Here is a 113880-nt window from a genome sequence, read left to right on the forward strand (position 1 = left end):
TTCAGCTCGCGCAGGGCCACGCCGTCGGTGGTGCGCAGTGCGTAAGGCACCGGCAGATCGGCTTCGTGCAGGACGTCGAGCAGGTCGATGAAGAAAGGCATTTCCTGCACCGGGCCGCGCTCGACCAGGGTCAGGACGAACTCGCCCTTTTCCATGCTGATGAAGAAGTTGGTGTTTTCGCTGCCGGCGGCGATCCCCTGGAAATCGAGCAGACGGCCGAGCCCGTACGGGGCGAGAAAGGTTTCCAGCTCGGGCCGAGCCAGGGGGGTGAACACAGACATGGTTAAAAACTGCTCAGTTCTGGCGCCGTTATCAGACGGCGCCGATTAAAAGTCAGGAAACTTACTTCCAGGTAAAGATTTCCCACGACGGAATCAGCATATCCGGCTGGTCGGACCGGATGTAGTTCGCGTCCGTACCATCGGCGCGCACCAGGAAATAGGGTTTACCGCCCTTCGGTGTGACCTTGATCGCATACACGAACCCACTCCGGCTGTATTCCTGAATGACCTTGTCGCCTTCGGTGTGCGTGCTAATGGTAACTTCCGGCTCCGACGATGGCGCATCATCCGCCGCGATCGCGGCCAGCGGTGAGACAGCAATCAGACTGACCAGCAGCAAGCGATTTAACGTACGCATGATAACCTTGTCCCTTTGTCGTCAACGGTCCCGCTATTCTAGCGCCGGGCCCGCCGAAAAGGTTGATTCTGCTCATGAGCCAAGCCCCCCTCGTCCTGGTGGACGGTTCGTCTTACCTGTACCGCGCCTTTCACGCGCTGCCACCGCTGACCACCTCCAAAGGCCTGCCGACCGGTGCGGTCAAAGGCGTGCTGAACATGCTCAAGAGCCTGCGCAAGCAGTATCCGGACAGCCCGTTCGCGGTAGTGTTCGACGCCAAGGGTGGGACATTTCGCGATGAGATGTACGCCGAATACAAGGCCAACCGCCCAAGCATGCCGGACGACATGCGCGTGCAGATCGAGCCGCTGCACCAGAGCGTGATCGCCCTCGGTTTCCCGCTGCTATGCGTCGAAGGCGTCGAGGCCGATGACGTGATCGGCACCTTGGCCCGCAGCAGCGCGGCCGCCGACCGCCCGGTGATCATCTCCACCGGCGACAAGGACATGGCGCAACTGGTCGACGGCCACATTACCTTGGTCAACACCATGTCCGGTAGTTCGATGGATGTGGACGGCGTGAAGGAGAAATTCGGCGTCGCTCCAGAGCAGATCATCGATTATCTGGCCCTGATGGGCGATTCCTCCGACAACATCCCGGGCGTTCCCGGCATCGGCCCGAAAACCGCTTCCGGCCTGCTGGTAGGCGTCAACGGCGGCCTGACCGAGCTGTATGCGCAGCTCGACATCGTGCCGACCCTGCCGATCCGTGGCGCCAAGACCCTGCCGGCCAAGCTCGAAGAACACAAGGAAATGGCCTTCCTCTCTTATCAACTGGCGACCATCAAGGTCGACGTGCCGCTGGATATCGGCCTCGACGACCTGCAAATGGGTCCGGAAGATCCGGCCAAGCTTTACGAGTTGTACACCCTGCTGGAATTCAAGAGTTGGCTGAATGACCTGGATCGCGATGCCAAGCGCCAGGAACTGAGCGCGGCCGCCGAGCCTGTGCCGGCCGGTGATCTGTTCAGCGCGCCTGCCGAAGAGGAAGCGCCCGCCGCTCCGGCTGAAGCCGCGTACGAAACCATCCTCGATCAGGCGCGATTCGACGTTTGGCTGGAAAAGCTGAAGAACGCCAAACTGTTCGCCTTCGACACCGAAACCACCGGCATCGACGCGCAACAGGCGCAGCTGGTCGGCTTGTCCTTCGCGGTGCAGGCCAACGAAGCGGCCTACATCCCGCTGACCCACTCCTACATCGGCGTGCCGGAGCAGCTGGATCGCGACACTGTGCTGCGCGCACTCAAGCCGATCCTTGAAGACCCGAACAAGCTCAAGGTCGGCCAGCACGCCAAGTTCGACATGAACATCCTGGCCAACTGCGCCATCGGTGGCGATCAGAACGAAGGCATCACCGTGCGCGGAATTGCCTTCGACACGATGCTTGAGTCCTATGTGCTCAACTCCACCGCCACCCGCCACGACATGGACAGCCTGGCGCAGAAGTACCTGGATCACACCACCGTGAGTTTTCAGGACATCGCCGGCAAAGGCGCCAAGCAACTGACCTTCGACCAGATCGCCCTGGAACAGGCCGGGCCGTATGCCGCCGAAGATGCCGACGTGACCCTGCGCCTGCACCAGACGCTGTTCGACAAGCTCAGCGCTATCCCGAGCCTGGCGAGTGTACTGACCGATATCGAGATCCCGCTGGTGCCAGTGCTTGCTCGCATCGAGCGCCAGGGCGCGTTCGTCGACGCTGAACTGCTCGGCATCCAGAGCATTGAACTGGGTAACAAAATGATCGCGCTGGAGCGTGAAGCCTTCGAGATTGCCGGTGAAGAATTCAACCTCGGTTCGCCGAAGCAGCTGGGCGTGATCCTCTACGAAAAACTTGGCCTGCCGGTGCTGAAGAAGACCGCCAAGGGCCAGCCGTCCACCGCCGAAGAAGTGTTGGCGAAACTGGCCGAAGACGATCACCGCTTGCCGAAAGTGCTGATGGAACACCGTTCCATGAGCAAGCTGAAAAGCACCTACACCGATCGCCTGCCGGAGCAGATCAACCCGCGTACCGGGCGTATCCACACTTCGTACCATCAGGCCGTTGCGTCGACCGGTCGCTTGTCGTCGAGCGATCCGAACCTGCAGAACATCCCGGTGCGCACCGCCGAAGGCCGACGCATCCGTCAGGCGTTCGTTGCGCCGAAAGGTTACAAACTGCTGGCAGCGGACTACTCGCAGATCGAACTGCGGATCATGGCCCACCTGTCCCGCGACGAAGGCCTGATGAATGCTTTCCGCAATAACCTGGACGTGCACACCGCCACGGCGGCCGAAGTGTTCAAGGTCGAGCTGAATGAAGTGACGTCTGACCAGCGCCGGGGCGCCAAGGCGATCAACTTCGGTCTGATCTACGGCATGGGCGCGCAGAAACTGGGCAAGGACATCGGCGTCGATACCAAGACCGCCAAGGCCTACATCGACACCTACTTCGCGCGTTATCCGGGCGTTCGCGAATACATGGATCGCACCCGCGCCCAGGCAGCAGACCAGGGCTTTGTGGAAACGATCTTCGGTCGTCGCCTGTATCTGCCGGACATCAACTCCAACAAGCCGCAGGAACGCGCGGCCGCCGAACGCACGGCAATCAACGCGCCGATGCAGGGCACCGCAGCGGACATCATCAAGAAAGCCATGGTGGCAGTGGATAACTGGCTGTGCGCTTCCGGGCTGGACGCCAAAGTCATCCTGCAGGTGCACGACGAACTGGTGCTGGAGGTCCGCGAGGATCTGGTCGATCAGGTTCGCGAAGAAATTCGCGTGCACATGAGCGAAGCCGCGAAACTGGATGTGCCGTTGCTGGTGGAAGTGGGAATCGGCAACAACTGGGACGAGGCGCACTGAGGCCTCTGGGCCGGGATTTTGCCGCGACAGTGCGTCGCGGCAAAGGCATCGAGTGGGGCTTAGGTCGGATTGTTCTTGAGCTTATTCCAAAGTTTTTTGAAAAGAATCTGAACTAATCTTGCGCCAGGGTACTCAGAGATACTGAATGGCTGGTGAAGCCCTTCGATGCTCCTATGTTGTGTTAAGTGTTGGCAGATATCTGAACCCCGCCCTAGCGGTTCGGAACTTAAACCCCGGAACTTCTCCCTCCCCATATGAAGTCCGGGGCTTTTTTTGCCTGCGATTTACTCAGCAGGCAATTCAGCGCCTTTATCCGCCAACTCCATCCAGCCCGCCAACACAGTGTAAGCCTCTTCCAGGCCCATGCGTTTTGGTGCGGAGAACAGCTGGATCGTCACTTGATCGCCCCAACCCTTACGGATTTCCGACTGCACCTTGAGCAGCGTGTTCTTGGCTGCGCCGTAGGTCAGCTTGTCTGCCTTGGTCAGCAGAATGTGCATCGGCATGCCGGCGGCAACGGCCCAGTCCAGCATCAGCAGGTCGAAGTCGGTCATTGGATGACGGATGTCCATCATCAGAATCAGCCCCTTCAAACTCTCGCGGCCACCGAGGTAAGCCTCAAGGTGACGCTGCCAGTGTTGCTTCAGCGGGATTGGTACTTTTGCATAACCGTAGCCCGGGAGGTCGACCAGACGCCGTTCATCGTCTAGCTTGAAGAAGTTCAACAGCTGTGTGCGACCCGGGGTTTTCGAGGTGCGCGCCAGGCTGGCGTGAGTCAGAGTGTTCAGCGCACTGGATTTACCGGCGTTGGAACGACCGGCGAACGCCACTTCGAAGCCTTCGTCGTCGGGGCACTGATCGACTTTGGCGGCACTGAGCATGAACGTGGACTGTTGGCACAGGCCGAGGATGGGATTCTTGAGTTGCATGGGATTTCCGATGTGGGCGGCGCCGGGATTAGGCGCGGAACGCGGTGTCGCTTCCGTTTCAGTGACGCCAGTATATAATGCCGCAGATTTTGTGTGTGCTTTGTCCCAGCGAAGGATGAAGTTCACGAGAGCGACAGACCTTGATTGCGCATTAGAACGCAGAACGCTCTCAACCCTGAAAAGGTCGTTTTATGACGAAATGGCTGCTGGCTGCCGGAGTCTTGATGCCGCTTTACAGCGCACAGGCTACACAGGATCCGGAAGCCGTGTACAACCGTGTTTGTGGAGCCTGTCATTCCGGCCAACTACCCATGGCGCCCAAAAGAGGCGATCAGGCAGCTTGGACGCCGAGGTTGGCGAAAGGTATGGAGACGCTGGTGCAACACGTGACCCAGGGTTTCAAGGCGATGCCGCCGCGTGGTTTGTGCATGGACTGCAGTGCCGAGGATTACCAGGCCCTCATCCTCTGGATGAGCGAGAGTAAGCCCGGTCCATAACTCTTAACCCTTAGCCGTAGTTGGATTAGCTGATGAACAAACTGATCGTGAGTCTGCTGTTGACCGTGGGAATCTCAGGCTTCGCCCATGCTTCCGGTGATGCAGCCGCAGGCCAGGCAAAAGCCGCCGTATGCGGCGCCTGCCATGGCCCGGATGGCAACAGCATGGCGCCAAACTTTCCAAAGCTGGCCGGACAGGGTGAACGCTACCTGACCAAGCAATTGCACGACATCAAGTCGGGCAAGCGCACCGTTCTGGAAATGACCGGCCTGCTGACCAACCTGAGCGATCAGGACCTGGCCGATATCGCCGCCTACTTCGCCAGCCAGAAAGGCAGCGTCGGCGCCGCCGATCCGAAGATCGTCGCTCGCGGTGAAGCCCTGTTCCGTGGCGGCAACCTCGAGAAAGGCCTGCCAGCCTGCACTGGTTGCCACTCGCCGAACGGTGCCGGCAACGCAGCTGCCGGCTTCCCGCACCTGGGTGGCCAACACGCTCAGTACATCGCCAAGCAACTGACCGATTTCCGCAAGGAAGAAGCCGGCCGCAACAACGACGGCGACGCGATGACCATGCGTACCATCGCCCGCAAGCTGAGCGACGAAGACATCGCGGCAGTCTCCAGCTACATTCAGGGTCTGCACTAAGACATGCGATTCGAGCGGTGCGTGCAATGGCCAACGCCTGCCACGTTAACGCTCGATTAATCCGTCGCAGGAAGTATAAAAAGGGTGGCTTTGGCCGCCCTTTTTTGTGGCCGCTGCCGTTACACTACAGAACTCATGCCCGCCAGGATCTGTCTGAAAACAGGTCGCGCGAGGCGACCAAAATTGTCCAGGAGTAAAGCATGCGTAATCTGATCATCAGCGCCGCCCTCGTCGCTGCCAGCCTGTTCGGCGTCACCGCCCAGGCCGCCGAAGCCCCTGCTGCCCCTTACGTCGAGCTGAGCAACCCGGTACCGGTCGCCGTGCCTGGCAAGATCGAAGTGGTCGAGCTGTTCTGGTATGGCTGCCCGCACTGCTACGCGTTCGAGCCGGTGATCAATCCGTGGGTTGAAAAACTGCCGTCCGACGTCAACTTCGTACGCATTCCTGCGATGTTCGGTGGCCCGTGGGACGCTCACGGCCAGATGTTCCTGACCCTGGAAGCCATGGGCGTCGAGCACAACGTGCACGCTGCCGTTTTCAACGCGATCCAGAAAGAACACAAGAAGCTGACCGACAAGAACGACATGGCCGACTTCCTCGCCACTCAAGGCGTGGACAAGGACAAGTTCCTGGCGACCTTCGATTCGTTCGCCATCAAAGGGCAGATCGTGAAAGCCCGCGAACTGGCCAAGAAGTATGAAATCTCCGGTGTTCCAACCATGATCGTCAACGGTAAGTACCGCTTCGACATCGGCTCTGCCGGCGGTGCCGAACAGGCGCTGAAACTGGCTGACCAACTGGTGGCCAAAGAGCGAGCGACCAACAAGGCAGCCGCCAACTAAGCGCGGCAATCGCCATGCGCCGCTGGGGAACCGAACGCGTCGTTGGCCTGCATGAACCGCAGGTCAACGAGCATCACCTGGAGTCGACGGGCCTGCCCGCAGACAGCCGTCTGCGCTTGCTCAGCTTCAATATTCAGGTCGGCATCAGCACCGAGCGCTATCGGCACTACCTGACCCGCAGCTGGCAGCATCTGCTGCCGCACCCCGGGCGTTCGAGCAATCTGCAAAAGATCGGCAATCTGCTTGGCGACTTCGATCTGGTCGCCCTGCAGGAAGCCGATGGCGGCAGCCTGCGTTCAGGTTACGTCAATCAGGTCGAACACCTGGCCCAGCTCGGTGCCTTCCCCTACTGGTATCAACAACTCAATCGCAACCTTGGCCGACTGGCCCAGCACAGCAATGGCGTGCTCAGTCGCCTGCGGCCGTGGGCGATCGAAGACCACCCGCTGCCGGGTCCGAAGGGACGCGGGGCGATTCTGGTGCGTTTTGGCGAAGGCCCTGAAGCGCTGGTGGTAGTGATGATGCACCTGGCGCTCGGCGCCAGGGTCCGCAGCATGCAACTGGCCTATATCCGCGAGCTGATCGGCGGCTACAAGCATCAGGTGCTGATGGGCGACATGAACACCCACGCCAGCGATCTGCTGCAACATTCACCGTTGCGCGACCTCGGCCTGCTGGCCCCGCAACTCGAAGCGACATTCCCCAGCTGGCGCCCGCAGCGCTGCCTGGACCATATTCTGCTCAGCCCGACCCTGACCCTGGAAAAGGTCGAAGTGCTGGCACAACCGATTTCCGATCACCTGCCGGTCGCGGTAGAGATTCGTCTGCCGGGTTCGCTCACGGCCGATGCATTGCCCGCGTTGAGCACTGCCCTTCGCGGAACCCCTGAATGAGCGACGAAGCCCAGCGCTGGAAAGAGAAATACCTCAAAAGCATCGAACAACAGGAAAAGCTCGAACGTCGATGGGACGCCCGGCTCGACCTGCTGCGCCGCGGCCTGGTGCGCAGCACCCTGGCGGCGGAAGGCACCGACCGCGTGGTCGATCAGTGCATGAAAGAGATGCGCGACGTGGTGCGCACCGATGACATGGACGCCGGCCTCGCCGCCCTGCTGCCACGTCTGGAAAAAGCCGTGCTCGATTCCGAGCAGCGCCGGGAAACCCGGATCGAGCAGGTCAGCACCGCACTGACTGCACTGGTCACTCAATTGCAATCCCTGCCGCTGCCCCGAGAAGTGGCCCAGCCGCTGAAGAAGTTCGCCAAGCAGCTGGACGGCCGGGTGAGTCAGGCAAGGGAAATGCCGCTGCTGCTCAGCGAACTCAGCGGCCTGCAGGGCAAGGCCTTGAGTCAGCTGGCGACGCCGACGGAACCGGGGCGTCCCGGGTTGTTGCAGCGCCTGTTCGGCAGCCGCGACAGCGAGGAAACCCCTGCTCAAGTGGCCCAGGCTCCTGCGGTGACCCCGTCAGTGCAGCCAGAGCAACCACCCGTCACACATGAAGCTGTGCCAGCGCCGCAAGCGCCTGTTACAAGCGCTGAACAGGTCGCCACTGCGCCCGTCAGCCCAGCGCTGATCGCCGCCCCCGTGGCCGAACCATCCAAAGCTCCAGAGCCAATCCCAGAAGACTTTACAGAGCCGGAGGTGGTCGCATTTGAGCCGGCCAGAATCCTCACCGAAGCGCCCAGCGCTCCCAGCGAACCAGAACCCGTCGAGCCGGAATCAAAGCTGCAACCCTTCACGCCTCCTCCGGTTTTCGCGCCGGCAGTGCCCACGGCCATTAACCCCGACGAGTTGATCCTCCCCGGCGATACCCCTCCGCCCGTGATCCTCGACAGCCTGCCCCTGCCCGAACCCATCGCCCAGGCATTGGCCGCCATCGATCCGGAACAATCCGAGCATGACATTCTCTATGCCCTGCCGGACTCGCCAGAGCCGTCCTACAGCTCGGTCGCCCGACACATCGAAGACACGCTGATTGGCTTGCTGGATGACCTGACCCTGCCGGAGCGCCACCGCCCGCAAGCCGAAGCCATGCGCGACCGGCTGAAAAATGGCCTTAACTGGTACGAACTACTACCGATCCTCGACGATCTTGCGACATTGATGCTGGCCATCACAGACAGCGGCCAGCACGAATTCGAAGCTTATCTGCAGCAACTCAATGAACGCCTCGAGGCATTCCAGAGCAACTTGCAGGCTGCCAGCGAAGGACACGCCGACAACAGCTCCGCCGCGAGAGCAATGGACACGCAGATCCGCGAACAGGTCGACGGCTTGCAGACCAGCGTCCAGGAGGCGGCGGATCTGAATGATCTCAAGCAAGTGCTGGAAAACCACCTCGAGGGCCTGCTCGGCACCATGGATCAGCACCAGAAGCAGCGCGACGCTCGGGAACAGGAAGTCGCCGGACGCCTGAAAAGCCTGGCCGAGCGCGTCGCGCACATGGAGCAGGAAGCGCTGGGCTATCGCGAACACCTCGAAGAGCAGCGCCAGAAAGCCCTGATCGATCCGCTCACCGGCCTGCCCAACCGCGCGGCCTGGACCGAACGGCTCGAACATGAAATCGCCCAGTGGCAGCAGCACGGCAACACTCTGAGCCTGGCCATGCTCGACCTCGATCACTTCAAGCGGATCAACGACAACTACGGGCACCTGGCCGGTGACAAGGTGTTGAAGATCATCGCCACAGTCCTGCGCAAGCGTATGCGTGGCAACGATTTCATCGCTCGTTTCGGCGGTGAGGAGTTTGTCCTGCTGCTTCCAGCCACCCCACCAGCGGTCGGCGCCAAACTCCTGGAAAACCTACGCGCCTCCATCGAGGCCTGCCCGTTTCACTTCAAGGGCGAGCGCGTCACGATCACGATCTCAATGGGACTGGCGGCGTTTCGGCCGGGAGAACACAGCGATCTGGTGCTCAAAAGAGCCGATCAGGCGCTTTATCGGGCGAAAAACGCGGGACGTAACCGGGTGGAGCTGGGCTGAGGCAATTGTTCCATATTGTTTAAATCAGCCCTTTAAGCGTCGAAGCGCAAGGCGATACGTTACACTGTTGCATTATCGTCTTGCGTGTACTGCCCTCTGCCATGAAATTTTTTACCCTCCTCGCGTCGCTCCTCTTACTGGCCGGTTGTGCCAGCGGCCCGCGTTTTGACACCAGCCATCCTTCGGTCAATCACGACAGTCGCGTGCAGTTTGTGATCGTGCACTACACCTCCGCCTCGCTTGAACGCTCACTTCAGTTGCTGACCCACGGCGAAGTCAGCAGTCATTACCTGATCGGCGACGACAAGAGCGCCACCATCTACAAGCTGATGGACGAAAACCTGCGGGCCTGGCATGCCGGAGAAAGCGAATGGCAAGGCCGGACCTGGCTCAACTCCAGCTCGATCGGTATCGAGATCGTCAATCCGGGCTTCAAGGACACACCGACCGGTCGCCTCTGGTATCCCTACAGCGAAGCCCAGGTGCAATCGCTCATCGTTCTGCTCAAGGACATCAGCAAACGCCAGGGCATCAGCCCGCGCCACATCATCGGCCATAGCGACATCGCCCCGTTGCGCAAGCTCGACCCGGGGCCGCTGTTCCCCTGGAAGCGCCTGGCAGCCGAAGGGCTGGGGCTCTGGCCCAATGAACAAGCGGTGGCACGCCAACAGGCGCAGTTCGACGCCGAACTGCCGAGCATCACCTGGTTCCAGAGCCAACTGGCGCGCCTGGGCTACTCGACGCCGCAGACCGGCGAGCTGGATGTGGCGACCCGGCACGTGCTCGCGGCCTTCCAGATGCACTACCGCCCTGCGCGCTTTGACGGCACGCCGGATGCGCAAACGGCAGCGTTGCTGCTGGTGCTGAATCAGACAAAATAATGACGCCCGCCCGACGGTCAGGGCGAAAATGCAATCAGCAGCTATAACTCATTGGTAATTCTTCGGATATCCATGATGGTTGCTACCCGAGAGACGCTGCGTAGCTGGTTTTATCGCCCCTGGTTTCTGGCGATGATCGCGGCTGTCCTCAGTGCGAGCCTGCTGATCACCGGTGGGCTGTTCGTGGCCATGCGCCAGGTCGAACAAAGCGAAAGCCAGGAAATGAACGCTCAGGGCGAGCGGTTCCTGGCGCGTCTGGAGCAACTGTTCGGCCAGTTGCGCGAAAGCCTCGACGACCTCGAAGCCCAGCCCTTGCGAAGTTGCGACGACGAAATGATCGCCACGTTGCAGCAAGTGACGTTCAACTATCGCTTCGTCTATGAAGCGGCCTACATGGATGCCACGCGGATCTGCTCGAACCGCCCGCGTCAGGAAGGCCTGTCGGTGATCCGCCCTCCGGACATCAAAGGCCCGACGTACAGCTATTGGCTGAACACCACCACCGAACCCGATGAAAATCGCGCAGCGTTGATGCTCGGGCGCGGCAACTTTCGCGTGGCCACCTCACGCGGGCATCTGACCGACATGGTTGATCTGTCGCCCGGCAGCAGTCTGCTGGTGGTGCTCGATCATGGAACCCGAGCGATTCCGGTACTTGGCGTGCCACAGGCCTGGCCACCCACCGAGCCCTGGCCGCCGAAAACCCCGAATGCGCTGCAAGTTACCCAGTCGCACCTGATCTATCGCATGCCCACCGACAACCCGGAATACCAACTGGTGCTGATCAGCCCACGCACGGGCATGCACATTCCGGAGCTCTGGTGGTGGATGGTGCCGTTCTGCCTCGTGCTTGGGGCGTTTGTCGGAGTTCTGGTGTTCTGGATCGTCCGCCAGCGCCAATCGCTGGACGCAGAGCTGCACGGCGCGATCCGCCGGGGCGAATTGCAGGTGCTGTATCAACCGATCTTCGATCTCGACAGTCGCAACTGCGTCGGCGCCGAAGCCCTGCTGCGCTGGCGCCGGCCGGACGGCACGCTGACCAGCCCTGACCTGTTCATCCCGATGGCCGAGAACACCGGGCAGATTCGCCAGATGACCGACTTCGTCCTGCAACGCTTGCTCGAGCAGCTCGGCCAGCTGCTGCGAGCCAATCCGCAACTGTACATCTCGGTGAACCTGGCCGCCTGCGACGTGATGGTGCCGCGCATCGGCCAGGTCATGGCGCGGCTGTTGACCCTGCACCGGGTCGCGGCGCGGCAGATTGCTTTTGAGGTGACCGAACGTGGCCTGATCGATGTGGTGGTGGCCCGGGAAAACCTGCAAGCGCTGAGGGATGTCGGCCATCAAGTGCTGATCGACGATTTCGGCACCGGTTATTGCAGCCTGGCGTACCTGCAAACCTTGCCGGTGGACTGCCTGAAGATCGACAAGGCATTCATCGACGCCCTCGGCCATGACGCCGCCAGCAGCGGTGTCGCGCCGCACATCATTCACATGGCCCAGGCCCTGGACCTGAAAGTGATCGCCGAAGGTATCGAATTCGAGTCCCAGGCGGCACTGCTGAGCAGCGAAGGAGTGAAGTTCGGCCAAGGCTGGCTGTTCGCCCACGCCTTGAGCGCGGTGCAGTTCATCGAGCTGATAACACGTGGACGGCGACTCGCCGGGCGCCGGTTGGACGATGAGGCCTAGACCGCCAGCGCCATGTAGAACTGCGTGCCCTGCCCCGGCCGCGAGTAAACACCCATTCGCCCACCGTGCAGCTGGACGATTTCCTTGCACAGCGCCAAACCGAGCCCGGCCCCGCCCTTTTTCCTGCCGACCTGGACGAAGGGTTCGAAGATCCGCCCCTGCTGACCGTAGGCAATCCCTTCACCGTTGTCTTCGACGCTGATGATCACCCGCTCGCCATGGCGCCGGGCCTGCAAGCGGATCAGCCCGTCGCGCGCGGTGTGGCGCAAGGCGTTGTCGATCAGGTTGTCGAGGACTCGATCAAGCTGCGCCTGATCCGCCTGCAAGCGTGGCAGCGAGCCCTGCGCTTCGACATTCAGGGCAACGCCCTTCTGCGCTGCTGAATCGGCGAAACGCAAACGCGCCCGCTCCAGCAGTTCCTCGATGGAGCAAGGCGCCAACGTAAGTTTTTGCAAACCACTCTGATAGCGCGAGAAGTTCAGCAGATCGTTGATCAGCTGCATCAGGCGCTGCATTTCCTCATTAACCGTGTCGAGCAGGTCGGACTCCCGAGACTCCTCAGGAAACTTGGCCCGTTCGCGAAACAGCCCGAACGCCATGTGCATGCCCGTGACCGGTGTGCGCAATTCGTGAGACGCACGCAGGACAAACTCGCTGCGTACCCGTTCGAAGGCGCGTTGCTCGGTGACGTCATGCAAAACCATCACAGCACCGAGGATATGTCCCTGGGTATGACTGACGGGCGTCAGGCTGTAGGTCAGCAGGCGCGATTCGCCATCAACCTCGATGCTCAAATCTTCCGGTGCCCGTTCAAGGGTACCGCCGCGCAGTACCAATTGCAGTTGTGCATCCAGCTCGGGTCGCTGAAGCGCCGTGCCGAGGCCCTCGCCGAAGCGATCGCTGTCCCAGCCCAGTTGCCGCTGGGCCACCGGGTTCAAGTGTTCCAGTCGACCCTGACGGTCGATCATCAACAAGCCGTCATCGATGCTGTCGAGTACCGCTTGCAGACGCTGCTGGCCGGCAAGCAATTCGTCGACGTTGGTCGCCTGATGTTCGCGCAGGGCTTCGGCCATGAGCCCGAAGCGCCGGGTCAGGAGGTTGATCTCCATCGCCGAGGACACTGGCAGGGTCACTTCGAAATTGCCTTGGCCGATATTGTCCGCCGCTTTGGCCAGCGCTTCGATCGGCGCACCAAAACGCCGGGCAATGCCCTGGGCGGTAACGAAGCCAATGATCAGCACCGCCAGCCCCACCAGTCCCAACAGGCCAGCGATCAGCAACGCGCGGTCGCGAGCGGCGTGCTGGACCGAATTGATGTTGTTCAGCGCGTGTTTGTGTTCGGTGATCAACCCGTTGCGCAAGGTGTTGAAGCGCTCACGCAAGTCGCCACCGCCGCTCAGGGCAGCAGCCGGGTCGCGGGAGATGTCGAACGCCTGGAGGAAGCTCAGGTAATCGGCTTTGGCCTGACTGAATCCATACTGGCGATCGTCGTCTTTCTGCTCTTGGGCGATGCCCTCGTCGAGCAACTGGAAGTAATGCTGTTTGGACGCTTCGAACGCCACGGGGTCGGGCTTTTCGGCGAGCATCATGATCAGTTGATCGCCGAGTGTCTGGCGCAGCTTGAGCCCCAGATCCAGGGTGACAAAGTTGTTGCGGATCAGCGCCTCCTGAGTGCCGGCCATCTGCATCACACTGACCAGCCCGAGCATCAACCCGAGCAAGGCCACGGTGATCAGCGCGGAAATGCTCAGGAACAAGCGAGTCCGCAACTTCATCGCCAGTTTCATCGGCGGATGCTCACAGGTTGTACTGCTTGCGCTTGCGATACAGGGTCGAGGCGTCGATCCCCAGAGTCTTGGCAGCCTGATCGAGGGTCCCGGCGGTCGCCAGTACTGCGCCGATGTGAGCCTTTTCCAGCTCGTCGAGGCTCAGCGCGGCGCCGACCCGTGGCGCGTTGTTGGCCGGTTGCTCGGCCATGCCGAGGTGGCTGATTTCCACGCGCTCCTGCGGGCAGATGATGCTCGCCCGCTCGACCACGTTGCGCAGCTCACGGATGTTGCCGGGCCAACGGTAGCCCAGCAGTGCTTCGCGAGCCTCGTCGCTGAAGCCCCGTGCCGGACGCGCATACTCCTTCACGAAACGGGCGAGGAAACGGTCGGCCAGGGTCAGGATGTCTTCGGCCCGCTCGCGCAGCGGCGGCAAATGCAGGGTGATGACGTTCAGGCGATAGAGCAGGTCTTCACGGAAACGGCCGTCGCGCACCATGTCCTCAAGATTGAGGTTGGTGGCGGCGAGGATGCGCACATCGGCGCGGCGGGTGACCGGATCCCCTACCCGCTCATATTCCTTGTCCTGAATGAACCGCAGCAACTTGGGTTGCAATGTCAGCGGAAAATCGCCGATCTCGTCGAGAAACAGCGTACCGCCATCGGCCTGATTGACCCGACCGAGCGTGCTTTCGCTGGCCCCGGTGAAGGCGCCACGACTGTGACCAAACAGCTCGCTCTCCATTAATTCGGCGGTCAGTGACGGGCAATTGATGGTCACACAGGATTTCTTCTCGCGCTTGCTCCAGCCGTGAATCGCCCGGGCCAGCTCACCTTTACCGGTGCCGGACTCGCCGAGGATCAGGATGTTGGCGTCGGTGCCCGCCACTTGCCGCGCGGTTTCCAGTACGACTTTCATCGCCGGGCTGTGGGAATCGAGGCCGTCCTTGGGTTTGCGGATCTCGCCTTCGAGGGCTTCCAGACGCGCCGACAGCTGGCGCACTTCAAGCTGCTTGGCGGTCGCCAGGCGCAATTGATCCGGGCTGCACGGTTTGACCAGATAATCGGCAGCGCCGGCCTGAATCGCGTCTACCGCGGTATCGACGGCCGAATGGGCGGTAACGATGACCACCCGCATCCACGGCGCCTGAATGCGCATCTGCGCGAGTACATCGAGGCCGTTGTCTTCACCCAGGCGTAAATCAAGGAAGCACAGGTCGAACACCTGGCGTTGCAGCAGCGCGTCAGCCTGAGCCGCACTGTTGGCGGTGGCGACGGTATAACCTTCGTCTTCGAGGCAATAACGAAAGGTTCGCAGGATGGCGGATTCATCGTCCACCAGCAGAATGCGGCCTTGGTGCTCAGTGGCTGATTCCATTTTTCCTACGCTCCATAAGTGAATGTCTTGGGTTAGTCCCGGAAAAATCGGGCAAGTTGCATGGTTGATTCTGATCGATTCCAGTCATAGCAGGGTAGCTCTCTCCTGCCCTAACGGCTAATCCACTGATTTCATTAGTTTTTTACACATCGCACAGTTTCAGGTCGGTTTCCTGCCTACTTTTCTGACATCCGTACCCTGTCCTCAATTCAAAAATAATGATTTCTCCTACGAAATAATCGTGCATTACGCACGACCCTATGCGGACCATCGTGCAGGATGCGTCGTCAGGAATTTTCATACCGTTTGTAACTAGCTGATTTTGTTGGTTTTTTTCAAACAAAAAAGCTGGCACGCAGGCTGCAATACCTCTTTCAGCCCGGGCAGATATGCACTGCCCCAATCGAACAAGAGTGAGGAACCCAGGATGACTCGCCCACGTGCCGCCCAAATGCGTATCTCGCCACTGCACTTGCAGCAGGCCCTGTTTGGCGCACTTGCGCTGCTGATCACTTTGATCGCCTGCCAGCAATACCTGCGCTGGGAACACAGTCAGCAACCTGAGCCTTTGATCTCGATGCAACACGCGACGCAGACGCACTTCAGCGCCGTCAGCAGCAGCCAGGCCGACAACGGCGCGATGCGCATGATGGACGTCGACCAGCCACAGCCACTGGGCGACATGCCCCGCGAAGAACGCTGGGTTTTCTGATCAACGAATCTGGGCGCCCCCGCGCCGAGACCGGCAACATCCCTAAATAGAAGCAAGGAGAATCACCATGTTGAGCTGGGCAATCACATTCCTGATCATTGCCATCATCGCTGCAGTACTGGGCTTCGGTGGTATCGCGGGCACCGCCACGGGTATCGCCAAGATTCTCTTTGTCGTGTTCCTGGTGATGTTCATCGCTTCCTTCTTCTTTGGCCGTCGCGGTCGAGGTTGAACATGAAGGGTTTAAAGACATTGGCAGCCGCCCTGCTCCTGGGCGGTAGTGCCATGGCGATGGCGGCCAATGACGGCCAGGCGCGGGTCAACGAACTGCTGAGTTCCGACCCGCAATACAGGGAAACCTGGGAAGGCGTGGTGAAGAAGGAAGAACGCCTGCCGGAATGGGTAATGAACCTCTCCGGCGCGCCGGACCAACAGATGAATGCCGTGACTGAAGATGGCGATCAGTATCTGGTGGGGCCGCTCTGCGAATCGCAGGACAAATGCCTCAACCACCGTCTGATCGTCGCCTTCAGCTTCGACAAGAAACATGCTTACGCCATGTTGGTCGATGTGCCCGAAGGACTGCCGGCCGACAAGTCGCCAACGCGACATGCCACCTACCGCTTCCTCGGCAAGCCCGACCAGGGCATGCAGGATCTGTTGATGGAAACGCTGAAGAAAGATCCGAACTGGTATTGAACACGAGGGCAGCCGAAAAGCTGTCCTCCATTGCGTCGGCCCGAGGAAGGCCGGTGCATGACCAGGGGGCCGGGACGTTCTGACTGTTGCAGGGTCGGAGTGACCTACGGGTACAGGGAGTGCCTGCGATGAGGGCCGGGTCAGGGTAAAAGCTGCGACGCAAGTCCGCCAACCGAAGCGGTTCGACGGACTTGCGCTGAGCTTTCAACGTGACAAAACGTTGATCCAGAGCGTTCTGGTCTTCATTTTTATCGCCCACACTGCGTGCGAAAGCATTTCGCGGTGTTTCCTGGCGACCGTATATCGAGAAAGAGTCGATCCACCAAGTCGGACATTTAGTTTCCGTACGTAGGCTTTTTCCTAAATTTTTCGTCGAAATCACTCGTTCAAAAAACAACCAACCTACGCTGTAATGGCCGGTTCACGGCACTTATGCCTGCCGAAATGTCGTATTCGAACCGGTTGGGACGCCAGTTTCATTTAAAAAAGCTCATGCCGATTCGGCATAGGGTAGGCGTTTACGGCATTAGACGGCGCAACCTTGCATCGGAATAGTTGCGCCTTTTTTCGCCTGCCGGAGAGCCGTAAACACGCGCTTCGGGGCACCTTATACGGAGGCAGATGCACAGACTTTTCCGCTGATGAGCGTTCCAGTTCCTGCATGTGCCTGAGTCAAACGCAAGTAAGGGTAAAGATAATGAAGAAGGCAAAGCTTAGCCTCGCCTGGCAGATCCTCATCGGTCTGGTATTGGGAATTGCAATCGGTGCGTTGCTCAACCATTTCAGTGCCGAGAAGGCCTGGTGGATCAGCAATGTCCTGCAACCGGCAGGCGATATCTTTATCCGTCTGATCAAAATGATCGTGATCCCGATCGTTATCTCTTCCCTGATCGTCGGCATCGCCGGCGTGGGCGACGCCAAGAAGCTCGGGCGCATCGGCCTGAAGACCATCATCTACTTCGAAATCGTCACCACCATCGCCATCGTTGTCGGCCTGCTGCTGGCCAACCTGTTCCACCCGGGTGCCGGCATCGACATGAGCACCCTGGGCACTGTGGATATCTCCAAGTACCAGGCGACCGCCGCCGAAGTGCAGCATGAACACGCGTTCATCGAGACCATCCTCAACCTGATCCCGTCGAACATCTTCGCGGCCATGGCCCGCGGCGAGATGCTGCCGATCATCTTCTTCTCCGTACTGTTCGGTCTCGGTCTGTCGAGCCTGCAGTCGGACCTGCGCGAGCCGCTGGTAAAGATGTTCCAGGGCGTCTCGGAAAGCATGTTCAAAGTCACCCACATGATCATGAACTACGCCCCGATCGGCGTATTCGCCCTGATCGCGGTGACCGTGGCCAACTTCGGTTTCGCCTCACTGCTGCCGCTGGCCAAACTGGTAATCCTGGTTTACGTCGCCATCGCCTTCTTCGCCTTCGTGATTCTCGGCCTGATCGCCAAGATGTTCGGTTTCTCGGTGATCAAGCTGATGCGCATCTTCAAGGATGAGTTGGTGCTGGCTTACTCCACCGCTTCCTCGGAAACCGTGCTGCCACGGGTGATCGAGAAGATGGAAGCCTACGGCGCACCGAAAGCCATCTGCAGTTTCGTAGTGCCGACCGGCTACTCGTTCAACCTCGACGGCTCGACCCTGTACCAGTCCATCGCGGCGATTTTCATTGCCCAGCTGTACGGCATCGACCTGTCGATCAGCCAGCAACTGCTGCTGGTCCTGACCCTGATGGTTACCTCCAAAGGCATCGCCGGCGTACCGGGCGTGTCCTTCGTGGTGCTGCTGGCCACCCTGGGCAGCGTGGGTATTCCGCTGGAAGGCCTGGCCTTCATCGCCGGTGTCGACCGTGTGATGGACATGGCGCGGACCGCCCTGAACGTGATCGGCAACGCCCTCGCCGTACTGGTCATCGCCCGTTGGGAAGGCATGTACGACGACGCCAAGGGCCAGCGCTACTGGAACTCGCTGCCGCATTGGCGCAGCAAGGAAAAACTGCCGGCCGGTGACGTTTCGAAAAACTGATCCCGCCCGCAAGGCACCCTGACAAACCCCGGAGAAATCCGGGGTTTGTCGTTTCTGGCGACCCCGCTATCATTCGCCGCATCTTCCGGGGGGATTTGACTGATGCTTAATGGCCTGTGGCTTGGCTTCTTCGTCGTGGCAGCCGTTTCGGCGCTGGGGCAATGGCTGATCGGCGGCAACGCCGGGATCTTCGCGGCGATGGTGGAAAGCATTTTTGCCATGGCCAAGCTGTCGGTCGAAGTCATGGTGCTGCTGTTCGGCACGCTGACCCTGTGGCTGGGCTTCCTGCGCATCGCCGAGAAGGCCGGAATCGTCGAGTGGCTGGCCAAAGTGCTCGGGCCACTGTTCCTGCGCCTGATGCCGGAAGTTCCAGCCGGACATCCCGCGCTGGGTCTGATCACCCTGAACTTCGCCGCCAACGGCCTGGGCCTGGACAATGCCGCCACGCCGATCGGCCTCAAAGCCATGAAGGCGCTGCAGGAGCTCAATCCCAGCTCGACCATCGCCAGCAATGCGCAAATCCTGTTCCTGGTGCTCAACGCGTCTTCCCTGACCCTGCTGCCGGTGACGATCTTTATGTACCGCGCCCAACAAGGCGCGCCGGACCCGACGCTGGTGTTCCTGCCGATCCTGCTGGCGACCAGTTGCTCGACCATCGTCGGCTTCCTGTCGGTGGCGTTCATGCAGCGCCTGCGGGTCTGGGACCCGGTGGTGCTGGCTTATCTGATTCCCGGCGCGCTGATCCTCGGCGGCTTCATGGCGTTGCTCGCGACGATGTCGGCCACTGCACTGGCGGGGCTGTCGTCGATCCTCGGCAACCTGACGCTGTTCGGCCTGATCATGCTGTTCCTGGTGATCGGCGCGTTGCGCAAAGTGAAGGTCTACGAGGCCTTCGTCGAAGGTGCGAAGGAAGGTTTCGACGTGGCCAAGAACCTGCTGCCGTACCTGGTGGCGATGCTCTGCGCGATCGGCGTATTGCGCGCATCGGGCGCGCTGGACTTCGGCCTCGACGGCATCCGCCATCTGGTGGAGTGGGCAGGGTGGGACACGCGCTTCGTCGATGCGCTGCCGACTGCGATGGTCAAACCGTTCTCCGGCAGCGCCGCCCGGGCGATGCTGATCGAGACGATGAAGACCTCGGGCGTGGACAGCTTCCCGGCGCTGGTGGCCGCAACGATCCAGGGCAGCACCGAAACCACGTTCTACGTATTGGCGGTGTACTTCGGCGCGGTGGGCATCCAGCGCGCCCGGCATGCCGTCGGTTGCGCGCTGCTGGCCGAACTCGCGGGCGTGCTCGGCGCTATCGGTGTCTGCTACTGGTTCTTCGGTTAAGCCTCAAGGCCGGGCAGGTGGGGCAACCTTCTGCCCTTGCTCCACCGCCCACGCCACGACTTTCGCGGTGAGACGATCACTGGCCTGCCCGAATCCGGCCACCACCGCCGGAACCTTCACATCACTGAGCGGCTGACGCTCTTCAAAGCGGCGACTGGCGAGAATCCGCTGGTCGTAACCGCGCACCAGCAACGCATCGACACGCACCACCACGCTGGCCTGTGTGCCCTGATACTCGGTCTGAAACGCCTGCAGGCTGCCGCCCAGTTCCAGGTCTGCCTGGAAATTGCTGTCGTCGGTGCTCAACAGCGATACCCGGCCATCGCGCTGAAAACCATCGAGCAAGCGGTTACGCACCAGCACCGGCGCCGGATCGCTCCAGCGCGAGGCCTTGTAGCTGCTGATCACATCGCCCTGAGGAATCACCGCGATGCTTGGTCGGTTCAGCGCTTCGCTGGCCTGCAGTTTGTTCAGGCGCAGCGACCAATGCTGAGTCGCCGACGAACCGGCCGAGGCGGGCGCCTGTGCGGCTGGCAAACGGTAGACGTCCAGCGGTTCGGACTTGGGCAGGATCGAGCATGCGCTGATCAACGTGAAGCCGGCTAGGAGGGCGAGGCGAGTCAGCTTCATGGCGTGAACTCCTTGTTCTTGTCACTGCCCAGCAGGTAACCGCTGGGGTTGGCCTCCAGGCGTTGGGAAATGGCGCGCAGCGAGTTCAGGGTTTCGCGCAGTTCGCGGATCGCCGGGGCCAGGCCGTTGAGGCCCTGCATGCCGCTGTCGAGGGAATTCTGATTCTTGCTGAGCAGGCCGTTGATGGTGACGCTGCTTTGCTCCAGGGATTTCATCGCCTGTTCGGCACTGCCGAGCGCCTGTTTGCCCTGATCGTTGAGCAGGCCGTTGGCGTTGCGCATCAACGCGGACGTCTGTTCAAGCATGTTGCCCGCCTGTTTGCCGACCGTCGCCAGTTGCTGCATGGCCTGACGCAGGTCGCCGCGCTGATCGTTGATCGAGCCAGTGGTCTGCTCCAGATGCTCGAGGGTCTTGCTCACGCGCTCGATGTTGTCGGCAGAGAACATCTGATTGGCATTACTGAGCAACGTCGTGACCCCGCTCATCAAATCGTTGCTGTCGCTGAGCAGCCGCGAAATGGGCGAAGGCGAGGCGACGATGGTCGGCAGGTTGCCGTCATGGCCCTTGAGTTTCGAGCTTTGCGGCGTGCCCCCGCTGAGCTGGATGATCGAGGTGCCGGTGATCCCGGCCAAGGCCAGTTTGGCCTCGGTGTCTTCCTTGACCGGCGTGTCGCCAGCCAGGCGAATCCGTGCCAGCACTCGACGCGGGTCCTTCGGGTCGAGGCGCAGGCTGACCACGTCGCCGACCTTGATCCCGCTGTACTGCACCGGACTGCCCCGGGACAGACCGCTGACCGCCTCGTTGAACACGACTTCGTAATCCTTGAACTCGGTATCGACACTGGACTTGGCCAGCCACAGACCGAAGAGCAGGGCGCCTGCCACCACAATCACCGTGAACAGGCCGATCAATACATGATGGGCTCGGGTTTCCATGTCAGACCTCGTTGAGCTGTGTGGCGGCGTCCAGCGCCGAGCGGCCGCGAGGGCCGTGGAAGTATTCGTGAATCCACGCGTCGTCGGTTTCCGAGACCACGTCGATGGGGCCCGCCACCAGCACTTTCTTCTGCGCCAGTACCGCGACGCGGTCGGTGATGGTGTAGAGCGTGTCGAGGTCGTGGGTCACCAGAAACACGCTCAGGCCCAGCGCGTCGCGCAGGGTCAGGATCAATTGGTCGAACTGCGCCGCGCCAATCGGATCGAGGCCGGCGGTGGGTTCGTCGAGAAACAGGATGTCCGGATCCAGCGCCAGCGCCCGGGCCAGCGCCGCGCGCTTGATCATGCCGCCGGACAGTGAGGCCGGGTACTTGTCCGCCGCCGACAGCGGCAGCCCGGCCAGCGCCAGCTTCACTGCCGCCAGATGTTCGGCGTCGTCGCGGCTCAGCCCGGCGTGTTCGATGAGGGGCAGGGCGACGTTCTCGGTGACGGTCAGCGACGAGAACAGCGCGCCCTTCTGGAACAGCACACCGAAGCGCCGCTCGATCAGCGAACGCTCATGCTCCGGCAGGCTCGGCAGGTTCTGGCCGAACACCTTGACCATGCCTTCGCTGGGCCGGCGCAGGCCGACGATGCTGCGCAGCAGCACCGACTTGCCGCTGCCGGAACCGCCGACCACGGCCAGGATCTCGCCTTTGTACAAGTCGAGGTCGAGGTTCTCGTGCACGCTCTGGTGGCCGAAGCGATTGCACAGGCCACGAACTTCGATCACCGCCTCGGAGGGCGTGCGGGGTAGACGACTCACCAGCCCATCTCCATGAAAAACAGCGCGGCGACCGCATCGAGCACGATCACCACGAAAATCGATTGCACCACGCTTGAGGTGGTGTGGGCGCCGACCGATTCGGCGCTGCCGCTGACCTTGAAGCCTTCCAGACAGCCGATGGCGGCGATCAGGAACGCAAAGATCGGGGCTTTGACCAGGCCCACCAGGAAATGTTGAATCCCTATGTCGCTTTGCAGCAGCGACAGGAACATCGCCGGCGAGATATCCAGCGACACCGCGCAGACCACCGCGCCGCCGACGATCCCGCAGATCATCGCCAGAAACGTCAGCATCGGCAGCGCCACCAGCAGCGCCAACACCCGCGGTACCACCAGCAATTCCATGGGGTCGAGGCCGAGGGTACGAATCGCGTCTATTTCCTCGTTGGCCTTCATCGAGCCGATCTGCGCGGTGAAGGCACTGGCGGTGCGGCCGGCCATCAGAATCGCCGTGAGCAGCACGCCGAACTCGCGCAGGAAGGCGAAGCCGACCAGATCCACGGTGAACACGCTGGCGCCGAAACTGGCCAGCACCGTCGCCCCGAGGAATGCCACCACGGCCCCCACCAGAAAGGTCAGCAACGCCACGATGGGCGCGGCGTCGAGGCCGGTCTGTTCGATGTGCGCAATCATCGGCGTGATCCGCCAGCGCTTGGGCCGGAACAGGCTGCGGGCGATGGTTTCGAGGATCAGGCCGACGAAGCCGAGCAACTGCAGGGTGTCCTGCCAGACCGTATCGACGGCCCGGCCGATGCGCGTCAGCAGTTGCACGCTGACGCTGATTTCCGGTTCCTTGATCGGCACGCAGAAGTCGGTCAGCGAGCGATACACGGTTTGCAGCAAGGCGCGGTCGGCGCTGGAAATCGTGCAGTCGGGGTGTTCGGCGGACTTGCCCAGCCGCTCGGAGCCGAGCAGTTCCACCAGCAACGACGCGCCGGCGGTGTCGAGGGCGCCGAGGCCGTTTAGATCGATCGGGGTGTTGGCGTCGTACTGGCCGTTGAGCGTTTCGCTCAGTTGCTTGAGCTCGGCGTAATGGGCAAGCGTCCAGTCCCCGGTCACCCGCAGGCGGGCAGGGGTGATCGAGGTGTCCAGGCGGGCACTGCCGGTCGTTGGGCTGCTGGTCATAAGCTCCGTGCTTGTTCGGCTTTTGAGACGAACCTACGTAATAGCACGAACCCGGTTACTTTTCTTTGGTCGGTGTGCTGTCCGTGACCTCGAAGCGCAGCACGCCGATCACCTGTCCGTCCTCGGTCAACACCCGCACCTGCCACTTGCCCGCCGGGTTGCCGGGGAAGTTCTGCTTGTGGGTCCAGGCCCGGTAGCCTTCCTTGCGCCCGCCGTGAATGTCGAGGGCGATGCGGTCGACCTCTTTGCCGTTGAACTGCCAGACGTGATAAATCCGCTCGTCGAGCCCGCGCGGCGCGTTGATCGCGGTGTAGGCGTAGAGCCCGCCACCACGGATCTGCTCGGCGCTGACTTCCTTGAGGCTGGCGCCCGGAACCCGGTCCTGCACCTGAGTGCTGATCGCCACGTCGGTCATCCATAGCGTCGCCGGCGGCACCCACGAACGCAGGACCCAGCCCACGCCACCGATGCCGACCGTGATACACAGGATCGCCAAGGCATTGCGTACGGTGCGGATCGGGAAGATCGACGCCAGGCTCGGGAACGACAGCAGCACCGCAATCCCCAGTGCCCATTTGAAGCTCTGCGAGGTGGTCAGGTGCATGATCACCGGCAGCGCCGTGAGCAGGGCGGCGAACAGGGTCAGGGTATGCAGCGCGAGGAACGCCCAGCGCCGTGGCGCCAGCCACTTGTAGTAGAGCGGGTCGACGATCGAGATCAGCGCCGCGATGCACAACAGCCCGGTGAAAAACAGCTGGCCGCTGTTCCAGGTGGTGGTGATGAAGAAGAACGGCAGGACGAAAAACAGGCTTTCCTGGTGGATCATCTGCGTCGCGTAACGCAGCAGCGGCTGGGGGATTTCCCGTTTGAAGATCCTTGTGAACAGCCTGGTCAGGCTGTTTTCCAGCATCAGCCAGATCCAGCTCAGCAGCATGATCGTGGTGATCCAGCTCGCCAGCCCCTGTTGCCGGTCGACCAGAATGAAGCTGCCGACCCCGGAGATGAAACCGCCGAGCGCAATGACCCCGGGGTAGCGCTTCATCAGTTCGAGAATGCGCTGAATCAGGAGGGTCAATTTAGACATGGGGGCGGTTCACGACTGGATAGGAAAAAAACCTCGACAGAGTACCGCCCGCCGGGCCCCGTGGCGAGGCTGCCGGTCATTCCGGATCCACGGATTTGCGCCGATGCAGGTGCCAGCCGAGCAGAATCAGCACCAGCACGCCCAATCCGCCCGCCAGCAGCCACAACACTTGATCGTCGCTGAGCAGCGGTTTCTCGATCCGCAGATAACCCGGTTGCAGCAACAACTCGCGCATGGCCTTGTTCGCCGCCTCCAGCGTCACGCCTTGCAGCTCCCGCGCAGGATCGGCAAAGCGGCCATCCTCGTAGTCGCCCAGCGCGCTCCAGTAGTAATCGGCCAATGCACTGGTGCCTTGCACGGCCCAGGCCTGATGGGCGATGGCGGCTTGTTTCAAGCGATTGAAGGTGTCGGCGTCGAGGCCGTTTTTCAGCAGGCCGGCCTTGAGGTCTTCCAGCACTTGTTCGGCTTCGGCGATGTCACCGCGATCCAGATCGGCGTTGAGGCTCATGAAGCCGACACCGCCGAACACTTCGCGCTCGGCCCACGGCCCGTAGGACAAACCGTGGTTCAGGCGCAATTGGCGGTACAGCGCCCACTCCAGGTATTCCTTGAGCAGGTCGAAGGTTTCATCGTACTGATCGTCCAGCACCGGCTCCGGCACCAGCCAGTGCAGCTTGGCGCTGTTGCCGATGAAGCCGCGAGTGATCGTGCGTTCGTGGGCGGCGCTGGCGCGGATGTCAGGCAATGGACGGTGCTCGCTCGGCTCGACCGCTTCGAGCGCGCCCCACGCCCGTTCCAGATAGGCCGGCAGCAGTTTGTCGAGGTCACCGACGACGATCAGGGTCATGTTGTTCGGCGCGTACCAGGCCTTGCGCACCTTATCCAGCTGCTCGCGGGTCAGGCCATCGACTTCGGCCCGCTGCGGGCATTTCAGGCCCAGCTCGACCGCCAGTTGATTGCTTGCAGTGTGGCCCAGGTCCTGCCGGTCGAGAAAGCGCTGCAGGCGGGTGTAGTGACCACCGTCCTCGCGCTCGACCACCCGCTTGGCGGCGTTGATCGCGTTGTCGTCGAAGCGGGTCTGGGTCAGCAGTGCCAGCAGCAGGTCGAGGACCTTGCGCTGGTTTTTCGCAGGGGCTTCGATGACGAACGTGGTATCGGCGTTGCTGGTGAAAGCGTTCCAGTCACCGCCGAGGGCCTGCATGCGTTCTTCGAGGCCACCTTCGCCGGTGGCGTCGATGCCGCTGAACAGCAAGTGTTCGAGCAGGTGCGGCAGCTCCTTTTCATTGCAGTCGAAATCGTCGAGACCGACACCGATCACCAGCCGGATCGCCACGTGCCCACGCTCGGTGCCGGGCTTGAGCAGCAATTGCAAACCGTTGGGCAGCGCATAGCCTTCGACCTGAAAACGATCCAGGGCGAAGGCGGGCAGGGAACCGAGCAGCAGACAGGCGAACAACAGGCAACGCATAACGAGCTTCCATACGGCTGAATTGGAGATCCGTGTCGTCAGTCCGGCCGCGAGGCCAAACCTTGAGTTACTGACTGACCGCAACCCCAGACGTTCAAGGCGAATGCGTGATGTCCGCCATATCGTCCGCCGCCAGCGCGCCGGTATCGGAAGTTTCCAGCACCACATAGGCGCTGCTGCAGAACAGCGAGTTCAGGCGTTTCATGTCGGCAATCAACTCCAGGTGCAACGAACTGGTCTCGATACTCTGCACGATCTTGCGTTGCAACCGGCTGACATGGGCGTGGGCCAGACGTCGTTCCTGTGCGCGAAAGCGCCGTTTCTCGCGCAGCAACTGGCGGGCGCTCTCCTTGTCGCCGCTGAGGAACACCGACAGCCCGAGCCGCAGGTTGGCGATCAATTGCTGGTGCAGGCCGGCCAATTCTTCCAGCCCGTCTTCGGAAAACGACCGGCGTTGCGAAGTCTTCTGCTGCTGCACCTTGCGCAGCATGCGTTCGATCAGGTCGCTGGCGAGTTTAAGGTTGATCGCCAGCTCGATAATTTCCGCCCAGCGCCGACTGTCCTGTTCGCCGAGATCCTCGCGGGGCATCTGCGCCAGGTACAGCTTGATCGCGCTGTACAGCGCTTCGACATCATCGGTCAGCTTGCGCATTTCCTGGGTGACGGCGGTCTGCTTGCCGCGCAGCACGTCGAGGGTCGCGTCGAGCATGTTGTCGATCAGGTCGCCCATGCGCAGGGTTTCCCGGGCGGCGTTGGCCAGCGCCAGACTCGGCGTGACCAGCGCGGTGGGATCAAGGTGACGGGGCTTGGCGGTGCCATTGACCTCGGGGCGCTCCGGCAGCAGCCAGGCACACAGCCGCGCCATCGGGCCGACGCTCGGGAGCAGGATCAGGCAGCGCGCGGTGTTGTAGAGCAGATGGAAGCCGATGACCATTTCCTGAGGGCTGAAATCCAGGCTGTCGATCCAGTGCACCAGCGGGTCGAGCACCGGGATGATCAGCAGCAGCCCGATCAGTTTGTACAGCAGGCTGCCCAGCGCCACCTGCCGGCCGGCGGCGTTCTGCATGCTGGTGCTCATGAACGCCAGCACGCCGCTGCCGATGTTGGCACCAATCACCAGACCGATCGCCACCGGCAGACTGATCACCGCAGCGCCGGCGAGCGTGGCGGTCAGCAGCACGGCCGCCAGACTGGAGTAGGAAATCATCGCGAACAGCGCGCCCACCAGAGCGTCGAGCAGGATATCGCCAGTCAGCGACGCGAAAATCACCTTCACCCCTTGGGCATGGGTGATCGGCGCAGCGGCCTCGACGATCAATTGCAGCGCCAGAATGATCAGCCCAAGCCCAATGGACACGCGGCCCATCTGCCCGAGCCGGGTCTGTTTGCGCGACAGAAAGAAAATCACCCCGATAAAAATCAGCAGCGGCGACAGCCACGACAGGTCGAACGTCAGCACCCGCGCCATCAGCGCCGTACCGACATCGGCACCGAGCATGGTCGCCAGGGCCGGGGTCAACGCCATCAGGCCCTGACCGACAAAGGACGTCACGAGCATGGCGGTGGCGTTGCTGCTCTGCACCATCGCAGTGACAACGATGCCGGCGACAAAGGCCAGCCAGCGCCTGGACATGTTCTGGCCGATCACGTGGCGCAGATTGGTGCCGTACACCCGCAGGATGCCGGTACGAACGATGTGCGTGCCCCAGATCAGCAGGGCCACGGCAGACAGCAAATTGAGCAGGGTGAGCATGCAGACCCCCTGTAATGGCAGCGCCCCAGAGGGGCAAGTTGACGGTACCGCGCAATTTCTACGTTCTGATACTTAAGCTGTAGTTGGCTAACGGTCTGGGCGCCAGCATTGCACAGCTAAAGCGGGGATTGAAACAAAAGTGTCATGAAAACAGGTTCATGCAGCCATGAAAAAAGGGCCCGAAGGCCCTTTGATCATCAGTGCAGCATTCGGGTTACTGACCCGGAATATCCTTGCGCAGTTTTACCGGATCCTGCTGTTTCTTCTTTTTCGCGATGGCGGTGCGCATCTTGATGTTGATCGCTTCGACCGCCAGCGAGAACGCCATGGCGAAGTAGACGTAGCCTTTCGGTACGTGCACGTCGAACGATTCGGCAATCAGCACGGTACCCACCACCAGCAGGAACGACAGCGCGAGCATTTTCAGCGATGGGTGCTTGTCGATGAACTCGCTGATCTTGCCCGAGGCCAGCATCATCACCAGCACCGCCACGATGATCGCCGCGACCATCACAGGCACGTGGGACACCATGCCGACAGCAGTGATCACCGAGTCCAGCGAGAACACGATGTCGATGATCGCGATCTGGATGATGGTGTAGAGGAAATTGCCGCCCTTGCCGCCGGGCGTCTCGTCGCTTTCGTCTTCACCTTCCAGAGCGTGGTACATCTCCTGGGAGCTTTTCCACAGCAGGAACAGGCCACCGAAGAACAGGATCAGGTCGCGACCGGAAATGCCCTGGCCGAACACTTCGAACAGGTCGGCGGTGAGGCGCATGACCCAGGTGATCGACAGCAGCAACAGGATCCGCGTGATCATGGCCAGGCCAAGACCGAAGATCCGGGTGCGCTGCTGCATGTGTTTGGGCATGCGGCTGACCAGGATCGAAATCATGATGATGTTATCGATGCCCAGAACGATTTCCAGGGCGGTCAGGGTGAAGAAGGCAACCCAGATCTCAGGGTTGGTCAGCCATTCCATGTGTATTCCTTTGAGCGAGTGTTAAACCAGGACGCCAGCAATCAGCTGGCGTCCTGGTGAGTTTGGTGCCGTTACAACGTGCTGAACAGCGGGAAAGTGCCCAACAGCAAGGCAGCGACCAGTATGCACAGGCAGACCAGCACTGCCCACTTCAGGGTGAAACGCTGATGATCGCCGAACTCGATCCCCGCCAGTGCCACCAGCAGGTATGTCGACGGCACCAGTGGGCTCAGCAGGTGAACCGGCTGACCGACGATCGAGGCACGGGCCATTTCCACTGCGGTGATGCCGTAATGGCTGGCCGCTTCGGACAACACCGGCAACACACCGTAGTAGAACGCGTCGTTCGACATGAAGAACGTGAACGGCATGCTCACCAGCGCCGTGATCACCGCCAGGTACGGGCCGAGGAAATCAGGGATCACCGCCAGCAGGCTTTTCGACATCGCGTCGACCATGCCGGTGCCCGACAGGATACCGGTGAAAATGCCCGCCGCGAAGATCAGACTGACCACCGACAGCACGCTGCCGGCGTGGGCCGCGACGCGATCCTTCTGCATTTGCAGGCAAGGGTAGTTGACGATCATGGCAATACTGAACGCCACCATGAACAGCACCGGCAGCGGCAGCAGGCCGGCGATCAGGGTGCACATCAGCGCCAGGGTCAGCAGGCCGTTGAACCAGATCAGTTTCGGACGGCGGGCATCCGGGAATTGCGAGACGCTGATTTCGCTGTGATCGATTTCGTCGCCGATCAGGTGCAGCTCGCCCAGACGCGCACGCTCACGTTTGCCATAGAAGTAGGCAATGATCAGGATCGCTACCACACCGGCAGCCATCGCCGGGATCATCGGTACGAAGATGTCCGACGGGTCCACGTGCAGCGCGCTCGCCGCACGGGCGGTCGGGCCACCCCATGGGGTCATGTTCATCACGCCGCCGGCGAGGATGATCAGACCGGCCATGATCCGCGGGCTCATGCCGATGCGGCTGTACAGCGGCAGCATCGCGGCCACGCAGATCATGTATGTGGTCGCGCCGTCACCATCGAGGGAAACGACGAGCGCCAGTACGGCGGTGCCGACCGAAACTTTCAGCGGGTCGCCCTTGACCAGTTTGAGGATCTTGCGCACGGCCGGGTCGAACAGTCCGGAGTCGATCATCAGGGCGAAATACAGAATCGCGAACATCAGCATCACGCCGGTCGGCGCAAGCTTGGTAATACCTTCGAGCATCATCGGGCCGATCTTCGGCGCGAAACCACCGAACAGGGCGAACAGGATCGGGATGATGATCAGAGCGATCAGCGCAGACAGGCGCTTGGTCATGATCAGGAACATGAACGTGATGACCATGGCGAAGCCAAGGAAAGTCAGCATGGGAATACTCCAGGCGTAGCGCGGCTAGGTAAGTGAGCGGATCGGGCGGGATCAGCGCAGAACGGGAAGCACGAGGCGTACGGGCGGAGTTGCAGCGAAGAGGCGGGTTGCAGAGGACATCAGAATCACCATTGTTGTTGTTAATTGGGCCTGTCGTGCGAGCAATCACACGCGTTGGCCAACCGGTCTGTTGCCGGCAGTGGGGGCGATCCTAATCGGGGAACCTTTCAGCTACCTTTCGCGCAAGAAAGCTTTGGGCGAACGGCCAACCGGCCGTCGGATGCGGGCTAGAGTCAATGAACACGGGAAGCGGAGGGCAGGGCGATGACTGAGTTGCACGGCGGTGGCTGTCACTGCGGACATATCCGCTATCAGTTCAGCGGACCGTTGCACGACATCGCCCACTGTCATTGTTCGATCTGTCGAAAGGTCAGCGGCGGCATCGTCACCACCTGGATCACGCTGCCGGCGGCGAACTTCCAGTGGCTGACAGGGAAACCTTCGCGCTATGACTCGTCGACCAGTTGCGCACGGTTTTTCTGTCCGAACTGCGGCGCACACCTTGCGCTGGTGACGCTGCTCAGCCCCGAGAGCATCGATCTGACGATTGCCACACTGGATCATCCAGAGCAGGCCGCCGCCGAGCGGCATATCTGGACCGACAGCCAGTTACCGTGGCTGCATCTGGACGAGCATTTGCCGGGCGAACCCGAAGAAACCATCTGATTAAAAAACAGACAGATCCAGCGGCCGCATCGCGCCCATCCAGATCGCGTGTTCGGTGTGATCGAGCAAGTCATCGCCGGTGTCCGGGTGCAGGAACACCACCAACCCTTTGCGATTGAGCGCCAGCCACGGCAGCACGTCGCCGATCAGCTCCGGGCCGAAGGCCAGCTGGCAGCTCCAGTCCGGGTGCGGGCCCACCGGGCGTTCGTGCACGCGGCCCATCTTCAATGGAAACAGCGCTGCTGCCTGCTCACAAAGTGCCCGCGCCTGTTTGATCGTGCTGGCGTCGTAATAAACGTGGGCGTGATAACCCTTGATCGTCTGCATCGCAAACCCTCTGAATCGGTTCGAACCCTCGCCGTTGACCGTATGTCACACGCCATACAAGGGAAAACAAAAGGGAACTCAGCCATGAAAAATGCCGAAACCCCGGCGGTGAAAGTGGTGCTCTATGGTGCCATGAGTAGCCTGGGCAGTGCGTTGATGGCTGAACTGCTGCGTCGCCAGCACGAAGTCATTGCCATCCTCGACGATCTGACGGCGCTCGCCCCACGGCCGGGGCTGCGCACCAAAAGCGGCGATCTGCTCGATGCCGAGCGGGTCAACCAGAGTGTCGCCGGCAGCTCGGCAGTGATCTGCCTGCTCAATGCGCCGGGCTTGCCGCTGAGCAGCGATCATGTCGAGAAATCCGTGGTGTTGGGGCCTGTGGAACAGGTGCTGGCGGTGGATGCGCTGATCGACGGACTGCAGGCGGCGAACGTCTCGCGGCTGTTTGTCATCGGCGAATTCGAAGCCCTGGACGATCCGGAAAACGCCGACCCGTTGCAACGCCACGCCGCTCAAGAGGTTCGCGAAGCCCTGCAAAGCAGCCCGCTGCACTGGACGCTGGTGAATGCACCGCGCAGCGTGGCCGGGCTGACGATCGAGCATTTCAGTCAGGTCGGCCGCACGCTTGAACCGGGTCTGGCCGAACCGCTGGAGCGCCTGAACCGGGTGGCGGTGGGCATTGCCGATGAGCTGCGGCTGAATTTGCATCTGCGCCAGCACGTGGATTTTGTCGCCGCTTCTTGATCCGTTACACAGCAATCGACGGCAACGGTAGCCCGGCCAGGGATTCGGCGCTGCTCGCCTGTTCGGCCATCAGCCAATCCACGAAGGTCTGGATCAACGCGCCCCGGCGTTTGCGCTGCGGCAGCACCACGTAATAACCGAGACGCGACAGGGTGGTCTCGGCGATCGGTCGGCACAGCAGACCCTGGGTGAGCAAGTTATCCACAAGGTGCCGCCAGCCGATGGCCACGCCCTGACCGCCAATCGCCGCTTGAATCAACAAAGTGTAATTGTCGAAGCGCAACTGGCCCGGGGCCGGCGGCGTACTGATGTTCAGCGCGCGGAACAGACCGCTCCAGTCGAACCAGTTGCTGCTGTTTTCCCCGCGCAGGTGCAGCAGCGGAAACTCCATCAATGCCTGGGCCGGCAAGGGCAGGGAGCGATCCTTGAGCAATTGCGGACTGCACACCGGAAACACTTCTTCGCTGAACAACCAGTGACTTTCACCCTGCTTGAAGCGACCGTCGCCGAACAGCACGGCAACGTCGATATCCGGACGCAGCATGTTGTGATTGCGCTCGCTGGTGACCAGGCTCACGTCCACCTGTGGATAAGCTTCATGGAAGCGGTGCAGGCGCGGCATCAGCCAATACGCGGCGAAGGCGAAATCGGTGGCGACCTGCAGTACTTCATGTTGCTGCTGCGTGCTGATCGCGCTCAATCCTGCGTCGATATTCTGCAAACCGAGGGTAACCTGCTCGAACAGGATCGAGCCGACCTCGGTCAGTTCGATGCCCCGGTAGATGCGGTCGAACAGCCGCGTGCCGAGTTGTTCTTCAAGCCGCTTGATCTGCTGGCTGATGGCCGGTTGGGTCGTGCCGAGCTCCACCGCCGCAGCGGTAAAACTGCGATGACGGGCCGCCGCCTCGAAGGCGCGCAGCAGGTCCAGCGACAAATCACCGAGGGCGTCATACATAAGCTGTGCTTATCCTAGTCATTGTCCGGCGCGGGCTTTACCGGATATCGCGGGGAATCCATGCTCGATCGCAGCAATGTCGCATAAATATTCACTATGGAATGCCGCGATCACATGAAGCGCAAGAACATTCTTTTCATCATGGCCGATCAAATGGCCGCGCCAACGTTGCCGTTCTACGGCCCGTCGCCGATCAAACTGCCGAATCTCAGCCGCCTCGCCGAACAAGGCGTGGTGTTCGATGCCGCGTACTGCAACAGCCCGCTGTGCGCACCGTCGCGTTTTACCTTGGTCAGCGGGCAATTGCCGAGCAAGATCGGTGCCTACGACAACGCCGCCGATTTCCCCGCCGACATTCCCACCTACGCCCATTACCTGCGCCGCCTCGGTTACCGCACCGCGCTCTCCGGCAAGATGCACTTCTGCGGCCCCGATCAACTGCACGGTTACGAAGAGCGCCTGACCAGTGATATCTACCCGGCCGACTACGGCTGGGCGGTGAACTGGGACGAACCCGACGTGCGGCCGAGCTGGTATCACAACATGTCTTCGGTGTTGCAGGCCGGGCCGTGCGTGCGCACCAACCAACTCGACTTCGATGAAGAGGTGGTGTTCAAGGCTCAGCAATATCTGTTTGACCATATTCGCGAGGACGGCGACCAGCCGTTCTGCCTGACCGTGTCGATGACTCACCCGCACGATCCGTACACGATTCCCAAGGCATTCTGGGATTTGTACGACGATGCGGATATACCGCTTCCAACGACGCCGGATCAGCATTCACTCGATCCGCATTCCCAGCGTTTGCTCAAGGTCTACGACCTGTGGGACAAGCCGCTGCCTGTGGATAAGATTCGCGACGCGCGCCGTGCCTACTTCGGTGCTTGCAGTTATATCGACGCCAACGTCGGCAAACTTCTGCAAACCCTCGAAGATTGTGGGCTGATGAATGACACCGTCATCGTGTTTTCCGGTGACCATGGCGACATGCTCGGCGAGAAGGGCCTCTGGTACAAAATGCACTGGTTCGAAATGGCCGCGCGGGTTCCCCTGTTGATAAGTGCACCCGGTCAGTTCAAATCGGGCCGTGTCAGCGCTGCCGTCTCCACCGCCGACCTGTTGCCGACCTTCGTCGAGCTGGCGGGCGGCAGCCTGGAACCGAATCTGCCGCTGGACGGCCGCTCGCTGGTTCCGCACCTGAACGGGCAGGGCGGTCACGACGAAGTGTTCGGCGAATACATGGCCGAAGGCACCGTCAGCCCGCTGATGATGATCCGCCGTGGCGCCTTCAAATTTATCTACAGCGAAACCGACCCTTGCCTACTCTTCGATGTGGATAACGATCCACGCGAGCAGGAAGAACTCAGCCAATCGCCACAACATCGCCAACTGTTCGACGATTTTCTCGCCGAAGCGCGGGCCAAGTGGGACATCCCGGCCATCCACCGCAAAGTCCTAGAAAGCCAGCGCCGTCGGCGTTTCGTCGCCGAGGCGCTGACGATCGGCAAACTGAAGAGCTGGGATCACCAGCCGCTGGTGGACGCCAGTCAGCAATACATGCGCAACCACATCGACCTCGATGACCTGGAGCGCAAGGCCCGTTATCCACAACCCTGCCAAAACCAATAACGTTAAGGGGAAGTCCATGGTCAAGTTATCCACAGTCGTGACGGTCAGTCTGCTGGCACTGGGCAGCGCATCCGCGTTCGCCGAGAGCTGCGACACGGTGAAAATGGCCGATCCCGGCTGGAGCGACATTGCCGCGACCAACGCCATCACCGGGTTTCTGCTCGATGGCATGGGCTACAAGGCCAAGGTCGACACCCTCGCGGTGCCGATCACCTTCGGCGGCTTGAAGGATGGACAGGTCGACGTGTTCCTCGGCAACTGGATGCCGGCGCAGCAGGGCTTCTACGACAAGTTCGTCGCCACCGGTGACGTCACGCAACTGGCGAAGAACCTCGACGGCACCGAATTCACCCTGGCCGTGCCGGATTACGTGTGGGACGCGGGTGTGCATAACTTTGCCGACCTGAACAAGTACGCCGATAAATTCGAGAAGAAGATCTACGGCATCGGCTCCGGCGCGCCGGCGAACATCTCGCTGCAAGAGATCATCAAGAAGAACGACTTCGACCTGGGCCAGTGGAAGCTGATCGAGTCCAGCGAACAGGCGATGCTCGCCGAAGTGTCGCGGGCAGTGAAGAAACAGAAATTCGTCACCTTCCTCGGCTGGACCCCGCACCCGATGAACGTGCAGCTGAAAATGCATTACCTCAAGGGCGGCGAGAAGTACTTTGGCGACACCGGCAGCGTCTACACCCTGACCCGCAAGGGTTACGCCGAAGCCTGTCCGAATGTGGGTAAATTGCTGACCAATCTTGCGTTCACTCAGGAGATGGAGAACAGCATCATGGCCGAGGTGGTGAACAAGAAGGTCAGCAATGCGGAGGCGGTGAAGGCGTGGATCAAGGCGAATCCGGGGGTGTTGGATAAGTGGCTTGACGGAGTGAAGACTGTGGATGGCAAAGATGCGTTGCCGGCAGTTAAAGCCAAACTGTAACTGCGCGGGCCGATCGTTCCCACGCTCTGCGTGGGAATGCCGCAATGGACGCTCCGCGTCCCGGGCTGCGTACAATGCGCAAAATTTCACCCGCGAGGATCCATGGCCCTCCCCAGCCGTCGCTCACTTTTCCCCTTCCTGACCTGGCTGCCGCGGCAGACCCGCGCCAGCGTCGGGCGGGACCTGGTCGTCGGGCTCAGCGGGGCGATTCTCGCGTTGCCCCAGTCGATTGCCTACGCCCTGATCGCCGGTCTCCCACCGGAATACGGGCTCTACGCCGCCATCGTTCCGGTGTTGATCGCCTGCCTGTGGGGCTCGTCGTGGCATCTGATCTGCGGCCCGACAGCAGCGATCTCGATTGTGCTGTTCGCCAGTGTCAGTCCGCTGGCCGTGCCGGAATCACAGGACTACATCACCCTGATCCTGCTGCTGACCTTCCTTGCCGGGATTTTCCAGTGGCTGCTCGGCCTGTTGCGCTTCGGCGCGCTGGTGAATTTCGTCTCACATTCCGTAGTGCTGGGTTTCACCCTCGGCGCGGCGGTGGTGATTGCCATCGGTCAATTGCCGAACCTGCTGGGGCTGGAGCTGCCGGCCAAGGCCACGGCGCTGGACAGTCTGATGGATCTGCTGCGCCATCTCGGGGCGGTGGATAAACCGTCGCTGGTTCTTGGTGTGGCGACGGTGGTGGTCGGTGCGTTGCTCAAACAATGGCTGCCGCGCTGGCCGACGCTGTTGATGACCTTGGTCCTCGGCAGTCTGGTGGTGTGGCTGTGGCCGGCGATGTTCGGCCATGTTCAACTGGTCAGCGCGTTTTTCGGGCGCTTGCCGCCGTTCAGTGGATTGCCGCTGGATATGGACCTGGCCCTGCGCCTGCTGCCCAGCGCCGTGGCGGTGGGCATGCTCGGGCTGGTCACCAGCCTGTCGATTGCCCGTTCGATATCCGCACGTTCGCAACAGTTGCTCGACGCCAATCAGGAAGTCCGTGCGCAAGGTCTTTCGAACATTGTCGGGGCGTTCTTTTCGGGATCGCTGTCCGCCGGCTCGTTCACCCGTTCCGGGCTGAGTTATGAGGCCGGGGCCTGCTCGCCGCTGGCCGGGGTGTTCTCGGCGTTGTGGGTGGCGTTGTTTGCGATTTTCGGTGCCGGGCTGATCGCGCACATTCCTATTCCGGCCATGGCCGGCAGCATTCTGCTGATCGCCTGGGGACTGGTGGATCATCGCGGCATTCGCGCGTTGCTGCGGGTCAGCCGGGCGGAATTCGTGGTGATGAGCCTGACCTGCGTTGCCACGTTGCTGCTGGAGTTGCAGACGGCAATCTATGCCGGCGTGCTGGCCTCGCTGTTTTTCTACCTCAAGCGCACTTCACAGCCGAGGGTGCAGCACTGGCGCGATGGCGAAGACGATGTGCTGCGGGTCGGCGGGTCGATCTTTTTCGGCGCCAGCCACTATCTGCAAGTGCGCTTGCAACGGATGCAGGGCGCGCGGGTGGTGATCGAGGCGCAGCAGATCAACTTCATCGACTATTCAGGCGTGGAAATGCTTCATCAGGAGGCCCGGCGCCTGCTGCGTCAGGATCGCAGCCTGACCTTGCGTCAGGCGCGACCACAGGTAGTGGAGGAGTTGCGCAAACTCGAAGGGCCGGAGAAATGCCCGATCCGCTTCGAAGACTAAAGCGCCTTACAGCGTCAGTTGTCGACGCAACTCCGCCAGAACCGGCGCAGTGTCGGGACGCACACCGCGCCACAGGAAGAAGGCTTCCGCCGCCTGTTCCGCCAGCATGCCCAAGCCATCCATCACCACGCCCGCGCCATGCTCGCTGGCCCAGCGGCAGAACGCGGTCGGTTCCTTGCCGTACATCATGTCGTAGCACAGGGTCTTGCCGGGTTCGATCAGGCTTTCTGCAATCGGCGGCACATCGCCGGTGAGGCTGGCGGAGGTGGCGTTGATGATCACGTCCACCGGTTCACGCAACCAGTCGTAACCACTGGCCGACACCGGCCCCAGATCACAAAACAGTTCAGCCAGCAGCTCGGCCTTGTCCACTGTGCGGTTGGCGATGATCACCGAGGCCGGTTTCTCCGCCAGCAACGGCTCCAGTGCACCGCGCACCGCGCCACCGGCGCCGAGCAGCAGAATGCGTTTGCCGGTGAGGCTGAACCCGGCATTGACCGTCAGGTCCCGCACCAGCCCGGCGCCGTCGGTGTTATCGCCGAGCAGGCTGCCGTCAGCCAGTTTGCTCAGCGTGTTCACCGCACCCGCGCGTTCGGCGCGGGCGGTCAGGCTGTTGGCCAGGCGATAAGCATCTTCCTTGAACGGCACGGTCACGTTGGCGCCGCGACCTTCCTGGAAAAACGCCGTGGCGCAGCCGGAAAAATCGTCGAGCGGCGCCAGCAGGGTGCTGTAGTCGAGGCTCTGCCCGGTCTGTTCGGCGAACAGTTTGTGAATCATCGGCGACTTGCTGTGGCCGATCGGGTTACCGAAAACGACGTAACGATCCATGAGAAGTCCTCAGGCCTGGGCCAGCCAGTCGCGATCTTGCAGGAAGTACTCGGTCAGGCGCGCTTCTTCGCTGCCCGGTTCGGCTTTCCAGTCGTAGGCCCAGCGCACTTGCGGTGGCAGCGACATCAGGATCGACTCGGTGCGCCCGCCCGATTGCAGGCCGAACAGGGTGCCACGGTCGTAAACCAGGTTGAACTCGACGTAGCGGCCGCGGCGGAATTCCTGGAACTCACGCTGCCTGGCGGTGAAGGCGTCGTTCTTGCGGCGCTGCACGATCGGCAGGTAAGCGTCGATGTACGCATCGCCGATGGCGCGCATGAAGGCGAAACTGGTGTCGAAATCCCACTCGTTCAGGTCATCGAAGAACAGGCCGCCGATGCCGCGCGGCTCGTGGCGATGCTTGATGTGGAAATAGGTGTCGCACCAGGCCTTGTAGCGCGGGTAGACGTCCGGACCGAACGGCGCACAGGCCTTTTCGGCGACGCGGTGCCAGTGGATGCAGTCTTCTTCGTTGCCGTAGTACGGGGTCAGGTCGAAACCACCGCCGAACCACCAGACCGGTTCTTCACCTTCCTTCTCGGCGATGAAAAAGCGCACGTTGGCGTGGGACGTCGGCACATGCGGGTTGTGCGGGTGGATCACCAGCGACACGCCGAGGGCTTCGAAACCACGCCCGGCCAGCTCCGGCCGATGGGCGCTGGCAGACGGTGGCAAACCGCTACCGAAGACGTGGGAAAAGTTGACGCCGCCCTTTTCGATCACCGTGCCGTTCTCGATCACCCGGGTCCGACCGCCACCGCCGGCCGGACGGGTCCAGGCGTCTTCGACGAAGCGCGTGCCGCCGTCTTCAGTTTCCAGCGCGGCGCAGATGCGGTCTTGCAGGTCGAGCAGATAGGCCTTTACGGCGTCGGTGCGGGTCGTCATGGCTTCACCTTGGATCGGGCGGAACTGCGCGGCGCCCCGCGCAAATGGGCGCGTAGCATACCATCGCAAACCGGCACGCCGCAGTTGACGAAGATCAAGCATGAGCGTTCGATAGGGACCTTCCCAAATGACCCAAGGAGTAGGCAGATGGCCAAGCGAATCCAGTTCCGCGCCCACGGCGGCCCCGAAGTGCTCGAGTACGTTGACTATCAACCGGCCGAGCCCGGTCCGCAGCAGGTTCGCGTGAGCAACAAGGCCATCGGCCTGAACTTCATCGACACCTACTACCGCAGCGGTCTTTACGCGCCACCGGCCTTGCCGTCGGGCGTGGGTGCGGAAGGCGCCGGCATTGTCGAGGCGGTGGGCAGCGAAGTCACCCGGTTCAAGGTCGGCGACCGCGTGGCTTATGGCAGCGGCCCGCTGGGTGCATACAGCGACGTCCACGTCCTGCCGGAAGCGAATCTGGTGCACCTGCCGGACGCCATCAGCTTCGAAACCGCCGCCGGCGTGATGCTCAAGGGCCTGACCGTGCAGTACCTGCTGCGCCAGACCTACGAACTCAAGGGTGGCGAAACCATTCTGTTCCACGCAGCGGCCGGCGGCGTCGGCTTGCTTGCCTGCCAATGGGCCAAAGCCCTGGGCGTGAAGCTGATCGGCACCGTCAGCTCGAAAGCCAAAGCCGATCTCGCCAAGGCCCACGGCGCCTGGGAAACCATCGACTACAGCCACGAAAACGTCGCCCAACGGGTACTGGAGTTGACCGACGGAAAAAAAGTCCCGGTGGTCTACGACGGCGTCGGCAAGGACACCTGGCCAGCGTCGCTGGACAGCGTGGCGCCCCGTGGCCTGTTGGTGAGCTTCGGCAACGCCTCGGGTGCGGTGGACGGGGTGAACCTCGGTATTCTCGCGGCAAAAGGTTCGCTGTACGTCACCCGGCCGACCCTGGCGACCTACGCCAATAACGCTGAAAACCTTCAGCGCATGGCGGATGAGCTGTTCGGGATGATCACCAGCGGCAAGCTGAAAGTGGATATCAGCCAGCGTTATCCACTGGCTGATGCGGCGAAAGCGCAGACCGAGCTGTCGGCGCGGCGCACGACAGGTTCGACTGTTTTACTGCCTTAAGGCGTCATCGCCGGCAAGCCGGCGATTGAAGGCACCCGGCCTCAGGCCGGGCGCACGATATTGCCGGTGGCCAGATCCCGAATCAGGCTCGGGTTCTTGCGACCGCCAAGCGCTCCGCCGAGCACCAGATCGACCTGACCACGGAAATACTGCTCGACCCGCAAGCGCGTTCGCGCCGCAGGCCGCCCTTGTGGGTTGGCCGACGTCGAAATCAACGGTCCCACCAGCGAGCACAGATCCCGCACCTGCGGATGATCGCTGACCCGCAGCGCCACGGTGTCATGCACCCCGGTCACCCATTCCGGCAGCAGGTTCTGGTGCGGCACCAGCCAGGTGTTCGGACCCGGCCACGTGCTGGCCATGCGGTCGATCCAGTCCTGGGGGAAATCCTCGAACAGAAAATCGAACTGACGAATGTTGTCGGCGACCAGGATCAAGCCCTTGTCCACCGAACGGTTCTTGATCGCCAACAGGCGATCCACCGCTTCTTCATTCCAAGGATCGCACCCCAGCCCCCAGACGGCTTCGGTTGGATAGGCAATCACCGCCCCGGCGCGAATCTCTCGTGCGGCTTGTTGCACACGCCAACTGTTGACCATGAAAAACTCTCCGCAAACAGGTTTCGCGCAGTTTACCGATCTTCAATGTAAAACCTAGCTCACGCGCGCAAACCAGCGGCCGTTTTCGCACACCGCGCGGCCATCCATCTCCAATTCGGTCAATGCCGCCAGGACTTTGGGTAACGCCCAGCCACTGCTGTCGGCCAGCCCTTCGCTGGTGTGCGGCGCGGCGTGCAATAGACGCAACAACGGGTTGTCCGGATTCGCTGCGGCTGTGGATACCGGCAGATGTTGCCAGCCGCGCAGGGCTTCGAGAATGTGCTCGATGGTTTCCACCAGCACGGCGCCGTCACGGATCAGTTGATGACAGCCCCGGGCGCCGGGGTGGTGGATCGAACCCGGAATGGCGTACACCTCGCGACCCTGTTCCGCCGCCAGCCGCGCGGTGATCAACGAACCGCTGGCCACGCTGGCCTCGACCACCAGCACGCCGAGGGACAAACCGCTGATGATCCGATTGCGTCTTGGGAAGTTGCTGGCCGTCGGCCCGGTGTCCAGAGGAAATTCCGAAACCACCGCACTGCCGGACGCAATCATCACGTCCGCCAACCGCCGATTGCGCTGTGGATAAAAGTTTTCCAGACCGGTACCGAGCACGCCGACCGTTTGCCCGCCGACGTCGACAGCAGCTTGATGCGCCGCCGCATCGATGCCCAGCGCCAGCCCACTGGTGATGACAAATCCGGCCCCGGCCAGACTGCGGGAAAACGCAGCGGCAGTGTCCATGCCCGGGCGGGAAGCGCGGCGACTGCCGATCACCGCCAGTTGCGGTTTTTCCAGAATCCGTGGGTCGCCAGCGACAAACAGCAGGGGCGGTGGATCGGGAATCTGCGCCAGCAAGGCCGGATAATCCGGGTGATCCCACATCAGCAAATGTTGATCCGGACGCTCTAGCCAGCGCAATGCATGGCTGGCGCCGTCCCGAACTTCAGGGCAGCGTCTGGCCTCGGCGCTGGTCGCCGGCAATCCTAACGAGCGCCAGGCGCTGGCCGGTGCGCTGATCGCCTTTGAGGCACAGCCGAAGGCTTCGAGCAGTTTGGTGAAACGCTTGGGACCGATTTCCGGCAAGCGGTGCAGGCGCAGGCGCGCTTCCAGTTCCGCCGGGGAAACCGACGCAGAGACAGGCATCATCATGGATCATCCTTGATCGTTATAAAGCCCGAACCTTTCGGAACAAGCTGTGGATAACTCTGTTGGTAACTTGTGAAGCCAGCTAAGGATTTCTCACTTTGTCCAGCACCGCCAGCGAGCGCGATGCGTTCAGCACGAGGCCGTAACTGAGTTTGTCGTAGGTGCGGAACACCATCAGCAGTCCAGCACGTTCATCCGGGATTTTCAGCGGCTGGCCGGTGATCCGGTCGCGCACGGTTTCCCCGGTTTTCATCACCACCAGCACGTTGCCCTCGGCCAGGCCGTCGCGTTTGCCCTTGTTCAGGGTCACCACGTCCATCGCGCCGATCTGTGTGACGCCGCGCGGCACATCGATGATCAGGCCGTTGATGTCGGTGGTGGGGGCGCTGGGCATGAAGTTCGAGTTGATCGAACGCTCTTCGCCGCTGAACAAGCGGTCGCCGAGACGCACTTCCTGGGTCGTGCGTTGCAGGGCGAGGGTGGCGACGTCTCCTTCAGTGGCGACGATTTCGCCGCCGCCGATGTCGTCGGCGTTGATCCCCAGAAACTCCTTGCTCTGCGGATCGGTGTAGACCTTACCCTGGCGGAAGATGCCGTAGACCGGCTGGTTCGGGTCGAAATGTCCACGGGCGAAGATCCGGTCGCCGGTGCCGCTGAGCACCCGTTCGGCATCGCCGGCGACGATGTACGGCGCCTTGTCGAAGTCCTCGACCTTGTCGACGATGCGGTTGCTCAGCAGAAAGCTGTTGATGGATTTGAGCGGAATGCTCGGAATCGCCTCGGCCACCGGGCTGGTACGGATGCGTGGCGACAACTTGATGGTGCCGCGCGACTCGCCGCGATTGACGGTCAGGCGCGGCTGACCGTTGACGTAACTGAGCGTCAGTGTGTCGCCGGGGTAGATCAGGTTGGGGTTTTCGATCTGCGGATTGGCTCGCCACAGCTGCGGCCACTGCCAGGGTTCGCGCAAATATTTACCGGAGATGTCCCAGAGTGTATCCCCCGAAACCACCGTGTATTGCTGTGGAAAACCTTCCTTGAGTTGCACTTGCCCGTGCGCGGCGCCGGCCGAGGCCAGAAACAGCAGGGCGAGTAGTGATTTCCTCATGCGGTGAATCCCTTTATTATGTGCGTTCGCGTGAAACGCCAGAGCCCCCGTGGCTCGCTCCCTGCTCTATGCTGAAAATCAAGGAGCTACGTTTCACAACGGTAGCCTGCATCTTCGGACCCGCCAGGCCATCGCCCGACTTTACCTCACACGTGCAGCAATCAAGCTTATGGCCATTTTGAACATCCTCGAATTTCCGGACCCGCGTCTGCGCACTATCGCCAAACCTGTGGCTGTAGTGGACGACGAAGTGCGTCAGCTGGTCGATGACATGTTTGAAACAATGTATGAAGCGCCGGGCATCGGCCTTGCCGCGACCCAGGTCAACGTGCACAAACGTATCGTCGTGATGGACCTTTCCGAAGACCGCACCGAACCGCGGGTGTTCATCAACCCCGAGTTCGAATCGCTGACCGACGAAATGGAGCAATACCAGGAAGGCTGCCTCTCGGTGCCGGGTTTCTACGAAAACGTCGACCGCCCGCAGAAGGTCAAGATCAAGGCTCTGGACCGCGACGGCAAGCCTTACGAACTGATCGCCGAAGGCTTGCTCGCCGTGTGCATCCAGCACGAATGCGACCACCTCAACGGCAAGTTGTTCGTCGATTACCTGTCCACGCTCAAACGCGACCGGATCAAGAAGAAACTGGAAAAGCAGCACCGCCAGAACGCTTGATGCCCCTCTCCAAAGGCTTGCTGCGGCAAGCCTTTTTCTTTTTATGAGACTCCCCCATGACTGAGCCACTGCGCATCGTTTTTGCCGGCACCCCGGAATTCGCCGCCGAACACCTCAAGGCCCTGCTGGACAGCGCTTACGAGATCGTTGCGGTCTACACCCAACCGGATCGTCCGGCCGGTCGTGGGCAAAAACTGATGCCGAGCCCGGTCAAACAGCTCGCCCTGGAAAACAATATCCAGGTGTTGCAGCCGCCGACCCTGCGCAATGCTGACGCTCAGGCCGAGCTCGCTGCGCTGAAACCGGATTTGATGGTGGTGGTGGCCTACGGCCTGATCCTGCCGCAAGCGGTGCTGGATATTCCGCGCCTGGGTTGCATCAACAGTCACGCCTCGCTGCTGCCGCGCTGGCGCGGTGCGGCGCCGATCCAGCGCGCCGTGGAAGCGGGCGACGCCGAGAGCGGCGTGACCGTGATGCGCATGGAAGCCGGCCTCGATACCGGGCCGATGCTGCTTAAAGTCGTGACCCCGATCAGCGCCGAAGACACCGGCGGCAGCCTCCACGATCGCTTGGCCGAAATGGGCCCGCCCGCCGTGGTTCAAGCGATTGCCGGTCTGGCCGCCGGCACCCTGGAAGGCGAAGTGCAGAACGACGAGCTCGCCACCTACGCGCACAAACTGAACAAGGACGAAGCACGCATCGACTGGAGCCGCCCAGCCATCGAGCTGGAACGTCTGGTCCGAGCTTTCAATCCATGGCCGATCACCCACAGCACGCTCAACGGCGAAGCGCTGAAAGTGCTGGCGGCGACACTGGCCGAAGGCAAAGGCGCACCGGGCACCATTCTCGACGCCAGCAAGGACGGTCTGCTCGTCGCCTGTGGCGAACAGGCGCTGTGTCTGACCCGCCTGCAATTGCCCGGCGGCAAGGCGCTGAACTTCAGCGATCTGTTCAACAGCCGTCGTGAGAAATTCGCCACCGGCACCGTGCTGGGTACAGCGGTGGGTGCGCAATGAACCCGCGTCTGGCCGCCGCCAAGGCACTCGCTGCTGTCCTCAGCGGCAAGGCTTCGCTCAACAGCTCCCTGCCGACGCAACTGGACAAGGTCGAGGACCGCGATCGCGGTTTCACCCAGGACCTGGCGTTCGGCACCGCCCGTTGGCAGCCACGTTTGTCGGCGCTGGCGGAAAAACTGCTGCAGAAACCGTTCAAGGCAGCGGACGCCGATGTCGAGGCTTTGTTGCTGGTTGGTCTCTATCAACTGCTCTACACCCGCGTCCCGCCGCACGCCGCGATCGGCGAAACTGTCGGTTGCGCCGACAAGCTGAAAAAGCCGTGGGCCAAAGGCTTGCTCAACGCCGTGCTGCGCAATGCCCAGCGCGAACATGAGGCGATCTTCGCCGAACTGGAGCGCGATCCGGTGGTGCGCACCGCCCACCCGCGCTGGCTACAAAAATCCCTGAAGGCCTTCTGGCCTGAGCAATGGGAAGCGATTTGCGAGGCCAACAACGCGCATCCGCCGATGATCCTGCGGGTCAACCGCCGTCATCACAGCCGTGACGCCTACCTGGGTCTGCTGACTGAAGCGGGTATCGCCGCGCAGCCGTGCACTTTCAGCCGCGACGGTATCGTGCTGGAGGCCGCCGCCGACGTGCGCAGCCTGCCGGGCTTCGCCGAAGGCTGGATCAGCGTGCAAGACGAAGCCGCACAACTGGCCGCCGACCTGCTCGACCTCGCACCGGGCCAACGGGTGCTGGACGCCTGCTGTGCACCGGGCGGCAAGACGTGCCACATCCTCGAAGCCGAACCGGCACTGGCCGGCGTGGTGGCGGTGGATCTGGAAGCCAAACGTCTGGTGCGAGTGAAGGAAAACCTTGAGCGTCTCGGCCTGAACGCCAAACTGATCGCCGCCGACGGTCGCGACACGGCAGCCTGGTGGGACGGCAAACCGTTCCAGCGCATCCTGCTCGACGCTCCATGCTCGGCAACCGGCGTGATCCGCCGCCATCCGGACATCAAGCTGACCCGCCAGGCCGACGACATCCCAGCCCTCGCGCAACTGCAAGGCGAGTTGCTCGACGCGATGTGGAAAACCCTCGAAGTGGGCGGCATCCTGCTCTACGCCACCTGCTCGGCCTTGCCGACCGAAAATACCGAAGTCATCGGCGCGTTTCTTGAGCGCACGCCGGGCGCCCGGGAGCTGGATCTGGCTACCACCGCCGGAATCAAACAGCCTCATGGTCGCCAATTGCTGGCCCAACAGGGCGGGCATGACGGGTTCTATTACGCCAAGCTGATCAAGATCGCTGCCGCGCGCGGCTAAACGGATTCAATGGAGTGACTGGATGAAAATCATCATCCTCGGTGCGGGACAGGTCGGCGGTTCGCTGGCTGAACATCTGGCCAGCGAGGCCAACGACATCACGGTGGTCGACACTGACGGCGACCGCCTGCGCGATCTTGGCGACCGCCTCGACATCCGTACCGTGCAGGGCCGTGGCTCGTTGCCGAACATTCTGCGTCAGGCCGGTGCCGACGACGCCGACATGCTGGTGGCGGTGACCAACAGCGACGAAACCAACATGGTCGCCTGCCAGGTTGCTCACACCCTGTTCCACACCCCGACCAAGATTGCCCGGGTGCGCGAAGCGTCGTACCTCACCCGCGAGGAGCAACTGTTCCAGAACGAGGCGATTCCGGTCGACGTGCTGATCAGTCCCGAGCAGGTGGTGACCAACTACATCAAGCGTCTGATCCAGCACCCCGGCGCCTTGCAGGTGATCGATTTCGCCGAAGGCCAGGCGCAACTGGTCGCGGTGCGCGCCTACTACGGCGGGCCGCTGGTCGGTCAGCAACTGCGCCAGTTGCGCGAACACATGCCGAATGTGGAAACCCGAGTGGCCGCGATTTTCCGCCGCGACCGACCGATTCTTCCCCAGGGCGACACGGTGATCGAGGCAGACGACGAAGTCTTCTTCATCGCCGCCCGTGCGAACATTCGCGCAGTGATGAGCGAAATGCGCCGTCTCGACGAAAGCTACAAACGCATCGTCATCGCCGGTGGCGGGCAGATCGGCGAACGGCTGGCCGAGGCCATCGAAAGCCGCTACCAGGTGAAGATCATCGAGATGAACCCGGCGCGCTGCCGCTACCTCTCCGACACCCTCGACAGCACCGTGGTGCTGCAGGGCAGCGCGTCGGATCGCGACTTGCTGCTGGAAGAGAACATCGCCGACGCAGACATCTTCCTTGCCCTGACCAACGATGACGAAGCCAACATCATGTCGTCGCTGCTGGCCAAGCGTCTGGGCGCGAAGAAGGTGATGACGATCATCAACAACCCGGCCTACGTCGACCTGATCCAGGGCGGTGACATCGACATCGCCATCAGCCCGCAACTGGCGACCATCGGCACCTTGCTGGCCCACGTGCGGCGTGGCGATATCGTCAGCGTGCACTCATTGCGTCGGGGCGCGGCGGAAGCCATCGAAGCGGTGGCTCATGGCGATTCGAAGTCGAGCAAGGTCATCGGCAAGGCCATCGAAAACATCGCGCTGCCACCGGGAACCACCATCGGCGCGATCATCCGCGATGAAGAAGTGATCATTGCCCACGACGACACGGTGATCGCCGCCGGCGACCACGTGATCCTGTTCCTTGTGGATAAAAAGCATATTCGCGATGTGGAGAAGCTGTTCCACGTGGGCTTGAGTTTCTTCTGATCGACCGAGAGGCGAAACCGATGATCGAATCCCTGGAAAAAATGCTCGCCAAGGGTGTGGATAACTCATTGCTGCGCTTCGGCCTGGGCAAGGGTTATCTGGATCTGGGAGAAAACGCGAAGGCGGCCGAGCATTTCCAGCGGTGTGTCGGCTTCGATCCGAAGTATTCGGCAGCGTGGAAACTTTTGGGCAAGGCGCAACTGGCGCTGGGTGACCTGACGGCTGCGCGGCAGGCGTGGGAGCAGGGTCTGGAAGCGGCCCGGGCCCATGGTGACAAGCAGGCCGAGAAGGAAATGACGGTGTTTCTGAAGAAGCTCGATCGGCAGAAACCGTGACGGCTGTGGATAACCCTTATCGTCGGATTATCCACAATTGCACATCGCCGATCAGTACCAGCGCGCCTCACCCGGCGGACGCTTCTTGAAGCGCTTCATGCTCCACATGTACTGGCTCGGGTAAGCCGCCACGTAACGCTCGACGACTTTACTCATCGCTGCGCAGGAGGTTTCGGTGTCGGTGCTGTACATCGCTTCCGGCGCCGCTTCCAGGATCACCTTGTAGCCGGAACCGTCCGGCAGACGCAGGGCATGCAGGAACACCCCGACGGCTTTGCCGCCGGCGAGCATGTTCGGCACGAACTTGCTGGTCAGGGCCTGGGTGGCGAAGAACGGCACGAAGATCCCGGCGGATTCGGCCGGCTCCGGGTCCGCGGGAATCCCCACCTGACCGCCCTTGCGCACTTCCTTGATGACACTGAGGATGCCTTCCTTGGTCGACGCGGCGACTTTGTTGCCCAGTTGCACCCGCTGCTTGCGCAGCAATTCATCCACAGCCTTGAGCTTCGGCGGCCGGTAGAAAATGATCGGTTTGCACTGACTGCAATAGAAGTGGTTGAGCACTTCCCAGTTGCCCAGGTGGCTGGTGATGCCGACCACGCCCTTGCCCGAGGCCAGCGCTTCTTTCAGCACCTCGAGGCCTTCGACTTCGCGCACCAGGTCAATGGAACGCTGGGCCGGCCAGATCCAGGCGCAGGCGCTTTCGGTCAGGGACTTGCCGATGTCTTTCAGGGTCTGGCCGACCAGACGCTCGCGTTCGGCCGGGTCCATCTGTGGAAAACATTTGGCGAGGTTGATCCGCACCACATCGCGGGAACGGTTGGGGGTTTTCCACATGATCCAGCCGATCGCCGAACCCACGGCCTGCACGGCCCGCCACGGAAGCAGGGCAAACAGCCGCAGAGCGCCAACCAGCATGGCGCCTTTAAACTTTTCCACAGGTCACTCCTGATCTTGTGCTGTGCGCGAGGCGGCCATTCTAACCGGCGTTGACCAGCTGCGCGTAGCGGTCGCAGTCCTGAGTGTGATCCATGACCATGCCCGAGGCCTGCATCAGCGCGTAGCAGATGGTCGGACCGACGAAGGTGAAACCGGCCTTTTTCAAGCCTTTGCTCATGGCCACGGCTTGCGGGGTGATGGCCGGGACTTCGCTGCGATCCTTGAAATGATTGATCACCGGGCGGTTATCCACAAACGACCAGAGAAACGCCACCGGATCCTCCAGCGCCAGCCACGACTGGGCATTACGCCGGGCGGCATTGAGCTTGAGGCGGTTGCGGATGATCCCCGGATCGAGCATCAATTCATCGATTTCCGCGTCGCTCATCTGCGCCACGCGCTGTACGTCGAAGCCGAACAACACCTCGCGATACCGCTCACGTTTACGCAGCACGGTGATCCACGACAGCCCGGCCTGGAACCCTTCGAGCAAAAGCAACTCGAACAAACCCTGCGCATCGCGTAGCGGCGTACCCCACTCCTGATCGTGGTAAGCCATGTACAGCGGATCTTCGTTGCACCAAAAGCAGCGTGGCATAAGGCTCCAGGGGGTGGAGGTGCGACTGAATCGGGTATACTCCCGCTCTTTAAATCGCAGCCCAAGAAACAGGTGAATTTCGTGAGCCAGCCTACGCCAGCCGTGCGTACCTTCCAAGACTTGATCCTCGCGCTCCAGCAATACTGGGCCGAGCAAGGTTGTGTGGTACTTCAGCCCTACGATATGGAAGTAGGCGCCGGCACTTTCCACACCGCGACATTCCTGCGCGCCATCGGCCCGGAAACCTGGAACGCCGCCTACGTGCAGCCAAGCCGCCGTCCGACTGACGGCCGTTACGGCGAAAACCCAAATCGTCTGCAGCACTACTACCAGTTCCAGGTAGTCCTGAAGCCGAACCCGGACAACTTCCAGGAGCTGTACCTGGGCTCCCTCAAGCATGTCGGCCTGGACCCGCTGGTCCACGACATCCGCTTCGTCGAAGACAACTGGGAATCGCCGACCCTCGGCGCCTGGGGTCTGGGCTGGGAAGTCTGGCTGAACGGCATGGAAGTGACCCAGTTCACTTACTTCCAGCAGGCGGGCGGCATCGAGTGCTACCCGGTGACCGGCGAGATCACCTACGGTCTGGAGCGTCTGGCCATGTACCTGCAGGGCGTGGACTCGGTCTACGACCTGGTCTGGGCTGACGGTCCGTTCGGCAAAGTGACCTACGGCGACGTGTTCCACCAGAACGAAGTGGAGCAGTCCACCTACAACTTCGAACACGCCAACGTCGACAAGCTGTTCGAGCTGTTCGACTTCTATGAAAGCGAAGCCAAGCGCCTGATCGAACTCGACCAGCCGCTGCCGTTGCCAAGCTACGAAATGGTCCTGAAGGCCTCGCACACCTTCAACCTGCTGGATGCGCGCCGGGCGATCTCGGTGACTGCGCGTCAGCAATACATTCTGCGCGTTCGCACCCTGGCGCGCTCCGTCGCCCAAGCCTACCTGCTGGCCCGCGCCAAGCTGGGCTTCCCGATGGCAACCCCGGACCTGCGTGACGAAGTACTGGCCAAGCTGGAGGCTGCACAATGAGTGCTCAAGATTTTCTGGTTGAACTGGGCACCGAAGAACTGCCACCCAAAGCCCTGAACACCCTGGCCGAAGCGTTCCTGGCCGGTATCGACAAGGGCCTGCAAGCTGCCGGCCTGAATTATGAGAGCAAAACCGTCTACGCCGCGCCGCGTCGTCTGGCTGTGCTGATCACCGCGCTGGCCACCCAGCAGCCGGATCGCAGCATCAACCTCGACGGCCCGCCACGTCAGGCTGCGTTCGATGCCGACGGCAACCCGACTCAAGCGGCACTGGGCTTCGCCAAGAAGTGCGGCGTCGAGCTGAGCGAAATCGACCAGAGCGGTCCGAAACTGCGCTACAGCCAGAACATCGCCGGCAAGCCGACCGCCAGCCTGCTGCCGACCATCGTCGAAGACTCGCTGAACGACCTGCCGATCCCGAAACGCATGCGCTGGGGTGCGCGCAAGGAAGAGTTCGTACGTCCGACCCAATGGCTGGTGATGCTGCTCGGCGACCAGATCATCGACTGCACGATTCTCGCGCAGAAGGCTGGCCGTGAATCCCGTGGCCACCGCTTCCACCACCCGCAAAGCGTGCGCATCGGTTCGCCGTCGAGCTACCTGGCCGACCTGCGTGCCGCCTACGTGCTGGCCGATGCCAACGAGCGTCGCGAAATCATCAGCAAACGCACCGAAGAACTGGCGACCCGTCAGGAAGGCACTGCGATCGTGCCGCCGGCGCTGCTCGACGAAGTGACCGCGCTGGTCGAGTGGCCAGTGCCGCTGGTGTGCTCGTTCGAGGAACGTTTCCTCGACGTGCCGCAGGAAGCACTGATCACCACCATGCAGGACAACCAGAAGTACTTCTGCCTGCTGGATGCCGACGGCAAGTTGCTGCCACGGTTCATCACCGTGGCCAACATCGAATCCAAAGACCCGCAGCAGATCATCGCCGGTAACGAGAAAGTGGTTCGCCCACGCCTCACCGACGCCGAGTTCTTCTTCAAGCAGGACAAGAAGCAGAAGCTCGAAGCCTTCAACGATCGCCTGCAGAACGTGGTGTTCCAGGAAAAACTCGGCAGCGTCTACGACAAGGCCGAGCGGGTGTCGAAACTGGCCGCGTACATCGCCGCACGCATCGGCGGCAACGCTTCGTGGGCTGCCCGCGCAGGCCTGCTGTCCAAGTGCGACCTGGCCACCGAAATGGTCGGCGAGTTCCCGGAGATGCAAGGTGTCGCCGGCTACTACTACGCGCTCAATGACGGCGAGCCGGAAGACGTCGCCCTGGCGCTGAACGAGCAATACATGCCACGCGGTGCCGGCGCTGAACTGCCAGCCACCCTGACCGGTGCGGCCGTGGCCATCGCCGACAAGCTCGACACCCTGGTCGGCATCTTCGGCATCGGCATGCTGCCGACCGGCAGCAAAGACCCGTATGCCCTGCGCCGTGCGGCACTGGGCGTGCTGCGGATCCTGATCGAGAAACAACTGGATCTGGACCTGAACGATGCCGTGGCGTTCGCCGTGAATGCGTTCGGTGCCAAGGTCAAGGCTGCCGGCCTGAACGACGCGGTGCTGGAGTTCATCTTCGACCGTCTGCGTGCGCGTTACGAAGACGAAGGCGTGGATGTCGCCACCTACCTGTCGGTACGTGCCCTGAAGCCGGGTTCGGCGCTGGACTTCGACCAACGTGTGCAAGCGGTGCAGGCCTTCCGCAAACTGCCGGAAGCGGCAGCGCTGGCGGCGGTGAACAAGCGTGTGTCGAACCTGCTGAGCAAGGTGGAAGGCTCGGTGCCGACCGAAGTCCAGGCCAAGTACTTCGACAACGCCAACGAGTTCTCGCTGTACTCGGCGATCCAGCAAGCGGACCAGGCTGTACAGCCAATGGCCGCGGCGCGTCAGTACAACGAATCGCTGGCACGCCTGGCCGCCCTGCGCGAGCCGGTGGACGCGTTCTTCGACGCGGTGATGGTCAATGCCGAAGACGCCAACGTACGAGCCAACCGTTACGCGCTGCTGGCGCGTCTGCGTGGCCTGTTCCTGGGCGTTGCCGACATTTCGCTGCTGGGTTGAGGGACTGCTGTTGAAACTGCTGATTCTCGATCGGGACGGAGTGATCAATTACGACTCCGACGCTTACATCAAGTCGGTGGAGGAGTGGATTCCGCTGCCCGGCTCGATCGAAGCGATTGCGCAGTTGAGCAAGGCCGGCTGGACGGTGGCGGTCGCCACCAACCAGTCGGGCATTGCTCGCGGCTACTACGACCTCGCCACCCTCGATGCCATGCACGCGCGCCTGCGCGAACTGGTGGCGGAGCAGGGCGGTGAAGTCGGGCTGATCGTGTATTGCCCGCATGGGCCGGACGAGGGTTGCGACTGCCGCAAGCCGAAACCGGGGATGTTGAGAACCATCGCGCAGCATTACGACGTCGCGCTGACGAATGTCTGGTTCGTCGGCGACAGCCTTGGTGACCTGGAGGCCGCCAAAGCCGTCGATTCACAGCCCGTTTTGGTAAAGACCGGGAAAGGCGAAAAGACTCAGGCCAAGACCTTGCCGGTGGGCACCCTGATTTTTGACGATCTCGCGGCGATTGCCGCAGAACTTATCCACAACTAGAGTGCTTCTGAAGTTCCTGACCAGGGATTGATCGGGAGTGCGCTTGAACAGTCGGGCATTGCCCGTAACGGTAAACGTCGCCATGTCGATACTGCAGGCCATCAGAATCTTCCTCTTTTACCTGCTGCTGGGCACCACCGCTCTGCTGTGGTGCAGCCTGAGCTTTTTTATCGCGCCCTTTCTGTCGTTCAAGGCGCGCTATCGTTTCATCAACGTGTACTGGTGCCGCTGCGCCTTGTGGTTGACCAAGGTGTTTCTCGGTATCCGTTACGAAGTCAAAGGCGCGGAAAACGTGCCTGACCGGCCGTGCGTGATTCAATCGAACCACCAGAGCACGTGGGAGACGTTTTTTCTCTCCGCTTATTTCTCGCCCTTGAGCCAGGTGCTCAAGCGCGAACTGCTGTACGTGCCGTTCTTCGGCTGGGCCATGGCCATGCTGCGGCCGATCGCGATTGACCGCGACAACCCGAAAGCCGCCCTCAAGCAGGTGGCGGCGAAAGGTGACGAGCTGCTCAAGGACGATGTCTGGGTGCTGATCTTCCCGGAAGGCACTCGCGTTCCCCACGGCACCATCGGCAAGTTCTCCCGCAGTGGCAGCGCATTGGCGGTGAATGCAGCGCTTCCGGTACTGCCGATTGCACACAATGCCGGCAAGTTCTGGCCGAAAATCGGCTGGGGCAAAAAGTCCGGTGTGATCACCGTGGTGATTGGTGAGCCTATGTACGCCGAGGGCAGTGGACCTCGCGCCATCGCCGATCTGAATGATCGGGTGCAGGCGTGGAACGAGAAGACACAACGGGAAATGGGCTCGCTGCCCCCGGCTCCTGAGGCACCGGCTGCGAACGATCAGATCGCTGTCTGAGATTTGTGGATAACCTGTGTACGGTTTGTTCGCAAAGCGCCGAATCATCAAACTAAGTGACTGATTTATTTATATATTTCCGAATCTGATAAAACACCGTAAAAGGTGCATAAGTTTTTTTCGGAAGTAAGGAAACCGGCTGATATAGCCGGTTTTTTTATGCCTGCTCTTCAGCGATCAGCGGCAGCTCCAGACGGAACGTCGTGCCTCGATCAACCACGCTCACGCATTCGATCCGGCCACCATGGTGATCGACCACGGCTTTGACCATCGACAACCCCAGGCCCACGCCGTCGATACCTTGTGCAGAAGAAAAGCGCCGGTACTGGCTGAACAGATCGGGCAGTTCCTCTGCAGCGATGCCTTTGCCTTGATCAATCAGTTCACAACGCAGCCAGTCGTCGTGGCAGCTGACACGCAGATCGACGGTTGAACCGGCCGGGCTGTACTTGATTGCATTTTCCAGCAGGTTGAACAGCGCGCGGGTCAGCAAGCCCTGATCGGCCATGATCAGGCGCTCGTGTGATTGTTCGTCCATGTCGCTCGAGAGCTCGATGAGCTTTTGCTGAGCGATCGGCAACGCCTGATCCAGCACGTCCATGACCAGCATCCCGAACAGGCTCGGTTGAAACTGATAGGCCTCGGACTCGGCCCGGGCCAACAGAACGAAGCCGTCGGTGAGTTCCAGCGCCCGACGTACCTGGCGCTCAATCTGTTCGAACAGCGGTGAATCCGTTCCCATCTGATGCCGGTGTACCTCGAGCAGGGCAAGAATCGCCGAATGAGGAGCGCGCAGGTCGTGGGACAGAAAGCGCAACAGCACGCCACGCTGTTCCTCGGCGGCGCGTTCGGCGCTCAGGTCAGTGAGACTCAGCAGCCAGCCAATCGGTATGTCGCCATCCACTGGCAACAACGCGGCGCGTTCCAGACGCAGGCTACGTTCCTTGTGGTCACGAAACTCCAGCAGAGGCAGCTCGGATAGTGGCGGGCGCGGCTCTGTGGACAACTCCGGATAGCCCAGGCTCGCCAGTTGATCGAGCACATCCTCGCCCACCAGAGTGTGATCGAACAGGTTCCGGGCCTTGCGATTGCCCAACAGGACCTGTCCTCGAGGATCGCTGATCAGCGTTGCGACCGGCAGATATTCCAGCCCGTCGGCAATGAATCGGCGGGTATCGCGGGTTCGGCTCATGGCTTGCTCAAGCGCCATGATCTGCCCCTGCAAGCGGTCGGCGCTGGGAAACTGCGCCCGACGTCGTTCGGGAAAGACTTTCGGTTCACTGTCCAGCCGCGCCAACTCCCAGCCGAAGTAGGTGAGCACCACACTCAAGCGACGCCAGTTCCAGATCAGATAGCCGAACAGCATGCCCAGCGCCGCAGGCGTGGGTGACCACCAACGCCGCGTTTCAGCCAGGCCTGCACTGGTCAGCAGCACGCAGGCAATCCCGCCCAATGTCAGCCATAACGCCAGTCGCGGGCGCCACAGCAGCAACCCAAGTACGCACGCAACCATGGCTACCGAAAGTCCTGCGCCCATCAACGGCACCGGGTCATGCAAATTGATCTGCGCACGCCAGGAAAGCAGTGCAGTCAGCGGCAACAGCACTAGACTTATCCACACCCACTCGCGCACCAGTTGCCGGAACAACCGCTGAACCTGGCTGGGTACGCGGCTTTCGTGTCGGCGCTGGTTATTCATGGGAAACAGGGCAGGGCAGGTTGAATGGTTTCATAGGCGGCCGGTCTGAGGACGTAGACCCGAAGAATCATAGCGGCTCACTCCAAGGCGTGCCGCTTACTTTCACTGCATGGAGTGAGCCGATCCGGTCGGCACACCACCCGAGCGACAAGGAACCACCGCGTATGCGCGTTGCGATACTGGACGATGAACCCGCCGAACTGCGCCGGGTCGAGCAGACCCTGCAACAAATGGCCGAGGCCGGAGGACAGCCCTGGTCACTGCACAGCTTCGAAAGCGGTGAAGACCTGCTGCGTCAGTTGCGTCGAGAAACCTTCGACCTGCTGATCCTCGACTGGCAATTGCCCGACCTGACCGGCCTGGCGCTGCTGCGCTGGACCCGCGAACACATGGAAGCGCCGCCAGCGGCCATCATGCTGACCAGCCGCGATGGTGAGAGCGATATCGTCCAGGCCCTGAATGCCGGGGCCGACGATTACGTCAGCAAGCCGTTTCGGCCCAATGAATTGAAAGCCCGGGTTGCAGCGGTACTGCGTCGGCACAGCCTGCAACGTAACGCCGCGGCCGACGTCCTGCGTTTCAATGACCTGGTGTTCGACGACGCCGAGCTGACTGTCACCCGCGACGGGAAACCGATTGTCATGACCGAGCGCGAGTATCGACTCGCTCACTGCCTGTTCAGCAATCTTGGCCGACCGCTTTCACGGGATTACCTGTACGAACGATTCTGGCCCCACGAAGAAATGTCCACGTCGCGACCGCTGGACACGCATATCTATCGCCTGCGCAACAAGCTCGGGCTGACGGCGGATCGGGGTTGGCAGTTACTGACGATTTATGGGTATGGGTATCGTTTGGAGAGTGTGGCGGCAGGCGAGTGAATCGCAGGCAATAAAAAAGGCCAACGCTGGTGCGTTGGCCTTTTCGTTGGTGCTGACCAGGATCAGAAATCCAGGTTGGACACCGCCAGAGCGTTGCTCTCGATGAAGTCACGGCGAGGTTCGACCGCATCACCCATCAGGGTGTTGAAGATCTGGTCTGCGCCAATGGCGTCTTCGATGGTGACTTTCAGCATGCGGCGCACGCTTGGGTCCATGGTGGTTTCCCACAGCTGATCCGGGTTCATTTCGCCCAGACCTTTGTATCGCTGAATGGTGTGGCGCTTGGTGCTTTCGGCCATCAGCCAGTCCAGGGCTTCCTTGAACTCAGTGACCGCTTTTTTACGCTCGCCACGCTGGATGTATGCGCCTTCATCAAGAAGGGTGCTCAGTTGAGCGCCGAGGGTGACGACGGTCTTGTAGTCGTTGCTGCCGAAGAAGTCGCGGTTAAAGGTGACATAGTTCGACAGACCGTGGGAGATCAGTTCGACCTCTGGCAGCCAAACGCCACGTTCACGATCTTCACGCAGGCTGGCCTTGTAGACCAGGCCCGACTTCTCGACGGTGCGCAGACGGACTTCGTACTGGGCCAGCCAGTCCTGCATCTTCGCGTGGTCGCCGAGCATTTCCAGGCTGACGGCCGGCAGGTAGATGAAGTGCTCGGTCAGCTCCTGCGGGTACAGGCGCGACAGACGCTTGAGGGTCTTCATCACCATGCGGAAGTCGTTCACCAGACGTTCCAGCGCTTCGCCGGAAATGCCCGGGGCGTCTTCGTTCAGGTGCAGGCTCGCATCTTCCAGGGCCGACTGCGTCATGTACTCTTCCATGGCGTCGTCGTCTTTGATGTATTGCTCTTGCTTGCCTTTCTTGACCTTGTACAGCGGCGGCTGGGCGATGTAGATGTAGCCACGCTCGATCAGCTCAGGCAACTGACGGAAGAAGAAGGTCAGCAGCAGGGTACGGATGTGCGAACCGTCGACGTCAGCATCGGTCATGATGATGATGTTGTGATAGCGCAGCTTGTCGATGTTGTACTCTTCGCGACCGATACCGCAGCCCAGCGCGGTGATCAGGGTGCCCACTTCCTGGGACGAGATCATCTTGTCGAAACGGGCTTTCTCGACGTTGAGGATCTTGCCCTTCAGCGGCAGGATGGCCTGGGTCTTGCGGTTACGTCCCTGCTTGGCAGAGCCGCCCGCGGAGTCACCTTCCACGAGGTACAGTTCGGACAGCGCCGGGTCTTTTTCCTGGCAGTCAGCGAGCTTGCCCGGCAGGCCGGCGATGTCCAGCGCGCCTTTGCGGCGGGTCATCTCACGGGCCTTGCGCGCTGCTTCACGGGCACGAGCAGCGTCGATCATCTTGCCGACGACCAGTTTGGCTTCGTTCGGGTTTTCCAGCAGGAAGTCGGAGAAGTACTTGCCCATTTCCTGTTCGACCGCGGTCTTCACTTCGGAAGAAACCAGCTTGTCTTTGGTCTGGGAGCTGAACTTCGGATCCGGCACCTTCACCGAGATGATCGCGGTCAGGCCTTCACGGGCATCGTCACCGGTGGTGGCGACTTTGTGCTTCTTCGCCAGGCCTTCCTGCTCGATGTAGTTGTTCAGGTTACGCGTCAGTGCCGAGCGGAAGCCCACCAGGTGAGTGCCACCGTCGCGCTGCGGAATGTTGTTGGTGAAGCACAACAGGTTCTCGTTGAAGCTGTCGTTCCACTGCAGGGCGATTTCCACGCCGATGCCGTCTTCACGCTGGATGTTGAAGTGGAACACCTGGTTGACCGCAGTCTTGTTGGTGTTCAGGTATTCAACGAACGCACGCAGGCCGCCTTCGTACTTGAACAGTTCTTCCTTGCCGCTGCGCTCGTCCTTGAGGACGATGCCTACACCGGAGTTGAGGAAAGACAGTTCACGAATGCGCTTGGCCAGGATATCCCAGCTGAAGTGAATGTTCTTGAAGGTTTCGCTGGAAGCCTTGAAGTGAATCTGGGTGCCAGTGGTTTCGCTGTCGCCAACGATCGCCATCGGTGCCTGAGGCACGCCGTGGACGTAGGTCTGTTCCCAGATCTTGCCGCTGCGGCGCACGGTCAGGACCAGTTCTTCAGACAGCGCGTTCACGACCGAAACACCTACACCGTGCAGACCACCGGATACCTTGTAGGAGTTGTCGTCAAACTTACCGCCGGCGTGGAGGACGGTCATGATGACCTCGGCGGCGGAAACGCCTTCCTCTTTGTGCACGTCTACCGGGATGCCACGACCGTTGTCTTTAACGGTGATGGACTCATCCGGGTGGATGATGATGCTGATGTCGTCGCAGTGGCCGGCGAGGGCTTCGTCGATCGAGTTGTCGACCACCTCGAACACCATGTGGTGCAGACCGCTGCCATCGTCGGTGTCACCAATGTACATACCGGGACGTTTGCGCACGGCATCCAGGCCTTTCAGCACTTTAATGCTCGATGAGTCGTACGTATTTTCTTCGCTCAATGCCTTCACTCCCGATGGTCGTGGGTCTGGGTGATACGGCCCTGTTCCACGTGGAACAGAGCGACTGGCGTTTCCGTCTGCCAGCCTTCCCTCAATAATTCGTGATCTACACAGGTGATAAAAACCTGGCAGCGTAAGTCTTCCAGCAAACGGCACAGCGCGCGACGGTGGCTCTCGTCCAGTTCGGACGGCAAGTCATCCACCAGATAAATACACTGGCCGCGTCGGGCCTGGCTCACCAGATGCCCCTGGGCAATCCGCAATGCACAGACCACCAACTTCTGCTGCCCCCGGGACAAGATGTCCGCGGCGTTGTGTGCGCCCAATCTAAGACGCAAGTCAGCCCGTTGTGGCCCAGCCTGGGTATGACCCATCTGCTGGTCCCGTTGCACGGATCCGGCGAGTACAGCGCTCAATTCCCGGTCTTTGTCCCAGCCTCGGTAATAGCTGAGCGTCAAACCTTCGAGCTCAACCAGTTCGCTCAAGGTTTGTTCAAAGACTGGTTTCAAGGCTTTGATGTAAGCGCGGCGGTATTCATCGATTTCAGCGCTGGCCTGGCACAGTTCCCTGTCCCAAACCGCTTGCGAAACGGCGTCAAGTGTACCATGCCGCAGCCAGGAGTTTCTCTGGCGCAAGGCCTTCTGCAAACGCTGCCAGGTGGCCATGAACCGCGGTTCAACGTGGAACACGCCCCAGTCGAGGAACTGCCGGCGAATCTTCGGCGCCCCCTCCAGCAGGCGAAAGCTATCGGGGTTGATCAACTGCAGAGGCAGGATCTCCGCCAGTTGTGCCGCACTGCGTGCATTCTGACCGTCAATGCGAATCTGGAACTCGCCCTGACGATCGCGGGATATCCCCAATGCACTATGGCCACCCTCGGCAAGTTCAACCTGACCGAACACGGTGCAGGCGAGTTGCTCGTACTGGATGACCGGCAACAACCGCGTGCTACGAAACGAACGGGCAAGCCCCAGCAGGTGAATGGCTTCCAGAACACTGGTTTTGCCGCTGCCGTTGGCGCCGTAAAGAATGTTGATTCGGGGGGAGGGGGAGAAGGTCACCGGGTGCAGATTGCGCACCGCGGTGACCGAGACGCGACTTAGCGACATCCAGAATCAGCTGATTACAGACGCATCGGCATGACAACGTAAGCCGAATCGTCATTGTCGGACTCTTGCACCAGCGCACTGCTGTTGGAGTCGGACAGGATCAGACGAACCTGCTCGGTGGTCATCACGCCCAGCACGTCCAGCAGATAGCTGACGTTGAAGCCGATTTCCAGGGAGCCGCCGTTGTATTCCACGCCTACTTCTTCTTCCGCTTCTTCCTGCTCCGGGTTGTTGGCCTGGATCTTCAACTGACCGCTGGCCAGTTGCAGACGGATACCGCGGTACTTCTCGTTGGACAGAATCGCGGTACGGCTGAACGCTTCACGCAGCGCCTGACGATCGCCCAGTACCAGCTTGTCGCCACCTTTTGGCAGAACGCGCTCGTAGTCCGGGAACTTGCCGTCGACCAGTTTCGAGGTGAAGGTGAATTCGCCGGTGGTCGCACGGATGTGGTGCTGGCCCAGGACGATGCTGACGTTGCCGTCCGGCTCGGTGAGCAGACGTGCCAGTTCGAGAATACCTTTGCGCGGCACGATCACCTGGTGGCGATCCTGCTGGCCGATGTCGGCCTGCATCGAGCACATGGCCAGACGGTGACCGTCGGTAGCCACGGCACGGATCACACCGGTCGACACTTCCAGCAACATGCCGTTGAGGTAGTAACGCACGTCCTGCTGGGCCATGGCGAAACTGGTGCGTTCGATCAGGCGACGCAGCTTGCTCTGTTCCAGACTGGTAGTCAGCGACCCCGGGCCTTCTTCCACAGTCGGGAAGTCGTTGGCCGGCAGCGTCGAGAGGGTGAAGCGGCTACGGCCGGCTTTCACCACCAGCTTCTGCTCGTCGACCTTGATGTCGATCAGCGCATCGTTCGGCAGGCTCTTGCAGATGTCCATCAGCTTGCGCGCCGGCACGGTGATGGAACCTGTTTCAGCCGGCTCCTCGAGTTGCACGCGACCGACCAGCTCGACTTCCAGGTCGGTACCGGTCAGCGACAGTTGTTGGCCATCGACAACCAGCAGCACGTTGGACAGTACCGGCAAGGTCTGTCGGCGCTCGACGACGCCTGCGACCAGTTGCAGGGGTTTCAACAGGGCTTCGCGTTGAATGGTGAAATGCATGGTCTAGTCCCTTGCCTTAATAAGCTGCGCTGGTGTTCATCAAGTGGTCAGTGTACGCAGCAGGTTCTTGTAGTCCTCGCGGATGTCCGCGTCGGATTCCTTAAGTTCGTTGATCTTGCGGCAGGCGTGCAACACGGTCGTGTGGTCGCGGCCGCCAAACACATCGCCGATTTCCGGCAGGCTGTGGTTGGTCAGTTCCTTGGACAATGCCATGGCCACCTGACGCGGACGAGCGACCGAACGCGAGCGGCGTTTGGACAGCAAGTCGGAGATCTTGATCTTGTAGTACTCGGCGACTGTGCGCTGAATGTTATCCACAGAGACCAGTTTGTCCTGCAGCGCCAAGAGGTCTTTCAGGGATTCGCGAATCAACTCGATGGTGATGTCGCGGCCCATGAAGTGCGAGTGGGCGATCACGCGTTTCAGCGCGCCTTCCAGCTCACGGACGTTGGAGCGAATGCGCTGGGCAATGAAGAACGCCGCATCGTGTGGCAACTCGACTTTGGCCTGGTCGGCCTTCTTCATCAAGATCGCTACGCGGGTTTCCAGCTCCGGCGGCTCGACGGCAACCGTCAGGCCCCAGCCGAAGCGGGATTTGAGGCGCTCTTCAAGGCCTTCGATTTCTTTCGGGTAGCGGTCACTGGTGAGAATGACCTGCTGGCCACCTTCAAGCAGGGCGTTGAAGGTGTGGAAAAACTCTTCCTGGGAACGTTCCTTGCGGGCGAAGAACTGAATGTCGTCGATCAGCAGAGCGTCCACCGAACGGTAGAAACGCTTGAACTCGTTGATCGCGTTCAGTTGCAGCGCCTTGACCATGTCAGCCACGAAACGCTCGGAATGCAAGTACACGACCTTGGCATTCGGGTTCTTCTTTAATAGGTGGTTACCCACCGCGTGCATCAAGTGAGTCTTACCAAGACCTACGCCTCCATAAAGGAAGAGCGGGTTGTAGCCGTGCTTCGGGTTGTCTGCCACTTGCCAGGCCGCCGCACGAGCGAGCTGGTTGGATTTACCTTCGACGAAGTTTTCGAAGGTGAAGGTGCGGTTGAGGTAGCTGGTGTGCTTGAGCGCGCCTTCGACCTGCACGGTGCGCTGTTCGGCGCGAACCGGCGCCTGTTGCGAAGCGGCACCAGCCATCGGATCGAAGCTGTCACGGGACGGTTCTTCACTGATTTCTTCGGTTTTCTGCGTCGAACGCTTGGTCGGTGCAGGCGTATGGGCTGGCGCTGGTGCGCTGGCCGGCGCCGCGTTGGCCTGAGCCTGGGACACTTGCGCAGCAGCCAATGGCGCATTCGGTGCGGCACGCGGTGCCGAACTGCGTTTGCTGCCTATTAACAAGGAGAGCGACGGTGCCAGACCGTTGCCGTGCTCATCCAGCAGTTCAAGGACGCGCCCCAGGTACTTTTCGTTGACCCAGTCCAGAACAAAACGGTTCGGTGCGTAGACGCGCAACTCGTCGCCTTCGGCTTCGACCTGTAGTGGACGGATCCAGGTGTTGAATTGTTGGGCAGGCAGCTCTTCGCGCAAAAGCTCCACGCACTGCTGCCAAAGTTCCACTGACACGGATATCCCCTAAGTTGAAAGCCGGTGAGGCAAAAACAAGCGGCCATTGTAGCGGCCAGTCGTCCACTTATCCACATGCAGGTTGCCCGGTGGACATGATTTATCAATGCGTTAAACGAGAAAAAGGCGACCGACGGTGTGTGTATAAGCTCTGTGGATAACCCTATCTGAGCACACTGGACAACTGGGCGCGAAAGTCGGTGGATAACCAGCCTGTGGATAACAACCCTTTCCACACACAGGTTATCCGACAGCGCAGCACAGGCTGAACACGGTTTTCCACTGTAGTTGTCATTCTCTGTACATCGCTTGAAACAAGGCCTTGAGCAAGTTATCCACAGACAGTGGCGTTCCTAGCTTTTACAAGCTTTACAGAAAAGCTTTAAATAATTCCCTTCTTTATTTTTATCTTTGGCAAACCGGGTAATCAGGTCCCGGCAGCTCCGAAGATCTATTTATAAGGAAACGTTGGTTGGAAATTGACCTATTGGCTTGCTTTCTCTAGAATCCCCGGTCTCTTAAAACGGGGGCCATTCCGGCCCGTTGTGGACGAACCAGGTAACACGACATGAAACGTACTTTCCAACCAAGCACTATCAAACGCGCTCGTACCCACGGTTTCCGTGCTCGCATGGCTACCAAGAACGGTCGTGCCGTACTGTCGCGTCGTCGCGCCAAAGGCCGCGCACGTCTGGCAGTTTGATAATCCGGCACTGGAGGTGAGTCAGGACTTCAGTCGGGAAAAGCGTCTGCTTACTCCCCGGCATTTCAAGGCAGTCTTTGACTCCCCTACCGGCAAGGTTCCGGGGAAAAATCTCCTGCTCCTTGCGCGCAACAACGATCTCGATCACCCCCGTCTCGGGCTGGTTATCGGGAAAAAGAGCGTCAAGCTCTCCGTCGAGCGCAATCGCCTCAAACGTCTGATGCGCGAATCGTTTCGCCTGCACCAGGATTCACTGGTCGGCTGGGACATTGTTATCGTCGCGCGCAAAGGTTTGGGTGACGTAGAAAACCCCGAATTGATTCAGCATTTCGGCAAACTCTGGAAGCGTCTGGCACGCAACAAGCCGGTACCAGCAGTCAAAACCGAAACTGTAGGGGTAGACAGTCCAGATGCGTAAACTGGCACTCGTTCCGATCCAGTTTTATCGCTATGCCATTAGTCCCCTGATGGCCAGTCACTGTCGTTTCTACCCCAGTTGTTCTTGCTACGCGTATGAAGCCATCGAAAATCATGGCCTTCTGCGCGGTGGCTGGCTGACCTTTCGTCGTTTAGGTCGCTGTCATCCGTGGAATTCCGGTGGTTATGACCCGGTTCCACCTATCCCTACCTCCCGTTCTTCTTCGATGGCCGAGTAATCATGGATATCAAACGCACGATCCTGATCGTCGCCCTGGCAATCGTGTCCTACGTCATGGTCCTTAAATGGAACCAGGACTACGGCCAGGCTGCCCTGCCGACTCAGAATGTTGCTTCCAGTACGACTACATCCGGTTTGCCGGACACCGCCACTGGCAATAACGCCCCCGCCAGTGACGATATTCCGCGTGCCGCAAGCGATACCAGCGCACCTGCCGAAACGCCGGTCGCCGCCAGCAAGGATCTGATCCAGATCAAGACCGACGTGCTCGATCTGTCGATCGATCCACAAGGTGGTGATGTTGCTCAGTTGACCTTGCCGCTGTATCCACGTCGTCAGGATCGTCCGGACGTTCCGTTCCAGCTGTTCGACAACGGTGGCGAACGTACCTATCTGGCACAGAGCGGTCTGATTGGCACCAACGGTCCGGATGCAAACCCGGCCGGTCGCCCGATCTACTCTTCGGAGAAGAAGACTTATCAACTGGCTGACGGTCAGGACCAACTGATCGTCGACCTGAAATTCAGCAAGGACGGCGTCAATTACATCAAGCGTTTCACTCTGAAACGTGGCCTGTATGACGTGACCGTGACCTATCTGATCGACAACCAGAGCGCTCAGCCTTGGTCCGGTTCGATGTTCGCCCAGCTGAAACGCGACGCCAGCGCCGATCCTTCTTCCACGACTGCTACCGGTACCGCGACCTACCTGGGCGCCGCCCTGTGGACAAGTTCCGAGCCATACAAGAAAGTGTCCATGAAGGACATGGACAAGGCTCAGCTCAAGGAAACCGTCACCGGTGGCTGGGTAGCCTGGCTGCAACACTACTTCGTGACTGCATGGGTTGCTCCGAAGGGCGAAAACAACATCGTCCAGACCCGTAAAGACAGCAAAGGCAACTACATCATCGGTTACACCGGTCCTTCGCTGACCGCTGCACCGGGTGCGAAAGTCGAAACCAGCGCTGTTCTGTACGCCGGTCCGAAAAGCCAGGCGGTGCTGAAAGAGTTGTCCCCTGGTCTGGAATTGACCGTCGACTACGGCATTCTGTGGTTCATTGCCCAGCCAATCTTCTGGCTGCTGCAACATATCCACAGCATCGTCGGCAACTGGGGCTGGTCGATCATCTTCCTGACCATGCTGATCAAAGGGATCTTCTTCCCTCTGTCGGCCGCCAGCTACAAGTCGATGGCCCGCATGCGCGCCGTGGCTCCGAAACTGGCTGCACTGAAAGAGCAACATGGCGATGACCGGCAGAAAATGTCGCAAGCCATGATGGAGCTGTACAAGAAAGAGAAGATCAATCCGCTGGGCGGCTGCTTGCCGATCCTGGTGCAGATGCCGGTTTTCCTTTCCCTGTACTGGGTTCTGCTGGAAAGCGTGGAAATGCGCCAGGCGCCGTTCATGCTGTGGATTACCGACCTGTCGATCAAGGATCCGTTCTTCATCCTGCCGATCATCATGGGCGCGACCATGTTCATCCAGCAGCGTCTGAACCCTACACCTCCGGATCCGATGCAGGCCAAGGTGATGAAAATGATGCCAATCATCTTCACCTTCTTCTTCCTGTGGTTCCCGGCAGGTCTGGTGCTGTACTGGGTTGTGAACAACTGCCTGTCGATTGCCCAACAGTGGTACATCACGCGTAAGATCGAAGCGGCGACGAAAAAAGCCGAGGCGTAACTTACTCTGTGGATAACACCACTCAAAACGCCCCCCTAGTGGGGCGTTTTGCTATCTGCCATTTTTGTTCTGGATACCGGTTTATGAGCGCACCTCGTGAAACCATCGCAGCTGTCGCCACCGCCCAGGGCCGTGGCGGCGTGGGCATCGTTCGAATTTCCGGGCCGCTGGCCAGTGTTGCGGCCAAAGCCATCAGCGGCCGCGAGCTGAAACCGCGGTTTGCCCACTACGGCCCGTTCTTCAGTGACAATCAACAGGTGCTGGATGAAGGCCTGGCGCTGTATTTCCCCGGGCCGAACTCGTTCACTGGCGAAGACGTACTGGAACTGCAGGGCCACGGTGGTCCGATCGTCCTCGACATGTTGCTCAAGCGTTGTCTGGAATTGGGCTGCCGTCTCGCGCGGCCCGGTGAGTTCAGCGAAAGAGCATTCCTTAATGAAAAACTCGACCTGGCCCAGGCCGAGGCCATTGCCGACCTGATCGAAGCCAGTTCTGCACAGGCCGCGAGAAACGCTCTGCGTTCGTTGCAAGGTGCATTTTCCCAACGTGTGCATAACCTCACCGAACAGCTGATCGGTTTGCGGATTTATGTCGAGGCTGCCATCGACTTCCCGGAAGAAGAAATCGACTTCCTCGCCGATGGCCATGTCCTGAGCATGCTCGACAAGGTTCGTAACGAGTTATCCACCGTATTGCGCGAAGCCGGGCAGGGTGCGTTGCTGCGTGACGGCATGACCGTGGTGATTGCCGGTCGTCCGAATGCCGGCAAATCCAGTCTGCTGAATGCACTGGCCGGCCGTGAAGCCGCGATCGTGACCGAAATCGCCGGTACCACTCGGGATATCCTGCGTGAACATATCCACATCGATGGCATGCCGCTGCATGTCGTGGATACCGCAGGTCTGCGTGATACCGATGATCATGTGGAAAAGATCGGCGTTGAACGAGCGTTGAAAGCCATCGGCGAGGCTGATCGAGTACTGCTGGTCGTCGATGCCACGGCGCCTGAGGCCGCTGATCCGTTCGCCCTGTGGCCGGAATTCCTCGAAACCCGACCGGATCCGGCGAAGGTTACATTGATCCGTAACAAGGCCGATCTCACGGGTGAGCCCATTGCCTTGGAAGTCAGTGACGATGGCCATGTGACGATCAGCCTGAGCGCCAAATCTGCGGGAGAGGGTCTGGATCTGCTGCGTGATCACCTCAAGGCTTGCATGGGCTACGAACAAACATCGGAAAGCAGCTTCAGCGCACGCCGCCGGCACCTGGAAGCCCTGCGTCATGCCAGTGATGCCCTGGAACATGGACGTGCCCAACTGACGTTGGCGGGTGCTGGTGAGCTGCTGGCCGAAGACCTGCGTCAGGCCCAACAGTCTCTTGGGGAAATCACCGGCGCCTTCAGTTCAGATGATTTGCTGGGACGAATCTTTTCCAGCTTCTGCATCGGTAAATAACCCTTCCGTTGTCCACAGACAGGTCCGTTCGCGACCTGTCTGTTCTCCCTCCCTCGTATTTCCTTCCTCCAGTGCCGGACAGATTTCTATTCCTGAGTAGATTTTCCGTGTCCGCGATTCCTTCATTCATCCGATTTCTGTGGATTAAGCCCTGTGAATAACTGCCGCTAAGGGCAGTTGATAACAGGGCCTGAAAACTGAACATAACTGCCGCTGTGGATAACCATCTCATTCATCCACAGGCTTACACCGGTTATCCAAGGGCCTCATGGTCACATGGACACAGGGTTTTTAATCTCTGTACACGTTGAAAATAAAGGTCTGTAGAAATCTATCCACAGAAAGCATGGGCAGTAAGAATAAGCTTTAAAACAAAGGTTTTATAAATTTCTCTCTTTTTTATTCTTTTAATCGCGAGTTATCCACAGCTGGTTAAATTTTGTGCAAAGGGTTCTTTAGGAAGGGCGAAGTCCCTATACTTGCCGACCAGGTCCAGAAACCTGATCTCAAACTATTCCTGAATGACCTACTTAAGCAGGCACGAGGTGCGTGGTGGATTTCCCTTCCCGTTTTGAAGTGATCGTCATCGGCGGCGGTCATGCCGGTACCGAGGCAGCACTGGCCTCAGCACGTATGGGTGCAAAAACCCTTTTGCTGACGCACAACGTGGAAACCCTCGGTGCCATGAGCTGCAACCCGGCCATCGGCGGCATTGGCAAAAGCCATCTGGTCAAGGAAATCGATGCCCTCGGCGGCGCGATGGCCATGGCCACCGATCTGGGCGGTATCCAGTTTCGCGTATTGAACAGCCGCAAAGGCCCGGCCGTACGTGCAACCCGTGCGCAAGCCGACCGTATTCTTTACAAGGCCGCTGTCCGCGAAATTCTGGAAAACCAGCCGAACCTGTGGATATTTCAACAAGCCGCTGACGACCTGATCGTCGAGCAGGAACAAGTACGCGGTGTTGTCACCCAAATGGGTCTGCGTTTCTTCGCGGATTCCGTGGTGTTGACCACCGGTACGTTCCTGGGCGGACTTATCCACATCGGTTTGCAGAATTTTTCCGGCGGTCGTGCCGGAGATCCACCGTCGATCGCCCTGGCGCATCGTCTGCGCGAACTGCCGCTGCGCGTAGGTCGCCTGAAAACCGGTACGCCACCGCGTATCGACGGCAAGTCTGTGGATTTCTCGGTGATGACCGAGCAACCAGGCGATACGCCGATCCCGGTGATGTCGTTCATGGGCAACAAGGAACAGCATCCACGGCAAGTCAGTTGCTGGATCACCCACACCAACGCGCGCACCCACGAAATCATTGCCGCGAACCTCGACCGTTCGCCGATGTATTCCGCTGCAGGCGAAATCGAAGGCATCGGCCCGCGTTATTGCCCGTCGATCGAAGACAAGATCCACCGCTTTGCCGACAAGGAAAGCCATCAGGTGTTCATCGAGCCGGAAGGCCTGACCACCCATGAGTTGTATCCGAACGGGATATCCACAAGCCTGCCGTTCGACGTGCAATTGCAGATCGTGCAATCGATCCGCGGCATGGAAAACGCACACATCGTGCGTCCGGGTTATGCGATCGAGTACGACTACTTCGATCCGCGCGACCTGAAGTACAGCCTGGAAACCAAAGTCATCGGCGGTCTGTTCTTCGCTGGCCAGATCAACGGCACCACCGGTTACGAAGAAGCCGGTGCTCAGGGGTTGCTGGCTGGCGCGAACGCTGCACTGCGTGCGAAAGGCAAAGAAGCCTGGTGCCCGCGTCGCGATGAAGCGTACATCGGGGTATTGGTCGACGACCTGATCACCCTCGGTACCCAAGAGCCGTACCGCATGTTCACTTCCCGCGCCGAGTACCGCCTGATCCTGCGTGAGGACAATGCGGACCTGCGTCTGACCGAAAAAGGTCGCGAACTGGGTCTGGTCGATGATGCGCGCTGGGCGGCGTTCTGCAAGAAACGTGAAAGCATCGAACTCGAAGAGCAGCGCCTGAAAAGCACCTGGGTTCGCCCGGGCACTCAGCAGGGCGATGCGATTGCCGAGAAGTTCGGCACGCCGCTGACTCACGAATACAACTTGCTCAATCTCTTGAGCCGTCCGGAAATCGACTACGCTGGTCTGGTCGAAGTGACCGGACTGGGCGCCGAAGATCCACAGGTGGCCGAACAGGTCGAGATCAAGACCAAATACGCCGGTTACATCGACCGTCAACAGGACGAAATCGCCCGTCTGCGCGCCAGCGAAGACACGAAACTGCCTGTGGATATCGATTACACCAACATTTCCGGTCTCTCCAAGGAGATCCAGAGCAAGCTGGGCGCCACGCGTCCCGAGACGCTTGGCCAGGCTTCGCGGATCCCCGGCGTGACCCCGGCAGCGATTTCGCTGTTGATGATTCACTTGAAAAAACGCGGCGCGGGCCGTCAGTTGGAGCAAAGCGCTTGAGTTCTAAGGTCACCTCGCAACACGCCGAAGAGTTATCCACAGGAGCCCGCACGCTCGGTGTCAATCTCACTGAAACCCAGCACGAATTGCTGCTGGGTTATCTGGCCCTGTTGATCAAATGGAACCAGGCCTACAACCTGACCGCCGTTCGCGATCCGGACGAAATGGTGTCCCGTCACTTGCTCGATAGCCTCAGCGTGATGTCGTTCATCGAAAACGGCCGCTGGCTGGATGTCGGCAGCGGCGGCGGCATGCCAGGGATCCCTCTGGCGATCCTGTATCCAGACTCGCAAGTGACCTGCCTGGACAGCAACGGCAAGAAAACCCGCTTCCTGACCCAGGTCAAACTCGAACTCAAACTGGATAACCTGCAAGTTATCCACAGTCGCGTCGAAGCGTTTCAGCCTGCACAGCCGTTCAACGGGATCATTTCCCGGGCGTTCAGCAGCATGGAGAACTTCACCAACTGGACTCGCCACCTCGGCGACGCCGATACGCGCTGGCTGGCAATGAAGGGCGTTCATCCGGCCGATGAGCTGGTAGCATTGCCGGCAGACTTCAAACTCGATAGCGAACACGCCCTGGCCGTACCCGGTTGCCAAGGCCAACGCCATCTGCTGATACTGCGCCGCACGGCATGATTGGGAACACAAGCAAGAATGGCTAAGGTATTCGCGATAGCGAACCAGAAGGGTGGTGTGGGCAAGACCACCACCTGTATCAACCTCGCAGCATCCCTGGTCGCGACCAAGCGCCGGGTGCTGTTGATCGATCTTGATCCACAGGGCAACGCCACCATGGGTAGCGGTGTGGATAAACATGGCCTGGAAAACTCGGTCTACGACCTCCTGATCGGCGAATGCGATCTGGCCCAGGCCATGCATTATTCGGAACACGGCGGTTATCAACTGCTCCCGGCCAACCGCGACCTGACGGCGGCCGAAGTGGTGTTGCTGGAAATGCAGATGAAGGAAAGCCGTCTGCGCAGCGCGCTGGCGCCGATTCGTGAAAACTACGATTACATCCTGATCGACTGCCCGCCGTCGCTGTCGATGCTCACACTGAACGCACTCGTCGCCGCTGACGGGGTCATTATCCCCATGCAGTGCGAGTACTTTGCGCTCGAAGGTCTGAGCGACCTTGTGGATAACATCAAGCGCATCGCCGAACTGCTGAACCCGAACCTGAAAGTCGAAGGCCTGCTGCGGACCATGTACGACCCGCGCCTGAGTCTGATGAACGACGTCTCGGCCCAGCTCAAGGAACACTTTGGCGATCAGCTGTACGACACGGTGATCCCGCGCAACATCCGTCTGGCTGAAGCCCCGAGCTACGGCATGCCGGCGCTGGCCTACGACAAGCAATCGCGTGGCGCGCTGGCCTATCTGGCCCTGGCGGGCGAGATGGTTCGCCGTCAGCGCAAAAATTCACGCATCGCCGCCGCTCAGCCAACTTAAGGAATCCCCATGGCCGTCAAGAAACGAGGTCTCGGACGAGGACTGGATGCACTGCTGAGCGGTCCGACTGTCAGCTCGCTGGAAGAACAAGCGGCGCAGGCCGACAGCCGTGAGTTGCAGCACCTGCCGCTGGACCTGCTGCAGCGCGGCAAGTATCAGCCACGCCGGGACATGGATCCGCAGGCGCTGGAAGAGCTGGCGCAGTCGATCAAGGCCCAGGGCGTAATGCAGCCGATCGTGGTTCGCCCGATTGGTGGTGGTCGTTTTGAAATCATTGCCGGCGAACGTCGCTGGCGCGCCAGTCAGCAGGCCGGCCAGGAAACCATTCCTGCGATGGTCCGCGACGTGCCGGATGAAACGGCGATCGCCATTGCGCTGATCGAGAACATCCAGCGCGAAGACCTGAACCCGATTGAAGAAGCGGTGGCCCTGCAGCGCCTGCAGCAGGAATTCCAGCTTACTCAACAACAGGTTGCCGAGGCTGTGGGTAAGTCCCGCGTCACCGTGGCCAACCTGTTGCGCCTGATTGCGCTGCCGGAAGTGATCAAGACCATGTTGTCCCACGGCGACCTGGAGATGGGTCATGCCCGTGCATTGCTCGGTCTGCCGGACAATCAGCAGGTGGAAGGGGCGCGACATGTTGTCGCACGCGGTCTCACCGTGCGCCAAACTGAGGCACTGGTTCGCCAATGGTTGAGTGGCAAACCGGAGCCGGTAGAGCCTGCCAAACCTGACCCGGATATCGCCCGCCTCGAACAGCGTCTGGCCGAGCGCCTAGGCTCTGCGGTGCAGATCCGCCACGGCAAGAAGGGAAAGGGTCAGTTGGTGATCGGTTACAACTCCCTCGACGAGCTTCAAGGTGTGCTCGCACACATCCGCTGAAACAATTCCTCTTGTAGCGCGCAGTCGGAAATCACTACCTGACAGTTGAATAGGGGCAGAACCGCCCCTATACTCTGCGCGCATTTTGTCGGCACAAATTATGCCAAGTTATTGAATTTCGGCAGCCGACCATTGGAGAGCAATAGTGATGGAAACCCGCAAGCCAAACCGCCTGCCGTTCCATCGCCTGGCGGTTTTTCCGGTGTTGATGGCTCAATTTGTCATTTTGCTCATTGGCGCTTTGGCGCTCTGGCAATGGCACGGAGTCGTTGCCGGATACTCGGGACTTTGCGGAGGCCTGATAGCCTTGCTGCCCAATGTTTATTTCGCTCACAAGGCATTTCGGTTTTCCGGCGCCCGAGCAGCCCAGTCCATCGTCCGGTCTTTCTATGCCGGCGAGGCAGGCAAACTGATTTTGACGGCAGTGCTGTTTGCACTGGTGTTTGCAGGTGTGAAGCCACTGGCGCCGATCGCTGTATTCGGCGCCTTCGTGCTGACTCAGTCGGTCAGCTGGTTCGCTCCCCTGCTGATGAGAACAAGACTTTCGAGACCTTAGGGCGTTTGAGGCAACCATGGCAGAAACAACCGCTTCGGGCTATATCCAGCACCACTTGCAGAACCTGACCTTCGGTCAGCTACCCAACGGCGGCTGGGGCTTTGCCCACACCGCAGCAGAAGCCAAGGAAATGGGCTTCTGGGCTTTCCACGTCGATACTCTCGGCTGGTCGGTCGCGCTGGGTCTGATCTTCGTTCTTCTTTTCCGCATGGCGGCCAAGAAGGCGACTTCCGGTCAGCCGGGTGCACTGCAGAACTTCGTTGAAGTCCTGGTCGAATTCGTCGATGGCAGCGTGAAAGACAGCTTCCATGGCCGTAGCCCGGTGATCGCACCGCTGGCACTGACCATCTTCGTCTGGGTGTTTCTGATGAACGCCGTCGATCTGGTACCGGTCGACTGGATTCCTCAGCTGGCCATCCTGATCTCCGGCGATCACCACATCCCGTTCCGCGCCGTGTCGACTACCGACCCGAACGCGACCCTGGGCATGGCGTTCTCGGTTTTCGCACTGATCATTTTCTATAGCATCAAGGTCAAGGGCCTCGGCGGCTTCATCGGCGAGCTGACCCTGCACCCGTTCGGCAGCAAGAACATCTTCGTTCAGGCTCTGCTGATCCCGGTGAACTTCCTGCTGGAATTCGTGACCCTGATCGCCAAACCGATCTCTCTGGCTCTGCGTCTGTTCGGCAACATGTATGCCGGCGAGCTGGTGTTCATCCTGATCGCTGTGATGTTCGGCAGCGGCCTGCTCTGGCTGAGCGGCCTGGGTGTTGTCCTGCAGTGGGCGTGGGCTGTGTTCCACATCCTGATCATCACCCTGCAGGCGTTCATCTTCATGATGCTGACCATCGTTTACCTGTCGATGGCGCACGAAGAAAACCATTAAGACCAGTCTCGACTAGTCTGATGTCCTTCCCGGTCAAACGGGAAGGGGCTCCTCACGGGGCACCATGAAACGATTTGTTTTACCGCTTTAATCTAAAAAACCTAAACCATACGACGTAAAAGTCGGGAGGAAAGATGGAAACTGTAGTTGGTCTAACCGCTATCGCTGTTGCACTGTTGATCGGCCTGGGCGCACTGGGTACCGCAATTGGTTTCGGCCTGCTGGGCGGCAAGTTCCTGGAAGGCGCAGCGCGTCAGCCAGAAATGGTTCCAATGCTGCAAGTTAAAATGTTCATCGTTGCCGGTCTGCTCGACGCCGTAACCATGATCGGTGTTGGTATCGCTCTGTTCTTCACCTTTGCGAACCCGTTCGTTGGTCAGATCGCTGGCTAATCATTCGGATCTCCGAGTGATTTGGTGTGATGGACAACGTAACTGCGAGGTGTTGGCGTGAACATTAATGCGACCCTGATTGGCCAGTCCGTTGCGTTCCTGATTTTTGTACTGTTCTGCATGAAGTTCGTATGGCCTCCGGTCATCGCAGCTCTGCACGAACGTCAAAAGAAGATCGCTGATGGTCTGGACGCTGCCAGCCGTGCAGCTCGCGACCTGGAGTTGGCCCAAGAAAAAGCGGGTCAGCAACTGCGCGAAGCGAAAGCTCAGGCAGCTGAAATCATCGAGCAAGCCAAGAAACGCGGTAACCAGATTGTCGAAGAGGCCGTTGAAAAGGCCCGCATCGACGCTGACCGTGTGAAGGTTCAGGCTCAAGCCGAGATCGAACAGGAACTGAACAGCGTCAAAGACAAGCTGCGCGCCCAAGTGGGCTTGCTGGCTGTCGGCGGCGCCGAGAAGATCCTGGGTGCCACAATCGATCAAAACGCGCACGCAGAGCTGGTTAACCAACTGGCTGCTGAAATCTAAGCGAGGGCGATCATGGCAGAACTGACCACGTTGGCCCGACCTTACGCTAAGGCGGCCTTCGAGCACGCTCAGGCCCACCAGCAACTGGCCAATTGGTCAGCCATGCTCGGCCTGGCAGCAGCGGTGTCGCAAGACGACACCATGCAGCGCGTGCTCAAGGCCCCGCGACTGACGAGCGCAGAAAAGGCCGCCACGTTCATTGACGTGTGCGGCGACAAGTTTGATGCCAAGGCACAGAACTTCATCAATGTCGTTGCCGAAAACGACCGTCTCCCGCTTCTGCCGGAGATCGCCGCTCTGTTTGACCTGTACAAGGCCGAGCAAGAGAAATCGGTAGACGTTGAAGTGACCAGTGCTTTTGCATTGAACCAAGAACAGCAAGACAAACTCGCCAAGGTTCTCAGTGCACGACTCAACCGGGAAGTGCGCCTGCAAGTCGAGGAAGACAGCTCCCTTATCGGGGGGGTGGTCATCCGCGCCGGCGACCTGGTTATCGATGGCTCGATTCGCGGCAAAATCGCGAAACTTGCCGAAGCATTGAAATCTTGAGTTTGAAGGGGCAGCAGAGCAATGCAGCAACTCAATCCTTCCGAAATAAGTGAAATTATCAAGGGCCGCATCGAAAAGCTCGATGTGACCTCCCAAGCCCGTAACGAAGGCACTGTCGTCAGCGTATCTGACGGTATCGTGCGGATTCACGGTCTGGCCGACGTCATGTACGGCGAGATGATCGAGTTTCCGGGCGGCGTCTACGGTATGGCCCTCAACCTGGAGCAAGACTCCGTAGGTGCCGTTGTACTGGGCGCATACACGACTCTGGCTGAAGGCATGAGCGCCAAGTGCACCGGCCGCATCCTCGAAGTTCCGGTTGGTAAGGAACTGCTGGGTCGCGTTGTCGACGCACTGGGTAACCCTGTTGACGGCAAAGGTCCACTGGGCAACACCGAGACCGACGCGGTCGAGAAAGTTGCTCCGGGCGTGATCTGGCGTAAGTCGGTAGACCAGCCTGTACAGACTGGCTACAAGGCTGTCGATGCCATGATCCCTGTCGGCCGTGGCCAGCGTGAGCTGATCATCGGTGACCGTCAGATCGGTAAAACCGCTCTGGCGATCGACGCGATCATCAACCAGAAAGACAGCGGCATTTTCTGCGTCTACGTGGCAATCGGTCAGAAGCAATCGACCATCGCCAACGTGGTTCGCAAGCTGGAAGAAAACGGTGCACTGGCTAACACCATCATCGTTGCAGCGAGCGCTTCGGAATCTGCAGCACTGCAATTCCTGGCTCCGTACTCCGGTTGCACCATGGGTGAATTCTTCCGCGACCGCGGTGAAGACGCGCTGATCGTTTATGACGATCTGTCCAAGCAAGCAGTGGCTTACCGCCAGATTTCCCTGCTGCTGCGCCGTCCACCAGGCCGTGAAGCTTACCCAGGCGACGTGTTCTATCTCCACTCCCGTCTGCTGGAGCGCGCATCCCGCGTTTCCGAAGAGTACGTAGAGAAGTTCACCAACGGCGCAGTGACCGGCAAAACCGGTTCCCTGACCGCACTGCCGATCATCGAAACCCAGGCTGGCGACGTTTCCGCGTTCGTTCCGACCAACGTGATTTCCATCACCGACGGTCAGATCTTTCTGGAATCGGCCATGTTCAACTCGGGCATCCGCCCTGCAGTGAACGCCGGTGTTTCGGTATCCCGTGTGGGTGGTGCCGCTCAGACCAAGATCATCAAGAAGCTGTCCGGTGGTATCCGTACCGCTCTGGCTCAGTACCGTGAACTGGCGGCATTCGCCCAGTTCGCTTCTGACCTGGACGAAGCGACCCGCAAGCAACTTGAGCATGGTCAGCGCGTTACCGAGCTGATGAAGCAGAAGCAATACGCGCCAATGTCGATCGCCGACATGTCGCTGTCGCTGTATGCCGCTGAGCGTGGGTTCCTGACCGACATCGAAATCACCAAGATCGGCAGCTTCGAACAAGCGCTGATCGCTTTCTTCAACCGCGATCACGCCGATTTGATGGCCAAGATCAACGTTAAAGGTGACTTCAATGACGAAATCGACGCTGGCCTGAAGGCTGGTATCGAGAAGTTCAAGGCCACCCAAACCTGGTAAGCCGCAGCGGGAGCCGCAAGGCTCCCGCTTGCTAACCTGATAGGTGTTACATGGCAGGCGCAAAAGAGATTCGCAGTAAGATTGCGAGCATCAAAAGCACGCAAAAAATTACCAGCGCCATGGAAAAAGTGGCGGTCAGCAAAATGCGCAAGGCACAAATGCGCATGGCTGCTAGCCGTCCTTATGCGGAGCGTATCCGCCAGGTAATTGGGCATCTGGCCAACGCCAACCCGGAATACCGCCACCCGTTCATGATCGATCGCGAAGTAAAGCGCGTCGGTTATGTCGTAGTGAGCAGTGACCGTGGTCTGTGCGGCGGCTTGAACACCAACCTGTTCAAGGCCCTGGTCAAGGACATGGCGGTAAACCGCGAAAACGGCGTCGAGATCGATCTGTGTGTCGTTGGTAGCAAGGGTGCGGCCTTTTTCCGCAACTTCGGCGGTAACGTCGTTGCAGCTATCAGCCACCTGGGTGAAGAGCCGTCGATCAATGATCTGATCGGCAGCGTCAAGGTGATGCTGGATGCCTATCTGGACGGCCGTATTGACCGCCTGTCCGTGGTATCCAACAAGTTCATCAACACCATGACGCAACAGCCTACCGTGGAGCAGTTGATTCCACTGGTGGCGACCCCGGATCAAGAACTCAAGCACCACTGGGACTACCTCTACGAACCAGACGCCAAAGAGCTGCTTGACGGCTTGATGGTGCGTTACGTGGAGTCGCAGGTGTACCAGGCGGTGGTCGAGAACAACGCGGCTGAACAGGCTGCGCGGATGATCGCGATGAAGAACGCTACCGACAACGCCGGTGATTTGATCAGCGATTTGCAGCTGATCTACAACAAGGCGCGTCAGGCTGCGATCACCCAAGAGATCTCGGAAATCGTCGGCGGCGCTGCCGCGGTTTAACGGTTCAAATATTCAGAGGATCCAGCTATGAGTAGCGGACGTATCGTTCAAATCATCGGCGCCGTTATCGACGTGGAATTTCCACGCGACAGCGTACCGAGCATCTACGACGCCTTGAAGGTTCAAGGCGCCGAAACCACTCTGGAAGTTCAGCAGCAGCTGGGCGACGGCGTGGTTCGTACCATTGCGATGGGCTCCACCGAAGGCTTGAAGCGCGGTCTGGACGTCAACAACACTGGCGCAGCCATCTCCGTACCGGTCGGTAAAGCGACTCTGGGCCGGATCATGGACGTACTGGGCAACCCGATCGACGAAGCTGGCCCGATCGGCGAAGAAGAGCGCTGGGGTATCCACCGCGCCGCTCCTTCCTTCGCTGAACAAGCCGGTGGCAACGAGCTGCTGGAAACAGGCATCAAGGTTATCGACCTGGTTTGCCCGTTCGCCAAGGGCGGTAAAGTCGGTCTGTTCGGTGGTGCCGGTGTAGGCAAGACCGTAAACATGATGGAACTGATCCGTAACATCGCCATCGAGCACAGCGGTTATTCCGTGTTCGCCGGTGTGGGTGAGCGTACTCGTGAGGGTAACGACTTCTACCACGAGATGAAGGACTCCAACGTTCTCGACAAGGTAGCCCTGGTCTACGGTCAGATGAACGAGCCACCGGGAAACCGTCTGCGCGTAGCGCTGACCGGTCTGACCATGGCCGAGAAGTTCCGTGACGAAGGTAACGACGTTCTGCTGTTCGTCGACAACATCTATCGTTACACCCTGGCCGGTACCGAAGTATCCGCACTGCTGGGCCGTATGCCTTCGGCAGTAGGTTACCAGCCGACCCTGGCTGAAGAGATGGGCGTGCTGCAAGAGCGCATCACTTCGACCAAGCAAGGTTCGATTACTTCGATCCAGGCCGTATACGTACCAGCGGACGACTTGACTGACCCGTCGCCAGCGACCACGTTTGCTCACCTGGACGCCACCGTCGTTCTGTCCCGTGACATCGCTTCTCTGGGTATCTACCCGGCGGTAGACCCACTGGACTCGACTTCGCGTCAGCTGGACCCGAACGTGATCGGCAACGATCACTACGAGACCGCTCGTGGTGTTCAGTACGTGCTGCAGCGTTACAAAGAGCTGAAGGACATCATCGCGATCCTGGGTATGGACGAGCTGTCGGAAGCCGACAAGCAGTTGGTAAACCGTGCTCGTAAGATCCAGCGCTTCTTGTCGCAGCCGTTCTTCGTGGCTGAAGTCTTCACCGGTGCTTCGGGTAAATACGTTTCCCTGAAAGACACCATTGCTGGCTTCAAAGGCATCCTCAACGGTGACTACGACCACCTGCCAGAACAAGCGTTCTACATGGTCGGCGGCATCGAAGAAGCGATCGAGAAAGCCAAGAAACTGTAATCCAGGCGCCCGGCAACGGGCGCTAATTTAGGTTGAGGCAATCAGATGGCTATGACAGTCCATTGCGACATCGTCAGCGCGGAAGGAGAAATCTTTTCCGGCCTGGTCGAGATGGTGATTGCGCACGGTGCTCTGGGTGATCTTGGTATCGCTCTGGGCCACGCGCCGCTGATCACTAATCTGAAGCCAGGTCCGATCCGCCTGATCAAGCAAGGCGGGGAAGCCGAGGTGTTCTACATCTCCGGTGGTTTCCTCGAGGTTCAGCCGAACATGGTCAAGGTGCTTGCCGATACCGTGCAACGTGCCGCCGACCTGGATGAAGCTCAGGCTCAAGCAGCTCTCAAGGCTGCCGAAGCTGCTCTGCATGAGAAGAGCGCAGATTTCGACTACGGAGCTGCGTCCGCACGTCTGGCCGAGGCTGCAGCTCAGCTGCGCACCGTCCAGCAGATCCGCAAGAAGTTTGGCGGTTAATCCGTCAGCCACTTGTTGTGCGATTGATAAAAAAGGGTAGCCTCGGCTACCCTTTTTTCTTTTCAGAATTCTACAAACCCGGTCGCAGTTGCTGACCACCCAGGATTGGTAGCCAGTCATGTCTCTTGAAATCGTTATCCTCGCGGCCGGTCAAGGCACCCGCATGCGTTCCGCGCTGCCAAAAGTGCTGCACCCGATTGCCGGCGATTCCATGCTTGGCCATGTTATCCACAGCGCCCGTCAACTTGATCCACAGCGCATTCATGTCGTCATCGGTCACGGCGCTGATGTGGTACGCGAGCGTCTGGCCGCTGACGATCTGAATTTCGTGCTGCAGGACAAGCAACTGGGCACTGGCCACGCCACCGCCCAGGCTGTTCCGTTCATCACCGCCGATACCGTACTGATTCTCTACGGCGATGTGCCGTTGATCGAAGTCGAGACCCTGCAGCGTCTGCTCATGCACGTTGTACCCGGGCAGATGGGTTTGCTCACCGTCGAGCTGGACGACCCGACCGGTTATGGTCGCATCGTGCGCGATGCCGATGGCAAGGTCGCCGCGATCGTCGAACACAAGGACGCCAGCGAAGCACAGCGGGCGATCACTGAAGGCAACACCGGCATCCTGGCGGTGCCGGCCAATCGCCTGGCGGACTGGATGAGTCGCCTGTCGAACAACAACGCGCAGGGCGAGTATTACCTGACCGACGTGATCGAGATGGCAGTCAGCGACGGCCTGACGGTCGCCACCGAACAACCTCACGACCCGATGGAAGTGCAGGGCGCCAACGATCGCAAACAACTGTCCGAGCTGGAGCGTCATTACCAGTTGCGCGCCGGTCGTCGACTGATGGCTCAGGGTGTCACCCTGCGCGACCCGGCCCGATTCGATGTACGTGGCGAAGTGACCGTGGGTCGCGATGTCCTGATCGACATCAACGTGATTCTCGAAGGCAAGGTCGTCATTGAGGACGACGTAGTCATCGGCCCGAACTGCGTGATCAAGGACAGCACCCTGCGCAAAGGCGTGGTGATCAAGGCCAACAGCCACATCGAAGGTGCGGTGTTGGGCGAAGGCAGCGATGCCGGCCCGTTTGCCCGTCTGCGTCCGGGCACTGTGCTGGAGGCCCGCGCCCATGTGGGTAACTTCGTCGAACTGAAAAACGCCCGGATGGGGGAGGGCGCCAAGGCTGGCCACCTGACTTATCTGGGCGATGCGGAGATCGGTGCCCGCACCAACATCGGCGCCGGCACCATCACCTGCAACTACGACGGCGCCAACAAGTGGAAAACCGTGCTGGGTGAGGATGTGTTCATCGGTTCCAACAACTCGCTGGTGGCGCCTGTGGATATCTCTGCCGGTGCAACCACCGCAGCCGGTTCAACCATCACCCAGAATGTGGATAACGCGCAATTGGCCGTAGGTCGTGCGCGGCAGAAGAACATCGATGGCTGGAAGCGGCCAGAGAAGATCAAGAAGAGCTGAGTTATCCACAACGCTGGAATCAAAAAAGACCGCCGCCAGCGGTCTTTTTTTATGGGCGTCGGCTTGACGATTTGCAGCTGATAGGTTTTGATTGCTTCCGTTATCTTTCGAATCGAAACTTAGTCAGCCATGTCGAAACGCAACACACCTCAGCGCCGTCACAACATTCTGGCTTTGCTCAATGAGCAGGGCGAGGTGAGTGTGGATGAACTGGCCAAGCGCTTCGAAACTTCCGAAGTTACGATTCGCAAGGATCTCGCTGCCCTGGAAAGTCATGGCCTGCTGCTGCGTCGCTACGGCGGAGCCATCACCATGCCGCAGGAGCTGGTGGCAGACACCAGCCTCAACGTTTCCAAATACAAGCAGGCGATTGCCCGGGCTGCGGTCAAACGCATCCGTGAACACGCCCGCATCATCATCGACAGCGGCAGCACCACCGCCGCCATGATCCCCGAGCTCGGCCAGCAGCCGGGACTGGTGGTGATGACCAACTCCCTGCACGTGGCCAACGCCCTGAGTGAGCTCGAGCACGAGCCTGTGCTGCTGATGACCGGCGGCACCTGGGATCCGCACTCGGAATCCTTTCAGGGCCAGGTCGCCGAGCAGGTACTACGCTCTTACGACTTCGACCAGTTGTTTATCGGTGCCGATGGCATCGACCTGGTACGTGGTACCACCACGTTCAATGAATTGCTCGGCCTGAGCCGGGTGATGGCGGAAGTGGCGCGGGAAGTGATCGTGATGGTCGAAGCCGACAAGATCGGCCGCAAGATTCCCAACCTGGAGCTGCCATGGAGCAGTGTCCATACCCTAATTACCGATGATCGCCTGCCTTTAGATGCACGCGATCAGATTCAGGCTCGCGGTATCAACTTGATTTGCGCGACTGTCAGTCAGGAGAAATAAGCATGTGTGGAATTGTCGGCGCCGTTGCTGAACGTAATATCACCGCCATCCTGCTCGAAGGCCTCAAGCGTCTGGAATACCGGGGCTATGACAGTGCAGGCGTCGCTGTCTTGACCAACGACGGAACCCTCGAGCGCACGCGCCGGGTGGGCAAGGTCAGTGAACTGGATGCTGCGCTGGCCGAGCACCCACTGGTCGGTCGCCTCGGTATTGCCCACACCCGCTGGGCAACCCATGGTGCGCCGAACGAACGTAACGCCCACCCGCATTTCTCCGGCGGCATCGCCGTGGTGCACAACGGCATCATCGAAAACCACGAAGCGCTGCGCGAACAACTCAAGGCGCTGGGTTACGTGTTCACCTCGGACACCGACACCGAAGTCATTGCACACCTGCTCACCCACAAGCTCAAGGATCTGCACGATCTGACCGTTGCCCTCAAGGCCACCGTCAAGGAACTGCACGGTGCTTACGGTCTGGCGGTAATCAACGCGCAGCAGCCGGATCGTCTGGTCGCTGCCCGCAGTGGCAGTCCGCTGGTGATCGGCCTGGGCCTGGGCGAGAACTTCCTCGCCTCCGATCAATTGGCCCTGCGTCAGGTGACCGACCGCTTCATGTACCTGGAAGAGGGCGATATCGCCGAGATTCGCCGTGACAGCGTGCAGATCTGGGACGTGAACGGCCAGGCGGTCGAGCGCCAGACCGTGCAGTACAGCGATGGCGCCGAAGCGGCAGAAAAAGGCGAGTACCGCCACTACATGCTCAAGGAAATCCACGAGCAGCCGGTCGTGGTGCAACGTACCCTCGAAGGTCGCCTGAGCGAGAATCAGGTTCTGGTACAAGCGTTCGGCCCGCAGGCCGCCGAGCTGTTCGTCAAGGTGCGCAACGTGCAGATCGTGGCGTGCGGCACCAGCTATCACGCCGGCATGGTTGCCCGTTACTGGCTCGAAGAGCTGGCCGGGATTCCATGCCAGGTCGAAGTCGCCAGTGAATTCCGCTACCGCAAGGTGGTGGTGCAGCCGGATACCCTGTTCGTCACCATCTCCCAGTCCGGCGAAACCGCCGACACCCTGGCCGCCCTGCGCAACGCGAAGGAACTGGGCTTCCTCGCCAGCCTGGCGATCTGCAACGTCGGCATCAGTTCGCTGGTGCGCGAGTCGGACCTGACCCTGCTGACCCAGGCCGGTCGTGAAATCGGCGTGGCCTCGACCAAAGCCTTCACCACGCAACTGGTGGGTCTGCTGTTGCTGACGCTGTCCCTGGGCCAGGTACGTGGCACGCTGGCCGATGGCGTTGAAGCCAGACTGGTCGAAGAATTGCGCCGTCTGCCAACCCGCCTCGGCGAAGCCCTGGCGATGGACGGCACCGTGGAAAAGATTGCCGAGCTGTTCGCCGAGAAGAACCACACCTTGTTCCTGGGTCGTGGCGCGCAATTCCCGGTGGCGATGGAAGGAGCCTTGAAGCTCAAGGAAATCTCTTACATCCACGCCGAAGCCTACCCGGCCGGCGAACTGAAACACGGCCCGCTGGCGCTTGTGGATAACGACATGCCGGTGGTCACCGTCGCGCCGAACAACGAACTGCTGGAGAAGCTCAAGTCCAACTTGCAGGAAGTCCGTGCCCGCGGCGGCGAACTGATCGTGTTCGCCGACGAAAAAGCCGGGATGACCAACGGCGAAGGCACCCACGTGGTGCAGATGCCGCACATCCACGACATCCTGTCGCCGATTCTCTACACCATTCCGCTGCAACTGCTGTCGTACTACGTCGCTGTGCTCAAGGGCACTGACGTGGATCAGCCGCGTAACCTGGCGAAGTCGGTGACGGTGGAATAAGTTATCCACAGTTGATCACCCCATAAAATCGCAGCTTCGGCTGCGATTTTTTTATCCGGATCGAGGGCACCATGGATCGCTTCCAGGAAATGCAGGTTTTCGCCATCGTCGCCCAGGAGCAGGGCTTCTCCGCTGCCGCGCGGCGCCTGGGTTTGTCGGCAGCCAGCGTAACCCGGGCGGTGGCGGGGCTGGAGCAGCGGATCGGTACGCAGTTGTTGATCCGCACCACTCGTAGTGTGCATTTGAGCGAAGCGGGCCTGCGTTATCTGGAAGACTGTCGGAGAATTCTCGCCGAGGTGCAGGAAGCGGAGGATTCCGCTGCCGGCAGTCATGCCCAGCCCCGCGGGCAGTTGACGGTGACGGCGCCTGTTTTATTCGGTGAACTGTTTGTCACGCCGGTGATGGCGCGTTATCTGACGCAATACCCGGACGTTTCCATCAATGCCCTGTTGCTCGACCGGGTGGTGAGCATGGTCGAGGAGGGCGTCGACGTCGCGGTGCGAATCGGCGAGTTGCCGGACAGCAATCAGCATGCGATCCGGGTCGGTGAGGTGCGGCGGGTGATCTGCGGCTCGCCGGAATACTTCGCGGTCCATGGTCGGCCTGCCCATCCGCAGGCCTTGGCCGGGGCGCCGGTGGTGGCGACGTCGGCCATCGGCCAGCAGCGCAGTTGGCCGTTCATGGAGCACGGTGAACTGATTGGGGTAAAACCGGAGCCGCGTCTGGTGGTCACCGCCAATCAGGCTGCAATCACGGCGGCGTCGCTAGGCCTGGGGCTGACCCGGGTACTGTCTTATCAGGTGGCCAGCAAGGTCGCCTCCGGCGAACTGGAAATCGTCCTCGCCGAGTTCGAACTGCCTGCGCTGCCGATCCACGTGGTGTATCAGGGCGGGCGCAAGGCGCCGGCTCGGGTGCGCAGTTTTGTCGACTTCATGGTGAACGCATTGCGTGAGCATCCCGCCTTGAAAAATGCCGCTTTATTTCATCCAGAGAAATAATGGATTGCATTTGCTGGTGATTCTGTTGTTTTCACGATAGGTGGAAGATGGCTCCCACGGCCGCCGTCCACCCTGAACGGCGCCATCATCCAGCGGAGTCGACCATGCAAGCGATCAAACTCTACAACTTCCCGCGTTCCGGCCACGCCCATCGTGTCGAGCTGATGTTGTCACTGTTGCAACTGCCGACCGAGCTGATCTTTGTCGATCTGGCCAAAGGCGAGCACAAACAGCCCGGCTACCTGGCGATCAACAGCTTCGGGCAAGTACCGGCCATTGATGACAACGGCGTGGTACTGGCCGACTCCAACGCGATTCTCGTCTACCTGGCACAGAAATACGGCAATGGCCGCTGGCTGCCAAGCGATCCGGTCGGCGCCGCGCATGTGCAGCGCTGGTTGTCGGCAGCCGCCGGGCCGATTGCCTTCGGTCCTGCCGCCGCCCGCCTGATCACGGTGTTCGGGGCGAAGTTCAACGCTGAGGAAGTCATCACCCGCGCGCACAATTTTCTCAAGGTGATGGACTTGGAACTGGGCAAAACCCCGTATTTGGCGGGCACTGAGCCGACCATTGCCGATGTCTCGGCCTACAGCTACATCGCCCACGCGCCGGAAGGCAATGTATCGCTGGACGACTACGCTAACGTTCGCGCCTGGCTCTCGCGTATCGAAGCGCTGCCCGGTTTTGTCGGCATGCCGCGCACCGTTGCCGGCCTGCAAACCACCGTCTGACATTCAATCTGCGCCGACGGCGCAGGGGAGAGACCGTGATGGAACGTTCACCGTGGCACGCTGGCGAGCAACAGTTGCAGGCCCATGTCGGCGTTGCCGAGCGCATGGAGGAATTCGGTCGTAAGGTGATTCGCACCTGGATGCCGGATCAACACCGCCAGTTCTATCAGCAATTGCCATTCATGCTGTACGGCGCGGTGGATGCCGAAGGTCGCCCCTGGGCCAGTGTGCTGGAGGGGGAGCCGGGCTTTGCTCACTCTCCCGAGCCGACGCAACTGCAGTTCGCCAGTCTGCCGGCTGCTGATGATCCTGCACAGTTGCACGCCGGCGCCGCGATCGGTCTGCTTGGGATCGAACTGCACACCCGCCGGCGCAATCGGCTCAATGGCCACATCGATCATCTCGACGCGAACGGCTTCGGGCTGACGGTCGATCAGTCGTTCGGCAACTGCCCGCAGTACATTCAGTTGCGCCAGTTTCAGCGAGTGCCGCTGACGGACCCGCAGACCCGCAAAGCCGAACACCGTGACAGCCTTGATGACGCCGCCATTGCGCTGATTGAAAGTGCCGACACCTTCTTCGTAGCCAGTTACGTTGATGTCGACGGTGAGCGTTCAGTCGATGTTTCCCACCGCGGTGGTCAGCCCGGTTTTGTGCGGATCGAAGGCAATCGCCTGACGATTCCGGATTTTGCCGGCAACCTGCACTTCAATACCCTCGGCAATCTGTTGCTCAATCCCTTGGCCGGCTTGCTGTTCATCGACTTTTCCACAGGTGATGTGTTGCAGCTCAGCGGTCGCACCGAGATCATTCTCGAGGCGCCGCAGATCGAGGCCTTCCAGGGCGCCGAACGGTTGTGGACTTTCGAGGTGGAAAAACTGGTCCGGCGTCCTGCGGCACTGGCACTGCGCTGGCGCTTCGACGGGATGTCGCCCACCAGCCTGCTGACCGGTAACTGGGCCCAGGCCGATGCACGATTGCAGGCCAAGGCATTGGGGGACAGCTGGCGGCCATTGCGCGTGGCAAGAGTCGAAATGGAAAGCCGTCACATCCGCTCGATCTACCTGGAGCCGGACGATGGTGCGGGGCTGCCGGTGTTTCTCGCCGGGCAGCATCTGCCGCTGCGGTTCAACCTCGATGGTGAGATGCACATTCGCACCTACAGCCTGTCGGGTGCGCCGTCGGACGATTTCTTCCGGATCAGCGTCAAACGTGAAGGTCGGGTGTCGACGCATCTGCATGAGCAGATTCGTGTGGGCGATGTGCTGGAGGCGCGCTTGCCCCAGGGGCATTTCACGGTCGCGGCGCTGGAGCGTCGTCCACTGGTGCTGTTGGCGGCCGGGGTCGGCATCACGCCGTTGCTGTCGATGCTGCGTGAGGTGGTGTATCAAGGCCTGCGGACACGGCGGATTCGCCCGACCCTGTTTGTTCAGAGTTCCCGCAGCCTCGCCGACCAGCCGTTCCGCGCAGAGGTGGATCGTTTGCTGGAGGATGCCGGTGATGCCGTGAAAGTGTTGCGAGTGCTCAGCCAGCCGGAAGACGATCTGGTCGAAGGAAAAGACTTCGACCTGCGTGGCCGTATCGATGGCGATCTGTTGCGCGATCTGCTGACCGACGAGGACTTCGATCAGGTCGACTTCGTGCTCTGCGGTCCCGGCGGCTTTACCCAAGGCCTCTACGACATCTTGCGCGAACTGGATGTGCGTGACGGGCAGATCCACGCGGAAACCTTTGGTCCTTCGACCCTCAAGCGCCAAGCCGATCCGGACGCGATCGTGATGGAACAACCGCCGGCCGCGACCACGTCAGTACCGGTGGTGTTCGACCGTTCGGCCAAGGAGGCGCGCTGGCAGCCCGACGGCGGCAGTCTGCTGGAGCTGGCGGAAAGCCGCGGCCTGCGGCCGGAATTCAGTTGCCGCGGTGGTTCGTGCGGCACATGCAGGACGCGGCTGATCAGCGGCGCGGTGAATTATCCACAGCCTCCGGCTGAAGTACCGGAGGAAGGGCAGGTGTTGATCTGCTGCGCGGTGCCGGCCCAGAGTGCCCAGCCGCTGGTGCTGGATCTGTAACGGATCAGGCGTAGGACAATGCCTTTTCCTCCAGCAGCTCCTGATACAGCTCGGTCCATTTACGGCCCATTTCATCGGCTGTGAATAACTGCCGATAGCGGGCCTCGGCCTTGAAGCCCATTTCGGCAGCGCGGGCCGGGTTTTCCCACAGGCTGCGCATTGCTTCGCGAAACGCCTGTGGATGACTCGGTGGCACCACCAGTCCCGTTTCGTTGTGGATATTGATGTAGCTGGTGCCGGTGCCGATCTCGCTGGAAATCATCGGTTTGCCATACATCGCGCCTTCGAGCAGCGAAATGCCGAACGCTTCCGAGCGCAGGTGCGACGGGAAGACGATGGCGTAGCTCAGTTGCAGCAGGGCGACCTTGTCTTCGTCGCTCAAACGACCGAGGAAATGAATGTTACGCAGACCCAGCGCGGCGGCCTGGGCGTGCAGTTCCTGCTCCAGCGGGCCGGCGCCGACGATCACCACCGGGTAATCGACGTCTTTCAAGGCATCGAGCAGGATGTGCAGGCCTTTGTAATAACGCATCACCCCGACAAACAGGAAAAACTTATCCCCAAGCTGCTGCCGCCAACGGTTCATGCGTTCGACGTCGGGCTGTGGATAACCGGCCTTGTTCAAACCGTAGGGAATGACCCGGGTCTTGTCCTGGAACTGCTGCAACACATCGCTGGTGTGCAGATAGTTTGGCGAGGCCGCGACAATCCGGTCGGCACTGGCGAGAAAACGGTTCATCAGCGGGCGATAGAGTTTGAGCAGGTGCTTCTGGCGAATGATGTCCGAGTGATACGTCACCACCGTCGGTTTGTTTACGCCGCTGGCGAAATGCACCAGATCCATGAACGGCCACGGGAAGTGGTAGTTGATCACGTCGGCTTCGGCGGCCAGTTCGCGAAACTGTTTGAACACGCTCCAGGAAAAACCGGTAGAGGCGAACTGGATATCCAGTTTTGCCCGATGCACCTCGTGCTGGCCGAGACGCACCACCGCAGGTTCTGGATGGGCGCTGAGGGTCAGCACCTGGCCTTCGATACCGTGTTGGGCGCCACTCTCGCAGAGTTGAAAGATGACTTGTTCGATACCGCCGACCGAGTCAGGCAGGTACGTCTTGAAGAAATGAAGAACTCGCATTCAACCTCCCATGGCCTGGTGGTAGGCGCCGGCCGTGGCCTGCGCGCAACGCTTCCAGGAAAAAAGCCGTGCCTGCTGCAATCCGGCTTCCCGGCATGCCTGCCAGTGCGCTTGATCATCGATCAGTCGGCTCATCGCATTACACAAGCCGTCTGCATCGTCAGCTTCAATATAGTTGCCGGCGTCTCCCGCCACTTCCGGCATGGCCGAAGAACGGGTGAGCACCACCGGCGTGCCGCTGGCCATCGCTTCCAGCACTGGCAGGCCGAAACCTTCATAAAGCGACGGAAAAATCAGCGCCCGGGCGCCGGCCAGCAATTGCGCGACTTGCTCATCGGGAAGATAGCCGAGCAGGCACATGTGCCCGCAAGCCAGGGCCTGATTCAATTCCTCACTGAACTGGTCGCGCTGCCAGCCGGCCATGCCGACGATCAACAGCGGGAAACGCTGGCGCACGGGGTCCGGTAACAGCGCGTGGGCGCGCAGGGCCAGGTTCAGGTTCTTGCGTGGCTCCAGAGTGCCGACGCAGAGGAAATACTCCCGGTACTCGACCGCATGGGCCTTGAGCACCGCATCGATGTCTTGCGGATCGCGCGGATGGAAACGCGCGGCAACACCCAGCGGCGCGACCACGAAGCGCTCGGCAGGCAGTCCGAAATAGTCCCGGGCCTCGTCAGCGATGGCTTGCGAGTCGGTCAGAATGATCCGCGCCTGGCGTACGCCGTCGGCGAGCCGCCGTTCGATTTCCCGCAGCCGTGCCGGCGGCTGAGTCTCGGGGAAATGCAGGTGCGTAAGATCGTGCAGGGTAATCACGGTCGGGCCATCGAAGGCCAGCGGCCACAGGCTCGGTTCGTGATACAGATCGACCGGTTGCGCAGGGCCCTGATCGAAGCGCTTCTGCTCCAGCCAGCGGCGCGCCTGATAGGCCCCGGGAATCTGTCGCAGCAGCGGCGTGAGGCGCGAATAACCGGGCATCGCCGCTTCCGGCAGTTGCGAGCTCCAGCCCCAGCCGTGGAACAGCGCCACTTCGATATCGGTTTCAGCGTGCAAGGCATTCACCAGTTCGGCCACGTAATGACCGATACCGGTGCGTGGTGCCTGGAGAATGCGGGCGTTAAGGGCTATGCGCATGTTGCCTCGCCAGCACCTGAGGTGCCTCCAGTACATGGCGCGCGGTACGCTCGGCCAATTGCGCGCTGGCTTCACGCCAGCCGATCCATTGCCAGTCGCTGACATCGCGGGCGGCGGGGAATCGACCGCTGCGCTCAAAGCTCTGCAGCAGATCGGCGAGGCTTTGTGGCGACTGCAGGTCGAAATAGGCCATGAACTCGCCACCGATCTCGCGAAACACCGGGATATCGCTGCCCATCGCCGGCAGCCCGCGCTGCATGGCTTCCACCAGCGGCAGGCCGAACCCTTCGACGAACGAGGGAAACACCAGCGCGCTGGCATGGGCGTAGGCGTGTTCGAGGCTGGTGTCGCTCAAGTCGTTGAACATGAACAGGCGTCGGTTCAGTTCGGGATGATGATGGATCCGGGCCAGCAGTGCGTCGCACTTCCAGCCAATGCGCCCGGCGATGCACAACCGGGCGTTCGAGCCGTTCGCCCAGGCATGGTCGAAGGCATCCAGCAGATAGTCGTGGTTCTTGCGCGGCTCGATGGTGCTGACCATCAGGAACATCGGCTCCGGTGTCGCGAACAGCTGTTGCAAACGTGGTTCGACGGCGGCTTCGACGCTCTGCAGATCCAGCTCCGAACCGAGGTGAAAGTAGTCGAACCAGCGTTTGCCGACTTGTGCCGACCCGAGGCGACGCTGCATTTCTGCACGCAGCTGATCACGCACGGTGGCGGAAATGGCCATGAAGCCGTCGGCGTTGCGGGCGATCCAGTCGAACCACTCGCTGTACACCTCGACCAGCCGCGTGTCATAGAACTGCGGGTGGGACAAGGGAATCAGGTCGTAGATCACCGCAACGATGCCCATGCCTTCCTGTTTGAGGCGCTCGGCATGCAGGAAAAAGTCGGAATGCCAGGACGAATCCAGCAGCACCAGTTGATCGCCCGGCTGGTGTTGCAGCGGCTCGCAGCGTTGGGGCATTTGATAGCGATTGACTAGCCCGACCAGCCGCAGCGTTAGCCCGAATGCACCGAACGAGGTCAGGCGATAGCCGACGTACAACACGCGTCGTGCCAGTTTTGTGCGGCAACGGGTGTCCAGCCGTTGATGCAGCTGCCAGAAACGATGAGCCAGCCGTTCCAGACGCTCGCCAAACGTGACGATGGCATTGAACAGCGGCGAATCCAGCGGCGCCAGACGCTTCACTCGGTACAACTGGCCCTTGAGCAGAACCACCGGCACGCATTCGACCCCTTCGGCGCTCGGCGGCAGCTGTTTGATGACGTTGCGCACCACCCGCTGAATCCCCGAATTGACCTTCGGGTGTTTGAACACGTGGGTGCATTCGACCAGCAGGCGGGTCATGGCGCACGCTCCGCGAGGCTGTCCGCGTGGCGGGTGATCGAGGTGCTGGCGCCCAGCCAGGAACAGCCGACGAAATCTTCCTGACGGTTGTTGATCACGTGGAACACCAGCCCGTAGTCACGCCATTCGAAGTTGCGGTCCAGGTGCGAGTCCAGTCGCGACAGGCTCAGGGCCACGGAGTAATTGCCCTTGCCCAGGCCCATGACGAACGCGAAGCGATAGGTGATGCGCTCGCCCGCACGCAGGTCTTCCAGCGCCTGATTCTGGCGGTGGGTATTGATGCCGTACATGGCCTGGCCCAGGCGATCCTTGATCATGAAGCCGAGCACCAGCCGCTCGATGTCCTGGCGAATCTCTACCTCGACTTCCAGGGTCACCGGCTGACCGACTTCGGCAGCGTCGATGGAACGTTCGCGTTCATCGAGCAGGCGTACGCTGAGGATCCCGGCCTCGCCGGTGCCGGACACGGTGCGCACTTGTCCGCCGTCGAGCAGTTCCTGGCGCACGGTCTGGCCTTCGCGTTCAGCAAGCAGGGCGTTGTAGTAATCCATGACCGCTTCGGGCTTGTCGTGCATCACCATGTGGCCGCCTTCGAGCAGGATCGCCGAGTCGCAGATCGACTGGATCGCCGAGCGGTCGTGGGACACGATCAGCAGCGTGGTGCCAGCCTTGCGGAAGCTGCGGATGCGGTCGAAGCTCTTGTGCTGGAAGTAGGCATCGCCCACCGACAGCGCTTCGTCGACGATCAGAATGTCCGGGCGTCGCGCGGTGGCGACGCTGAAGGCCAGGCGCATCTGCATGCCGCTGGAGTAGGTGCGCACCGGGTGATCGATGGCCTCGCCGATTTCCGCGAAGCGTTCAATGTCCGGCATGAGTGCTTCGATGTCTTCGACCTGCATGCCCAGCAGTTGCCCGGCCATCACTGCATTCTGCCGACCGGTGAAGTCCGGATGAAAACCCATGCCCAGTTCCAGCAGCGCCGCGACCCGGCCCTCGAGCTGAATCTGGCCGCAGGTCGGTTGGGTGGTGCCGGTGATCATCTTGAGCAAGGTGCTTTTTCCGGCGCCGTTGACCCCGACAATGCCCACCGCTTCACCGGGGGCGATTTCGAAATTCACGTCCTGCAGCACCCAGTGCTGGCGATGGCGCATCGGCGAAAACGGAATCAGCCATTCGGCCAGGCGACTCCAGCGGGTGGGGTACTGCTTGTAGGCCTTGCCCAGGCCTGTGACGCGTATGTGCCCCATCAGAGTTCATCCACCATTTCGCCGACCCGCCGGCGAAACAGGCGCAGGCCGACCGCGCACAACAGCAGGCCGATCACGAAGATCGGCAGCAGCGAACTCCATACCGGCCACTGACCATAGAGAAACAGATTCTGGTAACTGCCGATCAGGTTGGTCAGCGGATTGAGCTGCAACAGGCGCTGCACCCACTCGGGCAGGATGCTCAGCGGGTACACGATCGGCGTCAGCCAGAACCAGAATTGCAGACAGATGGCGAACAATTGCCCGACATCGCGAAAGAACACGTTGAGCACACCGAGGATCATCCCCAATCCGGCGCAGAACAGCACTTGCAGCGCCAGCAGCGGCGCCAGTGCCAGCAGGGCCATGCCCGGCCAGCGTCCGGTGATCAGCAGAAAGCCGAGGAACAGGCCGATGATGATCGCGAAGTTGATTCCGGCATTGAGCAGCACGATCACCGGCAGGCAGAGGCGCGGGAAGCTGATTTTCTTCAGCAGGTTGGCGTTTTCCAGAAACATGTTCTGGCTGCGCAGGGTGATTTCCGAGAACAGGCCCCAGGTCAGCAGCCCGGCGCACAGGTAGACGCTGTAGGCCATGCCGTCGTCCACGCCGGGCAGACGGGCGCGCATGATGTGGGAAAAGATCACCGTGTACACGATGATCATCGACAGCGGGTTGAGTACCGTCCACAGCGCGCCGAACAGCGAATTGCGATACCGCGCTTGAAACTCCCGCTTGACGCTACCGAGGATGAAACCCCGATAGTCGTGCAGCGAGCGGTACAGGGAAAGCAGCATTCACACCGTCCTGCCGTATTGGTCTTCGAAGCGGACGATGTCGTCCTCTCCCAGGTATTCGCCACTTTGCACTTCGATGATCACCAGGTCGATCACGCCGGGGTTCTCCAGACGGTGCTTGTGACCGGCGGCGATGAACGTCGATTCGTTCTTCGCCACCAGGGTCGTGCCGCTGCCGTTGTTGGTGACCTTGGCCATGCCTTCGACCACCACCCAGTGTTCATTGCGGTGATGGTGCATCTGCAGCGACAGCTTGCCGCCGGGTTTGACCACGATGCGTTTGATCTTGAAGCGCGGGCCTTCCTCGAGCACCGTGTAGGTGCCCCACGGACGGCTGACCGTGCGGTGCAGGCGATAGGCTTCGTGGGATTTGTCCTTGAGCTGCTTGGCCACCCGCCGCACATCCTGCGCACGGTCGGCGTGGGCTACCAGTACCGCGTCGGCGGTGTCGATGACGATCAGGTCTTCCACACCGACGGCGGCCACCAGCCGGCCTTCGCTCTGAACGAAGTTGTTGCGGCTGTCGATGAAGATCGCCTCGCCGCTGGCTCGGTTGTTATCGGTGTCGGCCGGCACCAGCGCGGCGACCGCGCTCCACGATCCGATGTCGCTCCAGTCGAAACCGGCGGGTACCACCACGACTTTCTCCGAGCGTTCCATCAAGGCGTAGTCAATGGAGATGTCGGTGATCTCGGCGAACAGCTGCGTGGACAATTCCTGTTGCAGACAACCGGCGGTTTCCACCGGTTCGCTGGCGGCCATGCAGGCGCGCGTCTGTTCCAGCAACTCGGGGGCGTGCAGCGCCAGTTCGGCAATCACCGTTGCGGTGGAGAAGCAGAACATCCCCGAATTCCACAGGAAGTTGCCGCTTTCCAGGTAATGGGTGGCGGTTTGCAGGTCGGGTTTTTCCACGAAACGCTGCACCTTGGCCGCGCCCCGGTCGTTGAGCGGTGCGCCGGTCTCGATGTAACCGAAACCGGTTTCCGGGGCGGTCGGCACCACGCCGAAGGTCACCAGATAGCCGTCCTTCGCCAGATTGACCGCGTGTTCGACCGCGCTTTTGAGCGCCTCTTCATTGACGATCAAATGGTCGGCGGGCATCACCACCATGATTGCCGCATCACCGTGCAGGGCTTGCAGCGACAGTGCCGCCGCCGCAATGGCCGGCGCGGTGTTGCGCCCGGTGGGCTCAAGCAGGAAGTGCCCGCGATGGCGGGACAGGTGCGCGGCCTGATAGTGATCCTTGCTCTGGAAGTAATACTCGCGGTTGGTCACCGTGACAATGTCGCCCCAGCCGTCCAGCAGCGCGGCGGCGCGCCGGTAGGTCTTGCCCAGCAGCGACTGGCCGTCGGGCAGGGTCATGAACGGCTTGGGATGGCCCTCCCGGGACACCGGCCACAAACGGGTGCCGGCACCGCCGGACAGAATCACGGGGATCAGCATGGCCTACTCCTTGGCGACGCGTTTCATGTCCGCATCCATCATCATGCGGATCAGGGTGTCGAGGTCGGTTTTCGGTTTCCAGCCCAGCACGCGCTGGGCCTTGGCCGGATTGCCGAGCAGCACTTCGACTTCGGCCGGGCGGAAAAACGCCGGGTCGATCTTCACGTAATCCCGATAGTTGAGGCCGACGTGATCGAAGGCGATGCGGCACATCTCGCGCACGGTGGTGGTGACGCCGGTGGCGACCACGAAATCGTCGGGCTTGTCCTGTTGCAGCATCAGCCACATGGCCTCGACGTAGTCACCGGCGAAGCCCCAGTCGCGCTTGGCATCGATGTTGCCCAGGGCCAGCTCCTGCTGTTTGCCCTGTTTGATCCGGGCGGCGGCATCGGTGACCTTGCGGGTCACGAATTCGATGCCGCGCAGGGGTGATTCATGATTGAACAAAATGCCGCTGCTGGCGTGCAGGTTGAAGCTTTCACGGTAGTTGACGGTGATCCAGTGGCCATAGAGTTTGGCCACGCCGTACGGGCTGCGCGGGTAGAACGGGGTGTTCTCATCCTGTTGCTCGGCCTGGATCAGACCGAACATTTCGCTGGTGGACGCCTGATAGAAACGCGTGTGCGGGCTGAACTGACGGATCGCTTCGAGCAGGTGAGTCACGCCCAGGCCATCGACGATGCCGGTGGTTACCGGTTGGTCCCAGGAGGCGGCAACGAAGCTCTGGGCCGCCAGGTTATACACCTCGTCCGGCGCCGACTTGATCACCGCGCGCTGCACCGAGCAGGCGTCGGCCATGTCGCCGTCCAGGTAAACGATGTCGGCTTCAACGCCCATCTCGCGCAGACGCCAGCGCGAGTCGCTGCTGCGCCGTGCCACGAGGCCGTGAACCTTGTAACCCTTGTCGAGCAACAGCTTGGCCAGATACGCGCCGTCCTGGCCGGTGATCCCGGTGATCAATGCACTTTTTGTCATTGTTGTTGTACTCGCTTCTCCCAGTCGGACAGGATCGCCCGCAGGGATTGTTGTGTAGTGATTTGCGGCGTCCATCCTGTGGTCCGGGCCAGCCGTTGGTGGCTGCCGCAGACGCGACGCTGATCCGCGCGGCGCATGCGTGCCGGATCCTGAACCAGTTGCAGCTTGACCTGGGCCAGGTCGCCCATCTGTTCGATGAGGCTGCGGATGCTTTGCTCATGACCTGAGCAAATGTTGTAGACCTGTCCCGGCGTGCCTTTTTCCAGCAGCGCAAAATAGGCCGAGACCACGTCGCCGACGTCGAGGAAATCGCGGGTGACATCGATATCGCCGACTTCCAGTTGCGGCGCTTGCAGCCCCTGCTTGATGCGGTTGATCTGCCGTGCGGCGCTGGCGATGACGAAGCTGTCCTTCTGCCCGGTGCCGATGTGATTGAACGGACGCGCCACCAGCACCGGCCAGCCTTCGCTCAACCCCCATTGCAGGCTGAGAAATTCCGCCGACAGTTTGCTCACGGCGTAAGGATTGCGCGGGCAGGGTGGTTGTTGTTCGGTGATCGGCAGCGCGGGTTCTTCGACCTGGCCGTAGACATCGCCCGAGCTGACATACAGGAACGTGCCCTTGAAGCCGCGCGCCTTGAGGGCCTGCAACAGGTTCAGGGTGCCGAGCAGGTTGATGTCGAAGGTACGTGCCGGATCGCGGAACGCTTCAGGGACAAAGGTCTGGCCGGCGAGATGAATGACCGCATCGGGCAGTTGCGGCCAAAGGTCGATGAGGCTGTCCGGGTTTGTCAGGTCGTAGGGTGAGGCGGCAGACAGCAGCTCCCACGACGCGTCTTCCCCCTGCAGGCGTGACTGGATGTGTTGTCCCACGAATCCACTGAGACCCGTGATGAACAGACTTTTTTTCAAACAGCGACCCCTTGGTCTTTAACGTTCACCTTTCCCACAGGCTTATAGGGAATGAGCTGTCGGATCGTAGGAATAATTCGGCAGAACCGTAGGTGAAGTCGTTGTTGTAGTTGTTTGGTTGCCAATCTGTGCCAATTGCGCAGCAATTTCAACAGGGCAAATCGTGACCGGTCAGTTCTCGTCAGAGTAGTCGGGTTTTTCTCGCCGGGCGGTTCCCGAAGGCGCGACGGATGTGTTTAGAATGCCCCTCGTCGCGATCCCCGGCGGCTTTTCGCAAGGATCGTGCGACAGGGTAAAACCGACCATTAAAACAAGAACAGAGACGTGCCCGATGATGCAGGACGAACCGCGCTGATGCCGGTTCGATCCGACGCTCGGCCGTCATAGCGTGAAGCTGCCGGGATGGCGGTTGCACCGTGGGATGCCATGAATTTCATTCTCTACTCGGACGTCAACGACCGCTCCATCAGCCAGAGTCTGGGGCGTCCCGAATATAGCTACTACTTCGTGCTCAAGGCCTATCGCCCGGTGCTGGAAAGCCTGGGGCGGGTGCATGTGGTGTCTACCAGCGCCGAGGTTGATCCACTCTATCGGCAACTGCTCGCCGCCGGTGAAAGCAGCGTTTTCCTGTCCTTCACGCCGCCACAAAATACCCCGACCGATCTTGAGTGCCCGACGATCTGCGTGATCGCATGGGAGTTCGATTCGATCCCCGACGAGTCGTGGGACGATGATCCGCGCCACGACTGGACGCAGATGCTCGCCCGACAGGGACGGGTCATTACGCTGTCGAGCCACACCGCCCGCGCGATTCGCCGCGCCATGGGCGAGGACTTTCCGGTACTCGTGCTGCCGACGCCCTTGTGGGAAAACTTCTCCGCCATTCGTGAGCAACATGTCAGTGCGCCGATCAATCCCGGCGCGACCCTGGCCATCAAGGGCTGCATTTTCGACAGTCGCACGCTGGCGTTATCTGCCGACGATCTGTTGCGCAAGCCCCTGACTGCCGAACAACTGGCCGAAATCGAGGCGCTACGCCCACCACCGCTGACGTTCAAACGCCGCCTGGTGATTGCCCGCCATTATCTGCGTCTGTGGTGGCTGGGGGCGGGTGAAGACCGGGTGAAGTTCCTGCATCACTGGTATTGGGAAGGTGTGCAGGATCTGCTCTCGGATCGCATACACGCCTGGCTCGAGAAACGCCTGCCGGCCATTGCCGCAGCGCATGCGGTGGCCGTAGCCGAGCCACCGCCGCTGGATCTGCCGGACACGTCCTCGGTGGTCGAGGCCATGGTAGAAGGCGTGATCTACGTGACCGTGTTCAACCCCAGGGACGGCCGCAAGAACTGGCATCATCTGGTTACCGCTTTCTGCTGGGCCTTTCGCGAAACGCCTGACGCGACGCTGGTGCTGAAGATCACCCAGAACGATCTGGCGTCCTACTACAGCGAACTGATGACCCTGCTCGCACAACTGACACCGTTCGCCTGCCGGGTGCTGGTGATGCACGGTTATCTGGACGATGCGCAATACGCGCGGCTGTACCAGGCGGCCAGTTTTTACGTCAACGCTTCACGCTGCGAGGGGCTGTGCCTGCCGTTGATGGAATTCATGTCCAGCGGCAAACCGGTGATCGCCCCGGATCACACGGCCATGGAAGACTACATCGACGACACCGTGGCCTTCGTCGTCCGATCCAGCGAAGAGCTGACGATCTGGCCCCAGGACACCCGCATCATCTACCGCACTTTGCGCTATCGGCCGGACTGGTCTTCGCTCATAAGCGCCTATGAGAACAGCTACCGGATGGCCAAGGCGCAGCCGCAGGAGTACGCGCGGATGTCTGCCGCTGCTGTCGAGCGCATGCACGACTACTGCGCGTTTGCCCCAGTGCAGCAGCGCATGGCGGACTTTTTCGGCCTCGCGCCACTGACCGTCGATGCCGCCCCCGTGACGGACAACGCCTCATGCTGATCATCATTCATTCGGAAACCAACCAGCACACCATTGCGCAGAACCTCGGTCGTTCGGAGTACAGCTATTACTTCGTGCTCAAGGAATACCGGCCGGTGCTCGAACGCCTTGGGCGTGTGGTGGAAGTCGTCGATCCGGCGCGCGAAGTCGATGCGCTGTACCTGGAGTGCCTGTCCCGTGGCGAGCCCTGCGTGTTCCTGTCGTTCTCGCCGCCGCACCGCACGCCGATCCACCTGGCGTGCCCGACGTTGCCGGTGTTCGCCTGGGAATTCAGCACCATCCCCAACGAACCCTTCGACAACGAGCCGCGCAATGACTGGCGCACGGTGCTCCGGGCCTGCGGCGCGGCGATCACCCATTCCAGCTACACGGTCAACGCCGTGCGCGAGGCCATGGGCGCCGATTACCCGATTGTCGCGGTGCCGGCGCCGGTGTGGGATCGCTTTGCAGCCCGGGGCGCGCAGCTTCAGGGGCAGCCCTCGACAGGGCCGGTGCGCCTGACGATCAAAGGGCTGGTCGCCGACAGTCGTCAGCTCGATCTCAATGCGTTCGGCCCGAAACACCTGCGCCGTGGCAAGGGCATCGATTTCCAGGCACCGGTGCGCGAGCAGGAGTTGCTGCTGGACGGTGTCGTCTACACATCGGTGTTCAACCCCGGTGACGGACGCAAGAACTGGGAAGACATGCTCAGCGCATTCTGCGTGACGTTCCGCGACGTCGAAGACGCGACGCTGGTGCTCAAGCTCACGCACCACGATGCCGAAGAAGCGCTCGGCGACATTCTTCATCACCTGTATAAAAACCAGACCTACCGCTGCCGCATCGTGCTGATTTACGGCTACCTCGCGGACGCCGACTACGAGCGTCTGGTACAGGCCACCCGTTACGTGGTCAACACTTCCTACGGCGAGGGCCAGTGCCTGCCGCTGATGGAATTCATGTCCTGCGGCAAACCGGCAGTGGCGCCGCGTACCACGGCGATGATCGATTACCTGAGCACCGACAACGCCTTCCTGGTCGAGTCCACCGATGAACTCACGGCCTGGCCGCACGACCCGCGCAGGGCATTCCGTACGTTGCGCTACATGACCAACTGGGCATCGGTCTGCGTGGCCTATCGCGACAGCTATGAGGTGGCGAAGAACGATCCCGGGCGTTATGCGCAAATGTCGGCGCAAGCCGTTGCCAGTCTCCAGGCGTTCTGCAGTCAGGCGGTGGCCGAGCAGCGTTTGCGCGATTTTCTCGCTCAAGTGCACGAACTCCGCGCTATCGCTGCAACGGAAGTCACGGGCGCATGATCCGCGCATGGCTGAGGCGTTTGCGTCCGGTTGCGCCATCGGTGCCGGACTCTCTGCCGGATCCTGTGTCCGTCAGCGTGTCGCCGCGGGACGTCGGCCTGCACGATGCCATGCTCGACGGGTGGTTTCACGGCGACAGTGGCGAGTTGCTCAAGGGCTTTGCCATTGACGCGGACGACACCCTGCTCGACGTGGGGTGCGGTGAGGGCGTGGCGACATTGTTCGCCGTGCGCCAGGGGGCCTCGGTGATCTTCACCGACAGCGAGCACGACAAAGTCCGCGATCTCGCCCGGCAAGTCGAGGCGCAGAGCCGCAACGCCAGCCTCGGTCTGGTCAGCAACAGCCTGCCATTGCCGCTGAGCGACGGCTGTGCGAGCAAGGTTGTGTGCATGGAAGTGCTGGAACACATCGACCAGCCCGAGCCGTTCATGGCCGAGCTGGTACGCATGGGCCGGCCCGGTGCGCTGTACCTGCTCAGTGTGCCGGCGCCGGTCGGCGAGCATTTGCAGCAGGGCATTGCCCCGGCGGGTTATTACCAGTCACCCAATCATGTGCAGATCTTTACCCCGGAACGCTTCGCGGCACTGGTGGAGGAGGCCGGTCTGGTGATCGAGCATCGTCAGGCCACGGGGTTTTTCTGGGTCATGGGCATGATTTTTTTCTGGGCCAGCGAACGCGCTGCCGGCCGTGACCTCGGTGGCGCCGTGCGCGACCGGATCCAGGCGCCGTATCCACCGTTGATGGAGAGTTGGGCCAGAACCTGGCAGGACTTGCTGGCGCAGCCCGATGGCTTGGCGATCAAACAGATGCTGGACCGGTTCATGCCCAAGAGTCAGGTAATCATCGCCCGCAAACCGCTCGATGCAGGACGAGTGTCATGAGCGGCAAGCGGATCATGGACATCGAAGTGCTGCGGGCTATTGCGGTACTCGGCGTGCTGTTTCATCACTTGCAAGGCAGCCTGTTCACCGACCCGGTGCCGCTGCTTGAAAGGATCCATGCCTGGGCGCAGCCATGGTGGGGCGTTGACCTGTTTTTTGCGATCTCGGGGTTTGTCATCGCCCGCAGCCTGATCCCGGCGCTGCGCGGTTGCAGCAACCGCCGGGAATACTGGGAGCAGACGCGCAATTTCTGGCTGCGTCGGGCGTTTCGTCTGTTGCCCTCGGCCTGGCTGTGGCTGGCGCTGATGCTGCTGGCGTGCGTGTTTCTCAATCGATCAGGGGCGTTCGGCACGTGGTCCGCCAACGTCCAGGCCACTCTGGCCGGGGTGCTGCAGTACGCCAACTTCCGCTTTGCCGATGCGTTCTTTCATTACGAGTACGGCAGCAGTTTCGTCTACTGGAGTCTGGCGCTGGAAGAGCAGTTCTACCTGTTGTTCCCGCTATTGATCCTGCTGTGCCGCAAGCATCTGGTGTGGGCATTGCTGGCACTGGTGGCGGTGCAGTTGTTCACGGTGCGTACGCCGCTGCTGATGGTGATTCGCACGGATGCGCTGGCGTTGGGCGTGCTGTTGGCGATGTGGAGCGTGCAGCCGGGTTACTGCCGTTGGGAGCCGGTATTCCTGCGTCGGCCATGGGCCGGAGTGTTGGCGCTGATCGGCCTCGCAGCGCTGCTGAGCTTCATGGCCACCGACCGTTTCACCTTTGCCGGTTACCGCATCGGGTCTATCGCCGTGCTCAGCGCCGTGCTGGTGTGGATCGCTTCGTACGACCGCAATTACCTGCTGCCGGCCGGTGGCCTGCAACGACTGATGGCCTGGATCGGCAGCCGCTCCTACGGCATTTACCTGATCCACATCCCGGCCTATCAACTGGTGCGGGAACTGACCTTTCGTTTGCAGAGCGCCGATCTTCCGAGCCCGGCGGGGCATCCGATCGTGACGCTACTGATTGCCGGTGGCCTGATCGTGCTGCTCAGCGAACTCAATTACCGCTTGATCGAAATGCCCATGCGCAATCGAGGCGCCACGCTGGTGAAACGCCTCGGCACCTCGCGAACCGTCGTCTCGTCCTCTGGAGCCACCTCATGCTGAGCCTTTTGAAAAAACTCACGGCGGCTCCGGCCCCCGCACAAGCTGTCGCACCGGTCGCCGACAAGGTCGACCCTTATATGCTCGGCCTGCACGACGCGATGCTCAGCGGCTGGTTCAACCAGCAAACCGGTGAGCTGTTCAAAGGCTTCCCGGTAACCGCCGATGACACCTTGCTCGACGTTGGCTGCGGCGACGGTGGCAACGTGCATTTCTGCGGCATGCGCGGGGCGAAGATCATCATTGCCGATATCGATGGCGCCAAGGTCGAAGCGACCCGCCAGCGCCTGAGCGATACGCCGGCGCGTGGGGTCGAATGCCATGTCACCGACTGCAATCCGCTGCCGATCGCCGATGGCACCGCCACTCGCGTGGTATCCACTGAAGTCATCGAGCACGTCGACGACCCGGCGCAGTTCCTGGCCGAACTGGTGCGTGTCGGCCAGTCGGGCGCGCTGTATTTGCTGAGCGTGCCGCACCCCAGCTCCGAAGACCTGCAAAAGGACATCGCCGCGCCGGAGTATTTCCAGAAGCCCAACCACATTCGCATCATCAGCGAAGAGCAGTTCAAGGCGATGGTCAGTGAGGCGGGACTCGAGATCATCAGCCACAGTCAGTACGGCTTTTACTGGTCGATGTGGATGATGCTGTTCTGGGAGGCCAAGGTCGAATTCAGCAACCCGGATCATCCGCTGCTCAATCATTGGGCCGATACCTGGCAAGCGGTGCTCGACTCGCCGCGCGGCGCGCAGATCAAGCAGGCGCTGGATGCGGTGGTGGCGAAAAGTCAGGTCATCATTGCCCGCAAGCCCTGAGCGCTTTTGTGTAACCTTGCAGCCTGATGTCTCAGGGATCTGCAAGGTATGCGCTTTATCATCGGGTGGGCAGCTCTGGTCGCTATGTTGTTGCTGTGTGCTTGTGAACGACAGGACGCAGTGCCGCTCGACCAGCAGCTTTACGTCTGGCAACGGCAATGGACGCCGGCCCATGAGCTAGCCCTGAACGACAGTCGCAGCGACTTTTCGACGTTGCGGGTCTTGGCGTTGCAGGCGTTCCCGAATGCCGGATGGAGCCGGGCACGAATCGATACCGCGCTGCTGAAACACGATGCCCGGCCGTTGATCGCGGTGATTCGCCTCGACGGCCAGCTCAAGGCGCTCGACCCGCAAGCGGTTACGGCGCAAATCCTTCAAGTGCTCGCTGACTGGCAAGGGCAGGGGCTCACGCTGGCCGGGGTCGAGATCGATCATGACGCCGGCAGTGCTCGACTGTCGGCCTATGCCGAATTCCTCGCTCACTTGCGCGGCGCATTGCCGGCCAGCCTGCCTCTGAGCATCACTGCGTTACCTGCCTGGCTCGACAGCCCGCAGTTGCCGGCGCTGCTGGCGACCGTCGACAGCAGCGCGTTGCAGGTGCATGCCGTCAGCGATCCGCGTCGCGGTCTGTTCGATCCCGAGCAGGCGCGGCGCTGGGCCAAGGCCTGGGGGCAGGTGACCGACAAACCGTTTTACCTGGCGCTGCCGGCTTATGGCGTGGCGTTGTTGCCGGAGGCCGATGGCGCCCCGGTGGTGGAAAGCGAAGTGCCGCTCGAGCGCGGTGGCCAGCGGCGCGAATTGCTCGCCGATCCGCAACAACTGGGCCGGCTGGCCATTGAACTTCGCGAGGATCGCCCGGCGCATCTGGCCGGTCTGATCTGGTTTCGCCTGCCGTTGGCCAACGATCGCAGAGCCTGGAGCCTGAGCACGCTGCGTGCGGTCGCCCGAGGCGATGCATTGAGCAGCCAGCTCGGCCTGACGTTCACCAATCAGAATGGCCTGCAAGACATCGCCCTGCGTAATGTCGGTAACCTCGACAGCGCCTGGCCCGCCCGCATCACCCTCAAGGCCCGGGGCTGCGAAGGGGCCGATGCGCTCGCCGGTTATGCGTTGCAACAGACGGCGGATCTGCTTACCTTCACCCGCCTGCGCGACGGCCGCCTGCCGGCGGGCGGGCAGCGGGCGATCGGTTGGGCACGCTGCGCAAATATTGATCAAGGAGGTTCGCATGTTGACCCGTAACTGGCCCCGCCATCTGCTTTGCCTGAGCCTCAGCCTGCCGCTGGGCTCGGCGCTGGCCTGTGGCCCGGACTTCCCGATGCGCCTGCTCGACGATCGCGGGCAATCGCTGGCGGAGCTGCCGGAGGGCAACTTCAGGTTCGAGATCAGTCGCCTCGGCAAAACCATTGCCGGGCTGAAGAACGTTACCGCCGCCACCCACAATCCGGATGACATCTACGCCGAGGCGCCAGATCCCGCCGAGGTGCGCGACAAGGCCGAGCAGATCGGCCTGACCCCTGAACAGCAAGCGCTGGTCAAGCAACTGCGCAGCCTGACCGATGCGCATCAGGTTGACGTGCAGGGCGCGAGCCTGCCGGCGGAACTGCGTCTGTATGTGGCGGGCGCGGTGGCGTTCGGCGCCGGTGACCATCAACTGGCGGTCGAGTATTTCCGTCAGTTGCTGGCGCTGCCGGCCGATCAGCGGGCGTTGCGCAGCACCTGGGCTGCCTATTCTCTGGGCCGGGCGTACTTTGCCATGAGCAGCGAAGCGGGCGACGCGCTCGAAGCCTGGGAAAACGCTATCGACGCGTTCCGCCAGGCGCGGCAACTGAGCATCGACGGCTTCAGCGATCCGCTGGAGCTGGGCGTGGCCAGCCTCGGCGAAGAGGCGCGGGCGCTGCGCATGGCGGGTGACTGGAACAACGCCATCAAGCTGTATGCCGCGCAAAACCTGCACGGCTCGAACGTCGGTTACACCTCGCTGAAGCAGTTGATGAACGAACTGGCCGAGGAGCCCGAAGATCGGCTGGCGAAATTGCTGCGCCGCGAAGCGGTGCAGCAACTGGTGACCGCCTCGCTGATTAGCCGCATTGGCTGGTCGTTCGGCGATGAACCGCCGAACGAGAAGAAGCTGGTCAAGGCCCTGCAAGCGAGCACGCGCGGCAGCCTCGATAACGCCGATCGACTGGCGGCGATGAATTATCAACAGGGTGATTACGCCAGCGCCAAGGCGTTCCTCGAACACGCTGGCGACAGCGGTCTGGCGTGGTGGCTGCGGGCAAAACTGGCGGTGCGCGATGGCGACCGGAACGCAGCGGCTGCGGCCTACGCGAAGGCTGCGCAAGCGTTCCCGCAGGGCGAATCCTGGGGCGAGCGGCGCACCGCCGACTGGAATCTCGAAACCGTGCAGCCCAAATGCCGGGTCGAAGGTGAAAGCGCAATTCTTGCGCTGCAACGTGGCGAGTACCTGCAGGCTTTCGACCAGTTGTATCGCAGCCAGCATATTTACTGGTTCGACGCTGCGACCGTGGCCGAGCGAGTGCTGACGGTCGATGAGCTGAAAAACTATGTCGATACCAACGTCCCGGCACCGCCCGCGCTGAGCCAGCAGGATCGCGACAATTACGTGCCACTGCCAGTGGCCGCCAGCCTGCGCAATCTGCTGGGTCGGCGCCTGTTGCGTGAGGGGCATTACGAAGAAGCGGTCGGTTATTTCGACAATGCTGATCTGCAGAACAAGGCCCGGCTCTATGGCCAGCAACGTCTCAAGGCCGACTCGGCTTGGTGGCCGACCAAGCGTGCCAGCGCGCTGTTCAATGCCGCGTGGACGGCCCGTGAGTGGGGCATGGACATCCTGGGCTACGAAATGGCCCCGGATTACGCGACCTTCGGCGGCAACTACAGCCTGGAAAAGACCGAGCTGAAAGTCGGCCCGCTGGTCAGCGAAGCCGAAGTGCAGCGTCAGAAGACCAGTGAAGCGCAGCCGGATGAGCGTTATCACTATCGTTTTGTCGCCACGGCGCTGGCCAGCCGTGCGGCAGACAATCTGCCGCACACCAGCCAGGCGTTCGCCGCTGTGTTGTGCTCGGCGGCGGGCTGGAACAGCAGCCTGGAAGAGCAGAGCGCCTTGTACAAACGCTATGTCGACGAAGGGCCGTACGTGCCGTGGGCCGTAGATTTCGGCCATCAGTGTCCTTATCCGGACTTCGAAAGTGCCGACAAGCGCTACGTCACTCAGGTGACCGACTCGGTGCGTTCGACACTGCGGCCGTACAAGTGGCCGGTTCAGATCGGAGCGATCGTAGCCCTCACCGCTGTGGCGTTGTTGCTGATCACCCGCCGCCAGCGCAAGGCCCGCAAAGCCTAAGCCTGCTGGACGAAGGTCAGGCGCACGGCGAAGCCGATCAACAGGCTGCCGAACAGCCACTGTTGCACCCGTTGGGCCGTCGGGCTGTGTTTCAGCCAGCGGCCCAGCGCAGCGCCGGTCAGGGCGTAGGCGCTGTCGAACAACAGACCGGCGCCCACCAGCATCGCGCCAAGCACGGCGAATTGCGTCAGCACCGGTGCGCCATTTGCCACGATGAACTGCGGCAGCAACACCGAGCAGAACAGCAACGCTTTCGGGTTGAGCAGGTTGGTCAACAGGCCGCGACGGATGGCGGCGTACCACTGCGCATGACTGTCCGTGAGGGTGCCGGCGTTCAGATCCGGCAGCAACGTGGTGCGCAGGCATTGAATGCCGATCCACAGCAAGTACGCCGCGCCGGCAATCCGCACGGCATCGAACGTCCACGGCGCCGCCTTGAACAGCGCCGCCAGCCCCAATGCTGCTAACGCGACGTGGCAACCTCGGGCAATCGCAAGACCCACCGCCGTGGCCAGCGCTGCGCCGCGTCCCTGACGGGCACCGGTTTGCAACAGCAGGATCATGTCCGGGCCGGGCAACAGAAAGACCACTGCCAGCGCCAGGAAAAACAGCCAGAGACTTGCCATGTCGCACCCCTTTCGTTGTCGATTCGGTCGCCTCAGTCTAGGGCCGAAAGGCAGGGCAGGTGGTTGCGTAGTCAGCTTCTAAAGGCCTCTGAATTGGCATAATCTGCGCTCTTTCACTGCGTAAACCATCAGGATCTGCCAACCATGAAACTCGATGCCTTCGACCGCAAGATTCTCGCCGCGCTGCAACGGGACGGGCGCCTGAGCAACGTGCAGTTGGCCGACGAAATCGGTCTGTCGGCATCGCCGTGCCTGCGCCGGGTGCGAATGCTGGAGGAGGCCGGGGTGATTCGCGGTTATCAGGCCAACCTGGATCGTGATGAAGTGGGGTTGGGGCTGACGGTGTTTGTCGGGGTCAAGGTCGAGCGGCACAACGACGAACAGGCCGAGGCGTTTCATCGGGCGGTCACGGCGTTACCGGAGGTGATTTCGGCGTTTCTGGTGTCCGGGGAATCGGACTTTCTGCTGCAAGTGGTGGTGCCGGATCTGCGCGCCTATGACCGCTTTCTCACCGGTTGCCTGTTGAAGCTGCCGGGAGTGAGCGATATCCGCAGCAATTTTGCGATCCACACGGTGAAGACACCCGGCGCGTTGCCGCTGGGGCATCTGCCGTCCTGATACTTCCCGCATTGCGCGGGAAGTATTCGCACAGTGCTTACATCTGCGTCGCCATCCCCTCGACATTCATCGCTGCCTGACGCAACGCTTCGGAGCGGGTTGGATGCGGGTGACAGGTCAGCGCGATGTCCTCGGCCGAGGCGCTGAACTCCATGGCCACGCAGAACTCGCCGATCATTTCGCTGACGCTCGGGCCGACCAGGTGCACGCCGAGGACTTCGTCGGTGCGCTCATCGGCGATGACTTTGGCGAAGCCTTCGGTCTCGTGATTGATCTTCGCCCGGCTGTTGGCGGTGAACGGGAATTTGCCGACCTTGTACGCCCGGCCTTCCGCCTTCAGCTGCTCTTCGGTCTTGCCGACGCTGGCCAGCTCGGGGCGGGTGTAGATCACGTTGGGAATCAGGTCGTAATTGACCTCGCCGGCCTTGCCGACGATCTGTTCGATGCAGGCCATGGCTTCGTCTTCGGCCTTGTGCGCGAGCATCGGCCCGGAGGTCACGTCACCGATCACCCACACGCCAGGCGCTTCAGTGCGATGCTGTTTATTGGCGAGCATGCCGCGTTTGTCGGTGCTCAGGCCGACGTTTTCCAGGCCCAGGCCCTGGGTGTACGGACGACGACCGATGGCCACCAGCACGTAATCGGCTTCAAGGATTTCCGCGCTGCCGCCAGCGGCGGGCTCCACGCTGAGTTGTACGCCGTTGGCCGATGAAGTGGCGCTGGTCACTTTCGAGCTCAGCTTGAAGCTGATGCCCTGTTTGCTCAGCGAGCGTTGCAGAGTTTTGCCGGCTTCGCCGTCGACGCCGGGGCAGATGCGGTCGAGGTATTCCACAACCGTCACCTGCGCGCCGAGCCGGCGCCAGACCGAACCGAGTTCGAGGCCGATCACGCCTGCACCAATCACCACCAGATGCTTGGGCACTTCGCTCAAGGACAGCGCACCGGTCGAGTCGAGGATGCGCTTGTTGTCGATCTCCACGCCGGGCAGGGGAGTGGGTTCGGAGCCGGTGGCGATGACGATGTCCTTGGCCGTCAGTTCGATGCGGCTGCCCTGATCACCGGTCACGCTGACTTTTCCGGGGCCGTCGATGTGGCCCCAGCCCTTGATCCAGTCGACCTTGTTTTTGCGGAACAGGAATTCAATGCCTTTGGTCAGGCCGCTCACGCTTTCGTCTTTCTGCTTCATCATTTGCGCAAGGTTGAGCGTGGGTTTGACTTCGATGCCGAGGTTGGCGAACTCCGCGCCCAGCGCCGCTTCGTAGAGCTCTGACGCATGCAAAAGCGCCTTGGACGGCATGCAGCCGACGTTCAGGCAGGTGCCACCCAGCGTGGCGCGGCCCTCGACGCACGCGGCCTTGAGGCCCAACTGGCCGGCGCGGATCGCTGCGTTATAACCGCCGGGGCCACCGCCCAGAATCACCACGTCATAGTTGCTCATGCTCTTGCTCCTGGCTGAAGGATGCGGATCAGTAAAAGTAGTTCGTGCTAAAAATTACGAACGTAATATGAGCGTTTCCCGACATTTCGGTCAAGGCTTCAGGCAAGCGACAGGTTGCGCATCTTTGAATGATGCAAATGAGTACAAATATTTCACGACTTTCGTTATATCGTAACGATATGTGCAGTGAGCCAAGTGTTTTGGGGGGATATGCAAGTCGATCTGGATGAAGGCACGCCGGTCACCGGGTTGCCGCGCTTTCAGCAAGCGGCGACGCAGGGCCGGCGTTTGCGTCGCCTGGCGATCGGTCTGGGTGCGTTGGCCGGGGCAGGGTGGGTGCTGGCGTTTTTTGTCGGACTGTTTGCGCCGCAATCGCTGTGGCCCGCGCTGCTGGTCAATCAGAGCGCGGCGTTGCTGGTGCTGGTGGCTAGCCTGCAATCGGCGTGGTGGGTGACGCAATGGCGGGCGCGGGTGATCAATCCCGTCGTGCCGATGACGGCTGCTGAAGAACCTGCGCCAGAAGGCTGGTACGAGCGACTGTTGGATCGGATGAGCCAGCGCAGTCTGCAACTGCTCGGGCAGATCGGCGCAGCCACGTTGTGGCTGGGCGGGTGGTCGTTGCTGGTGCTGCTGAGCGTCGAACAGACGTGGAATCTGACGCTGCCGGCGGCGGGTGTGGGGGTGTCCGCCACGGTCGGCGCGGCCATCGCGTTGCTCTTGGCGTTCGGTCTGCTGGTGCTGGAGCGACAGCTGGCCCAGGAAAATCCGGCGCAATGGCCCGAGGCCGGAGCGCTGGCGCAGCTGACTCGAGTGGCAATCATCAGTCTGGTGCTGGGCGCGTTGTGTTTGTTGTTCGTCAGTGACAGTGCAATCTGGCCGGTGCGGCTGGCAGTGTTGATTGGCATTTTGCCGGGGCTGGTTGCCCTGGAATTGCTGCTGCGTGCGCTGCTGTCGTTGTTCAGCCCGCGCCGTGAACAACTCGAACCGGTGCTGCTGGCGCGCAGTTTCGTCGCCGATCTGCTGCGCTGGCCGCCACAACCGTTGCTCGCGTTGCAGCATGAGTTGCATAACCGCTTCGGCATCGATCTGCGTCAGATCTGGGCCTTCAGTTACATGCGTCGCGCGTTCTTGCCGGTGTTGGTACTGGTGGCAGCGGTAGGCTGGTTGCTCACCGGCCTTCACGAAATTCCGATGCAAAGCCGTGGCATTTACGAGCGTTTCGGCAAACCGGTGCAGGTGTTCGGGCCGGGGCTGCACGCCGGTTTGCCCTGGCCGCTGGGGCGGGTGCTGAGTGTTGAAAACGGCGTGGTGCATGAACTGGCGACCAGCGTCGGCGAGAACCCGGCGCCCGTGCAGTTGGACCCGGCAGAAGGCCCGGCGCCACTCACCGCCAACCGTTTGTGGGACGCCAGCCACGTCAATGACAAGTCACAGGTGATCGCCAGCAGCCGTGGCGATCAGCAGAGCTTTCAGATCGTCAACATGGACGTGCGCTTCGTCTATCGCATCGGTCTGAGCGATCAAGCCGCGTTGGCCGCCACCTATAACAGCGCCGACGTGCCGACGCTGATCCGCAGTACCGCCAGCCGGATTCTGGTGCACGACTTTGCTTCGCGCACCCTCGACGGATTGCTCGGCGAGGACAGGACCGGGCTCGCTGAAGAAATTGGCCGCGCCGTGCAAAGCGATTTGCAGAAGCTCGACAGCGGCGTGGAAATTCTCGCCACGGTGGTCGAAGCAATTCACCCGCCGGCCGGGGCGGCCAATGCCTATCACAGCGTGCAGGCGGCTCAGATCGGTGCTCAGGCGTTGATCTCCCGCGAGCGCGGTGCCGCTGCCGAAGCGAGTAATCAGGCGCAGTTGCAGGCCAGCCTCGCTCGGGATCAGGCCAGTGCCAACGCCCATGAAATCAACGCCACGGCCCGGGCGGCGGATCTGAAATTCAGCGCTGAACAAAAGGCTTACGCCAGCGCAGGCCAGGCCTTCCTGCTGGAGCAATACCTCAGCCAACTCAGCCAGGGTTTGAGCAAAGCCAAACTTTTGGTACTCGACCATCGTCTGGGCGGCAGCAGTAACGCACCGACCATCGACCTGCGTACGTTCACGCTGCCGGCAGATCCGGCGCGCACCACCGCTCAGCCAGGAGCCAGCCATTGAGCCAGTCGCACACTCACGATCACCATGACCACAGCGGCCACGATCATGCTCATGGCAGCGGTCATCACCATCACGGGCATCATCACCATCACCACGGTGCGCCGGAAGACGCGGGGCCTTTTCCGTGGAAACGCATGGGCTGGGCGGGATTGCTGGTGGCGTTCGCCATCGCGGCGGCGAGCCTGGTGCAAGTGCGCTCCGGTGAAGCCACGGTCATCACCCGGTTCGGCAACCCGTCCCGCGTGTTGCTGGAACCGGGGCTGAGCTGGCGTTGGCCGGCGCCGTTCGAAGCAGCGATTCCGGTGGACCTGCGTTTGCGCACGACCTCCAGCGGCTTGCAGGATGTCGGCACCCGCGACGGTCTGCGCATCATCGTGCAGGCGTACGTGGCCTGGCAGGTGCAGGGCGATCCCGACAACGTGCAGCGCTTCATGCGCGCGGTGCAGAACCAGCCGGACGAAGCGGCGCGGCAGATTCGCACGTTTGTCGGCTCGGCACTGGAAACCACGGCCAGCAGTTTTGATCTGGCCAATCTGGTCAATACCGATGCCAGTCAGGTTCGAATCGCCGATTTTGAAGCGCAGTTGCGTCAGCAAATCGATCAGCAACTGCTCGCGACTTACGGCGTGCGCGTGGTGCAGGTGGGCATCGAACGGCTGACCTTGCCATCGGTGACCCTGACCGCAACGGTCGACCGGATGCGCGCCGAGCGTGAAACCATCGCCACCGAACGCACCGCCATTGGCAAACGTGAAGCAGCGCAAATCCGCTCCGCCGCCGAACGCGATGCGCGCATCGTGCAAGCCGATGCCACGGTGAAAGCCGCCGATATCGAAGCCCAATCGCGAGTGGAAGCGGCGCAGATTTATGGGCGTGCTTACGGCGGTTCGCCGCAGCTGTACAACTTGCTGCGCTCGCTGGACACCCTCGGCACCATTGTTTCACCGGACACCAAACTGATCCTGCGCACCGACGCCGCGCCATTCCGGGTGTTGGTCGACGGTCCGCCGAATCTCGACAACAAAAGCGGATCGCAGCCATGAATGAAGTTCCACGTGGAACACATTCGCTGAACAGTCCGTGGATTCAGGCGGGACGTCTGGCATTCTTTTCCCTTTACGCGGTAACCGTTCTGGCGGCATTAGCCTGGGCATTTTCCAATGTCCGGCAGATCGATCCGCAAAACCGGGCGGTGGTTCTGCATTTCGGAGCGCTGGATCGCATTCAGAATGCCGGGCTGTTGTTGGCGTGGCCGCAGCCGTTCGAACAGGTGGTTTTATTGCCGGCGGCGGATCGGGTGATCGAGCGCAGAGTGGAAAACTTGCTGCGCAGCGATCAGGCCCTGCAGGCGGATCGCGTGGCAACCTTCGCCACGCCGCTGAGTGATGCGCTGGCCGGTTCCGGTTATCTGCTCACCGGTGACGCCGGTGTTGTGCAGCTGGATGTGCGGGTGTTTTACAAGGTCACCGATCCTTATGACTTCGTACTGCAAGGCGAACATGTGCTGCCGGCGCTGGATCGAGTGGTAACGCGCAGCGCAGTCGCACTGACGGCGGCGCGGGATCTGGACACCATTCTGGTGGCGCGGCCGGAGTTGATCGGCGCTGATAATCAGGCGGCCGAACGCCGCGAACGGTTGCGCGGTGATCTGGTGCAAGGCATCAACCGACGTCTCGCCGAGTTGAAGGCGAGCGGGCAGGGCATCGGCATCGAAGTGGCGCGGGTCGATGTGCAATCGAGTCTGCCGGAGCCGGCGGTGAGTGCGTTCAACGCCGTCCTCACTGCCAGCCAGCAAGCCGACAAGGCGGTTGCCAATGCCCGCACCGAGGCCGAGAAACTTACCCAGTCCGCCAACGAACAGGCCGACCGCACCCTGCAAGTCGCCCACGCCCAGGCCGGTGAGCGCCTGGCCAAGGCCTCCGCCGACACGGCGACGGTGTTGAGCCTGGCCAAGGCGCAACAGCAGGGTACGGACCCGCAAATGCTGCTGCGTCTGTACCGTGAGCGGATGCCGAAGATTCTCGGGCAGGCCGGTTCGGTCACCACGGTCGATCCGAAAGACGATTCCCGCCTGATCATTCAGGGAGCCAGTAAATGACTGCCATTACCTCAGCTCCGAGCCTGTTGTCCTCGGCCGAACAACGCCGCGCCGCCCGCCAGTTGACCCTGGCGATGCTCGCCCTCGGCTTGCTTGGTCTGGGGTTGATCTGGCGCTGGTTGATGCCGGAACAGTCGGGCGTCAGTCAGTTGTTGCTCGGATTCGCTTCTTTATTAGTCGCGGTGCCGGTAATGCGTTCGGCCTGGTTCAGCCTGCGTTATCCGAGCCTGCACGGCATCACCGATCAGTTGATCGCCCTGGCGATGATCGGGGCCTGGGCCACGGGCGATCTGCTCACCGCGGCGTTGTTGCCGATCATCATGATCTTCGGCCACGTGCTGGAAGAGCGCAGTGTGATCGGCTCCCAGGAAGCGATTCATGCCCTCGGCCAACTGACGCGCAGCCATGCGCGCAAGGTGCAGGCGGACGGCTCGATCATCGAGGTCGACAACGGCACGCTCAAAGCTGGAGACAAAGTGGAAGTGCGCGCCGGGGATCGGGTGCCGGCGGACGGTCGGGTTTTATCCGGCCAGGCCAGCCTCGACACGGCGTCGATCACCGGTGAATCGGTGCCGGTGGAGGCGGGTGTCGGCATGGCGGTGTTCGGCGGTGCGATCAACCTCGACGGGCTGTTGCGAATCGAAGTGACCCGTACCGGGGATGAATCCACCCTCGGCAAGGTCATCGCGCTGATGCAGAACGCCGAACGCTCCAAGCCACCGATCACGCGTTTGCTCGAACGTTATGCCGGCAGTTACATGGTGCTGGTGTTGCTGCTCGCGGCGGTGACCTGGTTTATCACCAACGATGCACAGGCGATGCTCGCGGTGCTGGTGGCGGCATGCCCATGCGCGCTGGTGTTGTCGGCGCCGGCCACGGCGATTGCCGGGGTGGCAGTGGCGGCGCGGCACGGGATCCTGATCCGCAGTTCGGCATTCCTTGAGGAATTGGCGGATCTCACTTCGCTGGTCGTCGACAAGACCGGAACCCTGACGTACGGCACGCTGCGCTTGCAGTCGATCAACAGCCCGCGAGCGGATCATGGGTCGGTGATGGCGCTGGCTGCAAGCCTGGGTGCGGCGAGCAGCCATCCGGTCAGCCGCGCGCTGGCCGGACTGGTCAGCGCGGAAGAGGTGCTGGTGCTGACCGATATTCATGAGCGGCAGGGGTTGGGCGTAGTGGCCAAGACCGCGCAAGGTGAAGCAGCGCTCGGGCGCCCGGAGCTGTTTGCACAGTTGGGCATCCCGACCACGGCGATCCCCGAACACGATGGCCCGATTGCCGGGTTGGCGCTGAACGGCGAATTCCTTGCCTGGCTGTTGCTGGCCGACACCGTCAAACCGGAAGCTCGATTTGCCCTGAGTGAACTGCGTGACCTCGGATTGGGACGACAACTGCTGTTGACCGGCGACCGGCAAAGCGTCGCGCAGACACTGGCCAAGGATGTCGGCCTGCACGAAGTCGAAGCCCAGGCGTTGCC

General features: G+C 61.0%; 103 protein-coding genes (2 of these 103 only partly in view). 65 read left to right on the plus strand and 38 right to left on the minus strand.

All coding sequences use genetic code 11. The features are described from left to right. Together QRN46_RS02500 and QRN46_RS02505 are read right to left on the minus strand one after the other, a co-directional pair. Positions 1 to 281: the beginning of a homoserine kinase gene (locus tag QRN46_RS02500; protein WP_011331781.1), read on the minus strand. It extends 673 nt beyond the left edge of the window; 281 of the gene's 954 nt are visible here — the first part of the coding sequence; it begins with the start codon at positions 279 to 281; its stop codon lies off the left edge, out of view. A gap of 61 nt (positions 282 to 342) precedes the next feature. Next, positions 343 to 639 (minus strand): DUF2782 domain-containing protein, encoded by a 297-nt coding sequence (locus tag QRN46_RS02505; protein ID WP_011331780.1) that lies wholly within the window; start codon positions 637 to 639, stop codon positions 343 to 345. A 74-nt stretch (positions 640 to 713) separates the two neighbouring features. Here QRN46_RS02505 and polA point away from each other — a divergent pair, with 74 nt between their 5' ends. After that, positions 714 to 3521, plus strand: a complete 2808-nt coding sequence (gene polA / locus QRN46_RS02510) for a DNA polymerase I (protein ID WP_285354244.1) — start codon at positions 714 to 716, stop codon at positions 3519 to 3521. Between the two features lie 284 nt (positions 3522 to 3805). Here the strand turns inward: polA and yihA are convergent, their stop codons facing one another. Continuing rightward, on the minus strand, positions 3806 to 4450 hold the full coding sequence (gene yihA, locus QRN46_RS02515; protein ID WP_011331778.1) for a ribosome biogenesis GTP-binding protein YihA/YsxC: 645 nt from the start codon (positions 4448 to 4450) through the stop codon (positions 3806 to 3808). 191 nt (positions 4451 to 4641) lie between these two features. On the opposite strand from yihA, the gene QRN46_RS02520 reads away from it, so the two are divergent. The 7 genes from QRN46_RS02520 (at position 4642) to QRN46_RS02550 (ending at position 11983) form a co-directional block, all read left to right on the plus strand. Beyond that, on the plus strand, positions 4642 to 4947 hold the full coding sequence (locus QRN46_RS02520; RefSeq protein ID WP_041475093.1) for a c-type cytochrome: 306 nt from the start codon (positions 4642 to 4644) through the stop codon (positions 4945 to 4947). Between the two features lie 32 nt (positions 4948 to 4979). Continuing rightward, positions 4980 to 5591 carry a c-type cytochrome gene (locus QRN46_RS02525; RefSeq protein ID WP_011331776.1) on the plus strand — a complete coding sequence of 204 codons (612 nt, stop codon included), beginning with the start codon at positions 4980 to 4982 and terminating at the stop codon, positions 5589 to 5591. Between the two features lie 200 nt (positions 5592 to 5791). Further along, positions 5792 to 6433, plus strand: a complete 642-nt coding sequence (locus QRN46_RS02530) for a thiol:disulfide interchange protein DsbA/DsbL (RefSeq protein ID WP_007954043.1) — start codon at positions 5792 to 5794, stop codon at positions 6431 to 6433. Between the two features lie 14 nt (positions 6434 to 6447). Beyond that, positions 6448 to 7326, plus strand: a complete 879-nt coding sequence (locus tag QRN46_RS02535; RefSeq protein WP_011331775.1) for an endonuclease/exonuclease/phosphatase family protein — start codon at positions 6448 to 6450, stop codon at positions 7324 to 7326. After that, positions 7323 to 9413, plus strand: coding sequence for a diguanylate cyclase (locus tag QRN46_RS02540; protein ID WP_011331774.1), 2091 nt, complete (start codon positions 7323 to 7325; stop codon positions 9411 to 9413). The genes QRN46_RS02535 and QRN46_RS02540 overlap by 4 nt, the downstream gene beginning before the upstream one ends. 101 nt (positions 9414 to 9514) lie before the next feature. After that, positions 9515 to 10294 carry an N-acetylmuramoyl-L-alanine amidase gene (locus tag QRN46_RS02545; protein ID WP_011331773.1) on the plus strand — a complete coding sequence of 260 codons (780 nt, stop codon included), beginning with the start codon at positions 9515 to 9517 and terminating at the stop codon, positions 10292 to 10294. A gap of 72 nt (positions 10295 to 10366) precedes the next feature. After that, on the plus strand, positions 10367 to 11983 hold the full coding sequence (locus tag QRN46_RS02550) for an EAL domain-containing protein (RefSeq protein ID WP_011331772.1): 1617 nt from the start codon (positions 10367 to 10369) through the stop codon (positions 11981 to 11983). On the opposite strand, the gene QRN46_RS02555 is transcribed toward QRN46_RS02550, so the two are convergent. Then, positions 11980 to 13770 (minus strand): KinB sensor domain-containing domain, encoded by a 1791-nt coding sequence (locus tag QRN46_RS02555; RefSeq protein ID WP_011331771.1) that lies wholly within the window; start codon positions 13768 to 13770, stop codon positions 11980 to 11982. The two genes, QRN46_RS02550 and QRN46_RS02555, sit on opposite strands and share 4 nt — an antisense overlap. Before the next feature lie 10 nt (positions 13771 to 13780). Then, positions 13781 to 15127, minus strand: coding sequence for a sigma-54-dependent response regulator transcription factor AlgB (algB, locus tag QRN46_RS02560; protein WP_007954049.1), 1347 nt, complete (start codon positions 15125 to 15127; stop codon positions 13781 to 13783). 427 nt (positions 15128 to 15554) lie between these two features. Here algB and QRN46_RS02565 point away from each other — a divergent pair, with 427 nt between their 5' ends. The 5 genes from QRN46_RS02565 to QRN46_RS02585 all read left to right on the plus strand — a co-directional run bounded on the left by QRN46_RS02565 (position 15555) and on the right by QRN46_RS02585 (position 19899). Next, positions 15555 to 15839 carry a hypothetical protein gene (locus QRN46_RS02565; protein ID WP_011331770.1) on the plus strand — a complete coding sequence of 95 codons (285 nt, stop codon included), beginning with the start codon at positions 15555 to 15557 and terminating at the stop codon, positions 15837 to 15839. 67 nt (positions 15840 to 15906) lie between these two features. After that, positions 15907 to 16071 carry a DUF1328 domain-containing protein gene (locus QRN46_RS02570; RefSeq protein ID WP_003177151.1) on the plus strand — a complete coding sequence of 55 codons (165 nt, stop codon included), beginning with the start codon at positions 15907 to 15909 and terminating at the stop codon, positions 16069 to 16071. A 2-nt stretch (positions 16072 to 16073) separates the two neighbouring features. After that, complete coding sequence (locus QRN46_RS02575; RefSeq protein WP_007954053.1) at positions 16074 to 16538, plus strand: inhibitor of vertebrate lysozyme family protein; 465 nt, start codon at positions 16074 to 16076, stop codon at positions 16536 to 16538. A gap of 697 nt (positions 16539 to 17235) precedes the next feature. Further along, positions 17236 to 18567 carry a glutamate/aspartate:proton symporter GltP gene (gene gltP / locus QRN46_RS02580; protein ID WP_011331769.1) on the plus strand — a complete coding sequence of 444 codons (1332 nt, stop codon included), beginning with the start codon at positions 17236 to 17238 and terminating at the stop codon, positions 18565 to 18567. Between the two features lie 102 nt (positions 18568 to 18669). After that, complete coding sequence (locus QRN46_RS02585; RefSeq protein WP_011331768.1) at positions 18670 to 19899, plus strand: spore maturation protein; 1230 nt, start codon at positions 18670 to 18672, stop codon at positions 19897 to 19899. 3 nt (positions 19900 to 19902) lie between these two features. Here the strand turns inward: QRN46_RS02585 and QRN46_RS02590 are convergent, their stop codons facing one another. The 9 genes from QRN46_RS02590 to QRN46_RS02630 form a co-directional block, all read right to left on the minus strand. Next, positions 19903 to 20529, minus strand: a complete 627-nt coding sequence (locus QRN46_RS02590) for an ABC-type transport auxiliary lipoprotein family protein (protein ID WP_201819645.1) — start codon at positions 20527 to 20529, stop codon at positions 19903 to 19905. Beyond that, positions 20526 to 21464, minus strand: coding sequence for an MlaD family protein (locus QRN46_RS02595; RefSeq protein ID WP_011331766.1), 939 nt, complete (start codon positions 21462 to 21464; stop codon positions 20526 to 20528). The genes QRN46_RS02590 and QRN46_RS02595 overlap by 4 nt, the downstream gene beginning before the upstream one ends. 1 nt (position 21465) lies before the next feature. Continuing rightward, positions 21466 to 22269, minus strand: a complete 804-nt coding sequence (locus tag QRN46_RS02600; protein WP_011331765.1) for an ABC transporter ATP-binding protein — start codon at positions 22267 to 22269, stop codon at positions 21466 to 21468. Continuing rightward, the gene (locus QRN46_RS02605) at positions 22266 to 23414 is read right to left on the minus strand and encodes an ABC transporter permease (protein ID WP_011331764.1); all 1149 of its coding nucleotides are present in this window, start codon (positions 23412 to 23414) and stop codon (positions 22266 to 22268) included. The genes QRN46_RS02600 and QRN46_RS02605 overlap by 4 nt, the downstream gene beginning before the upstream one ends. A 55-nt stretch (positions 23415 to 23469) precedes the next feature. Further along, complete coding sequence (locus tag QRN46_RS02610) at positions 23470 to 24498, minus strand: DUF5924 family protein (RefSeq protein ID WP_011331763.1); 1029 nt, start codon at positions 24496 to 24498, stop codon at positions 23470 to 23472. A 76-nt stretch (positions 24499 to 24574) separates the two neighbouring features. Continuing rightward, positions 24575 to 25966, minus strand: a complete 1392-nt coding sequence (locus tag QRN46_RS02615; protein ID WP_285354245.1) for a M16 family metallopeptidase — start codon at positions 25964 to 25966, stop codon at positions 24575 to 24577. Between the two features lie 94 nt (positions 25967 to 26060). Then, positions 26061 to 27719 carry a Na/Pi cotransporter family protein gene (locus QRN46_RS02620; protein ID WP_011331761.1) on the minus strand — a complete coding sequence of 553 codons (1659 nt, stop codon included), beginning with the start codon at positions 27717 to 27719 and terminating at the stop codon, positions 26061 to 26063. Positions 27720 to 27933: 214 nt separating this feature from the next. Continuing rightward, complete coding sequence (locus QRN46_RS02625; protein ID WP_285354246.1) at positions 27934 to 28701, minus strand: TerC family protein; 768 nt, start codon at positions 28699 to 28701, stop codon at positions 27934 to 27936. Positions 28702 to 28772: 71 nt separating this feature from the next. Next, on the minus strand, positions 28773 to 30080 hold the full coding sequence (locus tag QRN46_RS02630; RefSeq protein ID WP_007954069.1) for a CitMHS family transporter: 1308 nt from the start codon (positions 30078 to 30080) through the stop codon (positions 28773 to 28775). Positions 30081 to 30404: 324 nt separating this feature from the next. Here QRN46_RS02630 and QRN46_RS02635 point away from each other — a divergent pair, with 324 nt between their 5' ends. After that, complete coding sequence (locus tag QRN46_RS02635; RefSeq protein WP_011331758.1) at positions 30405 to 30806, plus strand: GFA family protein; 402 nt, start codon at positions 30405 to 30407, stop codon at positions 30804 to 30806. On the opposite strand, the gene QRN46_RS02640 is transcribed toward QRN46_RS02635, so the two are convergent. Then, a complete protein-coding gene (locus QRN46_RS02640; RefSeq protein WP_011331757.1) occupies positions 30807 to 31133 on the minus strand; it encodes a DOPA 4,5-dioxygenase family protein in 327 nt (108 codons plus the stop codon). It abuts the gene before it with no gap. 84 nt (positions 31134 to 31217) lie between these two features. Here QRN46_RS02640 and QRN46_RS02645 point away from each other — a divergent pair, with 84 nt between their 5' ends. Next, entirely contained in the window at positions 31218 to 31877 is a 660-nt protein-coding gene (locus tag QRN46_RS02645) for an NAD(P)-dependent oxidoreductase (RefSeq protein ID WP_011331756.1), read from the plus strand. 4 nt (positions 31878 to 31881) lie between these two features. Here the strand turns inward: QRN46_RS02645 and QRN46_RS02650 are convergent, their stop codons facing one another. Next, positions 31882 to 32832, minus strand: a complete 951-nt coding sequence (locus QRN46_RS02650; protein WP_282475202.1) for a choline sulfate utilization transcriptional regulator — start codon at positions 32830 to 32832, stop codon at positions 31882 to 31884. 114 nt (positions 32833 to 32946) lie between these two features. On the opposite strand from QRN46_RS02650, the gene betC reads away from it, so the two are divergent. From betC to QRN46_RS02665, 3 genes are all read left to right on the plus strand, one after another. After that, the gene (betC, locus tag QRN46_RS02655) at positions 32947 to 34461 is read left to right on the plus strand and encodes a choline-sulfatase (protein WP_285354247.1); all 1515 of its coding nucleotides are present in this window, start codon (positions 32947 to 32949) and stop codon (positions 34459 to 34461) included. A 16-nt stretch (positions 34462 to 34477) separates the two neighbouring features. Continuing rightward, positions 34478 to 35395 carry a choline ABC transporter substrate-binding protein gene (choX, locus tag QRN46_RS02660; protein WP_011331753.1) on the plus strand — a complete coding sequence of 306 codons (918 nt, stop codon included), beginning with the start codon at positions 34478 to 34480 and terminating at the stop codon, positions 35393 to 35395. Between the two features lie 102 nt (positions 35396 to 35497). Beyond that, positions 35498 to 37066: a SulP family inorganic anion transporter gene (locus tag QRN46_RS02665; protein WP_201819657.1), complete on the plus strand. Its 1569-nt coding sequence runs from the start codon at positions 35498 to 35500 to the stop codon at positions 37064 to 37066. A gap of 6 nt (positions 37067 to 37072) precedes the next feature. Here QRN46_RS02665 and aroE read toward each other — a convergent pair whose 3' ends face one another. Next, positions 37073 to 37894 carry a shikimate dehydrogenase gene (gene aroE / locus QRN46_RS02670; RefSeq protein WP_201819659.1) on the minus strand — a complete coding sequence of 274 codons (822 nt, stop codon included), beginning with the start codon at positions 37892 to 37894 and terminating at the stop codon, positions 37073 to 37075. A gap of 9 nt (positions 37895 to 37903) precedes the next feature. Next, the gene (gene hemF, locus QRN46_RS02675; RefSeq protein WP_011331750.1) at positions 37904 to 38818 is read right to left on the minus strand and encodes an oxygen-dependent coproporphyrinogen oxidase; all 915 of its coding nucleotides are present in this window, start codon (positions 38816 to 38818) and stop codon (positions 37904 to 37906) included. Positions 38819 to 38965: 147 nt separating this feature from the next. On the opposite strand from hemF, the gene QRN46_RS02680 reads away from it, so the two are divergent. Then, the gene (locus tag QRN46_RS02680) at positions 38966 to 39943 is read left to right on the plus strand and encodes an NADPH:quinone reductase (protein WP_011331749.1); all 978 of its coding nucleotides are present in this window, start codon (positions 38966 to 38968) and stop codon (positions 39941 to 39943) included. A gap of 41 nt (positions 39944 to 39984) precedes the next feature. Here the strand turns inward: QRN46_RS02680 and tsaC are convergent, their stop codons facing one another. From tsaC to QRN46_RS02695, 3 genes are all read right to left on the minus strand, one after another. After that, on the minus strand, positions 39985 to 40542 hold the full coding sequence (gene tsaC, locus QRN46_RS02685) for an L-threonylcarbamoyladenylate synthase type 1 TsaC (protein WP_011331748.1): 558 nt from the start codon (positions 40540 to 40542) through the stop codon (positions 39985 to 39987). 54 nt (positions 40543 to 40596) lie between these two features. After that, positions 40597 to 41697 carry a DNA-processing protein DprA gene (gene dprA / locus QRN46_RS02690; RefSeq protein WP_201819662.1) on the minus strand — a complete coding sequence of 367 codons (1101 nt, stop codon included), beginning with the start codon at positions 41695 to 41697 and terminating at the stop codon, positions 40597 to 40599. A 79-nt stretch (positions 41698 to 41776) separates the two neighbouring features. Further along, positions 41777 to 42802: a LysM peptidoglycan-binding domain-containing protein gene (locus tag QRN46_RS02695; protein WP_201819666.1), complete on the minus strand. Its 1026-nt coding sequence runs from the start codon at positions 42800 to 42802 to the stop codon at positions 41777 to 41779. Positions 42803 to 42971: 169 nt separating this feature from the next. Between QRN46_RS02695 and def the strand changes: the two genes are divergently transcribed. The 5 genes from def to QRN46_RS02720 are packed head-to-tail and all read left to right on the plus strand — an operon-like array spanning position 42972 to position 47535. After that, entirely contained in the window at positions 42972 to 43478 is a 507-nt protein-coding gene (def, locus tag QRN46_RS02700; protein ID WP_007954104.1) for a peptide deformylase, read from the plus strand. 56 nt (positions 43479 to 43534) lie between these two features. After that, entirely contained in the window at positions 43535 to 44494 is a 960-nt protein-coding gene (gene fmt, locus QRN46_RS02705; RefSeq protein ID WP_285354249.1) for a methionyl-tRNA formyltransferase, read from the plus strand. After that, positions 44491 to 45801 (plus strand): 16S rRNA (cytosine(967)-C(5))-methyltransferase RsmB, encoded by a 1311-nt coding sequence (gene rsmB / locus QRN46_RS02710; protein ID WP_201819672.1) that lies wholly within the window; start codon positions 44491 to 44493, stop codon positions 45799 to 45801. Before fmt ends, rsmB begins: the two co-directional genes overlap by 4 nt. A 22-nt stretch (positions 45802 to 45823) precedes the next feature. Further along, a complete protein-coding gene (gene trkA / locus QRN46_RS02715; protein WP_085606334.1) occupies positions 45824 to 47200 on the plus strand; it encodes a Trk system potassium transporter TrkA in 1377 nt (458 codons plus the stop codon). A 20-nt stretch (positions 47201 to 47220) separates the two neighbouring features. After that, positions 47221 to 47535 carry a tetratricopeptide repeat protein gene (locus QRN46_RS02720; RefSeq protein WP_011331742.1) on the plus strand — a complete coding sequence of 105 codons (315 nt, stop codon included), beginning with the start codon at positions 47221 to 47223 and terminating at the stop codon, positions 47533 to 47535. 51 nt (positions 47536 to 47586) lie between these two features. On the opposite strand, the gene QRN46_RS02725 is transcribed toward QRN46_RS02720, so the two are convergent. Continuing rightward, entirely contained in the window at positions 47587 to 48474 is an 888-nt protein-coding gene (locus tag QRN46_RS02725; RefSeq protein ID WP_085748012.1) for a lysophospholipid acyltransferase, read from the minus strand. A gap of 40 nt (positions 48475 to 48514) precedes the next feature. Beyond that, a complete protein-coding gene (gene tag / locus QRN46_RS02730) occupies positions 48515 to 49072 on the minus strand; it encodes a DNA-3-methyladenine glycosylase I (RefSeq protein ID WP_201819675.1) in 558 nt (185 codons plus the stop codon). Between the two features lie 81 nt (positions 49073 to 49153). Between tag and glyQ the strand changes: the two genes are divergently transcribed. From glyQ to QRN46_RS02750, 4 genes are all read left to right on the plus strand, one after another. Beyond that, positions 49154 to 50107: a glycine--tRNA ligase subunit alpha gene (gene glyQ / locus QRN46_RS02735; RefSeq protein ID WP_003187265.1), complete on the plus strand. Its 954-nt coding sequence runs from the start codon at positions 49154 to 49156 to the stop codon at positions 50105 to 50107. Then, positions 50104 to 52158 carry a glycine--tRNA ligase subunit beta gene (gene glyS, locus QRN46_RS02740; RefSeq protein ID WP_201819678.1) on the plus strand — a complete coding sequence of 685 codons (2055 nt, stop codon included), beginning with the start codon at positions 50104 to 50106 and terminating at the stop codon, positions 52156 to 52158. Before glyQ ends, glyS begins: the two co-directional genes overlap by 4 nt. A gap of 4 nt (positions 52159 to 52162) precedes the next feature. Next, complete coding sequence (gene gmhB, locus QRN46_RS02745; RefSeq protein ID WP_181457848.1) at positions 52163 to 52702, plus strand: D-glycero-beta-D-manno-heptose 1,7-bisphosphate 7-phosphatase; 540 nt, start codon at positions 52163 to 52165, stop codon at positions 52700 to 52702. Between the two features lie 82 nt (positions 52703 to 52784). Further along, entirely contained in the window at positions 52785 to 53564 is a 780-nt protein-coding gene (locus tag QRN46_RS02750) for a lysophospholipid acyltransferase family protein (RefSeq protein WP_041475091.1), read from the plus strand. Positions 53565 to 53721: 157 nt separating this feature from the next. On the opposite strand, the gene QRN46_RS02755 is transcribed toward QRN46_RS02750, so the two are convergent. Next, a complete protein-coding gene (locus QRN46_RS02755) occupies positions 53722 to 55263 on the minus strand; it encodes a sensor histidine kinase (RefSeq protein WP_285354250.1) in 1542 nt (513 codons plus the stop codon). Positions 55264 to 55427: 164 nt separating this feature from the next. Between QRN46_RS02755 and QRN46_RS02760 the strand changes: the two genes are divergently transcribed. Beyond that, positions 55428 to 56144: a response regulator transcription factor gene (locus tag QRN46_RS02760; RefSeq protein WP_011331735.1), complete on the plus strand. Its 717-nt coding sequence runs from the start codon at positions 55428 to 55430 to the stop codon at positions 56142 to 56144. Between the two features lie 62 nt (positions 56145 to 56206). Here the strand turns inward: QRN46_RS02760 and gyrB are convergent, their stop codons facing one another. From gyrB to dnaA, 4 genes are read right to left on the minus strand one after another with little or no spacing between them, the layout of a single operon-like run. Next, positions 56207 to 58624: a DNA topoisomerase (ATP-hydrolyzing) subunit B gene (gyrB, locus tag QRN46_RS02765; protein WP_011331734.1), complete on the minus strand. Its 2418-nt coding sequence runs from the start codon at positions 58622 to 58624 to the stop codon at positions 56207 to 56209. 5 nt (positions 58625 to 58629) lie between these two features. Then, entirely contained in the window at positions 58630 to 59733 is a 1104-nt protein-coding gene (gene recF, locus QRN46_RS02770; RefSeq protein WP_003220208.1) for a DNA replication/repair protein RecF, read from the minus strand. Positions 59734 to 59747: 14 nt separating this feature from the next. After that, positions 59748 to 60851 (minus strand): DNA polymerase III subunit beta, encoded by a 1104-nt coding sequence (gene dnaN / locus QRN46_RS02775; protein ID WP_011331733.1) that lies wholly within the window; start codon positions 60849 to 60851, stop codon positions 59748 to 59750. Positions 60852 to 60890: 39 nt separating this feature from the next. Further along, a complete protein-coding gene (gene dnaA, locus QRN46_RS02780; protein WP_221615837.1) occupies positions 60891 to 62414 on the minus strand; it encodes a chromosomal replication initiator protein DnaA in 1524 nt (507 codons plus the stop codon). Positions 62415 to 62982: 568 nt separating this feature from the next. Here dnaA and rpmH point away from each other — a divergent pair. From rpmH to QRN46_RS02900, 24 genes are all read left to right on the plus strand, one after another. Further along, on the plus strand, positions 62983 to 63117 hold the full coding sequence (gene rpmH, locus QRN46_RS02785) for a 50S ribosomal protein L34 (RefSeq protein WP_003213577.1): 135 nt from the start codon (positions 62983 to 62985) through the stop codon (positions 63115 to 63117). A gap of 16 nt (positions 63118 to 63133) precedes the next feature. Then, the gene (rnpA, locus tag QRN46_RS02790) at positions 63134 to 63535 is read left to right on the plus strand and encodes a ribonuclease P protein component (RefSeq protein WP_011336726.1); all 402 of its coding nucleotides are present in this window, start codon (positions 63134 to 63136) and stop codon (positions 63533 to 63535) included. Beyond that, positions 63528 to 63773: a membrane protein insertion efficiency factor YidD gene (yidD, locus tag QRN46_RS02795; protein ID WP_221615836.1), complete on the plus strand. Its 246-nt coding sequence runs from the start codon at positions 63528 to 63530 to the stop codon at positions 63771 to 63773. Before rnpA ends, yidD begins: the two co-directional genes overlap by 8 nt. A 2-nt stretch (positions 63774 to 63775) precedes the next feature. Continuing rightward, positions 63776 to 65458, plus strand: coding sequence for a membrane protein insertase YidC (gene yidC / locus QRN46_RS02800; RefSeq protein ID WP_285354251.1), 1683 nt, complete (start codon positions 63776 to 63778; stop codon positions 65456 to 65458). An 83-nt stretch (positions 65459 to 65541) separates the two neighbouring features. Next, positions 65542 to 66912, plus strand: coding sequence for a tRNA uridine-5-carboxymethylaminomethyl(34) synthesis GTPase MnmE (gene mnmE, locus QRN46_RS02805; RefSeq protein ID WP_221615835.1), 1371 nt, complete (start codon positions 65542 to 65544; stop codon positions 66910 to 66912). Positions 66913 to 67464: 552 nt separating this feature from the next. After that, a complete protein-coding gene (gene mnmG, locus QRN46_RS02810; RefSeq protein ID WP_011336722.1) occupies positions 67465 to 69363 on the plus strand; it encodes a tRNA uridine-5-carboxymethylaminomethyl(34) synthesis enzyme MnmG in 1899 nt (632 codons plus the stop codon). After that, positions 69360 to 70004: a 16S rRNA (guanine(527)-N(7))-methyltransferase RsmG gene (rsmG, locus tag QRN46_RS02815; protein ID WP_201819684.1), complete on the plus strand. Its 645-nt coding sequence runs from the start codon at positions 69360 to 69362 to the stop codon at positions 70002 to 70004. The genes mnmG and rsmG overlap by 4 nt, the downstream gene beginning before the upstream one ends. Positions 70005 to 70022: 18 nt before the next feature. Further along, positions 70023 to 70820, plus strand: coding sequence for a ParA family protein (locus QRN46_RS02820; protein ID WP_007954142.1), 798 nt, complete (start codon positions 70023 to 70025; stop codon positions 70818 to 70820). A gap of 9 nt (positions 70821 to 70829) precedes the next feature. After that, complete coding sequence (locus tag QRN46_RS02825) at positions 70830 to 71702, plus strand: ParB/RepB/Spo0J family partition protein (RefSeq protein WP_011336720.1); 873 nt, start codon at positions 70830 to 70832, stop codon at positions 71700 to 71702. Between the two features lie 148 nt (positions 71703 to 71850). Continuing rightward, positions 71851 to 72258, plus strand: coding sequence for a F0F1 ATP synthase subunit I (locus QRN46_RS02830; protein WP_201819687.1), 408 nt, complete (start codon positions 71851 to 71853; stop codon positions 72256 to 72258). 16 nt (positions 72259 to 72274) lie between these two features. Beyond that, positions 72275 to 73144 (plus strand): F0F1 ATP synthase subunit A, encoded by an 870-nt coding sequence (gene atpB / locus QRN46_RS02835; RefSeq protein ID WP_007954148.1) that lies wholly within the window; start codon positions 72275 to 72277, stop codon positions 73142 to 73144. Between the two features lie 134 nt (positions 73145 to 73278). Beyond that, on the plus strand, positions 73279 to 73536 hold the full coding sequence (gene atpE / locus QRN46_RS02840; protein WP_003097235.1) for a F0F1 ATP synthase subunit C: 258 nt from the start codon (positions 73279 to 73281) through the stop codon (positions 73534 to 73536). A 57-nt stretch (positions 73537 to 73593) separates the two neighbouring features. Beyond that, on the plus strand, positions 73594 to 74064 hold the full coding sequence (locus QRN46_RS02845; protein ID WP_011336718.1) for a F0F1 ATP synthase subunit B: 471 nt from the start codon (positions 73594 to 73596) through the stop codon (positions 74062 to 74064). 12 nt (positions 74065 to 74076) lie between these two features. Next, positions 74077 to 74613 (plus strand): F0F1 ATP synthase subunit delta, encoded by a 537-nt coding sequence (locus QRN46_RS02850; RefSeq protein ID WP_011336717.1) that lies wholly within the window; start codon positions 74077 to 74079, stop codon positions 74611 to 74613. 21 nt (positions 74614 to 74634) lie between these two features. Next, positions 74635 to 76179, plus strand: a complete 1545-nt coding sequence (atpA, locus tag QRN46_RS02855; RefSeq protein WP_011336716.1) for a F0F1 ATP synthase subunit alpha — start codon at positions 74635 to 74637, stop codon at positions 76177 to 76179. A gap of 50 nt (positions 76180 to 76229) precedes the next feature. Then, positions 76230 to 77090, plus strand: a complete 861-nt coding sequence (atpG, locus tag QRN46_RS02860) for a F0F1 ATP synthase subunit gamma (RefSeq protein WP_007954161.1) — start codon at positions 76230 to 76232, stop codon at positions 77088 to 77090. A gap of 27 nt (positions 77091 to 77117) precedes the next feature. Next, positions 77118 to 78494, plus strand: a complete 1377-nt coding sequence (gene atpD / locus QRN46_RS02865) for a F0F1 ATP synthase subunit beta (RefSeq protein WP_007954162.1) — start codon at positions 77118 to 77120, stop codon at positions 78492 to 78494. Between the two features lie 45 nt (positions 78495 to 78539). Further along, a complete protein-coding gene (locus QRN46_RS02870; protein WP_007954164.1) occupies positions 78540 to 78965 on the plus strand; it encodes a F0F1 ATP synthase subunit epsilon in 426 nt (141 codons plus the stop codon). A gap of 118 nt (positions 78966 to 79083) precedes the next feature. Next, entirely contained in the window at positions 79084 to 80451 is a 1368-nt protein-coding gene (gene glmU / locus QRN46_RS02875; RefSeq protein WP_201819690.1) for a bifunctional UDP-N-acetylglucosamine diphosphorylase/glucosamine-1-phosphate N-acetyltransferase GlmU, read from the plus strand. A gap of 129 nt (positions 80452 to 80580) precedes the next feature. Further along, positions 80581 to 81357: a DeoR/GlpR family DNA-binding transcription regulator gene (locus tag QRN46_RS02880; RefSeq protein WP_285354252.1), complete on the plus strand. Its 777-nt coding sequence runs from the start codon at positions 80581 to 80583 to the stop codon at positions 81355 to 81357. Positions 81358 to 81359: 2 nt separating this feature from the next. Continuing rightward, on the plus strand, positions 81360 to 83192 hold the full coding sequence (glmS, locus tag QRN46_RS02885) for a glutamine--fructose-6-phosphate transaminase (isomerizing) (RefSeq protein WP_011336713.1): 1833 nt from the start codon (positions 81360 to 81362) through the stop codon (positions 83190 to 83192). A gap of 71 nt (positions 83193 to 83263) precedes the next feature. After that, positions 83264 to 84190, plus strand: a complete 927-nt coding sequence (locus QRN46_RS02890; RefSeq protein ID WP_285354253.1) for a LysR family transcriptional regulator — start codon at positions 83264 to 83266, stop codon at positions 84188 to 84190. 104 nt (positions 84191 to 84294) lie between these two features. Beyond that, positions 84295 to 84921, plus strand: coding sequence for a glutathione S-transferase family protein (locus QRN46_RS02895; RefSeq protein WP_041475473.1), 627 nt, complete (start codon positions 84295 to 84297; stop codon positions 84919 to 84921). Positions 84922 to 84959: 38 nt separating this feature from the next. Next, entirely contained in the window at positions 84960 to 86990 is a 2031-nt protein-coding gene (locus tag QRN46_RS02900) for a 2Fe-2S iron-sulfur cluster-binding protein (protein WP_285354254.1), read from the plus strand. Between the two features lie 4 nt (positions 86991 to 86994). On the opposite strand, the gene QRN46_RS02905 is transcribed toward QRN46_RS02900, so the two are convergent. Genes QRN46_RS02905 through QRN46_RS02940 form a run of 8 tightly spaced genes read right to left on the minus strand, consistent with a single transcriptional unit; the run spans position 86995 to position 95980 of the window. Next, positions 86995 to 88125 carry a glycosyltransferase family 4 protein gene (locus QRN46_RS02905; RefSeq protein WP_285354255.1) on the minus strand — a complete coding sequence of 377 codons (1131 nt, stop codon included), beginning with the start codon at positions 88123 to 88125 and terminating at the stop codon, positions 86995 to 86997. Further along, positions 88126 to 89256 (minus strand): glycosyltransferase family 4 protein, encoded by a 1131-nt coding sequence (locus QRN46_RS02910; RefSeq protein WP_285354256.1) that lies wholly within the window; start codon positions 89254 to 89256, stop codon positions 88126 to 88128. Next, the gene (locus QRN46_RS02915; protein WP_285354257.1) at positions 89240 to 90607 is read right to left on the minus strand and encodes a glycosyltransferase family 4 protein; all 1368 of its coding nucleotides are present in this window, start codon (positions 90605 to 90607) and stop codon (positions 89240 to 89242) included. Before QRN46_RS02915 ends, QRN46_RS02910 begins: the two co-directional genes overlap by 17 nt. After that, positions 90604 to 91854 carry an ABC transporter ATP-binding protein gene (locus tag QRN46_RS02920; RefSeq protein WP_011336676.1) on the minus strand — a complete coding sequence of 417 codons (1251 nt, stop codon included), beginning with the start codon at positions 91852 to 91854 and terminating at the stop codon, positions 90604 to 90606. The genes QRN46_RS02915 and QRN46_RS02920 overlap by 4 nt, the downstream gene beginning before the upstream one ends. Beyond that, on the minus strand, positions 91854 to 92651 hold the full coding sequence (locus QRN46_RS02925; protein ID WP_085686105.1) for an ABC transporter permease: 798 nt from the start codon (positions 92649 to 92651) through the stop codon (positions 91854 to 91856). Before QRN46_RS02925 ends, QRN46_RS02920 begins: the two co-directional genes overlap by 1 nt. Next, on the minus strand, positions 92652 to 94094 hold the full coding sequence (locus tag QRN46_RS02930; RefSeq protein ID WP_011336674.1) for a mannose-1-phosphate guanylyltransferase/mannose-6-phosphate isomerase: 1443 nt from the start codon (positions 94092 to 94094) through the stop codon (positions 92652 to 92654). It abuts the gene before it with no gap. A 3-nt stretch (positions 94095 to 94097) separates the two neighbouring features. Next, positions 94098 to 95069 (minus strand): GDP-mannose 4,6-dehydratase, encoded by a 972-nt coding sequence (gene gmd, locus QRN46_RS02935; RefSeq protein ID WP_011336673.1) that lies wholly within the window; start codon positions 95067 to 95069, stop codon positions 94098 to 94100. Beyond that, on the minus strand, positions 95066 to 95980 hold the full coding sequence (locus tag QRN46_RS02940) for a GDP-mannose 4,6-dehydratase (protein WP_201819704.1): 915 nt from the start codon (positions 95978 to 95980) through the stop codon (positions 95066 to 95068). The genes gmd and QRN46_RS02940 overlap by 4 nt, the downstream gene beginning before the upstream one ends. A gap of 426 nt (positions 95981 to 96406) precedes the next feature. Between QRN46_RS02940 and QRN46_RS02945 the strand changes: the two genes are divergently transcribed. From QRN46_RS02945 to QRN46_RS02975, 7 genes are read left to right on the plus strand one after another with little or no spacing between them, the layout of a single operon-like run. Continuing rightward, positions 96407 to 97954 (plus strand): glycosyltransferase, encoded by a 1548-nt coding sequence (locus QRN46_RS02945; RefSeq protein ID WP_285354258.1) that lies wholly within the window; start codon positions 96407 to 96409, stop codon positions 97952 to 97954. Then, entirely contained in the window at positions 97948 to 99252 is a 1305-nt protein-coding gene (locus tag QRN46_RS02950) for a glycosyltransferase (RefSeq protein ID WP_285354259.1), read from the plus strand. Before QRN46_RS02945 ends, QRN46_RS02950 begins: the two co-directional genes overlap by 7 nt. Next, a complete protein-coding gene (locus QRN46_RS02955; protein WP_011336669.1) occupies positions 99249 to 100133 on the plus strand; it encodes a class I SAM-dependent methyltransferase in 885 nt (294 codons plus the stop codon). Before QRN46_RS02950 ends, QRN46_RS02955 begins: the two co-directional genes overlap by 4 nt. Next, a complete protein-coding gene (locus tag QRN46_RS02960) occupies positions 100130 to 101284 on the plus strand; it encodes an acyltransferase family protein (protein WP_285354260.1) in 1155 nt (384 codons plus the stop codon). Before QRN46_RS02955 ends, QRN46_RS02960 begins: the two co-directional genes overlap by 4 nt. Continuing rightward, positions 101278 to 102096 (plus strand): class I SAM-dependent methyltransferase, encoded by an 819-nt coding sequence (locus QRN46_RS02965; protein WP_011336667.1) that lies wholly within the window; start codon positions 101278 to 101280, stop codon positions 102094 to 102096. Before QRN46_RS02960 ends, QRN46_RS02965 begins: the two co-directional genes overlap by 7 nt. 48 nt (positions 102097 to 102144) lie before the next feature. Then, on the plus strand, positions 102145 to 103338 hold the full coding sequence (locus QRN46_RS02970) for a DUF3142 domain-containing protein (protein ID WP_285354261.1): 1194 nt from the start codon (positions 102145 to 102147) through the stop codon (positions 103336 to 103338). Beyond that, the gene (locus QRN46_RS02975; protein ID WP_201819720.1) at positions 103325 to 105463 is read left to right on the plus strand and encodes a tetratricopeptide repeat protein; all 2139 of its coding nucleotides are present in this window, start codon (positions 103325 to 103327) and stop codon (positions 105461 to 105463) included. The genes QRN46_RS02970 and QRN46_RS02975 overlap by 14 nt, the downstream gene beginning before the upstream one ends. On the opposite strand, the gene QRN46_RS02980 is transcribed toward QRN46_RS02975, so the two are convergent. Beyond that, a complete protein-coding gene (locus QRN46_RS02980; RefSeq protein WP_285354262.1) occupies positions 105460 to 106089 on the minus strand; it encodes a LysE family translocator in 630 nt (209 codons plus the stop codon). The genes QRN46_RS02975 and QRN46_RS02980 overlap by 4 nt on opposite strands. Before the next feature lie 144 nt (positions 106090 to 106233). On the opposite strand from QRN46_RS02980, the gene QRN46_RS02985 reads away from it, so the two are divergent. Beyond that, positions 106234 to 106707, plus strand: coding sequence for an Lrp/AsnC family transcriptional regulator (locus tag QRN46_RS02985; RefSeq protein WP_007954205.1), 474 nt, complete (start codon positions 106234 to 106236; stop codon positions 106705 to 106707). Positions 106708 to 106744: 37 nt separating this feature from the next. Here the strand turns inward: QRN46_RS02985 and lpdA are convergent, their stop codons facing one another. Next, positions 106745 to 108145 (minus strand): dihydrolipoyl dehydrogenase, encoded by a 1401-nt coding sequence (lpdA, locus tag QRN46_RS02990; protein ID WP_011336663.1) that lies wholly within the window; start codon positions 108143 to 108145, stop codon positions 106745 to 106747. A 210-nt stretch (positions 108146 to 108355) separates the two neighbouring features. Between lpdA and hflK (QRN46_RS02995) the strand changes: the two genes are divergently transcribed. The 4 genes in view from hflK (QRN46_RS02995) to QRN46_RS03010 are tightly spaced (each overlapping or abutting the next) and all read left to right on the plus strand, a layout consistent with a single transcriptional unit that may run on beyond the window. Beyond that, positions 108356 to 110302, plus strand: a complete 1947-nt coding sequence (hflK, locus tag QRN46_RS02995; RefSeq protein ID WP_011336662.1) for a protease modulator HflK — start codon at positions 108356 to 108358, stop codon at positions 110300 to 110302. Next, positions 110299 to 111345, plus strand: coding sequence for a protease modulator HflC (hflC, locus tag QRN46_RS03000; RefSeq protein ID WP_285354263.1), 1047 nt, complete (start codon positions 110299 to 110301; stop codon positions 111343 to 111345). The genes hflK (QRN46_RS02995) and hflC overlap by 4 nt, the downstream gene beginning before the upstream one ends. Continuing rightward, positions 111342 to 112400, plus strand: coding sequence for a protease modulator HflK (gene hflK / locus QRN46_RS03005; RefSeq protein WP_285354265.1), 1059 nt, complete (start codon positions 111342 to 111344; stop codon positions 112398 to 112400). The genes hflC and hflK (QRN46_RS03005) overlap by 4 nt, the downstream gene beginning before the upstream one ends. Next, positions 112397 to 113880: the 5' portion of a heavy metal translocating P-type ATPase gene (locus QRN46_RS03010; RefSeq protein ID WP_285354266.1), read on the plus strand. Its footprint extends 424 nt past the window's final position; only the first 1484 of its 1908 coding nucleotides appear in the window; its start codon is at positions 112397 to 112399; its stop codon lies off the right edge, out of view. The genes hflK (QRN46_RS03005) and QRN46_RS03010 overlap by 4 nt, the downstream gene beginning before the upstream one ends.

It is taken from the genome of Pseudomonas sp. lyk4-R2A-10 (assembly GCF_030209075.1).
GTDB lineage: Bacteria > Pseudomonadota > Gammaproteobacteria > Pseudomonadales > Pseudomonadaceae > Aquipseudomonas > Aquipseudomonas glycinae.

What these genes read in the sequence shown, in the direction of transcription:
- trkA (WP_085606334.1), top strand. Translation starts at nt 45,824, where the DNA reads ATGAAAATCATCATCCTCGGTGCGGGACAGGTCGGCGGTTCGCTGGCT.
- QRN46_RS02720 (WP_011331742.1), top strand. Translation starts at nt 47,221, where the DNA reads ATGATCGAATCCCTGGAAAAAATGCTCGCCAAGGGTGTGGATAACTCA.
- QRN46_RS02825 (WP_011336720.1), top strand. Translation starts at nt 70,830, where the DNA reads ATGGCCGTCAAGAAACGAGGTCTCGGACGAGGACTGGATGCACTGCTG.
- QRN46_RS02635 (WP_011331758.1), top strand. Translation starts at nt 30,405, where the DNA reads ATGACTGAGTTGCACGGCGGTGGCTGTCACTGCGGACATATCCGCTAT.
- QRN46_RS02550 (WP_011331772.1), top strand. Translation starts at nt 10,367, where the DNA reads ATGATGGTTGCTACCCGAGAGACGCTGCGTAGCTGGTTTTATCGCCCC.
- glyS (WP_201819678.1), top strand. Translation starts at nt 50,104, where the DNA reads ATGAGTGCTCAAGATTTTCTGGTTGAACTGGGCACCGAAGAACTGCCA.
- QRN46_RS02975 (WP_201819720.1), top strand. Translation starts at nt 103,325, where the DNA reads ATGTTGACCCGTAACTGGCCCCGCCATCTGCTTTGCCTGAGCCTCAGC.
- QRN46_RS02895 (WP_041475473.1), top strand. Translation starts at nt 84,295, where the DNA reads ATGCAAGCGATCAAACTCTACAACTTCCCGCGTTCCGGCCACGCCCAT.
- QRN46_RS02930 (WP_011336674.1), bottom strand. Translation starts at nt 94,094, where the DNA reads ATGCTGATCCCCGTGATTCTGTCCGGCGGTGCCGGCACCCGTTTGTGG.
- betC (WP_285354247.1), top strand. Translation starts at nt 32,947, where the DNA reads ATGAAGCGCAAGAACATTCTTTTCATCATGGCCGATCAAATGGCCGCG.
- recF (WP_003220208.1), bottom strand. Translation starts at nt 59,733, where the DNA reads ATGTCGCTAAGTCGCGTCTCGGTCACCGCGGTGCGCAATCTGCACCCG.
- QRN46_RS02590 (WP_201819645.1), bottom strand. Translation starts at nt 20,529, where the DNA reads ATGAAGCTGACTCGCCTCGCCCTCCTAGCCGGCTTCACGTTGATCAGC.
- QRN46_RS02750 (WP_041475091.1), top strand. Translation starts at nt 52,785, where the DNA reads ATGTCGATACTGCAGGCCATCAGAATCTTCCTCTTTTACCTGCTGCTG.
- QRN46_RS02890 (WP_285354253.1), top strand. Translation starts at nt 83,264, where the DNA reads ATGGATCGCTTCCAGGAAATGCAGGTTTTCGCCATCGTCGCCCAGGAG.
- dprA (WP_201819662.1), bottom strand. Translation starts at nt 41,697, where the DNA reads ATGATGATGCCTGTCTCTGCGTCGGTTTCCCCGGCGGAACTGGAAGCG.
- yihA (WP_011331778.1), bottom strand. Translation starts at nt 4,450, where the DNA reads ATGCAACTCAAGAATCCCATCCTCGGCCTGTGCCAACAGTCCACGTTC.
- QRN46_RS02980 (WP_285354262.1), bottom strand. Translation starts at nt 106,089, where the DNA reads ATGGCAAGTCTCTGGCTGTTTTTCCTGGCGCTGGCAGTGGTCTTTCTG.
- yidD (WP_221615836.1), top strand. Translation starts at nt 63,528, where the DNA reads ATGCGTAAACTGGCACTCGTTCCGATCCAGTTTTATCGCTATGCCATT.
- QRN46_RS02620 (WP_011331761.1), bottom strand. Translation starts at nt 27,719, where the DNA reads ATGCTCACCCTGCTCAATTTGCTGTCTGCCGTGGCCCTGCTGATCTGG.
- QRN46_RS02525 (WP_011331776.1), top strand. Translation starts at nt 4,980, where the DNA reads ATGAACAAACTGATCGTGAGTCTGCTGTTGACCGTGGGAATCTCAGGC.
- QRN46_RS02760 (WP_011331735.1), top strand. Translation starts at nt 55,428, where the DNA reads ATGCGCGTTGCGATACTGGACGATGAACCCGCCGAACTGCGCCGGGTC.
- hemF (WP_011331750.1), bottom strand. Translation starts at nt 38,818, where the DNA reads ATGACGACCCGCACCGACGCCGTAAAGGCCTATCTGCTCGACCTGCAA.
- QRN46_RS02505 (WP_011331780.1), bottom strand. Translation starts at nt 639, where the DNA reads ATGCGTACGTTAAATCGCTTGCTGCTGGTCAGTCTGATTGCTGTCTCA.
- atpD (WP_007954162.1), top strand. Translation starts at nt 77,118, where the DNA reads ATGAGTAGCGGACGTATCGTTCAAATCATCGGCGCCGTTATCGACGTG.
- QRN46_RS02755 (WP_285354250.1), bottom strand. Translation starts at nt 55,263, where the DNA reads ATGAATAACCAGCGCCGACACGAAAGCCGCGTACCCAGCCAGGTTCAG.
- hflK (WP_285354265.1), top strand. Translation starts at nt 111,342, where the DNA reads ATGAATGAAGTTCCACGTGGAACACATTCGCTGAACAGTCCGTGGATT.
- fmt (WP_285354249.1), top strand. Translation starts at nt 43,535, where the DNA reads ATGACTGAGCCACTGCGCATCGTTTTTGCCGGCACCCCGGAATTCGCC.
- QRN46_RS02555 (WP_011331771.1), bottom strand. Translation starts at nt 13,770, where the DNA reads ATGAAACTGGCGATGAAGTTGCGGACTCGCTTGTTCCTGAGCATTTCC.
- QRN46_RS02625 (WP_285354246.1), bottom strand. Translation starts at nt 28,701, where the DNA reads ATGGAATGGCTGACCAACCCTGAGATCTGGGTTGCCTTCTTCACCCTG.
- mnmE (WP_221615835.1), top strand. Translation starts at nt 65,542, where the DNA reads ATGAGCGCACCTCGTGAAACCATCGCAGCTGTCGCCACCGCCCAGGGC.
- QRN46_RS02965 (WP_011336667.1), top strand. Translation starts at nt 101,278, where the DNA reads ATGCTGAGCCTTTTGAAAAAACTCACGGCGGCTCCGGCCCCCGCACAA.
- QRN46_RS02970 (WP_285354261.1), top strand. Translation starts at nt 102,145, where the DNA reads ATGCGCTTTATCATCGGGTGGGCAGCTCTGGTCGCTATGTTGTTGCTG.
- QRN46_RS02520 (WP_041475093.1), top strand. Translation starts at nt 4,642, where the DNA reads ATGACGAAATGGCTGCTGGCTGCCGGAGTCTTGATGCCGCTTTACAGC.
- atpA (WP_011336716.1), top strand. Translation starts at nt 74,635, where the DNA reads ATGCAGCAACTCAATCCTTCCGAAATAAGTGAAATTATCAAGGGCCGC.
- glmS (WP_011336713.1), top strand. Translation starts at nt 81,360, where the DNA reads ATGTGTGGAATTGTCGGCGCCGTTGCTGAACGTAATATCACCGCCATC.
- atpG (WP_007954161.1), top strand. Translation starts at nt 76,230, where the DNA reads ATGGCAGGCGCAAAAGAGATTCGCAGTAAGATTGCGAGCATCAAAAGC.
- atpB (WP_007954148.1), top strand. Translation starts at nt 72,275, where the DNA reads ATGGCAGAAACAACCGCTTCGGGCTATATCCAGCACCACTTGCAGAAC.
- polA (WP_285354244.1), top strand. Translation starts at nt 714, where the DNA reads ATGAGCCAAGCCCCCCTCGTCCTGGTGGACGGTTCGTCTTACCTGTAC.
- QRN46_RS02665 (WP_201819657.1), top strand. Translation starts at nt 35,498, where the DNA reads ATGGCCCTCCCCAGCCGTCGCTCACTTTTCCCCTTCCTGACCTGGCTG.
- rsmB (WP_201819672.1), top strand. Translation starts at nt 44,491, where the DNA reads ATGAACCCGCGTCTGGCCGCCGCCAAGGCACTCGCTGCTGTCCTCAGC.
- QRN46_RS02680 (WP_011331749.1), top strand. Translation starts at nt 38,966, where the DNA reads ATGGCCAAGCGAATCCAGTTCCGCGCCCACGGCGGCCCCGAAGTGCTC.
- QRN46_RS02695 (WP_201819666.1), bottom strand. Translation starts at nt 42,802, where the DNA reads ATGAGGAAATCACTACTCGCCCTGCTGTTTCTGGCCTCGGCCGGCGCC.
- QRN46_RS02650 (WP_282475202.1), bottom strand. Translation starts at nt 32,832, where the DNA reads ATGTATGACGCCCTCGGTGATTTGTCGCTGGACCTGCTGCGCGCCTTC.
- QRN46_RS02545 (WP_011331773.1), top strand. Translation starts at nt 9,515, where the DNA reads ATGAAATTTTTTACCCTCCTCGCGTCGCTCCTCTTACTGGCCGGTTGT.
- QRN46_RS02985 (WP_007954205.1), top strand. Translation starts at nt 106,234, where the DNA reads ATGAAACTCGATGCCTTCGACCGCAAGATTCTCGCCGCGCTGCAACGG.
- QRN46_RS02640 (WP_011331757.1), bottom strand. Translation starts at nt 31,133, where the DNA reads ATGCAGACGATCAAGGGTTATCACGCCCACGTTTATTACGACGCCAGC.
- QRN46_RS02850 (WP_011336717.1), top strand. Translation starts at nt 74,077, where the DNA reads ATGGCAGAACTGACCACGTTGGCCCGACCTTACGCTAAGGCGGCCTTC.
- yidC (WP_285354251.1), top strand. Translation starts at nt 63,776, where the DNA reads ATGGATATCAAACGCACGATCCTGATCGTCGCCCTGGCAATCGTGTCC.
- QRN46_RS02575 (WP_007954053.1), top strand. Translation starts at nt 16,074, where the DNA reads ATGAAGGGTTTAAAGACATTGGCAGCCGCCCTGCTCCTGGGCGGTAGT.
- dnaN (WP_011331733.1), bottom strand. Translation starts at nt 60,851, where the DNA reads ATGCATTTCACCATTCAACGCGAAGCCCTGTTGAAACCCCTGCAACTG.
- choX (WP_011331753.1), top strand. Translation starts at nt 34,478, where the DNA reads ATGGTCAAGTTATCCACAGTCGTGACGGTCAGTCTGCTGGCACTGGGC.
- QRN46_RS02830 (WP_201819687.1), top strand. Translation starts at nt 71,851, where the DNA reads ATGGAAACCCGCAAGCCAAACCGCCTGCCGTTCCATCGCCTGGCGGTT.
- QRN46_RS02530 (WP_007954043.1), top strand. Translation starts at nt 5,792, where the DNA reads ATGCGTAATCTGATCATCAGCGCCGCCCTCGTCGCTGCCAGCCTGTTC.
- tsaC (WP_011331748.1), bottom strand. Translation starts at nt 40,542, where the DNA reads ATGGTCAACAGTTGGCGTGTGCAACAAGCCGCACGAGAGATTCGCGCC.
- gltP (WP_011331769.1), top strand. Translation starts at nt 17,236, where the DNA reads ATGAAGAAGGCAAAGCTTAGCCTCGCCTGGCAGATCCTCATCGGTCTG.
- QRN46_RS02595 (WP_011331766.1), bottom strand. Translation starts at nt 21,464, where the DNA reads ATGGAAACCCGAGCCCATCATGTATTGATCGGCCTGTTCACGGTGATT.
- QRN46_RS02920 (WP_011336676.1), bottom strand. Translation starts at nt 91,854, where the DNA reads ATGGGGCACATACGCGTCACAGGCCTGGGCAAGGCCTACAAGCAGTAC.
- QRN46_RS02540 (WP_011331774.1), top strand. Translation starts at nt 7,323, where the DNA reads ATGAGCGACGAAGCCCAGCGCTGGAAAGAGAAATACCTCAAAAGCATC.
- hflK (WP_011336662.1), top strand. Translation starts at nt 108,356, where the DNA reads ATGCAAGTCGATCTGGATGAAGGCACGCCGGTCACCGGGTTGCCGCGC.
- QRN46_RS02950 (WP_285354259.1), top strand. Translation starts at nt 97,948, where the DNA reads ATGCTGATCATCATTCATTCGGAAACCAACCAGCACACCATTGCGCAG.
- def (WP_007954104.1), top strand. Translation starts at nt 42,972, where the DNA reads ATGGCCATTTTGAACATCCTCGAATTTCCGGACCCGCGTCTGCGCACT.
- QRN46_RS02955 (WP_011336669.1), top strand. Translation starts at nt 99,249, where the DNA reads ATGATCCGCGCATGGCTGAGGCGTTTGCGTCCGGTTGCGCCATCGGTG.
- QRN46_RS02880 (WP_285354252.1), top strand. Translation starts at nt 80,581, where the DNA reads ATGTCGAAACGCAACACACCTCAGCGCCGTCACAACATTCTGGCTTTG.
- QRN46_RS02630 (WP_007954069.1), bottom strand. Translation starts at nt 30,080, where the DNA reads ATGCTGACTTTCCTTGGCTTCGCCATGGTCATCACGTTCATGTTCCTG.
- QRN46_RS02900 (WP_285354254.1), top strand. Translation starts at nt 84,960, where the DNA reads ATGGAACGTTCACCGTGGCACGCTGGCGAGCAACAGTTGCAGGCCCAT.
- QRN46_RS02570 (WP_003177151.1), top strand. Translation starts at nt 15,907, where the DNA reads ATGTTGAGCTGGGCAATCACATTCCTGATCATTGCCATCATCGCTGCA.
- QRN46_RS02870 (WP_007954164.1), top strand. Translation starts at nt 78,540, where the DNA reads ATGGCTATGACAGTCCATTGCGACATCGTCAGCGCGGAAGGAGAAATC.
- tag (WP_201819675.1), bottom strand. Translation starts at nt 49,072, where the DNA reads ATGCCACGCTGCTTTTGGTGCAACGAAGATCCGCTGTACATGGCTTAC.
- QRN46_RS02915 (WP_285354257.1), bottom strand. Translation starts at nt 90,607, where the DNA reads ATGACCCGCCTGCTGGTCGAATGCACCCACGTGTTCAAACACCCGAAG.
- QRN46_RS02820 (WP_007954142.1), top strand. Translation starts at nt 70,023, where the DNA reads ATGGCTAAGGTATTCGCGATAGCGAACCAGAAGGGTGGTGTGGGCAAG.
- lpdA (WP_011336663.1), bottom strand. Translation starts at nt 108,145, where the DNA reads ATGAGCAACTATGACGTGGTGATTCTGGGCGGTGGCCCCGGCGGTTAT.
- aroE (WP_201819659.1), bottom strand. Translation starts at nt 37,894, where the DNA reads ATGGATCGTTACGTCGTTTTCGGTAACCCGATCGGCCACAGCAAGTCG.
- QRN46_RS02960 (WP_285354260.1), top strand. Translation starts at nt 100,130, where the DNA reads ATGAGCGGCAAGCGGATCATGGACATCGAAGTGCTGCGGGCTATTGCG.
- QRN46_RS02905 (WP_285354255.1), bottom strand. Translation starts at nt 88,125, where the DNA reads ATGCGAGTTCTTCATTTCTTCAAGACGTACCTGCCTGACTCGGTCGGC.
- QRN46_RS02585 (WP_011331768.1), top strand. Translation starts at nt 18,670, where the DNA reads ATGCTTAATGGCCTGTGGCTTGGCTTCTTCGTCGTGGCAGCCGTTTCG.
- algB (WP_007954049.1), bottom strand. Translation starts at nt 15,127, where the DNA reads ATGGAATCAGCCACTGAGCACCAAGGCCGCATTCTGCTGGTGGACGAT.
- QRN46_RS02615 (WP_285354245.1), bottom strand. Translation starts at nt 25,966, where the DNA reads ATGCGTTGCCTGTTGTTCGCCTGTCTGCTGCTCGGTTCCCTGCCCGCC.
- atpE (WP_003097235.1), top strand. Translation starts at nt 73,279, where the DNA reads ATGGAAACTGTAGTTGGTCTAACCGCTATCGCTGTTGCACTGTTGATC.
- rpmH (WP_003213577.1), top strand. Translation starts at nt 62,983, where the DNA reads ATGAAACGTACTTTCCAACCAAGCACTATCAAACGCGCTCGTACCCAC.
- QRN46_RS02645 (WP_011331756.1), top strand. Translation starts at nt 31,218, where the DNA reads ATGAAAAATGCCGAAACCCCGGCGGTGAAAGTGGTGCTCTATGGTGCC.
- QRN46_RS02605 (WP_011331764.1), bottom strand. Translation starts at nt 23,414, where the DNA reads ATGACCAGCAGCCCAACGACCGGCAGTGCCCGCCTGGACACCTCGATC.
- gmd (WP_011336673.1), bottom strand. Translation starts at nt 95,069, where the DNA reads ATGACAAAAAGTGCATTGATCACCGGGATCACCGGCCAGGACGGCGCG.
- QRN46_RS02610 (WP_011331763.1), bottom strand. Translation starts at nt 24,498, where the DNA reads ATGTCTAAATTGACCCTCCTGATTCAGCGCATTCTCGAACTGATGAAG.
- QRN46_RS02910 (WP_285354256.1), bottom strand. Translation starts at nt 89,256, where the DNA reads ATGCGCATAGCCCTTAACGCCCGCATTCTCCAGGCACCACGCACCGGT.
- glmU (WP_201819690.1), top strand. Translation starts at nt 79,084, where the DNA reads ATGTCTCTTGAAATCGTTATCCTCGCGGCCGGTCAAGGCACCCGCATG.
- QRN46_RS02925 (WP_085686105.1), bottom strand. Translation starts at nt 92,651, where the DNA reads ATGCTGCTTTCCCTGTACCGCTCGCTGCACGACTATCGGGGTTTCATC.
- QRN46_RS02535 (WP_011331775.1), top strand. Translation starts at nt 6,448, where the DNA reads ATGCGCCGCTGGGGAACCGAACGCGTCGTTGGCCTGCATGAACCGCAG.
- QRN46_RS02565 (WP_011331770.1), top strand. Translation starts at nt 15,555, where the DNA reads ATGACTCGCCCACGTGCCGCCCAAATGCGTATCTCGCCACTGCACTTG.
- QRN46_RS02945 (WP_285354258.1), top strand. Translation starts at nt 96,407, where the DNA reads ATGAATTTCATTCTCTACTCGGACGTCAACGACCGCTCCATCAGCCAG.